Source organism: Pseudomonas sp. EpS/L25 (genome assembly GCF_001512295.1).
GTDB lineage: Bacteria > Pseudomonadota > Gammaproteobacteria > Pseudomonadales > Pseudomonadaceae > Chryseomonas.
In genome coordinates, this window is the sequence record NZ_LNUP01000018.1 from 45968 (window position 1) to 161310 (window position 115343).

Sequence of the window (115343 nt, forward strand, 5' to 3'; positions counted from 1 at the left end):
GGTGAAGGAAGCGACCGATCGTCTCTACATCGAGCTGAAAGCGGCGGGTTTCGATGTGCTGCTGGATGATCGGGACAAGAAGAACAGACCCGGCGTGAAGTTCGCCGACATGGAGCTGATCGGCATCCCCCATCGCCTGGTGGTGGGCGAGCGCGGCCTCAACGAGGGCGTGGTCGAGTACAAGGGACGCGGGCGGGGGCCGGGCGGAAGCCGGAAAAGCAACAGCCCGGCGGAGGCCGGGCTGTTGGATCGTACGAGGTACGCTGTTCCTTACAGGATGCTCAGCGGGTACTCGGTGATCAGGCGGAACTCGTTGACGGTGCCGCCGGTGCTGTCGTCGCCACGGTGCCAAGTTTGGCGAATGCGGAAGGACAGATCCTTGGCCGGGCCGCTTTGCAGCACGTACTTGGCTTCGACGTTGGTTTCACGCTCTTTGTCGCCATCCTGGTAGCCCAGGCTAGAGTAGGCTGTGTTGTTGGTAGCATCAATGCCGGTGCCGCGAACGTAGCGAGTCATGAAGCTCAGGCCGGGCACGCCCAGGGTAGCCATGTTCAGGTCGTAGCGAGCCTGCCAGGACTTCTCGCCCGGGGCATTGAAGTCGGAGTACTGGATGGAGTTCGCCAGGAAGATGCTGTCACCGCCGCTTCCTACAGAGGCACCTTTACCACCCGCCCCAACGTAGTCGAACGGAGTATCACCGTTCACCTTCTGGAAGCCCAGGGTGAAGGTGTGAGCATCGACGCTATAGGCGGCTGCCAGCGAGAAGGTGTTGTTGCTGATGTCACCCAGCTTGGATTTGCCCGAATCCTCGGTGTAGTAGTAGTTGGCGTCGAAAGTCAGCGACTGGTTGGCACTCAGCGGCTGAACGAAGTTGACGTTGGCATAGTACTGGTTCCACAGGTCTTCCAGGCGACCGTAGTACAAAGAGGTACTCAGCTGATCGCTGATCTTGTACTTGCCACCAACGTAGTCGCCCGACTTGCTGGTGAAGCCACCGAGGATCTGGGAGCCCAGATTGCCATCGTGATAGGTATTGATGTTGTCACGTGCAGCGGTGAAGTGACCTGCTTCCAGGAACAGATTCTGGATTTCCTCGCTGGTCAGCATGAAGCCGGTGCCAGTCTGGGGGAACAGGCGGCTGCCACCCAGGGCGAATACCGGGGAGGTGGGCTGCAGGTTGCCGTACTTCAGGACGGTGTTGGAGATGCGGACTTTGACCGCGGCGCCAGCGGTGGAGTACTCGTCAGCAGGCTCGAGTCGGCTGTTGCGCGGCAGGTTGCCGGTGCCGGAGGTGCCAGCGCCGCCGTCGAGCTTGAGACCCAGGTAGCCGAAGGCATCCACACCCACACCCACGGTACCCTGGGTGAAGCCCGATGCGTAGTTCATCAGGAAGCCATGGCTCCAGTCGATACGATCGTTGGCGCCGTTCTTGAGATCCCGGTTGAAGTAGTAGTTGCGGTTCAACAGGGTCAGCTTGCTGTCTTCGACGAAGCCCTTGGATTCGGACTGCTGGTCGGCGAAAGCCAGTTGAGTGGTCCCTGCAGCTACAGCCAGGGCGATAACGCTCCACTTCATCGCTTGCATCAGAAATGCTCCTTTGGGTTTTGAGGATCAGCCATCGTGTCAGCCGTGGCTGTTTGTTCTAATGGCGGCACATATAGCACCTCTCCAGGAGGGGCGATAGGCCTTGGCAAAAATTTGCGTCTGCAGGCGGTGAGTTAACCAGTCCTCTTGAGAATTTGCCTTAAGAGTTCCCCGCCGTTCGTCGCGCGTGGATTCCGCTAGCAAGAAGCATGCACAATATGCGAAACGGTCGGCAATCCGGGCTGTTGCTCGCTTTCAACGGGGCACGGCTACAGTGTCGGAAGAGCTGGTTGCACCTTTGTGACACCAAAGGTTTCACTTACCGGTCGTAATGCACACTTTTAGTGCTGACCTAATCTGGCAGGAGATGAGATGTTCCAACTCGATTCACGGCTGGCCGGCGATACGCTGGAAGTGGCGTCCTTGACGCTCTGCCAGGTAATGCTGTTCAACGACCGCCGCTACCACTGGCTGATTCTGGTGCCACGCCAGGCAGGTGTTACCGAGGTTCTCGATCTATCCGTGGCGGATCAGGCGCAACTGTGGCGAGAGGTGACACTTGTCGCTCAGGTGTTGCACCAGGCACAGCCCGGTCTGAAACTGAACATCGGTGCCCTGGGCAACGTGGTCAGTCAGTTGCACGTGCATCTGGTGTTGCGCCACACGGCCGATCCGGCCTGGCCTGGGCCGGTCTGGGGACATTCGCCGCGCGAGCCCTATGGCGAGGAAGAGGGGCGCACGGCACTGAAGCTCTGGCGAACATTGCTCGAACAGGAGGCCAAGTCATGACGCTCGAAGAACGCATCGCCGAACTGGAAGTGCGCCAGGCCTTCCAGGACGACACCATCCAGACCCTCAACGACATCATCGTCGAACAGCAGAAGGCGCTCGACCGCTGCGCGGCGCAGATCCGCCTGCTGGCCGAGCGCCAGGCGGAGCTGCAGACCGCCGGTGGCGGCGGCCTGCCGGACGAGGCGCCGCCGCCCCACTATTGAGACCCGTTCCGCAGCTGAATCTTGTTGTCGCCCTGACATACGTGCGTTGGCGGAATAGAGGGCTACTCTAGCCGTACTGCACTGTTGCACTTTTTTGGTGCAGTCCGGCCTCGTCCTTCGTGGAACTCGCTCCGGGGGAGGCCTGTCCTCTGCGGAGCGAAGCCCACAGCACCTTCAGGACGGAGTACGGTTATGGCGTTTTTCACCGCTGCCAGCCAAGCGGATTTCCAACAACAACTCAGGAATGCCCTCGCGGCCCATGTCGAAGGGGCCACCCTCGAACAGCTGGAGCGCTTCACCGCCCAGTTCTTCGGCATCGTCCCGCTGGAAGAGCTGACCCAGCGCCGTCTTTCCGATCTGGTCGGCTGCGTGCTCTCGGCCTGGCGCCTGCTGGACGTCTTCGATCCGGCCGAGCCCCGGGTCCAGGTCTTCAATCCCGATTACGAACGCCACGGCTGGCAATCGAGCCATACCGTGGTCGAGGTGCTGCACGCCGACTCGCCGTTCCTGGTCGATTCGATCCGTATGGAGCTCAATCGCCAGGGCTATAGCGTCCATACCCTGCAGAACAGCGTGCTCAGCGTCCGCCGTGATGCCCAGGGCCGGCTGCTCGAACTGCTGCCCAAGGGCCAGCAAGGCGAGGGTGTGACCCGCGAAGCCTTGATGTTCCTCGAGATCGACCGCTGCGCGGCCGCCAGCGAATTGCGGGCCCTGGAAGCGTCGCTGCAGGAGATCCTCGGCGAGGTGCGCCTGGCGGTGGGCGACTTCGCCGCCATGAAGGCCAAGGTCGGCGAGCTGCTGGACTGGCTGGAGCAGCGTCCGGCGGGCGTCGAGGAAGGGGAGCTGGCTGAGGTAAAGGCCTTCCTCGACTGGCTGCGCAACGACCGTTTCACCTTCCTCGGTTACGAGGAATTCACCGTGGAAGGCGAGGGCGAGAATGCCGTGCAGCGCTACGCGCCCGAGTCGCTGCTGGGGCTGTCGCGGCGGCTGAGAGGCAGTCCGGAGACCGCTGTGGTGACGCTTTCCGGCGAGCCGCTGCGCTATCTGCGCGAGCCGGTGCTGCTGTCCTTCGCCAAGGCCGCCGACCCGAGCCGGGTACATCGTCCGGCCTATCCCGACTTCGTTTCCCTGCGCGAAGTGGACGCCAGCGGCCGGGTGGTGCGCGAGCACCGCTTCATGGGTCTCTACACCTCCAGCGTCTACAACGACAGCGTGCGCGAGATTCCCTACATCCGTCGCAAGGTCGACGAGGTACGGCGCCGCGCCGATTTCGACAGCAGTGCGCACCTGGGCAAGGAACTGGCCCAGGTCCTCGAAGGCCTGCCGCGGGACGATCTGTTCCAGACGCCGGTGGACGAGCTGTTCAGCACCGCCATGGCCATCGTGCAGATCCAGGAGCGCAGCAAGGTCCGCGTGTTCCTGCGTCGCGACCCCTACGGCCAGTTCTTCTATTGCCTGGCCTACGTGCCGCGCGACATCTATTCCACCGAAGTCCGCCAGCGCATGCAGCAGATCCTCATGGATCGCCTGCATGGCACCGACTGTGAATTCTGGACCTTCTTCTCCGAGTCGGTGCTGGCGCGGGTGCAGTTCATCCTGCGGGTCGATCCGCTGCAGCCGCAGGACGTCGACCCGGCGCGGCTGGAGCAGGAGATGGTGCAGGCCTGCCGCAGCTGGAAGGACGATTTCGCCAGCCTGATGGTGGACAGCTTCGGCGAGGCCCAGGGCACCTCCATCCTGGCCGACTACCCGTTGGGCTTCCCCGCCGGCTACCGCGAGCGCTTCGCGCCGCACCTGGCCGTGGTGGACATGCGCCACCTCCTGGCCCTGAACGACGACCGCCGCCTGGCCATGGGCTTCTACCAGCCGCTGACCCAGACCGGCGACAACATCCTGCACTGCAAGCTCTACCACGCCGATACGCCCCTGGCGCTGTCGGACGTGCTGCCGATCCTGGAAAACCTCGGCCTGCGCGTACTCGGCGAATTCCCCTACGAGCTGCGCCATCGCAACGGCCGCCGCTACTGGATTCATGACTTCGCCTTCACCACCGTGGCCGGCCTGGAGCTGGACCTCCAGCAGCTCAATGACACCTTCCAGGACGCCTTCGTCCAGGTGGTCGAGGGCCAGGCGGAGAACGACAGCTTCAACCGGCTGGTGCTCACCGCCGGCTTGCCCTGGCGCGACGTGGCGGTGCTGCGCGCCTATGCCCGCTACCTCAAGCAGATTCGCATCGGTTTCGACATCGGCTACATCGCTGCCACCCTCAATGCCCATGTCGACATCGCCCGGGAACTGGTGCGACTGTTCCGCATGAAGTTCTACCTGGCGCGGCGCATGACCAGCGACGACCTGAACGACAAGCAGCAGCGCCTGGAGCAGGCCATCCTCAGTGCCCTCGACGACGTCGCGGTGCTCAACGAGGACCGCATCCTGCGGCGCTACCTGGACCTGATCAAGGCGACCTTGCGCACCAACGTCTTCCAGACCGACGCGGCCGGCAAGGCCAAGGCCTACTTCAGCTTCAAGCTCGATCCCAAGGCCATCCCCGAGCTGCCGCGCCCGGTACCGCGCTACGAGATCTTCGTCTACAGCCCCCGCGTCGAAGGCGTGCACCTGAGATTCGGCAACGTCGCCCGTGGCGGCCTGCGCTGGTCGGATCGCGAGGAAGACTACCGCACCGAGGTGCTGGGTCTGGTCAAGGCGCAGCAGGTGAAGAACTCGGTGATCGTACCGGTCGGCGCCAAGGGCGGCTTCGTGCCGCGGCGGCTGCCCCTGAGCGGTTCCCGCGACGAGATCCAGGCTGAGGCCATCGCCTGCTACCGCATCTTCATCAGTGGCCTGCTGGACATCACCGACAACCTCAAGGACGGCGAGATCATGCCGCCGGCGGCGGTGGTGCGCTACGACGGCGACGATCCCTACCTGGTGGTAGCGGCCGACAAGGGCACCGCGACCTTCTCCGACATCGCCAATGGCATCGCCCAGGACTATGGTTTCTGGCTGGACGACGCCTTCGCTTCCGGCGGCTCGGCCGGCTACGACCACAAGAAGATGGGCATCACCTCCCGCGGTGCCTGGGTCAGCGTGCAGCGGCATTTCCGCGAGCGTGGCATCGATGTCCAGCGCGATCCGGTGACGGTGCTGGGCATCGGCGACATGGCCGGCGACGTCTTCGGCAACGGCCTGCTGCGTTCGCGCAGCCTGCAGCTGGTGGCGGCCTTCAACCACCTGCACATCTTCATCGACCCCAACCCGGACGCCGAGCGCAGCTACGCCGAGCGCGAACGGCTGTTCAACCTGCCGCGGTCGAGCTGGACCGACTACGACGCCAGCCTGATCTCCCAGGGCGGTGGCATCTTCCCGCGCAGCGCCAAGCGTATCGCCATCACGCCCGAGATGAAGGCGCGCTTCGACCTGCAGGCCGACCAGCTGACCCCAACCGAACTCATCCATGCACTGCTCAAGGCGCCGGTGGACCTGATCTGGAACGGTGGCATCGGCACCTACGTCAAGGCCAGCTTCGAGAGCCATGCCGACATAGGCGACAAGGCCAACGACGGCTTGCGGGTGGATGGCTGCGACCTGCGCGCCAAGGTGATCGGCGAGGGTGGCAACCTGGGCATGAGCCAGTTGGCGCGGGTGGAGTTCGGCCTGCAGGGCGGGGCCTGCAACACCGACTTCATCGACAACGCCGGCGGGGTGGACTGCTCCGACCACGAGGTCAACATCAAGATCCTGCTGGGTGACGTGGTCTCCGCAGGCGACATGACCGTCAAGCAGCGCAACACCCTGATGGGCGAGATGACCGATGAGGTCGGCGAGCTGGTGGTCGCCAACAACTACATGCAGACCGGCGCCCTGTCCCTCGCCGAGTACCGTGCCCGGACCCACCTGGCCGAGTACCAGCGTCTGATCGTCGACCTGGAAAGCCGCGGCAAGCTGGACCGCACCCTGGAGTTCCTGCCCAGCGATGAGGTCCTGGCCGAACGCGCCGCCAAGGAACAGGGGCTGACCCGCGCCGAGTTGTCGGTGCTGATCTCCTACAGCAAGATCGACCTCAAGGAGCAACTGCTGGCCTCTTCGGTGCCGGACGACGAGTACCTCGCCCGGGACATGCAGGGCGCCTTCCCGAAACGTCTGACCGAGCAGTTTCCCGAAGCCATGGCGCGCCATCGTCTCAAGCGCGAAATCGTCGCCAACCAGATCGCCAACGACCTGATCAACCACATGGGCATCACCTTCGTGCAGCGGCTGCGCGAGTCCACCGGCATGAGCGCAGCGGACGTGGCCCGGGCCTATGTGGTCATGCGCGACGTCCTGCACCTGCCGCACTGGTGGCGTCAGGTGGAGGCCCTGGACCACCAGGTGCCGGCCGAGCTGCAGCTACGCTTGATGAGCGAGCTGATGCGCCTGGGTCGGCGGGCGACACGCTGGTTCCTGCGCAGCCATCGCAGCGGCCTGGATGCCGGTGCCGCGGCGGCCTTCTTCGGGCCGCGCATCGCTGCCCTGGGGGTGCGCCTGGACGAGCTGCTGCAGGGCGAGCCGCGCCAGGACTGGGAAGAGCGCTTCCGCGCCTACACCGAGGCGGGCGTTCCCGAGCTGCTGGCGCGGGTCGTGGCGGGGACCAACCACATCTATACCCTGCTGCCGGTGATCCAGGCGGCGGACGTCACCGCCCAGGATCCGCTGGAAGTGGCGGCCACCTGGTTCGCGGCGGGCGATGTGCTGGACCTGACCTGGTACCAGCAGCAGCTCAACCAGCTGCCGGTCGCCAATGCCTGGCAGGCCCTGGCACGGGAAGCCTTCCGTGATGAGGTGGACGTGCAACAGCGCGCCATCACCGTCGGCATGCTCAATCTCGCCGAGGCATCCAGCGATCCGGAGGCGCGACTATCGTTGTGGCTGGAGCAGCACAGGGCGGCGGTGGAGCGCTGGCGCGGTCTGCTGGTGGACCTGCGCAACGCCAGCGGCCAGGACTACGCGATGTACAGCGTGGCCAGTCGGGAGCTGGCGGATCTGGCCAGCAGCAGCGCCTGAGGCTGGGGCGTCATTGGCCAGGTGCCGATGACGCCACCGGTCTGGCGGTTCAGCGCGAAGGCGGCGTACCCCGAGGGGCGCCGCCTTCCTCATTCATGGCGTGGGATTGGCCGGACGTTCGGCTCCAGGTTTCGCCAGGCCCTGCAGGAGGGCCTGGTGGAAACGCTCCGGCGCCTGCATCTGCGGGGCGTGGCCGAGGTCGGCGAATTCCACCAGGGTCGCCTTGGGAATCAGCTTCGCCGCTGCCTTGCCCAATTCGGGATAGTGGCCCAGACGCGCCTTGACCTCCGCTGGCGCGGCATCCTTGCCGATGGCGGTGGTATCCCGCTGGCCGATCAGCAGCAGGGTGGGCATGCGCAGCTGCGGCAACTCGTACACCACCGGCTGGTTCTGGATCATGTCGTAGATCAGAGCCGAGTTCCAGGCCACACGCTGCTTGCCCGGCCCCGCATTGAGGCCGGCGAGCATCCCGACCCAGCGTTCGTAGCGCGGCGCCCACTGGCCGGCGTAGTAGGTGCTGCGTTCGTAGTCGCGAATGCCGTCCGCGGTGGTCTTCAATTCGCGCTCGTACCACTGGTCCACGCTGCGATAGGGCACGCCCTTGGCCTGCCAGTCTTCCAGGCCGATGGGATTGACCAGCACCAACTGTTCGGTGGCCTCGGGATAGAGGAGGGCGTAGCGGGTCGCCAGCATACCGCCCGTGGAATGACCGATCAGGGTCGCCCGGGCGATACCCAGGTGGTCGAGCAGGGCGTGGGTGTTGGCGGCCAGTTGCTGGAAGCTGTATTGATAATGGGCCGGCTTGGTGGACTTGCAGAAGCCGATCTGGTCGGGGGCGACCACCCGATAGCCGGCGGCGGCGAGCACCCGGATGCTGTCCGCCCAGGTGCCGGCGCAGAAGTTCTTGCCGTGCAGCAGGACCAGGGTGCGCCCATTCGCCTTGCCGGTCGGGGCCACGTCCAGATAGGCCATCTCCAGGGGTTGGCGCTGTGACGTGAAGGCGAATTGCTGGATGGGATAGTCGTAGTCGAAGCCCTCCAGGCGTTCGCCGTAAACGGCATCCGCCATAGCAACAGGGCTGAGCAGCATGGCGGTCAAGGGGAGGACGAGGCGCAGGTGCATGGTCGAAGTCCTTGGGGGTTGAAGTAGTTCCGACCGATGGTGCCGGACCAAGATTCCTCCCGAGGTCAGATGAGCGGATACCCCAGGTGTCGAGGCTGCCGTCCGCACCGATTCGCTTCGCCTCCAGGCCAGGGTCTGGTAGTCTGGAACATCGTTTGTTTCGTTCGTGCGCACCTCGTTCCTGCGCCTTTTTCCGATCACGAGAGGTCCCCGGTTTGGCGCTCGAGTCCCAGCCCCAGATGCAGCCCGATGCCTTGGCCGATTGTGCCAATGAGCCGATCCATATTCCCGGTAGTATCCAGGAACATGGCTTCCTGTTCGCCGTGGAAGAACCGGGGCTGCGTATCGTGCAGGCCAGCGCCAACGTGCGCGAATACCTGGGCGTGGGGGTGGACGAGGTACTGGGCCGGACTCTTGGCGAATTGCTGCCGGGGATGGACCTGCCGGCGATGCTCGCGGCCTTGAACCAGGAAGAACAGAATCCCTCCTACCAGGGCGAGGTGAGCCTCGGCCCGGCGCGGCAGACCTTCGCCCTGTTCATGCATCGCTTCGCCGGAGTGCTGATCGTCGAATTCGAAGCGCCGGTGGATACTCACCTCGGCCTCAATACCCTGTATCCCATGGTGCGGGTGTTCATCGAACAGCTGCACCAGGCCGAGACCGTCGACGCCATCGCCCAGCTCGCCGTGCGCGAGGCGAAGCGGATCTCCGGCTTCGACCACATCATGATCTACCGCTTCGACGAGGACGGTCACGGCCAGGTGCTCGCCGAGGCGCGCGATCCGGGCGTACCCAGCTATCTGGGGCTGAGATTCCCGGCCTCGGACATTCCCCCCCAGGCCCGGCGACTCTACCTGGCGAACCGTATCCGCGTGATCGGCGACGCCTACTATCAGCCGTCGCCCCTGGAGCCGCAGGTCAACCCGCTGACTGCCCAGCCGCTGGACCTGAGCTTCGCCCAGTTGCGTAGCGTCTCGCCGGTGCATCTGCAGTACATGAGGAACATGGGCACCCTGGCGTCCATGTCCATTTCCATCGTGGTCGGCGATCAGCTCTGGGGCCTGGTGCTCTGCCATGACCGCCAGCCGCAGCGGGTATCCTTCCAGACGCGCACCGCCTGCGAGCTGTTCGGTCGGGTGCTGTCCCTGCAGATCGATGCGGCCGAGACCCATGCGGAGGCCGACCGCCGTCTCGCCCTGCGCCAGTCCATGGTGCAGATGTTGTCGACCATGGCTGACCGCGACAGCGTCTGCCAGGGCCTGCTCGACCTGCCGCAGGTGTACCTGGACTTCGCCCGCGCCCAGGGTGCGGCGATCATATCGTCCGACGGGACCGAGCTGATCGGCCAGGCACCGCCGCGCGAGCGGGTGGACGAGCTGGTCGAGTGGCTGTCGGCCAACGTCAAGGATCACTTCTTCACCGACAACTTGGCTAAGGACGTCGCCGAGCTGCCGAAGCTGGCGCAGCATGCCGCGGGCATCCTCGCCGTGCCGATCTCCGAGCTGCATTCCCATTACCTGATCTGGTTCCGGACCGAGCTGGTGCAGGTGGTGAACTGGGCGGGTCGCCCCGCCAAGGTGGATCAGGGTGACGGCCGTCTGTCGCCGCGCCAGAGCTTCGCGCTCTGGCAGGAGACGGTACGGGGGCTGTCCCTGCCCTGGTCCGCACTGGAAGTGGAAAGCGCCCTGGAACTGCGCAACGCCGTGCGCGGCATCGTCCTGCGCAAGGCCGAGGAGATGGCTGAACTGGCCGAGGAGCTGCAGCGCAGCAACAAGGAGCTGGCCGCCTTCTCCTACAGTGTGTCCCACGACCTGCGTGCACCGCTGCGACACATCGCCGGCTATGCCGAGCTGCTGGGCGACATCGAGGGCGGCAAGCTGTCCGATCGTGGTCGTCGCTTCCTGGAGAACATCGGCACCTCGGCCCGCTTCGCCGGCAGCCTGGTGGACAACCTGCTGAGCTTCTCGCAGATGGGCCGGGCGGCGATCCGCTACTCCGACGTCAACCTGACCGCGCTGGTGGAAGCCATCCGCGAGGAAATGGCGCCGGACTATGCCGACCGGCGGGTGGAATGGCGGGTCGGCACTCTGCCCGTGGTCATCGCCGACGCGGCCTTCGTCCACCTGGCCTTGCGCAACCTGCTGGCCAATGCCATCAAGTACAGCCGCTATGCGGACCCGGCGGTGATCGAGATCGGTACGCTGCCGAGCGAGTCCGAGGATGTGGTCTTCGTACGCGACAACGGCGTCGGCTTCAACATGGATTACGTGAATAAGCTGTTCGGCGTATTCCAGCGCCTCCACCATGCCGACGAGTTCGAGGGTGTTGGTATCGGTCTGGCCAGTGTCAGGCGCATCATCGAGCGCCACGATGGCCGGGTCTGGGCCGAGGGCGCAGTAGGCGAGGGCGCCACCTTCTATTTCGCATTACCCAAACAACGGCCGTCGCCGGTACACAAAAGGTAGTCCTGTTCATGCTCAAGCCCATAGTGCTGGTCGAAGACAATCCGCACGACCTGGAACTTACCTTGGTGGCCCTGGAGCGCAGCCAGCTCGCCAACGACGTGGTGGTGCTCCGCGATGGCGCCGAGGCGGTCGACTACCTGCTGCGCCGCGAGTCCCACGTCGACCGTGAACCGGGCAATCCGGCGGTGATGCTGCTGGATCTCAAGCTGCCCAAGGTCGATGGCCTGGAAGTGCTGCAGCTGGTCCGTGAAACACCGGAACTCTGTAGCATTCCGGTCGTGATGCTCACTTCGTCGCGCGAAGAGCCGGATCTCGAGAAGGCCTACGGGCTCGGCGTGAATGCCTATGTGGTCAAGCCGGTGGAGTTTCGCGACTTCGTCGCCGCGATCAGCGATCTCGGCGTATTCTGGGCCGTGCTCAATGAGCCGCCCCCCGGTTCGCGACGCGTGGCGCGCCGTATCGGTCGCTAGCGAGTGAGCAAGATAGATCTACCTCCAGCCCATTCTTCGCGCCAGGCGGACGCTCGCGACCCGGCTCCCCTGAGCGAACAGCTGCAAGGCCGACGTCCGTTTATGCCACTCTCGAAGAAGATCAAGATCCTGCTGGTGGAAGACAGCAAGCTCGATGCGGAGCTGATCCTGATCGAGCTGGAGCGGCACGGCTTCGAACTCCAGTCCAAGATCGTCTACGAGCGCACCGGGCTGACGCTGGCCCTGAGTCAGCAGACCTACGACATCATCCTTTCCGACATCATCCTGCCCGGTTTCTCGGGCGCCGAGGCGCTGCGCGTAGCCCGCGCCCTGGCACCGGGCACGCCCTTCATCTTCGTCTCGGGGATCTTCGGTGAAGTCCACGCCGTGGAGATGATGCGCCTGGGGGCCAACGACTACGTGCTCAAGCAGAGCATGGAACTGCTGGCCAAGGCGGTGGAGCGCGCCCTGCTGGTGGTGCACGAGCGCCGCGAGCGGCGGCGCGCCGAGGAAGCCCTGCACAGCCTCGAGGTCCGCTCGCGACTGGCCATGGATGCCTCGCGACTGGGCATGTGGGAGTACCTCCCCGCCAGCCAGACCCTGGTCTGGGACGAACGCTGCAAGGCCATGTTCGGCCTGCCGGCGGATGCCGTGGTGGATCTGAAGGTGTTCGCCCGGCTGTGCGGCGCCGATGGACTCGACCGTTTCCTCGACACGGTCCGCCAGGCCAGTACCGACGAGCGGGACGACGACTACCGCAGCGAATACCGCATCCGCCTCGATAACGGTTCCCAGCGTTGGGTGGAGACCCGCGGCCAGCCGTTCTTCGATGCCGGGGTCTGCACCCGTTTCCTCGGCGTGATGCTCGACATCACCCAGCAACGCGATGCGGCGGAAAAGCTCGAGCGCCTCAACGTCAGCCTCGGTGAGCGTGTCGAGGAGCGGACCCGCGAACGCGACCGGACCTGGGATCTCACCCGCGACCTACTGCTGGTGTGTCGCCCGGACGGCACCCTGGTCGCGCTCAACCCGGCCTGGGAAGAAAACCTCGGCTGGTCGCGGATGCAACTGCTCGATTCGTCCCTGCTGGACTTGGTGCATCCGGACGAGCGCAGCCTCACCGACAACGAACTCAAGCAACTGGCCACGCGGGCGGCCAGTCAGCGCTTCGTCAACCGGATCCGCCATTTCGATGGTAGCTATCGCTGGATTTCCTGGACCGCGGTGCCGGATGCCGGCATGACCTACTGTTCCGGCCGCGACATCTCCTCCGAAGTCCTGGCAATGGAGGAGCTGGCCGCGGCCAACCGCCAGCTGCGCGAGCAGATCGACGAGCGCGAGCGGGTGGAAGCGACCCTGCAGCAGATGCAGCGCCTGGAAGCCGTTGGCCAGCTCACCGCCGGGGTGGCCCACGACTTCAACAACCTGCTGACGGTCATTCTCAGCAGCGCCAGTTTCCTCGAACGCGATTTGACCCGCCTGGGCGCCAGCGACAAGACCCAGGGGCGGGTGCAGAACATCCGCGAAGCGGGCGAGCGGGGCGCCAAGCTTACCGCCCAGTTGCTGGCCTTTTCCCGGCGCCAGCGCCTGGCCCCCAAGCCGGTCAAGCTCAACGAGACGGTCGAGGGCATGCTCGAACTGCTGCGCAGCACCATGGGCGGCAGTGTCTGGATCGAGACCCACCTGCGCGCCGACTGCTGGCATGCCCTGGTCGACCCGACCCAGATCGAGCTGATCATCCTCAACCTGGCGATCAATGCCCGGGATGCCATGGCGGTGGGGGGCACCCTGCGCCTGAGCACCTCGAACCAGGTGATCAGCGAAGCGCCCCGACGGCCCGAAGAACCCGAGCCTGGCGAGTACGTGCTGCTGGCCGTACAGGATTCCGGCACCGGCATGAGCGAGGAGGTGCTGGCCAAGGCCTTCGAACCCTTCTTCACCACCAAGGAAGTCGGCAAGGGCTCGGGCCTGGGGCTGGCGCAGGTGTTCGGCTTCGCCAAGCAGTCCGGGGGTGGGGTGCGCATCGAGACGCGGATGGGATCGGGCACCACGGTGCTGGTCTACCTGCCGCGGACCGAGGCCGACGAGACTCAGGACCCGGTGGGGCTGCCAGCCCCGGGGCGCGACGAGCAAGCTGCCGAGCGGCGCATCCTGCTGGTCGACGACGACCAGGCGGTACGCAACGTGACCGCGGCGCTGCTGGCCGATCTGGGCTACCAGGTGGTGGAGGCCAGCAACGGCTTCGCCGCCCTGAGCGCCTTGGAGCGCGACCCGCAGATCGACCTGCTGCTGGCCGACTTCGCCATGCCCGGCATGAACGGCGCCGAGCTGGCGCGCCAGGTACGCAAGCGGCTGCCGCAGCTGCCGGTGGTCTTCATCACCGGGTACGCCGAACTGGGCGAACTCGATCCCGAACAGTCCTTCATCGTACCCAAGCCCTTCCGTGAAGCGGACCTGGCAGCGCGCCTGCAGGCCGCGCTGCGGGGCGAGAAGCCCCAGCCGTCGCCGGCCTGACGAGGTATTTGCGTGTCCATCCGTGAAATGTTGCGTGCCGAAGGCGGTGCCCTGCACGCGCAGGTCGATGCCGCCTTCGGTCGCTATGCGCTGCACAGTCGTTCCGACTACACCGCCTTCCTGCAAGCACACGCCCAGGCGCTGTTCGGCCTGGAAGCCCTGCTGGAGCGGTCCGGTATCGAACGGCTGCTGCCCGACTGGGCGGAGCGTCGGCGTACCCAGGCCCTGGGCGCCGACCTGCAGTGCCTACAGGTCGCGGCTCCGCAACCCGAGGTCTTCGAGCGGACCCTCGATGAAGGCGAGTGCTGGGGCGTGGCCTATGTGCTGGAAGGCTCGCGGCTGGGCTCGCGACTGCTGGATCGCCATGTGGGTGAGAGTCCCGACGAAGGCGTGCGCGAGGCACGCGCCTATCTCGGTCATGTGCCCCCGAAGGGCGCCTGGCCGGCCTTCCTCGAGCGACTCGACCATGCCGGTGGCGATGCGGCGCTGCATCCGGCGATGCTGGCCGGTCAACGCCTGGCCTTCACGATCTTCCTGGCGGCAGGGCGGCGCTATGCGCCGGGCACCGCGCCGCTTCCCTGAGGCCGCTCAGAAGCCTCTCAGGTAGCTGATGACCTCGGCGGCACCCAGCCGCTCCAGGGTTTCCGCGAGTATCCGGGTGCTGGCCACTGCGTTGGGCAACAGCAGCCATTCCAGATCCTGTCCCGGCGCTGCCATGGGCAGGCGGGCGTAGTCGAGCTTCAGGCCCAGCAGGACCTGGATGAAATCCGGGTGATTCCACACGGCGTTGGGCAGCGCATAGAGGGTGAAGGCCTCATGCAGGCGTTCGATGGCCGCCGCCTCGAGCCGCAACTGTTGTACCTGTACCGGGACTTCCACGGCGATGCCGCGAATCCGCGCGTAGGCCACGATGCTGGCGAAGGCGAGGGTAGTGGCCGCGTCGTTGTCGAGGAAGAAGCGCTGCCCACGCCAGTTGGCCTGGCGCAGCTTCAGTGGGTGCTCGGCGGACAGCGTGGGCAGGGTGCGATAGAGCGCCGCCTGGAAGTCGCGGTAACCGATGATGCGGACCTGCTCGCGGGCCGCCGGCAAAGCCGCCAGTTCCTCCAGGTGCACCACGTCGTCCGGAATCTGCTCCTGGGGGCGGTGGCAAAGGCCATCCAGGGCGCGCAGGTCGAAGGAGGACGACTGCAGCGTCTCGGCGACCACCAGCTGGCTCAGCAGCGCATGGGCCGTGCTCTTGATTTCCTGGGTAGGGCCGGACAGGGCCGCACGGGGTAGGCCGAGGAGCAGCTGAAGTGGATGTCCGTCATCCCACCAAAGGCTCTCCCGGGGTGGGGGGATGGGAGTAAAGGCATCGGCCAGACGCTCGAGGCATCGCTGGATGCGCCGGCTCGCGAGCGACGGATGCAGATGCAACGCCAGTGAAGACCAGGGTCCGCCCAGGAGGTTGGCGTTGTTGCTCATGGGGTCTCCGGGGCGAAAGGGAACTGCATGACCGATACAGGAGTGGTGTTACCGGTGCTGCTAATCGCGAGAGGCGGCGATTTTTGGCTGCGGGTAGTGTCGCTACCCTGGCCAAGCTATGCCTCGTCGTGGTACCTGGCCTTGGCCTGCAGGACCGTTACGCATGCATAAGACATCAGACCAGCGTGGCAGAGACCGCATTATCGTCAAATGATTCCCGAAAGGTACGATCTTTTGCATGAGCGACCACCCACCTTGATAGCGAGCGACATATGGCGGGTGGCAAGCCTGTATAATGCGCGGTTTCCGAATCGCCTGTGAGTCCGCCATGTACGACGCGCTCCGTCCTTTGCTGTTCAAATTGTCCCCGGAAGGCTCCCACGAGCTCGCGCTGGATCTGATCGGCGCTGCCGGTCGCCTGGGCCTGACCGGGCTGGGGCGGCAACCGGGCCGCCTGCCGGTGCAGGTCATGGGGCTGGAGTTTCCCAATCCGGTGGGCCTGGCCGCCGGGCTCGACAAGAACGGCACCGCCATCGACGGCTTCGCCGGCCTGGGCTTCGGCTTCGTCGAGATCGGTACCGTGACGCCACGTCCGCAGCCGGGCAATCCCAAGCCACGGCTGTTCCGCCTGGAACAGGCCGAGGCCATCATCAACCGCATGGGTTTCAACAATGCGGGCGTGGATGCCCTGATCGAGCGGGTTCGGGCGGCGCGTTTCAAGGGCGTACTCGGGATCAACATCGGCAAGAATGCCGATACCCCGGTGGAGCGGGCGGTGGACGACTACCTGATCGGCCTGGACAGGGTCTATGCCCATGCCAGCTACATCACGGTGAACGTCAGCTCCCCCAACACGCCCGGCCTGCGTAGCCTGCAGTTCGGCGATGCGCTCAAGAGCCTGCTGGAGGCGCTGCGCCAGCGCCAGGAAGACTTGGCCGTGCAACAGGGCCGGCGAGTGCCCATCGCCATCAAGATCGCGCCCGACATGACCGACGAAGAGATCGTGCTCACCGCCCAGGCGATCCGCGATGCGGGGATGGACGCCATCATCGCCACCAACACCACCCTGGGCCGCGAAGGGGTGGAGAACCTGCCCTATGCGGCCGAGGCGGGCGGGCTGTCGGGTGCCCCGGTGCGGGCGAAGAGCACCCATGTGGTCCGGGTGCTGGCAGGGGAGTTGGGCGGGCGCCTGCCGATCATCGCAGCCGGGGGCATTCTCTCGGGCGAGGATGCGGCGGAAAAGATCGCCGCGGGGGCGAGCCTGGTGCAGATCTACAGTGGCTTCATCTACCGTGGCCCAGCCTTGATTCGCGAGGCGGTGGACGCCATCGCGGCGACCCGGTCCTGAGAGCCTGTTCAAAGTCTCGCGAGCTAGAGCCAAACAAGGCGCAACGACCAACGGGAGTAACAGCCAATGGCTGGCCCGTAGGGTGAGCGCCAGCGAATCAAATGCCTGAGGAAGCGGATCGGACCCGCGCTCGGGTTTACAAGTGGTAAATGAGCATTCTGAAGGCATTTTCAACGCAGTTTGGCGACGCGCAGCAGCCTTTGAACAGGCTCTGAGGGGAAGGGGGCTCTTCACGAGCCCCCGCGGGACCTAGTCCCAGATCCTGGAGAGGGATCTAACTGGAAAACCAGACTGTCATGGAAGCCCTGGGGCTTGCCCTAGTGAAATCGAATTAGCCTGCGGCCTGCAGTTGATTCATGCGTTGAAGACCGGCGGTGCCCACGTAGCCGTCCCATTGGTCGCTACGGCCCTCGCGCCAGCCGTTGAGCCAGGCCTGCCGAACGGCGTCCTGAGTGAAGGGACAGAGGTCCCGGGATTTGCCCACAATGCCGTGCTGATAACCACGTTGGAAAGCTCGTTCCATTGGATCACGCTTGAGTCTTCTCATAGGGTAGTGCCCTCATCGGTTGACTTGCAGATTGTCCATGGCCCGTTGCAGGCCTGGATGCCAGAGCCGGCTTTCTGGCACCCGTCCCGTGCCTGAGCAGCGCGGGTGATCAATTACTAACCAATGGAACGTGACCTGGGAACGACCATTTAGCTATAAGCCGTAACCAGATCGAAATGAAAAGGCGATATGTCGCCGCCGAAATGCCGCCACTGCGGCTTGTTGAGACGCAGTCAAACTTTCTTCGAGGGGGTATTTTTCGCCCGGTAATCCGACCAAAGGCAGAAAAGTTCCCGCCCTCCTACCTATGGATTCAACGATGTCCGCGATGCACTCACTTATCCTCACCTGTCCCAAGGGCCTCGAGACCCTGCTGCTGGAAGAGGCCCAGGGCCTCGGCCTACAGGAGGCGCGTAGCCAGACCGCGGCGGTGCGCGGCGAGGCGAGTCTTGCGGATGCCTATCGCCTGTGCCTCTGGTCGCGGTTGGCCAACCGGGTACTGCTGGTGCTGGCGCGTTTCCCGGTGGAAGATCCCCAGGGACTGTATCTAGGCGTGCATGGTGTGGAGTGGGAAGAGCACCTGGTACCCAACGGCACCCTGGCAGTGGGTTTCAGCGGGCAGGGCGCGGGGATCGACAACACTCACTTCGGCGCGCTCAAGGTCAAGGACGCCATCGTCGACCGTCTGCGCGAGCGCACCGGGCAGCGCCCGACGGTGGACAAGATCGCCCCCGACCTGCGGGTGCACCTGCACCTGGAGCGCGGCCAGGCCATCCTGTCGCTGGATCTCTCCGGCCAGAGCCTGCACCAGCGCGGCTATCGCCTGCAGCAGGGTGCGGCGCCGCTCAAGGAGAACCTGGCGGCCGCGGTGCTGATCCGCGCCGGCTGGCCAGCTCTGGCGGCGGCCGGTGGTGCGCTCGCCGACCCCATGTGCGGGGTGGGGACCTTCCTGGTCGAGGCCGGCCTGATGGCGGCGGACATCGCTCCCAACCTGCGCCGCGAGCGCTGGGGCTTTTCCGCCTGGCTGGGCCATGTGCCGGCGCTCTGGCAGCAACTGCACCAGGAGGCGGAAGCGCGAGCCGCTGCGGGTCTGGCCAAGACACCGGCCTGGATCCGCGGCTACGAAGCCGATCCGCGGTTGATCCAACCGGCACGCAACAACATCGAGCGGGCCGGGCTTTCCCAGTGGATCAAGGTCTACCAGGGGGAAGTGGCCAGCTTCGAGCCGCGCCCGGACAAGGGCCAGACCGGCCTGGTGATCTGCAACCCGCCCTACGGCGAGCGGCTGGGCGATGAAGCCAGTCTGCTGTACCTCTACCAGAACCTGGGCGAACGGCTGCGCCAGGCCTGCCTGGGCTGGCGTGCGGGAGTGTTCACCGGCGCGCCGGAGTTGGGCAAACGCATGGGCATCCGCAGTCACAAGCAGTACGCCTTCTGGAACGGCGCCTTGCCCTGCAAGTTGCTGATGTTCGAGGTGGAATCGCGGCAGTTCGTCACCGGTAGCCGCAGTGGCGAGCGGTCGGCGAAGGCCCAGGCCGCCGAGCCGGCGAAACTCAGCGAAGGCGGACAGATGTTCGCCAATCGCCTGCAGAAGAATCTCAAGCAACTGGGCAAATGGGCGCGCAACCAGGACGTGCAGTGCTATCGGCTCTATGATGCCGACATGCCCGAGTACGCCGTGGCTGTGGACCTCTATGGTGACCGCGTCCATGTGCAGGAGTATGCGCCGCCGCGCTCCATCGATCCGGAGAAGGCCCAGGCGCGTCTGCTGGACGCCCTGGCGGCCATTCCCCAGGCGCTGGGCATAGATCCCTCCCTGGTGGTGGTCAAGCGCCGCGAGCGGCAGAGCGGCACCAAGCAGTACGAGCGCCAGGCTGCCCAGGGCGAATTCCTGCAGGTGGAGGAAGCCGGTGCCAAGCTGCTGGTCAACCTCACCGACTACTTGGACACCGGTCTCTTCCTGGATCATCGCCCGCTGCGCCTGCGGCTGCGTCAGGAGGCGCAGGGCAAGCGCTTCCTCAACCTGTTCTGCTACACCGGCGCCGCTACGGTGCAGGCCGCAGTGGGCGGGGCGCGCAGCACCACCAGTGTCGATCTGTCGCGGACCTACCTGGATTGGGCGCGGCGCAACCTCGCGCTCAATGGCTTCTCCGAGCGGCACCGGCTGGAGCAGGGCGACGTCCTGCACTGGCTGGAGAACGACCGCGGCGAATACGATCTCATCTTCGTCGATCCGCCGACCTTCTCCAATTCCAAGCGCCTGGAAGGGGTATTCGACGTCCAGCGTGACCACGTCGGGCTGATCGATTCGGCCATGGCTCATCTGAGCCGTAACGGGGTGCTGTACTTCTCCAACAACTTCCGCAAGTTCGAACTCGACGAAGGCCTGACCCAGCGTTATCGCGTCGAGGAAATCACCGCCAGCACCCTGGACCCGGATTTCGCCCGCAATCCGAAAATCCATAGAGCCTGGCGTCTCACCCTGCAGTGACGCTCAGCGGCTGAACTGGCGCTGAACGGGGTCGGCATCCACCGGCCCAGGGTGTGACCAGCTGCAACCCAGCCTGCCACGGCTGCCGCACGACCTGCCCGTGCCGTCCAGAATGACGGCGCGGCGCTTGGCCGTGTTCGAGCGGACGACAGGAGGGGCGCGTTTTTCCATGCTGGTTTCCTTGCAGGCACTCAGGGCCCTGGCCGCCTGGCTGGTGGTCTTCCATCACTTCATGCAGGTGTTCTTCGATTTCCACGCCGACAGCCTTGGCGGTCATCTGCTCTCCACCCGCGGCCAGGTCGGGGTCGATATCTTCTTCGTGCTCAGCGGCTTCGTGATCCAGCTGTCCACCGCAGGCCGTCCGATCCGGCGCAGCACCTTCCTCTGGCAACGCATCGCCCGTATCGCCCCGGCCTACTGGCTGTATACGGCGGTGACGGCGCTGATCCTCTACCTCGCCAGCGACGTGATGCCGGTCTATGGCCTGGCGGCACGCGAGTTGCTGCTCTCCTTGTTCTTCATCCCCAGCGAGAATCCCGCGGGTTTCGGCCATTACCCGATCCTGCCGGTGGGCTGGACGCTCAACTTCGAGATGTTGTTCTACCTGCTCTTCGCGCTGTCCTTCGGGGTGGCCGAGCGCTGGCGGATAGGGTTGGTCAGCCTGCTGGTGATCCTGGTCAGCCTGGTGCTGACGCGCGAGTCCTTCGTCAGCAACTTCTACCGTAATCCGATCATCTTCGAATTCCTGCTGGGCGTAGGCCTGGCGGTGCTCTACCGACGCGGCGCGCTGCAGGGTGCCAAGCCCTTGGCAGTGCTGGCCGCGTTACTGGCGCTGGCCTGCCTGGTCGCCTTCCCGGCCGATCATCCGTGGCGCTTGCTCACCTGGGGCGTGCCCAGCGCCGTGCTGGTCGGCGCCTGCGTCATCCTCGAACCCTGGTTCGCTGGATCGCGGCTGTGCAAGGCCCTGGGGGACTGGTCCTACTCGGTCTACCTGGTGCACGTCATCGTGCTCTGGCTGGGCGACTACTGGCTGCATCAGCAATGGGGCCTGACGCCTTACCAGACCCTGGCGGTGTGCCTGCCGGTGATCCTGCTGCTGGCCTGGGTCAGCTACGAGTGGATCGAGCGGCGGCTATCGCGGATCCTGCGCCAACTCGGCGAACGCCTGCTGGTCAGGCGTCCGCGTTGGGCGAACAGTCAGTAGGCCGCGCGTTCAGCGGCGGTGAGTTCCGGCACCAGGGCGCGACCCTCCGCCGATGAGCGCTGCGCCGTCTCCAGCAAGGCCATGAGGACGCAAGCCTGGGCCGGCGGGACGGGATTGGCTGCGTGGCCGGCGAGGGCCTCGACCAGTGCCAGGTAGTAACGCCGATGATCGCCCGGCGGAGTCGGTAGTGCCTGGCGTTCGCCGTCGGCCGCGATGAGCCAGCCCGGATCGGGGTCCTGACCCCAGTCGGGACCGCCTGGGCGGACGCCGGCCTTGAGGGCGTCTTCCTGGCGATCCGCTGCCAGCTTCAGCCAGCTGGCGGCGGTGCCCTGGGCGAGGAAACGCGGCACGCCGCCAGCCGCCAGCATGCCGGCTCTCAGGGTGACCTGGCGGCTACCGTAGTCCAGCTGTACCTGGAACCAGTCATCGGTGCGGGCGCCAGGGCGCTGGCGAACCAGGCTGGCCTGCAGACGCTGCGGCAGGCCGAACAGGCAGAGCGCCTGGTCCAGCAGGTGCGGTCCCAGGTCGAACCAGAGGCCGCTACCGGGGAGGTCGGCTTCGCGCCAGCGATCCCGTACCTGGGGGCGGAAACGCTCGATGCGCGATTCCAGGCTGGTGACGTCGCCCAGGGCGCCACTGGCGAGCACTGCCTGCAGCCCGAGGAAATCGCTGTCCCAACGCCGGTTCTGGAACACCGACAGCAGCCGGCCAGCCGCTTCGGCTTCCTGGGCCAGCTGGCGGGCTTCGGCGAGAGTCACGGTGAAGGGCTTGTCGACCACCACGTGCTTGCCGGCAGCCAGGGCGGCGCTGGCGAGCGGGACGTGGGTCTGGTTGGGCGAGGCGATGACCACCAGGTCGACGGCCGGATCGCGTACGGCTGCCGCATAGTCCGCGGTTACCCGTACCCCGGGCAGATCGGCCTGGACGCGGGCGGCATCGCGCGAGGCGACGAGGTCCAGGCGCAGGCCGGGAATCGAACTCAGCAGCGGGCCGTGGAAGGTCTGGCCGACGAAGCCATAGCCGATCAGGGCGACGCGAAGGGAGGCGGACATGCAGTGATCCTTTTGCCGACGGGAAAAAGACCGAGGCCGCTCGGTGAGCGGCCTCGGTAGCAGGGGCAAGCTTAGCGCAGCATCACTTCAACTGATGTTCCTGGGCCAGTTGCTCACGCTCGAGAAATTCGTCCTGCAACAAGGAGTCCTTGAACTCGTCGGAGTCCTCCAAGGCGATGGGGTCGTTGAGCTCACCACCGGACAGGCGCTTTTTCTCCAACTTACCGGAAAGGTTGCTGATGGCCCGCAGCAGCTTGTCGGCCGCGCCGTCCACCGCCTGGTCCAGCGACTCGGCCTTGTGCGTCACCGACAGCGGCTGATGGCCCTTGATGCGGGCTTCCATCTGGCAGCGCTTGTCCTGGGCACCGGCCTTGGCGGCGTTCTCGTCGCTGAGATGCACCTCGACCCGGGTGAGGAGTTCGTCGAAGCGGTCGAGGCGGTCTTCCACCACCGACGCTACCCAATTCTGCATGCCGGCACTGCTTTCGATGTGGTGATTGCTGTTGACTTGGACTTGCATGAGGCTTCCTCTGTGTGACGGGCCTGTTACTTGGATGAGGCCGGTAGAGCCGAGGTTCAAGGCTGTTCGTCCGGAGGACGTGTCACGGCGTGTTTCCATCTGGCACTGTTCATTGACGTCGTACTTAGTGAAAAACGCCGTTTGGCCGCGGGGTGCTGGCAATTTGCTGCCGTCCCCCGATAATGCGCGGCTCGATATCGCCTGTTGCAGTGGGGTTTCCTGAATGCCGGATGTGCTCGCCCGTGGCCGCAGCTTCGCTCGACGACTCTGGCTGCCCCGTGCTGTCGGCCTGGTCCTGAGCGTCATCTGCATCCTGTCGGTCCAGGTCACCCAGCATGTCTCCGCCTGGCTGTGGCTACTGTTGCTGGCCAACGGCCTGCTGTGGTCACCCCTGGCCTATCTCTGGGCGATACGGTCGAAGGATCCCTACCGCGCGGAGATGCGCAACCTGCTGCTGGACTGCGGGTCGGCAGGATTCTGGGCGGCCAGCATGGGCTTCAATCTGCTACCCAGCGTGACCCTTCTCGCCATGACCGCGCTGAACATGCTGGGGGCGGGTGGCGTGCGCTTTTGGCGCCGCGGTGTGCTGGCACAACTCGCGGGCATCCTGGTGGGGCTGGTAGTGCTGCGGCATCCCGTGGCCACCGAGACCACTACCCTGTAGATCTATGCCTGCCTGCCGATGATCGTCGGCTATCCCTGGGCACTGGGTTGGGTGAGCTACCGGCTGGCGCAGGAGCTGTCCCGCCGTAAGCAGGAACTGGAGCTGCTCAACAAGCAGGACGGCATGACCGGGCTGCACAACCGCACGCACTGGGATCTGCTGCTGCAACGGGAATTCGCTCGCTGCAAGCGGAGTGGCGCCGCGGCCAGCCTGGTGATGATCGACCTGGACAACTTCAAGGCGATCAACGACCGCTTCGGCCACCAGGCCGGAGACGAGATGCTCCGCCAGTTCTCCGGTCTGCTGGCGCGAACCATCCGTACCAGCGACCTCGCCGGTCGTTTCGGCGGCGACGAATTCGGTATCCTGTTGCCCGATACCTCCCCCGAGCAGGCCCTCGAACTGGTTCGGCGGCTGCAGGAGCGGCTGCACGACATGCAGGCGGGTGGGCCAGGTGAGCGGCAGAAGGTGCGCGTGGGCCTGAGCTGCGGCATCGCCGGCTTCGAACGGGTCTACGATGACGTCGCCCACTGGCTGCAGGCCGCCGACTTCGCGCTCTACCGCGCCAAGGCCCAGGGGCGTGGTCGGGCGGAGGTAGCCGATTCCCAGGGAGTGCTGGCATGACCCCGGCGATAGAACTGCTCAAGAAGAGCAAGGTGCCCCACGAGGTGCTGAGTTACCACCATGATCCCAAGGCCGCCTCCTACGGCCTGGAAGCCGCCGAGAAACTCGGCCTGGCGCCCGCGACGGTGTTCAAGACCCTGCTCGCTGCCAGCGAGAAGCTGGAGTTGCTGGTGGCTATCGTCCCCGTCGCCGGCACCCTGGACCTCAAGGCCCTGGCCCAGGCCGCCGGCGTGAAGAAGCTGGAGATGGCCAAGCCCGACCAGGCCCAGCGCAGTACGGGCTACCTGGTGGGTGGCATCAGCCCGCTGGGGCAGAAGAAACGGCTGCGGACCTTCATCGATGAGTCTGCGGTGGAGTTGCCGAGCATCCATGTCAGCGCGGGTCGTCGGGGCCTGGAAGTGGCCCTGGCGCCAACGGATCTGGCGCGCCTGCTGGACGCGCCCTTCGTCCCCATCGGCAAGGTCTGAACGCCTGCCTATCAGGTAGCGTGGAAAGCCGCATGGCGTTTTCCACGCGTGCTCTCGCTGATGGTGGACAAGGCTGCGCCGTTGTCCACGCTACGAGGTGTGGCTTGCCGGGCCTGGGTGGCAGGTGGCGTGCTCCACCGCATCCCGGCGCTAGGCTATCCCGTAGCTCTCACGCAACTGCCGCCGATAGCGCTGATAGGCCGCCTCGTACTGGGCGACGCGGGCGGTATCCGGTTCGGCACGGCTGGCCGGGTCCAGATGCACGCAGCGCTCGGTGAGGCTGTCCAGGGATTCCGGTCGGCCTTGCTCACGACTCCAGCACCAGGCGGCCTGTAGCGCGCCGCCCAAGGCTGCGGCTTCGCCGTGGACCGGGCAGACCACCGGTGTATTCATCAGGTCGGCGATCAACTGGCGCCACACCGGACTCCTGGCGCCGCCGCCGATAAGTCTCAGGGTGTCACCGGGCATGCCCAGGTCGCGCAGCAGGTCGAAGCCGTACCTCAGGGCGAAGCTCACTCCCTCGACCACCGCCCGGCACAGGTTGGCGCGAGTCAGGTTGGTGGCGGTGAGACCGTGCAGGCTGGCGGTGGCAGTGGGTAGCGCTGGCACCCGTTCGCCATTGAGGAAGGGCAGCATCAGCACCCCCTCGGCGCCGACCGGCGACTCTGCCACCAGGCGGGTGAATTCGGCGAGATCCAGACCCAGCAGTTCGCAAAGCTGACCGCTGGCGTTGGTCAGGTTCATGGTGCAGATCAGTGGCAGCCAGCCACCGTTGGACGAGCAGAAACCGGCCACCGCCGAATGCTCGCTGATACGGGGCTCGTCCGAGTAGCCATAGAGGGTGCCCGAGGTGCCCAGGCTCAGGGTGATCTGGCCAGCGCGGCTGTTACCGGTGCCCAGGGCACCCATCATGTTGTCGCCACCGCCACTGGACACCAGCGCCCGGGGATTGATACCCAGTTGGCTGGCGACTTCCGGGCGCAGGCGGCCGACCGGCTGGTCGGCTTCGATCAGCGCCGGCAGGGCGCGCTCCAGGCGACCGCTGGGGTCGATATGGCGCAGCAGTTCCAGGTCGTACTGGCGCGTACGCACATTGAAATAGCCGGTGCCCGAGGCATCGCCATACTCGGCCACGGCCCGTCCGGTCAGCCAGAAGTTGAGGTAATCGTGGGGCAACAGCACCTGGGCGATCTGGGCGAATACCTCCGGGTGCTGCTCCTTGGTCCAGAGCAGCTTGGAGACGGTATAGCCCGGAGCGATGGCCAGGCCCAGGCGCTCGATGGAGCCCTCCACACCGCCCAGGTATTCCAGCAGCCGCTGGTTTTCCGGGGTGGATTCGGTGTCGCACCAGAGCTTGGCCGGACGCAGCACCTTGCCGCTGTCGTCGAGCAGCACCAGGCCGTGCTGCTGGCCGGAGACGCCGAGGCCGAGGATGTCCTGGCCATCGCTGCCGGCCTGGACCAGGGCGGCGCGGGTGGCCGCCACCAATGCCCTGATCCAGTCCGCCGGATTCTGCTCGCGGCGGCCATTGGCGCCCTCGGTCAAGGGATGAGGCGCACTGCCTTCACCCAGTACCACGCCACGCTCGGCATCCAGGATCACCGCCTTGGTGCCCTGGGTGCCGCAGTCTATCCCGAGAAACTTCATGCCTGGCCGCTCCTTATTGTTGTTGGGGCCGGTCGGAAAAATCGCCGATGCGGGCAGTTTTCACCGAAGCCTAGTCGCCTAGCAGGGTCTGTAGCGTCGTGCTGACCCCATGGGTACGCAAGTTGTACAGCTGCCGTTCGAAGGCGGCAACGAAGGCCGCGGATTTCGGGATGTGCTTGCCAAAGATTTCCTCGGCGCCCAGCAGGCGCTCGGTGAGGTTCTTCTGATCCTGCACCAGTTCCTCGCAGTAGTTGGCGCGCGGATCGGGGATGCGATAGGTCGCCCCGGTCTCGTCCACGCCGCGCAGATAGACCGCCCAGGCGGCCACCACCAGGGCGGCGCGGTCCAGGTCCTGGCCGTCTTCGATCAGCCGGTTGATGGTCGGCACGGTGAACTTGGGAAACTTCGACGAGCCATCGGAGCAGACCCGCTCCAACTGGTCGGCGATGGCGCGGTTGGAGAAGCGCTCGATCAGGGTGTCCTTGTAGTCGGTGAGGTCGATACCGGGCACCGGCGCCAGCTGGGGCGTGACGTCTTCATCCATGTAGGTGCGGATGTAGCGCACGAACAGGGGATCGGCCATGGTCTCGTGGACGAAGCGGTAGCCCTTGAGGAAGCCCAGGTAGGTGAGTGCCAGGTGGCTGCCGTTGAGCAGCTTGATCTTCATCTCCTCGTAGGGGGTGACGTCGTCGGTGAACTGCACGCCGACGTCCTGCCAGGCCGGACGGCCGGCGACGAATTTGTCTTCCAGCACCCATTGCAGGAAGGGCTCGCAGACCACCGGCCAGGCGTCCTCGATGCCGTGTTCGGCCAGCAGCGCCTCGCGATGGGCCGCGCTGGTCATGGGCGTGATGCGATCGACCATGGCATTGGGGAAGCTGACGTGCTCGGCGATCCAGCCGTGCAGCTCTTCGTCCACCAGGGCGGCATAGGCCAGCAGCGCCTTGCGGGTGACCTGGCCATTGTGCGGGAGGTTGTCGCAGGACATCACGGTGAAGGGCCCGGTGCCCTCGGCGCGGCGCTTGGCCAGGGCCGCCAGCAGGAAGCCGAAGACGCTGCGCGGATCACCCGGATGCTGCAGGTCGTGTTGGATCAGCGGCAGCTTGAAGTTGAATTCGCCGGTGCTGTCATCCATGCAGTAGCCGCCCTCGGTGATGGTGAGGGAGACGATGCGGGTGCTGGGGTGGGCCAGCTTGTCGATCAGCGTCTGGGTGCCGTCCTCGGCCAGCAGCATGCCGCTGATGGCGCCGACGACGCGCACCTCGGTGTCCGGCTCATCGGCCAGCACCACCTGGGTGTAGAGGTAATCCTGGCCGGCCAGTGCATCACGCATGGCGCGGTCTTCGGCGCGCAGGCCGACGCCGCAGATGCTCCAGTCCAGGTCGCGGCCCTGGCTGAGCAGGGCCTCGGTGTAGATGGCCTGGTGCGCACGGTGGAAGCCGCCGACGCCGATGTGGACGATGCCCTGGCGCAACTGGCAGGCGGCGTAGCCGGGCTTGGCGATGTAGTCGGGAAGTTGTTCGAGATGCTGGCGATTGAGTTTCACGATGGCGATCCTGCAAGGCGACGCCCCGGGTGCGCGCAAGGCGCCGGGGCAGGAAAGGGGAGAGGGGTCAGGCGGCTTGGCGCAGCAGCGGCGCCACGGCGCGGCCCTGGTCATCGAACAGGTGGCAGAACTCCACATCCAGCGCCAGGCGCTGGCGTTCGCCATAGGCCACCGCGCAGTCGCCCGGCACGCGCACGGTCAGCGGCTCCTCGGCTTCGGTGACCATGTGACAGTAGGTGTCGCTGCCCAACCGTTCGGCCACGTCGGTGATCACCGGCAGCTGGCCGTCGGTGGCCAGGCGCAGGTGTTCGGGGCGGATGCCCAGGGTCACCGGGCTGCCGACCGCGAGGCCATCGCCACGCCGCGGCAGGCGCAGCCGCGGCCCGGCATCCAGCGTGACCTCGACGCCCTGGGCGTCGGTGGCGGCCACCTGGCCCTTGAGGAAGGCCATCTTTGGCGTGCCGAGGAAGCCGGCGACGAAGAGGTTGGCCGGGTGGTGATAGAGCTCCAGCGGCGAACCGACCTGTTCGATGCGGCCACCGTTGAGCACCACCACCTTGGTCGCCAGGGTCATGGCTTCCACCTGGTCGTGGGTCACGTAGATCATGGTGGCCTGCAGTTCCTGGTGCAGGCGCGCCAGTTCCAGGCGCATCTGTACGCGCAGGGCGGCGTCCAGGTTGGAGAGGGGTTCGTCGAACAGGAAGATCTTCGGCTGGCGGACGATGGCGCGGCCGATGGCCACCCGCTGGCGCTGGCCACCGGAAAGCTGGCGCGGCTTGCGCTCCAGCAGGGGCGTGAGTTCGAGGATGCGCGCGGCATCGCTGACCTTGCGCTCCACTTCCTGCTTGTCGACCCTGGCCAGGTCCAGGGCGAAGGACAGGTTCTTGCGCACGCTCATGTGCGGATAGAGGGCGTAGGTCTGGAACACCATGGCGAGATCACGCTTGGCCGGCGAGACCTCGGTGATGTCGCGCCCGTCCAGTTCCAGGGTGCCGCTGGTGACCTCTTCCAGGCCGGCGATGAGCCGCAGCAGGGTGGACTTGCCGCAGCCGGACGGGCCGACGAAGACCACGAATTCGCGGTCGTTGATGTCCAGGTCGACGCCCTTGATGATCTCGATGGCATCGAAGCCCTTGCGCAGGCTGCGGATTTTCAGATTGGCCATGATGGGAATCCTCTTGTTATATGAGCCGTCGCTGCGCGTCGCGAGCGAAGGCGAGACAAGGAGGAAGGTCGCGAGAAAGCGCAGTTTACGAGTGTAAATGAGCATTTCGAGCGACCTTCCGACGCCGGATCGGCAAGCGCAGTAGCGCAGCGACGGCTCATTTCACGGCGCCGAAGGACAGGCCGCGTACCAGTTGTTTCTGGCTGATCCAGCCGAAGATCAGGATGGGTGCGCAGGCCAGGGTCGAGACGGCGGAAAGCTTGGCCCAGAACAGGCCCTGGGGGCTGGAGTAGGAGGCGATCAGCGCGGTGAGGGGCGCTGCGTTGGAGGAGGTCAGGTTCAGCGACCAGAAGGCCTCGTTCCAGCACAGGATCAGCGACAGCAGCATGGTCGAAGCGATACCGCCCTTGGCGATCGGCAGCAGCACCCGGACGATCTCCTGGTAGGTGGTGGCGCCATCCAGGCGCGCCGCCTCGAGGATGTCCTTGGGGATGTCCTTGAAGTAGGTGTAGACCATCCAGACCACGATGGGCAGGTTGATCAGGGTGTAGACGGCGATCAGCAGCAGCTTGCTGTCCAGCACCTCGAACTGCTTGGCCAGCAGGTAGATGGGGACCAGTACGCCAACCGCCGGCAGCATCTTGGTGGAGAGCATCCACAGCAGCAGGCGCTGGGTGTGGCGGGTCTCGTGGAAGGCCATGGAGTAGGCCGCCGGCAAGGCCAGCAGCAGGCTGATGAAGGTAGCGCCGAAGGAGATCACCACCGAATTCAGCGCGAAGTGGAAATAGTCGCTGCGCGCCTGGATGGTCAGGTAGTTCTCCAGCGTCGGCATGAAGAAGAATTGCGGCGGCGTGGCGAAGGCGTCGATCTCGGTCTTGAAGCTGGTCAGCACCATCCAGAAGATCGGGAAGAACAGCAGCAGCGCCACCAGCCAGGCGAGCAGGCCCAGCAGCAGGCTCTGCAGGCGCCGGGATTGCTTGAGCGTCAGCATGTCAGGGTCCTCACTGTTGGGTCAGGTTCTTGCCGAGCATCCGCACCAGGATGATGGCGGCGATGTTGGCGATGAGCACGGCGATCAGGCCGCCGGCGGAGGCCAGGCCGACGTCGAACTGCAGCAGGGCCTGGTTGTAGATCAGGTAGGCGAGGTTGGTGGAGGCGAAGCCCGGACCGCCACTGGTGGTGGTGTAGATCTCGGCGAATACCGACAGCAGGAAGATGGTCTCGATCATCACCACCACGGCGATGGGCCGCGCCAGGTGTGGCAGGGTCAGGTGCCAGAAGATCGCGAGCGGACCGGCGCCGTCCAGGCGGGCCGCTTCCTTCTGCTCCTGGTCCAGCGACTGCATGGCGGTCATCAGGATGAGAATGGCGAAGGGCAGCCACTGCCAGGAGACGATCAGGATGATCGAGAGCAGCGGATGGCTGGCCAGCCAGTCCACCGGGGTGGCGCCGAACAGCTTCCACACCGCGGCGAGGATGCCGGAGACCGGGTGGAAGATCAGGTTCTTCCAGATCAGGGCGCTGACCGTGGGCATGATGAAGAAGGGCGAGATCAGCAGAACCCGCACGATGCCGCGGCCGAAGAATTCGCTGGCCTCCAGCAGCGCCGAGATCAGCACGCCGAACACCACGCTGATCGCCAGGACGCTGCCCACCAGCAACAGGGTGTTGGTCATGCCGGGCCAGAAGCCGGCATCGGTGACGAAGTATTCGAAATTTTCCAGGCCGACGAAGGCGTGCTCGCCGGGATACAGCAGGTTGTAGCGGATCAGCGAGAACCAGATGGTCATGCCCAGGGGCACCAGCATCCACACCAGCAGCAGGGCGACCGAGGGGCTGATCAGGAACCAGCCCGGGCTGGTGCGGCGACGTTGACGGCGCACAGGGGCGGTGGGGGTATCGACGACGGGCGTCTTGAGCGTGGAAGTCTGCATGGCGATGCTCCGCAAGGCGGGGGCCGAGGCGGGTCCCTGGCATCGCGTGAAGCCAGGGGGCGGGTCAGGCGGGGAAAGCCGCGAAGCCGGGTGATCGCGTGCGGCGGTACCCGGCGCCGAGGATTACTTGGGATAGCCGGCGCGTTTCATTTCCCGGGCAGTGGACTGCTGTGCGGCCTGCAGGGCCTGCTCGACGCCCATCTGTCCGGTGAGGGCGGCGGCGAACAGCTTGCCCACCGAGGTGCCGATGGCCTGGAACTCGGGAATGGTCACGTACTGAATGCCGACATAGGGCACCGGCTTGGCCGAAGGATGCGCCGGATCGGCATGCTGCAGCATCTCCAGAGAGACCTTGGCGAAGGGCGCCGCATCCATGTAGGCCTGGCTGTAGGTGGACTTGCGGGTGCCCGGCGGCACGTTGGCGATGCCGTCCTTGTCCGCTACCAGTTTGGCGTAGTCCTTGGAGGTGGCCCAGGTCACGAAGGTCTTGGCCGCATCCTTGTGTTTGGACGTCGCCGGGATGCCCAGCGACCAGGCGTACAGCCAGGACGAGCCCTTGTCGGTGACCTCCCGCGGCGAGGCGGCGAAGCCGACGCTGTCGGCGACCTTGCTCTGGCTCTTGTCCATGGTGAAGGAGCCGGCCACGCTGGCATCGACCCAGATGGCGCACTTGCCGCTGTTGAACAGCGCCAGGTTCTCGTTGAAGCCATTGCTGGACGCGCCGGGCGGGCCGTACTTCTTCATGTTGGTGACGTAGTAGTTGGCCGCCGCGGTCCATTCCGGACCGGTGAATTCCGGCTGCCACTTCTCGTCGAACCAGCGCGCGCCGAAGGCGTTGGCCATGGTGGTGACCAGCGCCATGTTCTCGCCCCAGCCGGCCTTGCCCCTCAGGCAGAGACCGTATTGGTCCTTGTCCGGCTGGTGCAGCTTGCCGGCGAATTCGGCGATCTGCGTCCAGGTGGGCTGGGCGGGCATGGTCAGGCCGGCCTGCTGGAACAGATCCTTGCGGTAATAGGTGATGGAGCTTTCGGCGTAGAAGGGCAGGGCATAGAGGGTGCCCTTGACCGACAGGCCCTCACGCACGGAGGGGAAGAGGTCTTCCAGGTCGTAATTGGCGGGCAGATCCTTCATCGGCTCCAGCCAGTTCTGGGCGCCCCAGAGGCCGGTTTCGTACATGCCGATGGTGAGGACGTCGAACTGGCCGCCCTGGGTGGCGATGTCGGTGGTCAGGCGCTGGCGCAGGACGTTCTCTTCGAGTACCACCCAGTTGAGCTTGATGTCCGGATGCTGTTCTTCGAAGGTCTTCGACAGCCGCTGCATGCGGATCATGTCGCTGTTGTTGACCGTGGCGATGGTGACCGTCTCGGCGGCCTGCAGTGATAACGAGAAGGTGAGGCCGGCAGAGAGGGTGACCGCGGACAACAAAAGCGCTCTGGGTGTTGTTTTCATCGTGCACTCCGCGTCCTGTGCAAAAGCAGCGGACGTCTTTCTTGTTGTTGTAACCCACCGCGCAGCCCGTGGTGACGGCCTTGCAGCGGAAGCCATGGAGGGATTACAGCCCGATGCCGCGCGGGAAACAAATGCTCGAAGACACCAAAAGCTATACTTTTTTGCACCACGTTCCGTGGGGAGCCGGGTGCCGGAACCTCGTCGTCCCCGCGTGCGTCAGAGACGTTCGGCCTTGACCTTGGTGATGCCGTCCTCGCGATACAGCTGCAGAGTGCCGGGCGTGGACTCGATCACCCGCTCGTTCTCCAGGAGGAAGGAGTAGACGTTCGAGGGACTGCCCGGTGCGCGCAGGTTGCGGTACTCGTAGACCACCAGGGAGTCCAGTTGCGAGACATGCTGGGGCGTGCCGAAACTCTGCCGGAGCTGCTCCTGGGTCCGACCGCCGAACTGGGAGGGATCGGCCGGTGGCGAAGGCGGCGTCGAGCTGCAGCCCGACAGGACGGCGAGCATCAGAACGAGAGAGAGGCGTTTCATGGCAGCTCCGGAGGGACACGTCAAAAAGGCAGTCGAATAAGCTGCCTACAGAACCAGACGGACCTGCGAAAAGCCGATTCATTCCCACCGGCGCACGAAAATGCAGCGCAGTGCCGCGTCATTCGTCGGCGCCTGGCAGGCGCACCTCGGGTGGGCATCAAAAGACCCAGCGCCGCTCCTGGGCGAGCGGCTGGCGTTCGTTGAGCCAGCGAGCGTCTGCTCCGACGGCTCTGTCGCTTGCCGTACGCGAATCGGTAGCCGGAGCGAGAGGATGGGCGGGAGTGGTGACCTTCAGGCTGAGTTCCGCGAGCTTGGGCGGCGGCAGCATGGGGAAGGAAGCGGCCTGGGCACCGAAGGTAGCCAGCAAGGCGAGGGGGGTGACCAGCATATGAATTCCCATTCCTTGGGTCTCCTGGTAGATCCGAAGTCCGAATCTACCACTCCCCTGGGAGATTGGTTCCCGAATAGTTAGACCTTAACGCGCAAATGTGACTGGCTTCCCGCTCCGGATCGTAAAGGCGTCACGCCGCTGGTGATCCGGTATGTAGCAGGTGCCGAAGGCTCAGCAAACCGGACTGGCTTCGCTGTGCTTGGCGGCCAAATAGGCGAACAGCGTCCGGCTGTCGGACACTAGGCTCAGCAGCGTCTGACCGGCCTGGGACTCCTGGCGCAGCAGCACCTTTTCGCCCTGCGGGTTCAGATAGAGGGTGTACTCCGGCGTGCTGGACTGGGCTTTGAAACCTTCGCCCATCAAGGCGCTGCCCAAGGCCATCCGCTGCGGCATGTCACACACGCCCTGCCATTGGAAGGCGCGGATACCGAGGTTTTCCAGGCCTTCGGCCACCGGGCAGTCGATGACCAACGGAGGATGATCGAACAGGGGAAACTCTTTCGCCAGCAGCTCGAGATAGCGCTCCAGGCATTCGAAGTGCTGTCTGGGAATCAATCGGCGCAGCTGCTGCAGCTGACCATTGCCTTGGAAAAGCGAAGTCTGGGCGGTCATGGCGTCCTCCGGGTACATCGAGCGCTCAAGGGTTCTGACCGGCTGTCAGCGGATTTGGTGCGATCCACCGACGCATTTCGCCGTATCGACTACGAGTAACCGACAGCCTGCAACAGGGAGATGACATGGGAGTGACCATGCCCTTGAGTCCGACTTCAGGGCCGCCGCCAGCTGGACCGCTCCGTTGCACGGCCTCTCGGCCGGCGAGGGATTCTTTTCCCTGCGTCGAGCTGGCACCCTGATCTCTTTACAGCCACAGGAACGCCCATGACCAGCCTCGACCCCGCCATCGCCGCCCGCTACCTCGCCGTCCAGGAAATCGCCCGGGAGGCGGCTCAGCGTGGCCTCGACTTCTATCGTCAGCGTGGCGCCCTCCAGGTGGACCACAAGGGCGACGACCTGCAGGACGTTGTCAGCATCGCCGACAAGACCCTGGAAGAGCTGATCCGCCAGCGCCTGAGCGAGCGTTTCCCCGCAGACGGCCTGCTAGGCGAGGAGGGCGGTGCCACGGATCTCGCTGCGCCTTACCTGTGGGTCATAGACCCCATCGACGGCACCGCGCCCTTTCTCAACGGCCTGCACAACTGGTGCGTCTCCATCGGTCTGATGCATGACGGCGAGCCGCTGCTCGGGGCCATCGCCGACCCCAATCACGACGAACTCTTCCATGGTCTGCGCGGCCACGGCGCCTTCGTCAACGACCAGCCGCTGCGCGTCCACGCCGCCACCGACATCCGCCAGGGACTCACCGGCCTGGGCACCACCCACCGCCGCGGCAAGGAACACTTCCTGCCCTTCGTTACCGGCCTGCTGGCCGAGGGCGGCCAGTTCTTCCGCAATGGCTCGGGGGCGCTGATGACCGCCTACGTGGCGGCCGGACGCCTGATCGGCTACTACGAAACCCTGATCCATGGTTGGGATTGCCTGGCCGGTCTGGTCCTCATCCAGGAGGCGGGCGGCCGCCACAATGCCTTCCTGCGCAACGACGGCCTGGTCAATGGCAATCCGCTGCTGGTCGCGGCGCCGGGCGTCTACGACCAGCTCGCCGCCCTGGTCGGTCCCTCGCTGGACGGCTGAACGCGCCGGCCACCTGCTGCCGTTTGCAGGATGATCGCTACGGGAGCAGGTCCAAGCCTGGAACAGGGCAATGGGAGACGAAGATGAACGCCAGGCTGATGGGTACGCTGTTGGCTACCGTGTTGGTGTTGCCCGGCGGGGCCCACGCGGCCGAGGCCAAGGGATGCGCCGCGAAACGGCTCGACCTGGAGCGCCAGATCGCCACGGCCGAGGCCCAAGGCAACAGCGGGCGCGTGGCGGGGCTGCGCCAGGCGCTGAGCCAGGTGCGGGCGAACTGTACCGACAAGGGGCTGCGACAGCAGCGTCTCGACGACATCCAGGAGAAACTCCGCCAGGTCGGCGAGCGCGAGCGGGAGTTGCGGGAGGCACGCGCCGAGGGCGACGCCGACAAGATCCAGAAGCGCACCGACAAACTGCGTGACGCTCGCCGAGAATTGGCGGAGGCGCGTGCCGAGCTGCAGCGCTGAGTGGCTTCAGCGCTGGTCCTGGCGATAGGTGCTCGGTTGCCAATAGTCCTTCAACAGCAGATGCAGGGGGCCACGCCAGCCGCGTTTGCGCAGCTGCCAGGCGATCAGTACGTTCATGATCCCGTGGCCCATCAGCAGTACCGAACCATGCCGCTCGGCCAGTTCGATCAGTCGCTCGGCCGCCTCGCTCGCCCGCACGGACGACCTGCCGATGGACTCGGTGTGGGCGGCGAAGCCCAAAAACCACGCCGAGCGAAACAGCAGGCGCCAGGCCTTCACCGGTAGCCGGGGTACGTCCAGTTCCAGATAGGGTAGGTGCGCTTCCGCATAGACCTCATCGGTGGGACTGTTCGCGTGTCCTACCAGATACTCCAGCGAACGCACGCAACGACTGATCGGGCTGCTCAGGACCTGGCCCGCCTGCTGCGCCAGCTGGCGGGTCTCGGCCGGCACCCGGTCGCCGGGTACCGGGGCCTGCTGATAGCGGGCTACCCACTCCTTCATCTCCCGGGGCGTGCAGCGGGCCTTGCTGGAAAGGTCGGGTTTGCCGTGACGGACCAGGATGATATGCATGACGCCTGCCTTGGAAAAGATGGACTCTAGACCGCAGCCGCGGGTTTTCGTCTCGAACCGGCATGAACCTGGCGATGATGGCAGGTTGCCACTCGTGCCCTTCGGCTTGCCGCTTGGCTTTTTTAACTATAAAAAGTGATATGCATCACGAAAATGGCGACATAGAGGCTGTCTCCGGATTGCTGTCCCAGCCAGACTCTTGGCTCTCCGCCGGTCAGGGCCCAAGCCCGCGAGCCGTGCCGAGCCCCTCTGTCTTGGGACAAGGACGCCATGAGAAGACCTTTGTTCGCTTCGCTGTTGCTCCCGCTGTGGATGTTGGCAACCCCCCTGTTCGCTGCCGAAGACGGCCATGTGGCGTTGATCAAGAGCGTGTCCGGTAGCGTCAGGATAGTGCGTCAGGCGACGACCCTCGACGCCCACGCCGGCGACACCCTGCAGGTCTCGGATCGCCTGCAGGCCGGGCCCGAGGCTACCGCCGCCATCGTTTTCATCGATGGCACCTTGCTCACCCTGGGCAGCGGCGCCGATATCCAGCTGCGGGATTACGTCTTCGAGCCGCGCAGCAGCCACTATGGCTTTTCGCTCTATCTGCACAAGGGGGCGGCGATCTACTCCTCCGGCAAGATCGGCAAGGTTGCCCCGGAATCGGTGAAGATCGAGACACCCACCGCCACCATCGGCGTGCGCGGCACCCGTTTCCTGGTCCAGGCACAATGAAGGCTTCCTTATCCGGGCCGTCATCCCGTGGTCGCCTGGCCGGCGTCCTGCTGCTGGCCCTGCTGACGGTGGGCTGCGCCAGTCAGCCCCAGACCCGCGTGGTTCTGCTGCCTGACGCCGACGGCCACGTCGGTGCGGTCTCGATCGCCAATGCTGCCGGGCAGCAGGCGCTGGACCAGGGGTTCGCCGAGGTCACCGTCAACGGGCCGGGAACGGCGCCGGCGCCATCCCGTGCAGTGGAACGGGCGACCTTCGAGCAGCAGCACCGCATGGTCCTCGCCGCCGAGCCCTCGCCACCCCGGACGTTCGTCCTCAATTTCCTGTCCGACAGCATGGAGCTCACCGCGCAATCCAAGGCACTGCTGCCCGAGGTGTTGGAGACGGCGCGCCAGCGGATGCCCACCGAGATTTCGGTGTTCGGTCATGCCGATGCGTCCGGCACCGCCGCCTACAACCTCGACCTGTCCGCCCAGCGTGCGCGCAAGGTCGCCGGTTTGCTCCAGCGCCTCGACCCCAGGTTGCCCATCAACGTCGAATTCTTTGGCGACAAGGTTCCGCTGGTGCCCTCTCGCCCTGGTAAGTCCGAACCGCGCAATCGACGGGTCGAGATCCTGATCCTCTAGAGGCCGATGCATGAATTCCGTCGCCTCCGTGCTGCGTCGCCGGGCACCCTGGATGTTCGCCCTCAGTCTCGGGCTGTCTCTGGTCTTCGGCGTGGGCGCCTTGCTCGACGTCGCTCCGCTGCAGCATCTCAATCGTCTCTCCTACGACCAGCTCAGCCGGTTCTTCACGCTGGACCGGGACGCTACCCGGGTCCAGGTGGTCAGCATCGATGAGGCCAGCCTCGCGGCCCTCGGCCAATGGCCCTGGCCGCGCTATCGGGTAGCCGAACTGTTGAGCCGGGTCGCCGAAGCCCAGCCGGCGGCGATTGCCGTCGACATCCTCTTCAGCGAGCCCGACCGGACCTCGCTCAAGGCGTTGCAGCAGACCTTCCAGGACGATTTCGGCGTGCAGCTGAGCTTTTCCGGCGTGCCTGCGGACCTGCAGGACAACGACGGCTACCTCGGGCACGTCATGGACCAGGTAGGGGCGGTTGGCGCGCGCTTTTTCGCCCTGGACAAAAGCTTCTCCGTCACCGGCGGTCTGCGTACCGGCGTCGGCTTCGAGGGGGCGCTCGATGCCCTCCACCTGCCCGAGGCCAGTGGCGTGCTGGACAGCATCCCCGCCATCGCCAGCCAGACGCGATTCAGCGGCTTCATCAACAGCCAACGCGACAGCGACGGCGTCGTGCGCCGGGTTCCCCTGCTCATGAGCCATCAGGGCATCGTCCATCCGAGCCTGGCGCTGGCGGCCACCATGCGGGCGCTCGGCTTGACCCACGGCGTGATCGAGTCCGGCTTCGTCGGACCGAGCCTGCTGCTCGGCCATCTGCGCCTGCCCATCGACGATCAGGGCCAGGCCTTGCTGCGGTTGAATGCCGATGCCGAGCGCTATCCGCGCTCTTCCGCGCTGGATGTGCTCAGCGGTGCCCTGCCGGACGGCGCGCTCCGTGGGAAGATCGTGCTGGTGGGCGTCTCGGCGGCGGGCTTCAACGATTTTCATACCACTGCACTTGGGCAGGTCTTTTCCGGCGCCCGCTTGCAGGCGGCCCTGGCCCAGGATCTGCTGGACGCCAGCCTGGTGCGGGTCCCGCGGTTCGCCGGTCCGTTGCAGCTGGCGCTCTGCCTGCTCTGCGGCCTGCTGCTGTCGTTCGGCTTCTTCGTCAATCGCAGCCAGGGCCGCTTCGCGCTGCTGGCCACCACCCTGATCGTCGCGCCCCTGCTGGTCGGCACCTGGCTCTTCGGCGCGTATGGCATCTTCATGCCCCTGGCCGGCCCGTTGCTGCTGGTGGTGGTGCTCTCCGGGCTGGCCATGGTGACGCGGATCGTGGTTGCCCAGCGCCACGAACAACGCTGGCGCAAGCGCCTGGAGCGCTCGCGCCAGGTCACCATCGAGTCCATGGCCGCGGTGGCCGAGACCCGCGATCCCGAAACCGGCGCCCACATCAAGCGCACCCAATACTATGTGCGCGCCATCGCCGAGGAGTTGCGCCGCACGGGTCAGGATCCGGACCTCCTGACACCGGAATACATCCAGCTGCTGTTCCTCTCCGCGCCCTTGCACGACATCGGCAAGGTCGGGGTACCCGATGCCATCCTGCTGAAGCCTGGTCGACTCACCGCGGAAGAAATGGCGGTGATGCAGAAGCACGCCGAGTTCGGTCGACAGATCATCCTGAATACCGCCAGCCACCTGGAGGACGACAACTTTCTCGCCCTCGCCGCCGACATCGCCGGTACCCATCATGAAAAGTGGGATGGCACGGGTTATCCCAACGGGCTGGCCGGCACCGACATCCCCCTGTCCGGGCGCATCATGGCGGTGGCTGACATCTACGACGCCCTGATCAGCCGGCGTTGCTACAAGGAGCCCTTCAGCCACGAGCACTCCCTGGAACTCATGCGTGGGCTAAGGGGCAGTACCTTCGAGCCGCGGATACTGGATGCCTTCCTGGCCATCGAGCCGCAGATCCTGGCCATCGCCAAGCGTTTCCGCGACGAAAGCAGCGGCACCCGCCGCCTGCTCTGAGCCAGTCCTGCAGGCGGCGATCTCCCGACAGTCCTTCGGCAGTGGACCCAGGGGAGCATGTCGGCAATGTTCGCCCCAACGCCAGGTGACCGGCACGTGAAGGTACCCAGGCGCCTACAGGCAGCACCGCCAAAAATGGACCAAGATGGCCATGTAAAGCATTCGCACGACGAATCGGGGATGGTCTCCATGGCTAGGAAAGATCCCTGTGTGACAGATCAGGCTTTCAACTCAGGCACCAACTCCATGCAGCTGGCCTTGACGCTGGGATAGGCCAGGCATTTCTTGCCCAGTCGCTGCTGGGCGGGCTGGTCCTTGAGTTGCCGTGCAACATTGATCTTTTGCAGGATGAACATTTCTTCGGAACCGAAGTTTCGCTCGCCTTGATCGATCAACGCCTGCGCGCCCTGAGGATCGCCGCTGTTCAGGCGTACGGAAATCGCCAGCTCGTACAGCTCCGGACTTGCGAGATGCCAGTCCTCGATGGCCTGCAGGGTCGCCGCCGCCTGCCGCCGATTGCCCTGCGCCAGCTGAAGATTGAAGGCTGCACGACGGATGCCGGGTTGGTTGGCCACTGGCGATGACAGGGCTCGCTCGACCAATGCTTGGGCACCTCGCATATCCTTGCGCTCCAGCGCCACATTGGCCCCATAGGCATCTCGGTAGGCATCGAGCGCGGCCTGTACCTGAGGATCGTCGCGCAGGCGCGCCCAGCGCGAGCGTTCCACCTGGGCGCGCCGCTCTGCCCGATACTCCCGCTGCAGGTACTGACGCAGATCCTTGTCACGTTGCGCGGGTGACATGTGCGATCGCTGCAGGTAGTCACTGGCAGTGGTAATGCCTACCAGCACGCCCTGATTGAGAAAGGTCTGAGCTTCCTTGAGCACCCCGTCCACATCCAGCTTGTTGGCTGCCGAGCTCAGGCCCAGCTGGCGCTGCTGGAGAAAGGTAGTCATCAGCGGCGTCTGCTTGCCCTGGTAATCGTCCAGGCGTTGCAGGCTATGGCTGGCTGCCCGCGGGGCATAACCGGCGCGGATCAGCAGGTCGGCACCGAGCAGGTCGGCCTGGTCTTCCTGAACACGGCCCCAGGCAGTGTTCCAGACGTTGTCGGAAAAGCTGTTGATCAGGGCACTGTAGAGGAGGGTCCGGTTGATCGTCTTGCCCGTTTCCGCAGGATTCTTCTGGTTGAAACGGACTTGGTCGCCCAGTCGGTCCATGCGGGTATCGGCCACCGTTGCGCCCATGATCGCCAACGTCGCCAACTGAGTGACTGTTTCCTTCTGCTGGATGAACGCCTTGCGTCGGTCATGGTGACGCAGCAGAACATGGCTCATCTCGTGAGCCAGCATGGCAGCTATCTCGTCTTCGCTGGCAACGTTTTCCAGCATGCCCAAGGGTACGAACAGATTGCCGTAGGGATCGGCCGAAGGGCCAAAGGCATAGCTGTCGACCAGCCCGACCTTGAGTGGCGGCAAGTCTCCCGGCCAGCCACGGCCGAGCCTTTGTACGATGCCGTCCAGGTAATCCTGCAGCGGGGGAATGGCGACGAGGTTCTGCTGCCGTACCTCGTTGGCCGGAAGACTTCTGCCATCGTAGCTCAGGCGCAGATTCTCGACGTGCTGGACATCGAGCTGGCGATGGGCGCGAACCTCGGGTTGATCCAGGTAGCGACCCTCGAAGCTGGCATACGTATGTTTTCCCGACAGATTGGCCAGGGCATCGGGCGCGCCTGTGATCGTGCCACAGCCGCTCAGAACGATGCATCCCAGCATGAGCGACAGGGCAGTGCGGGAGGGGTTCATCGCTACTCCTTATTGCAGCCAGCGCCGTAGCCCAGGGTGGCACCGCTGCTGCGGTCGGCCGTACCACTGGCCAACTTGGCGCAAGGCATCCGTACTGCTTCGCCCTGGTTCAGGCGTACGTCCATCCGGTCCAGCCAGACTCGCCGACCATCCAGTTGCACCTCTACCAGATCCAGTTCATTGGTCGCCAAAACGGGCAGCGGCAGCGAGGGCAAACGATCCCGCGACAGGTTGCCCAGTGGTTTACCGTACTGGTCCAGCAGGCTCAAGGGATCGCTTTCGATGGCCACGACCGCGAGGGGAGCCGCCTGGAGTTCCAGGGATACAGCGAGCAGTGCGCTGGCTAGCCAGACTTTGAGCATGATCATTCTCCTTGCCGAGCATGATCTCGGGTCTCCGCCCGAGCCTCGAGGTGGTGACGAAAAAGGGTAAGGCTGAGCAGGCCCAGACCCACCACGTTGAGCGGTGTTAGGCGCAATTGGTAGCAAAGGACCGTGACGATCAGCAGGAGGAGCGCTAGTCCCGTTCTCAGGTAAGTCCGTATGAACCAGCCTTGATCGCGCATCAGGGCGATAGCGAGGATGGCGGCCGCAAAGCACAGGCCGATGACGCTGATCAAATCCAATGAGGTATCGCCCAGGTTTGGCGGATCTCGGTAGTAACCAGTCTGTAAGGTAAGGAGATTGTCCAAGGCCATGGCGTGCTGATAGACCGCCGGGATCTGCCCGTGAACCGGGGAAAAGATGCGGTCCGCTGCGCCAGTGATGTCGGCACCCACCAGCACCAGACGACCCTGCAACACGCTGCGTAGCAGTGCTCGCTCCTCGGGCAGGGTAGTTTCCAATTCCGCCGCATTGAGGGTGAGGGTGTAGGGGCAGGGTAGGGCGGCAGGGCTGGAAAAGCGCCAGAACAGCGCCGACAGCACCATTTGGAAGGTTTCCGCCAGGGCACTGGAGCGCAGTTGGCAATGCTGACTGTTGCTGAGCAGCGGTTGCTGGTCGGCCGTGTGCAGTCCCCATTGCACCGCGATGGGAGGCGCGTCCACTGGCAGCTCGCGCGTCTCGCAGCCCTGCTGTCGTTGGCAATGCTCCTGATAGAGCGCATAGGCAGGTGTGGACAGCGGCTGACCGTCACGGCCGGTTACGGTGAGCGGATAGCGTTCCCCCTGGCCATCCCACTGGACGACGGCAGGCTTCGTCACCGCTGCCAGCGCAGACAGGGTGTCCACCTGATCCGTTTGCGGAAGCGTCTGCCCAGTACTGGCGAGTAACACCGGAATGTCTTGTTGGGTATAACGAGCGAAGACATTGGCCAGCACCTGTGGTGTCTCGTTCGCCCGAGAGTGATCGTGGCTGTACAACAGGTCGACGAACACTGCCTGGGGCCGATAATGCAGCAGGCGCGCCAGCACCTTAGCCTGCTCTTGGTAAGGCAGCGGCCAATGCAGGTCATGACGAAGCAGGAAGGCATCGTCCAGCAACAACAGGACGATCTGTTGCTGTCCACGATCAGGATAGAAGACTGACAACAGGCGATTGAAGAATTGCTCGCTGGCCTTGTCCGTGGCGCTGGAGAGGCCCAGGGGATCGCAGGCCAGGATCATCAGTCCCAGTACACCCAGCAGCAACCGACGACCTAGGCCGGCCGTAGGCCTCGGTGGCACTCCCTCGCACATCAAAAAGCACTCCCTGCTCCAAGCAAGGCCACTCTGCGGCAATAGGCCGTTTTTTGCAAACTCCGTCACATTTGCGCTGTCTGGGGACCGTTCGCCAGACCTCCTGGCTTTCCCTTGCCAGCCTGGCACCGCTTGGATTCCTCCGTCGTATTGGCTGCAATGGCTATGGAATAGGCAGCCTTTATCCACTGTGCGTTGTTACCCCGCGGTGGCACTGAGAGCCTGTTCGAAGTCTGCTGTGCGTCAGTCAACGACGTTGAAATGGTTCGGAATGCTCATTCAACTCCCGCAAAAACGGCTTCCTCAGCCATTTTCGCCTTGTTTGGTCGTAGCTCGTGGGACTTCTAGGCTCTGTACGAAAAATACTGGCGCAGACAGCGCAGCGTGCAAGCGAGCGTGACCATCGCCGCGAAACTTTTTGCCAGCTTGTCGTAGCGAGTGCCGATCCTGCGACTCTCCTTCAGCCAGCCGAACATCGGTCAGCAGGGGGCGGGACCGGCTCCTACACGTGCTCGAAACACTGCGGCCCTACAGCCTGCCCCCTGCTGCTCTCACCTCCATCCTAACGGCAAGCCAAGACACAAGCGGCCCATGGCCGCGATAAAAGATCAGATGAGATCCGTAGCGTAGAAAACGGTACGGCCTTTTCCTCTGGAGGCTTCCTGCAAGGCGGCCCTCACCCCAACCCTCTCCCGGAGGGAGAGGGGGCGCTTCGAGCAGATGTCGTCTTCGGTGGCTCAGGCGAAGACAGTTGCTCCTACGGTTCAGTGTAGGAGCGGCCCATGGCCGCGATAGCACAGGTGCGCCTACTCGTTCCGCCCCAGCCGCTCCACCTCCTGCAACCAGCGCAACCGCTGTTCCTCGTCGGCCGCTCGTACCGGCGAGTACTCGTGCACCTGCAATACCTGTATGCCACAGGCTTCGAGACCTTCCTGGATACCCTGGCGGTGGGGCGCCTGGTTGCGCAGGCGTTGCCAGGGGGAGGGCGGGGTGTCGGAGGTGACCAGCAGCTCGGCACTGCGTCCGGCCAGCAGGGGCTCACCGCCCCAGGTCTGGTCGCGCTGGGCGAAGGCGAAGCCCGGTTGCAGCACCCGTTCGAGAAAGCCCGCCAGCAGCGCCGGCAGGCCGTTCCACCACACTGGATAGATGAACACCAGGTGCTCGGCCCAGTGGATCTGCCGCTGGGCCTCCAGCAGGTCCGGCTCCAGCGTCTGCGAGAGGTCATAGCCCTCGCGCAGCACCGGGTCGAACTGGGCCTCGGCCAGTTTCAGCTGGCGCACCACCTGGCCACTGGCCTGGGCGCCCTGGACATAGGCATCGGCCAGCGACTGGCAGAAACTGGTGCGCTTGGGATTGCCCTGGATGACCAGCAGCCGCCGGCCATCTCCTTCCAGCGGCGTGGCGCCGCGGGCTTCAGCCACGGCCACCAGCTTCCAGCATGGTTTCCGGACGGACCCACTCGTCGAACTGGGCATCGGTCAGGTGGCCGAGTTCCAGCGCGGCGGCGCGCAGGGTCTTGTTCTCGGCGTAGGCCTTCTTGGCGATCTCGGCGGCCTTGTCGTAGCCGATGTGCGGATTGAGCGCGGTCACCAGCATCAGTCCCTGCTCCAGGTGCTCGGCCATCTTGTGCTCGTCCGGCTCCATGCCAGTGACGCAATGGGTGTTGAAGTTGCGGCAGCCATCGGCCAGCAGGCGGATGGATTCCAGCACGTTGTGGGCGATCACCGGCTTGTAGACGTTGAGCTGCAGATGCCCTTGGCTGGCGGCGAAGCCGACGGTGACGTCGTTGCCGATCACCTGGCAGGCCAGCATCGACAGGGCCTCGCACTGGGTCGGATTGACCTTGCCCGGCATGATGGAGCTGCCCGGTTCGTTGGCCGGCAGCTTGACCTCGGCGAAGCCCGCACGCGGACCGGAGCCCAGCAGCCGCAGGTCGTTGGCGATCTTCATCAGCGCCACGGCCAGGGTTTTGAGGCCGCCGTGCAGGGCCACCAGCGGTTCATGGCCGGCGAGGGCGGCGAACTTGTTCGGCGCGGTGACGAAGGGCAGGCCGGTGAGTTCGGCGATTTCCTTGGCGATGGCTTCGTCGAAGCCCTTGGGCGCATTCAGGCCGGTACCCACGGCCGTGCCACCCTGGGCCAGCTCCATGACCGCCGGCAGGGCGTTGCGAATGGCCCGTTCGGCCAGATCCAGCTGGGCGACGAAGGCCGACAGTTCCTGGCCGAAGGTCACCGGAGTGGCATCCATCATGTGGGTGCGCCCGGTCTTGACCAGGTGCTGGTAGCGCGCGGACTGTAGCGCCAGGCCGCCGGACAGCTCGGCGATGGCCGGCAGCAGATCGTTCTGCACCGCCAGGGCCGTGGCGATGTGCATGGCGGTGGGGAAGCAGTCGTTGGAGCTCTGGCCGCGGTTGACGTGGTCGTTGGGATGCACGGGCTTCTTGCCACCCTTGCCGTTGCCGGCCAGCTCGTTGCTGCGGCCGGCGATGACCTCGTTGACGTTCATGTTGCTCTGGGTGCCGCTGCCGGTCTGCCAGACCACCAGGGGAAACTGGTCGTCATGGAAGCCGTCGAGGATCTCGCTGCTGGCCTTCTCGATCAGGGTGGCGACGTCTTCGGGCAGTTCACCCAGGCTCAGGTTCACCCGCGCCGCCGCCTTCTTCACCGTGGCCAGGGCATGCACCACCGCCAGCGGCATGTGCTGGTCGCCGATGGCGAAGTTCTCCAGCGATCTCTGGGTCTGGGCGCCCCAGTAGACGTCGTCGGCTACTTCGATGGGGCCGATGCTATCGGTTTCGGTGCGGCTCATGGCGGTCTCCATAGCTAAGGTGGGTCCAGCTAACTTGGGCAGCAGGTTAGCGCCAGGGTTCCCAAATGGGAAGTATTCTCAAGTAATGGGTCGTCCACGATAAATTCAGGCCAGGTTCAGCCGCCCTATGGCACACTCGCGGTCCATTTTCAGCCTCCTGAAGGATGCCCATGAAGAAGACCCTCCGTACGCTCGGCGCTGTCATCGTCCTCGCCAGCGCCAGCAGCTTCGCCCTGGCCGATGCCAAGAGCCACGCGGCCGACGCGGAGCGCTTTCTCAAGCTGGCCAACGCCGACAAGCTGACCACTCCGGTCTACGCCCAGGTGCAGCAACTCTTCGCCCAGCACTTCGAACAGGCCAAGGCGCCCGGCAAGAAGGCTGTGCTGGAAAGCTACACCGCCCGTGCCAATCAGGCGCTGGACAGCACCATCGGCTGGGACAAGATCAAGCCCGACATGGTCAAGCTGTACACCGACACCTTCACCGAAGACGAGCTGGAAGGCCTGATCAAGTTCTACCAGTCCGACCTGGGCAAGAAGATGCTGGTCACCATGCCGCGGCTGTCCGCCCAGTCCGCCGAGCTGACCCAGGCCAAGCTGGAGCAGGCGGTACCCAAGGTCAACGGTATCCTCGCCGAGATGGACAAGGAGCTGGGGGTCAAGCCGCCGGCAGGTGCCGCCAACGGCGCTCCGCCCGCCAAGCGCTGATCCCGCCTTGCCCGCGAAGCCCGGACCCGTTCCGGGCTTCGTCGTTTCCGGGCCGACGGGGCGATTCCGACCTGAGCGCGAGCCCGTTAGAATGATGGTTCTCACAAATGAGGTAGCCCCATGAGCATGCGCGAACGTATCCAGTCCAGCCTGGGCCTGTTGCAACCCGAGCACCTGGAGGTGGCGGACGAGAGCCACATGCACAGCCGCGGCCAGGAGACCCACTACAAGGCGGTGGTGGTCAGCCAGCATTTCGCCGGCCTCAACGCGGTCAAGCGCCACCAGAAGGTCTACGGCACCCTCGGTGAGCTCATGGGCCAGTTCCACGCCCTGGCGCTGCATACCTACACCCCGGAAGAGTGGGCCGCCCAGGGCCAGGCCCCGGATTCGCCCACCTGCCGCGGCGGCAGCCAGCACGACCTGGCGGGCTGATCTCAAGGCGCCACTGTTCGGCGCCTCGCTAATTGGTTAAAATTTGACCGACGCCGGCATCCTTGCCGGCGTTTTCGTCTAACCGGTCCGCCCTTTGCGAGGGCGACCCCTGGGAACTCGAAGATGACCGACAAGATTGTCGTGGCGGCCTTGTACAAGTTCGTCACCCTGGACGACTACGTCCAATTGCGTGAACCCCTGTTGCAGACCCTGCTGGCGCACGACGTCAAGGGCACCCTGCTGCTGGCCGAGGAAGGCATCAATGGCACCGTCTCCGGCAGCCGTGCCGGCATCGATGCGGTACTCGACTGGCTGCGCGCCGATCCGCGCCTGGTCGACATCGACCACAAGGAATCCTACTGCGCCGAGCAGCCCTTCTACCGCACCAAGGTCAAGCTGAAGAAGGAGATCGTCACGCTGGGCGTGCCCGGGGTCGATCCCAACCGGCGGGTGGGCACCTACGTCGAACCACGCGACTGGAACGCCCTGGTCGACGACCCCGAAGTCCTGGTGATCGATACCCGCAACGACTACGAGGTGGGCATCGGCAGCTTCAAGGGCGCCATCGATCCCAAGACCAAGAGCTTCCGCGATTTTCCCGCCTACATCCGCGGACACTTCGATCCGGCCCGGCACAGGAAGGTCGCCATGTTCTGCACCGGTGGCATCCGTTGCGAGAAGGCATCGAGCTTCATGCTCCAGGAAGGCTTTCCCGAGGTGTTCCACCTCAAGGGCGGCATCCTCAAGTACCTCGAAGAGGTGCCCGCGGCCGAGTCCCGCTGGGAAGGCGAGTGCTTCGTCTTCGACAACCGCGTCACCGTGACCCATGACCTCGCCGAAGGGGTCTACGACCAGTGCCATGCCTGCCGCACGCCGGTCTCGCCGGAAGACATGCAGTCGCCGCACTACAGCCCCGGCATCAGTTGCCCGCACTGCTGGGATTCGCTGTCGGAGAAGACCCGTGCCGGCGCGCGCGAGCGGCAGAAGCAGATCGAACTCGCCCGGCTGCGCAACGAGCCCCATCCCATCGGCCGCGATCCGCGGCTGAACGTTACACTCCACCCCGAGGAGGTCTAGGATGCCCTGTCGCCTGCTCTATGTGATGGACCCCATGTGCTCCTGGTGCTGGGGCTTCGCCCCGGTGGTGGATCATCTGGCGCAGCGGGCGGCCGAGCAGGGCATTCCCCTGCGCATCGTGGTCGGCGGCCTGCGCCGCGAGCGCGTGGCCCAGGACGCCGCCAGCCGGGTGCGTACCCTGGCCTACTGGCAGGCGGTGCAGGAAACCACCGGCCAGCCCTTCGCCCTGGACCAGGGACCGCCGGAAGGCCTGGTGTACGACACCGAGCCGGCCTGTCGCGCCCTGGTCGCTGCCCGCCAACTCGACGAGGAGGCCGTCTGGGACCTGGCCAAGCGTATCCAGCAGGCCTTCTACGTCGAGGCGCGCGACGTCACCCAGCCGGCGCTGCTGGTGGAACTGGCCGAAGCCTGCGGCCTGCCGCGCATCGAATTCGCTCCGCTGTTCGATGGCGAGCCGGCGCACCGGGCTACCCAGGCGGACTTCGACTGGGCGCTGAACCTGGGCATCGCCGGCTTTCCCACCCTGCTGGCCGAGCGCAACGGCCAGTTGGCCCTGATCACCAACGGCTACCAGCCGCTCGCCGAGCTGGAACCCCTGCTGGACGCCTGGCTGACTCGCGGCGCGCAACCGGCGTGACCCTGGTCATCGACGAGCGCCTGACGCTACCCGAGCAGGACATCCAGCTCACGGCGGTACGCGCCCAGGGTGCCGGTGGGCAGAACGTCAACAAGGTCTCCAGCGCCGTCCACCTGAGATTCAACATCCAGGCGTCGTCGCTGCCCGAGCCGCTCAAGGAGCGCCTGCTGGCCTTGCGTGACCAGCGCATCAGCCGTGACGGCGTGGTGGTGATCAAGGCGCAGCAGTACCGCACCCAGGAACAGAATCGCGCCGATGCCCTGGAACGCCTGGCCGCGTTGATCGCCGCCGCCAACGTCCAGGAAAAGGCGCGTCGTCCGACCAAGCCCACCTACGGCTCCAAGCAGCGCCGCCTGGAAGGCAAGTCGCGCCGCAGCGGTCTCAAGGCCAGTCGCGGGCGGGTGGATTTCTAAGAGCCTGTTCAAAGTCTCGCGAGCTAGAGGCAAACAAGGCCTGGGCGGCCCCGCGAAAGCACCTGAGAAAGCGCAATTTACGAGTGGTAAATGAGCCTTTCGAAGGCCTTTTCAACGCCGTCTGGCCGACGCGCAGCAGATCGTGAACAGCTTCTAACCGCGTCAGCGCGGCGTGGCGCTGTCATTCGCCAGCGTCTTCAGCCACTCGCCGACCGCCCGAAGGGCGGCGTCCGTGCGATTGCGGGTCGGCATGACCAGGTAGTAACCCCAGTCGCTCTGGACAGACCCGGCCACGACCTGTAGCAACTGACGTCTTTCCAGGGCCTCGCGGACGAAGCAGCGATTGACCATGGCTATACCCTGACCGGCCAGAGCAGCGTCTATGGCCAAGGCGGCCTGGTTCATGTGCAGTTCCCGGTGCACCGGTTGGCCGTCCAGCACCGCTGGCCAATCGGCCTGGCCGTCGTTGAGCAGGGCATGGCGGGCAAGCGTCACCGCATCCAGGGGCAGGGGCTGGGCGCCGATCAGCGCAGGGCTGGCCACCACGATCAGCTCGGCGAAGAGGAAGTCTGCTGTCACGCCGCGCTGTGTGGGCTGGCGGGTGAGGCGTATCGCCACATCGACGCCATCCCGGGCGAAGTCCACCAGGACATCACTGGCCTGCACCCGCAGATCGAGGTCGGGGTGGGCCTGGGCGAAGGCCGGCAGTTGCGGGATCAGGCATTTGGCGGCGAAGGTGGGGGTCACGCTCACCGTGATCACCCGCTTGCGCGACAGCAGCGCGTCGGTGGCCTCGCGCAGCAAGGCGAAGGCGCGCTGCACGTCCTGGAAGTAGGCGCGACCGCGCTCGCTCAGTTGCACACCCCGTCGCTGACGCAGGAACAGTGGAAAACCCAGGCGTTGCTCCAACAGGCGCACCTGCTGGGCAACCGCCGCCTGGGTGACGGAAAGCTCCTCGGCGGCAGCCTGGAAGCTGCCGCGCCGTCCCGCGGCTTCGAAGGCGTGCAGGGCTTTCAACGGGGGGAGGCGCTGGCTGGTCGTCATGGTCGTCCTGACCCTAGTTCTGCTATTGGCTGGATTTAGTGGATAGCGTGCCAGGAACTGGCGCAAACCCTGTAGATAAAGACCTTTATTCCATGATTCGGCAGCAGTTGCCAGGAGGGGGAATGGGTCTTACCGTCGTGATGTTCGGGGCACTCGGACTGTGCTGGGGGTCGAACTTCATCTACATGAAACTGGCTGCCGAAGTCATCTCGCCGGCGCAGATGACCCTGCTGCGAGTCGCCTGCGGCTTCGTGCCCTTGCTGCTGGTGGCGTGGCGGCGAGGGGTGATGGAGCGCGGGCAACTGCGGCTGCTGCCGCATTTCGGCGTGATGGCGGTACTCGCCACGGCGTTCTACTACTTCGCCATCGCCAAGGGGACCGAGCTGCTGCCGTCCGCCGTCGCCGGCGTGCTGGGCGGGACCATCGCCCTGTTCACCACCCTTGCCAGCCTGCTGTTTCTTCCTGCTCAGAGGCCCAATGCCGCCATGCTCGGCGGTGTCTGGCTCGGTTTTATCGGCGTGGTGCTGTTGATCGCGCCCTGGCAGGGCACAGTGGCGATGCTGGATGGCCGGGGTGTGCTCTGGATGCTCGGGGCGGCGGCGCTGTTCGGCGGTTCCTACGTCTATGTCTGCCGGTTTCTCGCGCCCCACGGCCTGCCGCCCCTGGCGCTGGTGACCTGGCAGATGGGGCTGGCCCTGGCGCTATTGCTGCTGGTCACCGATACCTCGGGCATGGGCGACTTGCTGCGACAACCGCGGGCGCTGGCGGGGGTGACCCTAGGGCTTGGCGTGTTGGGCACCGGGCTGGCCTTCCTGATCTATTACGCCCTGCTCGAGCGGCTGGGCGCCGTCGCTTCGGCGGCCGCGACCTATCTCACTCCGGCGGTAGCCCTGATCATCGGCTGGGCCAATGGCGAGGCGGTGGGGCTGCGTGAACTGTCCGCAGCGGGAGTGATCCTGCTGGGGATCGCTCTGGTGCAACGGGGACGTACTCGTGCCAGCGGCTAGCGCACCACGATCAGGGCACTGCCAGCGGCTTCCAGCATGTTGCGGGTGTTGCTGCCCATGAAGAAGTGGCGCAGACGGGAATGACCGAAGGCGCCCATCACCACCAGCTCCAGGCCGTGCTGCTTGCGGTAGCGCTCCAGGCCCAGTTCCACGTCGCCGTCGGTGAAGGCGGTGGTGACCTGGCGGCCCCCGGCACGGAGTTCGGCGGCGGCGCGGGCGAGGGCGGCGCGGCGTTCCTCGCGGTCGCGGCCAACGGTCACCAGGTGGCAGGCCAGGCCCTCGAACAGCCGACAGGTCGCTACCCAGGTGACCGCCTTGCGCGCACTGCTGCTGTCGTCGTAGGCCAGCAACACGCCCTTGGGGTCGACGAATTGATGGCCGGCCACCAGCAGCGGACGCTGCAGCAGGCGGATGGCGCTTTCCAGGTGGCGGCCGATCAGCCGCTTGGGCGGGCTGTCCTCGCCCTGGCGACCGAGCACGATGAGATCGAAGTCTTCCTGCAGGCTTTCCAGCGAAGTCATCAGATCGCCGTGCTGCAGCACGGCGCCGGCGCACTGGGCCCGCTGCTGCTCTACCCGCAGCTGGGCGGCATCGAGCAGCAGTCGGCCCTGGTCTTCGGCCAGGCTGCCACGCTGGGCATCCAGGGCCGCCAGTTCGGTGAGCAACTGTTCGCGATTGCCCAGCAGCGGCGCCGGGACACCGTGACCAGGGCGGGGAAAGCGGCGCTGGTCCAGTACGTGCAGCAGGGTCAGGGGTACGCCTAGCGCGTTACCGGCCCAGGCGGCGAAGTCGCAGACGGCGGCGCTCACGGCCGAGCCGTCGAGGCAGGCGAGGATCTTGGGCATGGCCGCGGGTCTCCGAGAGCAGGGCGTTGCTGCGACAGACCCGGGCGCGGCGCCCGGGGTTCAATCGCCGCGGACGAGGTCGTCGCTCACGCCGCCCCGGCGCAGCAGTTGCTTGCAGCGCTGGGACAGGTGCAGCACCCGTACCCGCTTGCCGGCCTTGGCGTAGCGTTCGTGCAGGGTGCGCAGCGCCGCGACCGCCGAGTAGTCGACGAAGCTCAGGTGGCGGCAGTCCACCATCACCTTCGGCGGATCGCCGGCCGGGTCGAACTGGTTGAGGAAGGTAGCGGTGGAGGCGAAGAACAGGGTGCCGTGCACCTGGTACTTCTTGCTGCCGTCGGTGTCCAGGTGGCTGTCCGCATAGAGCCGGCGGGCGTGCTGCCAGGCGAAGTTGAGCGCTGCCAGGACGATGCCGCAGAGCACGGCGGTGGCCAGGTCGGCGAACACCGTGATGACGGTGACCGCGACGATCATCAGCATGTCGCTGCGCGGCACCCGGTGCAGCACTCGTAGCGAGGCCCAGGCGAAGGTCTGCTGGGCGACCACGAACATGGTACCCACCAGGGCGGCCAGCGGAATCCGCTCGATCAGCGGCGAGAGGAACAGTACGAAGAGCAGCATCAGCCCTCCGGCGACCACCCCGGACAGCCGGCCCCGCCCCCCGGAACTCAGGTTGATCATGGTCTGGCCGATCATGGCGCAACCGCCCATGCCGCCGAATAGTCCGGAAGCGATGTTGGCCGCACCCAGGGCCACGCACTCGCGGTTGGGATAGCCGCGGCTCTCGGTGATCTCGTCGGTGAGATTCAGCGTCAGCAGGGTCTCCAGCAGACCGACCAGGGCCATCAGCACCGCATAGGGCAGGATGATCTGCAGGGTGTCGAGGGTCCAGGGAATATCCGGCAACGCCAGTTGCGGCAGGCCGCCGGCGATATGGGCCATGTCGCCCAGGGTGCGGGTCGGCAGGTCGAGGCAATACACGGCCAGGCCCACGCCGAGGATGGCGGCCAGGGCCGGTGGCACCGCGCGGGTCAGCCGCGGCAGCAGCCAGATGATGGCTATGGTCGCCGCGGTGAGACCGAGCATCAGGTACAGCGGGGCGCCGCTCAGCCAGGCGCCGCCCTGCCTGAAGTGCTCCAGCTGGGCCAGCGCGATGACGATGGCCAGGCCGTTGACGAAGCCCAGCATCACCGGGTGCGGCACCATGCGGATCAGCTTGCCCAGGCGCAGCAGGCCGAAGGCGATCATCAGCAGGCCGCCGAGTACCACCGTGGCCAGCAGGTACTGCACGCCGTGCTGGACCACCAGGGCGACGATGACCACCGCCATGGAGCCGGCGGCGCCGGAGATCATGCCGGGTCGACCGCCGAACAGAGCGGTGAGGGTGCAGATGAAGAAGGCGCCGTAGAGCCCCATCAGCGGATTCAGATGGGCGACCAGGGCGAAGGCGATGCACTCGGGCACCAGGGCGAAGGACGTGGTGAGACCGGCCAGGATGTCGGCGCGGGCGGAGACTCTTTTCATGGCGTATCCAGAACGGGTGACGGCGCCTTGGCGCGCGGTCACGAAAAACGACGGGGCAGGACGAGGGGCGCACGCCCCGGGGAAGGGTAGCGGGCGGCGGAGGCACGCGGGGCTATGGCGGCGTCGGCAGGCGATTGGACATGACGGGAAAGGTCCGAGGTATCGCGAGGAAAGATGGGCAGACTAGCACGACTTGCCGCTGCCGCCGAATCGGCGGGACTGGTGGTCGTGGTCGGGGCGCACCTGCACAAAGTGACCTGGTTCAAGCTTTCGCCGGTTGCTGCTCGTCACCGGCGAACATCTCCGGGCAACGCGACTCAAAGGCGCGTTGCGCAGCGGGATGCGCGACATCCTTGCAGTGGCGCCTCGCTCCAGCCTGTCTGACCAGCCTGGAGCGCTTCGCCACTGGACCGTCGAGGCCTCACGCAGGAGTCAGCCCCATGGAGCTCAATTATCGCAGGGACATCGATGGCCTTCGCGCCATCGCCGTGCTGCTCGTCGTCCTCAACCACGCCGGCTTCACCGCCTTCGGCGGCGGCTACATCGGGGTCGACGTCTTCTTCGTCATCTCCGGCTATCTGATCACCCGCAAGACCGCCCCGGACATCGCCCAGGGTCGCTTCAGCTTCGCCGACTTCTATCTGCGGCGGGTGCGGCGCCTGCTGCCGGCCTTCGTCGCCATGGCCCTGGTCACCAGCGTGGCGGCGGCCTTCATCCTGCTGCCGCGGGACCTGGCGGTATACAGCAAGAGCCTGATGGCGGCCTTGTTGTCGATCGCCAACGTCTTCTTCTGGCGCGCCAGCAACGGCTACTTCTCGCCCACCGCCGACGAATTGCCGCTGCTGCACACCTGGTCGCTGGCGGTGGAGGAGCAGTACTACCTGTTCTGGCCGGTGCTGCTCCTGCTGGGCTATCGCTGGCTGGGCGTGCGCCGTTGCGGCCAGGCCGCGATCCTGCTGGCCGTCGCCGGCTTGGCGCTGTCGGAGTGGGCCGCTCGCGCCCAGCCCAATGCCGCCTACTACCTGCTGCACGCGCGGGCCTTCGAACTCCTGCTGGGCAGCCTGCTGGCCCTCTACTGGGACCGCCTGCCGCGCCCCAGCGCCGGGCAGGCGAGTGCCCTGGGAGTGCTGGCCCTGGCGCTGATCCTGGTACCGGCCTTCACCCTCGATCACCACAGCCTGTTCCCTGGCTTCAACGCCCTCTGGCCCTGCCTGGGCGCTACGTTGCTGATCTGGACCGGCGAGAGCGGTCGCGGTCCGGCGCGCTGGCTGCTGGCGCAGCGGCCGCTGGTGTTCGTCGGCCTGATCTCCTATTCGCTCTATCTCTGGCACTGGCCGCTGATGGCCTTCGCCAACTACATGGAATTGCCCAAGGACCTGGCGCTGCGCCTGGGCCTGGTGGCGGCCTCGCTGCTGCTGGGTACCCTGTCCTGGCGCTTCGTCGAGCAACCCTTCCGTGGTCGGCTGCGCTGGTCGCCGCGCGTTACCTTCGCCGCCCTCTACGCTGCCCCTTTGCTGGTCGGTGCCCTGGCGGTCGGGCTGACCCTCAAGTTCCAGGGCTTCCCCCAGCGTTACGACGGCCCCACCGCGGCCATGGTCGAGGCACTCGACAGCAGCTTCGTCACCGCACGTGGTGGCTGCTTCATCGAGGAGTTCGGCAACGTGGCGACCCAGTGGACGCCGGAGCGCTGCCGCCTGGGCGCCACCGACCGGCCGCGGCCGGACGTGCTGCTGGTGGGCGATTCCCACGCCGCCGCCAGCACCGGGATGCTCGATGTGCTGCTCAAGGACGCCGGCCTGCGCGGCTTCGACATGACTCGCAGCGGTACCCTCTACCTGCCGGGTATCTCCGGGCTCTACATCACCCGGCCGGGCAATCGCCTGGACCCCTCCATCCAGCTCACCGCGCCGGTGGTGACCCAGGCCATTCGCGAGGGCGGCTATCGCTACGTGGTGCTCGGCGGGCGCTGGCCGATGTACCTGGAAGGCATGAGCGAGACGGGGCTGTCGCACTACAACGTGCTGCGCCGTGAAGGCGACGCGGCGACACCCGCCGAGCTGCTGCGCGAGGGCATGGACAATGCCATCCGCATCATCACCGAGAGTGGCGCCACCCCGGTGATCCTCGCCGGCATACCCGAGGTCGGCGCCGGGCGTGATACCTGCCAGGTGAAGAATCGCCTGTTCCATACCAGCAACGATTGCGCCGTCGACCTGGCCGAGGTGATGCGACGCCAGGAGCCCTTCACCCTGATCCTCGACGACCTCAAGCAACGCTATCCGCAGCTGGTGACCCTGGATCCCAAGGCGATCACCTGCGATGCCCGGCGCTGTCATTCCGCCCTGGACGGCACGCCGCTGTACCAGGACGGCAACCACCTGAACGTCGAGGGTTCGCGGCTGATCGGCGAGCGCCTGATCGAGCAGGGCGACAATCCGCTGCAGCCCGAGCCGGCACCGCCGGTCCTGCAGGAAAAGACCATCCGCCAGGCTGCTTCGGGCTGAGGGATGGAAGGGCGACTTCCATTGATCGGCGACAACCGCTTAGTGCTCGATAAGCCGGGCGGTTGGGTTACTCTTGCCTCAGGACCCGGCCAAGTACCGGGTCCAGCCTGAACGAGGACAAGAACCGTGGATATGAACCGTCGGCAATTCTTCAAGGTCGCTGGAGTCGGCCTTGCGGGATCCAGCCTGGCGGCGTTAGGCATGGCTCCCACAGCCGCCTTCGCCGACCAGGTGCGTCATTTCAAACTGGCGCACACCGTGGAAACCCGCAACACCTGTCCCTATTGCTCGGTCGGCTGCGGCCTGATCATGTACAGCATGGGCGACCGGGCCAAGAACGTGGCCCAGAACATCATTCACATCGAGGGCGACGCCGACCACCCGGTCAACCGCGGCACCCTCTGCCCGAAGGGCGCCGGCCTGCTGGATTTCATCCACAGCCCCAATCGCCTCAAGTACCCCGAGGTGCGCAAGCCCGGCAGCAACGAGTGGACCCGCATCAGTTGGGACGAGGCGCTCGGGCGCATCGCCACCCTGATGAAGGAGGACCGCGACGCCAACTTCATCGCCACCAACGACCAGGGCCAGACGGTCAATCGCTGGTTGACCACGGGCTTCCTGGCCGCTTCGGCGTCCTCCAATGAAACCGGTTATCTGACGCAGAAGATCGCACGGAGTCTGGGCCTGCTGGCCTTCGACAACCAGGCGCGCGTCTGACACGGCCCGACGGTGGCAGGTCTTGCCCCGACGTTTGGCCGTGGTGCGATGACGAATCATTGGAGCGACATCAAGAACGCCAATCTCGTCCTCATCATGGGCGGCAATGCCGCCGAAGCCCACCCGTGCGGCTTCAAATGGGTCACCGAGGCCAAGGCGCACAACAACGCCCGGCTGATCGTGGTCGATCCGCGTTTCACCCGTTCCGCCTCGGTCGCCGACTACTACGCGCCGATCCGGACTGGCAGCGACATCGCCTTCCTGGGCGGGCTGATCAATTACCTGATCACCCACGACAAGATCCAGCAGGAGTACGTCCGCAACTACACCGACGCCGGCTTCCTGGTGAAGGAAGGCTTCACCTTCGAGGACGGCCTGTACAACGGCTACGACGCCGAGAAGCGCACCTACACCGACAAGGTGAACTGGGGCTATCAGATCGGCGACGACGGCTTCGTCAAGATCGATCCGACCCTGCAGGATCCGCGTTGCGTCTTCCAGCTGATGAAGCAGCACTACAGCCGCTACACCCTGGAAGTGGCCAGCCAGACCTGCGGCACGCCGCCCGACGCGATCCAGAAGGTCTGGGCCGAGATCGCCGAGACCTCCGCGCCCGGTCGCGTCATGACCATCCTCTATGCCCTGGGCTGGACCCAGCACTCCATCGGGGCGCAGATCATTCGCTGCGGTGCCATGGTGCAGTTGCTGCTGGGCAACATCGGCCTGCCGGGTGGTGGGATGAACGCACTGCGTGGTCACTCCAACATCCAGGGCCTCACCGACCTGGGGCTGCTGTCGATCCAGCTGCCCGGCTACCTGACCATCGGCGGCGACGGCGAGCAGGACTACAACACCTTCATCGCCCGCCGCGCCAGCAAGCCGCTGCGCCCGGGGCAGATGAGCTACTGGCAGAACTACGGCAAGTTCCATGTCAGCCTGATGAAGGCCTGGTACGGCGACAAGGCCACCAAGGACAACGACTGGTGCTACCACTGGTTGCCCAAGGTCGACGTCACCGGTGCCGGCTACGACGTGCTGCGCTACTTCGACATGATGGGCAAGGGCCAGGTCAACGGCTACGTCTGCCAGGGCTTCAACCCCATCGCCGCCTTCCCCAACAAGGCCAAGGTGCTGCGCGGGCTGTCCAAGCTCAAGTGGCTGGTGATCATGGACCCGCTGGCCACCGAGACCTCCGAGTTCTGGCGCAACCATGGCGATCACAACGACGTGAACACCGCCGAGATCCAGACCGAGGTGTTCCGCCTGCCCACCACCTGCTTCGCCGAGGAAGACGGCTCCCTGGTCAACTCCAGCCGCTGGCTGCAATGGCACTTCAAGGGCGCCGAGGCACCCGGCGAAGGGCGCAGCGACATCGCCATCATGGCCGAGCTGTTCCTCAAGCTGCGCGAGGCCTATGGCAAGGAGGGTGGAGCCTTCCCCGATCCCATCCTGGGGCTCTCCTGGCCCTATGCCAAGCCCGAGGAACCTTCGCCCGAGGAGCTGGCCAAGGAGTACAACGGCTACGCGGTCACCGACGTGCTGGATGCCAAGGGCGCGGTCTCGGCCAAGGCCGGTCAGCAACTCGCCGGTTTCGGCCAGTTGATGGACGACGGCAGCACGGCGTCGGGTTGCTGGATCTTCTGCGGGTCCTGGACCGAGCAGGGCAACCAGATGGCGCGGCGCGACAACAGCGATCCCTTCCACATGGGGCAGACCCTGGGCTGGGCCTGGTCGTGGCCGAACAACAGACGCATCCTCTACAACCGCGCCTCCTCGGACCTCAGCGGCAAGCCCTGGGACCCGAGCAAGAAGCTGGTGTGGTGGAACGACAAGGCGCAGAAGTGGGGCGGTACCGACGTGCCCGACTACAAGATCGACGCCAAGCCGGCCGACGGCATGAGTCCCTTCATCATGAACCCCGAAGGGGTGGCGCGTTTCTTCGCCCTGGACAAGATGGCCGAGGGGCCCTTCCCGGAACACTACGAGCCGTTCGAGACGCCCATCGGCGTCAATCCGCTGCACCCCAACAACCGCAAGGCCACGAGCAGCCCGGCGGCGCGGGTGCTCAAGGACGACTGGGCGGATTTCGGCGATCGCAAGGACTTCCCCTATGCGGCCACCACCTACCGCCTGACCGAGCACTTCCACTACTGGAGCAAGCACTGCCGCCTCAACGCCATCATCCAGCCCGAGCAGTTCGTCGAGATCGGCGAGGTGCTGGCCAAGCAGAAGGGCATCGCCGCCGGTGATCTGGTGCGTGTCACCTCCAAGCGTGGCCATATCGTCTGCAAGGCGGTGGTGACCAAGCGCATTCGCCCGCTGCAGGTCAACGGCGAGACGGTGCACCACGTCGGCATCCCCATCCACTGGGGCTTCTCCGGCGTGGCGCGGATGGGCTATCTGGCCAACACCCTGACCCCCTTCGTGGGTGACGGGAACACCCAGACGCCCGAGTTCAAGTCGTTCCTGGTCAACGTGGAGAAAGCGTGATGGCAAGCCAAGATATCTATGCCCGCTCCGCGACCACCACGGCCTACTCGTCGGTGCGCACCCAGGCGGAAGTGGCCAAGCTGATCGATGTGTCCAAGTGCATCGGCTGCAAGGCCTGCCAGGTCGCCTGCTCGGAATGGAACGAGTTGCGCGACGAGGTGGGTCACAACCACGGCACCTACGACAACCCGGCGGACCTCACCGCGGATTCCTGGACCCTGATGAGGTTCACCGAGCACGAGGACGAGGCCGGCAAGCTGGAGTGGCTGATCCGCAAGGACGGCTGCATGCACTGCGCCGAGCCGGGTTGCCTGAAGGCCTGTCCGAGTCCGGGGGCCATCGTCAAGTACGCCAACGGCATCGTCGACTTCAACCAGGACCACTGCATCGGCTGCGGCTACTGCATCGCCGGTTGCCCCTTCGATATCCCGCGTATCTCGAAGAAGGACAACAAGGCCTACAAGTGCTCGCTGTGTTCGGACCGGGTCGGGGTCGGCCTGGAGCCGGCCTGCGTCAAGACCTGCCCGACCGGCGCCATCGTCTTCGGTACCAAGGACGCCATGAAGGAGCACGCCGCCGAGCGCATCGTCGATCTCAAGAGCCGCGGCTACGAGAATGCCGGCCTGTACGACCCGGTTGGGGTAGGGGGCACCCACGTCATGTACGTGCTGCACCATGCCGACCAGCCGCAGCTGTACAACCACCTGCCCAAGGACCCGACCATCAGTCCCACCGTGGGGCTGTGGAAGGGGTTCACCAAACCCCTGGCGCTGTTCGCCATGGGCGCGGCGGTGCTGGCCGGCTTCTTCCACTACGTGCGTGTCGGCCCGAACCGGACCGATGACGACGACGAGGTAGTCGAGGCGCCGCCCCGTCCCGAGGGCGATGCGCCCAAGGGCGAGGTCAAGCAGCTGAGTCCGTCCGTGCAGATCTTCGATCCGCACGACAAGCAGCCCTAGCAGGGGTACGCCCCCGGTTAGCCGGGGGGCGTCCTGGGAGATCGAGATGAAACCTGAAATCCAGCGTTACAACGCCAACGAGCGGACCAACCACTGGATCGTGGCGATCCTGTTCTTCATGGCCGGGCTGTCGGGACTGGCGCTGTTCCATCCCGCGCTGTTCCCGCTGTCGAGCCTGTTCGGCGGCGGCACCTGGACGCGCATCCTGCATCCCTTCATGGGCGTGGCGATGTTCGTGTTCTTCGCCTTCCTGGTGATCCGCTTCTGGCGGCACAACAAGATCGGTCGCGAAGACGCCCAGTGGCTCAAGCAGATCGACGACGTGCTGAACAACCGCGAGGAAAAGCTGCCGCCGATCGACAAGTACAACCCCGGGCAGAAGATCCTGTTCTGGGTGCTGCTGGCCTGCATGCTGGTCCTGCTGGTCAGCGGCGTGGTGATCTGGCGGCAATACTTCGCCCACCTGTTCCCCATCCCGGTGATCCGCCTGGGCGCCCTGGCCCATGCCGCCGCCGCCTTCGTGCTGGTGCTGTCGATCATCGTGCACATCTATGCCGGGATCTGGATCAAGGGTTCGGTGACCGCGATGATGACCGGCTGGGTCAGTCGCGCCTGGGCGAAAAAGCACCACTCGTTGTGGTACGAGAAGGTCACCCGCGAGAAGAAGTAAGTCCGTCGCCGTCGGGCTGCGCTCTGCCCAACCGCGTCTAGGGTGCAGGGTGCTTTCCCCGTACGCCGATTCGACCCCCTCTCCCTCTGGGAGAGGGTTGGAGTGAGGGTAACGGTGGCGTCTGCCTTACGAAACCCAACACCCCCAACCCTCCCGCTATCCTGAATCCTCCTCTTCCACCGTTCTGCTAAGGAGCCCTGCCATGGCGGGCCAGATCCTCGAACCCGGCGAAATCGAAGCCGCGGCCGTCAATCCCGATTTCATCCTGCTGCCTGGTGGCGAGCTGTTCGGCTATCGCGCCGATCGCCTGCGCCTGCTGGCCGCCGGCAATGCCCTGGGCGACTACCTGTTGCTGATGGCTGAGCTCTGCGAGGCCCAGCAAGGGGTCTTCGACCGCCTCGCACTCCTGCCGCTGGACGAGGCGCGCCATGCCCAGAGCCTCGAGCACGGCCTGCCGCCGCTGGGCTACGACACCCTGGTGCGCGAAGGCCACTGGCTACCCGCGCTGGATGCCCTGCTGGAGGCCCTGAAGATCGAGCAGGCGTCGGTGCAGGCCGCCCTGGACGAACTGCGCCAGGCCGATGCCGGCCAGCGCAAGGCCTGGGCCATCGCCCTGCTGGCGGGCAGCTACGAACTGGTGCCGGCCGGCGTGGTGCCCTTCCTCGGCGCCAGCCTGCAACTGGCCTGGACCCACTGGCTGCAACGCAGCGACTTCAGCGCCCTGCGCGAACAGGGCAGCCAGACGTCCTGCCCCTGCTGCGGCGCGCCACCCATGGCCGGCGTCATCCATCACCTGGGCAAGGCCAATGGCCTGAGGTACCTCACCTGTTCGCTATGCGCCTGCGAATGGCACTTCGTGCGGGTCAAGTGCAGCCACTGCGAGACCGGCAAGGGCCTGGGCTACTACTCCCTGGGGGCCGACGATGCCAATGCCCAGAAGGCGCCCCTGCGCGCCGAGACCTGCGCCCACTGCAAGACCTACCTCAAGCACCTCTATCGCGACCATGACGCCCGCAGCGAACCCCTGTCCGCCGACCTTGCCAGCCTGGCGCTGGACGTCCGCCTGGCGGAAGAGGGCTACCAGCGCCACGCGCCCAACCTGCTGTTCGCCCCGGGCTAGACCGGGCAGGGCGGTCGCCGTAGCTTCCGTTTTCGCCTATGGCGGGCTGCCTGGGCTTTGCCATTGTTGGCGTACGCACCCGCCTGTACTTCGTGAAGCCAAGCCGCACGAACCTCGGCGAAGCGGTCGCCAATGATGCTTATCGCGCCAAGAGTCAGTCGGCGGCGCCCTGTCGCCGCCAGGTCATGTTGCAGAGCCAGTCTATCGACGGGCACAAAACCTTCTATCACGCCGCGCGGCTAAGGCGTCTAGTATGGAGTTTGCGCCGCTTCGGCGGTGTGCCCATCTGATGAGGGGATAACAATGCTCGAAACGTCCGCTTTTTTGCCCGTGGTAGGGCTCCCATCGACGCCGGTCCGAGCCTGGCATCGGTACCTGTCGAGCCAACAGGCCTAAGCCGCCGGAACCACGACTTCAGCAGGCCGTGACGCCGTCGCGGCCGACCAACCGGATGAACAAGACCTAAGGTAGCCAAGAAGATGTCGACCGAATCCAAGTGCCCGTTCAATCACGCCGCCGGCGGTGGTACCACCAACAAGGATTGGTGGCCGAACCAGCTCAATCTCAACTTCCTGCACCAGCACTCGTCGTTGTCCGACCCCATGGGCGAGGAGTTCGACTACGCCAAGGAATTCCAGAGCCTGGACCTGGAAGCGGTGAAGGCCGACCTGCGCGCCGTGATGACCGATTCCCAGGACTGGTGGCCGGCCGACTTCGGCCACTACGGTCCGCTGTTCGTGCGCATGGCCTGGCACAGCGCCGGTACCTATCGAGTCGGTGATGGTCGCGGCGGTGCGGGCCAGGGCCAACAGCGCTTCGCCCCGCTCAACAGCTGGCCGGACAACGTCAGCCTGGACAAGGCGCGCCGGCTGATCTGGCCGGTCAAGCAGAAGTATGGCCGCAAGATCTCCTGGGCCGACCTCATCGTCCTCACCGGCAACGTCGCCCTGGAATCCATGGGCTTCAAGACCTTCGGCTTCTCCGGCGGTCGTCAGGACGTCTGGGAACCGGACGATGCGGTGTTCTGGGGTTCGGAAACCGTCTGGCTGGGTGGCGACGTCCGCTACGGCCAGCACAAGCAGATGGAGCAGCCCGGCGATGGCGTGCTGACCGCGCAGCCCGAGCAGCATCCGGTCGAGCACAGCCGCAACGAAGGTCCCAGCCGCGTGCTGGAGAATCCGCTGGCCGCGGTGCAGATGGGCCTGATCTACGTGAACCCCGAGGGTCCGAACGGCAACCCCGACCCGGTGGCCTCGGCCCATGATATCCGCGAGACCTTCGGCCGCATGGCCATGAACGACGAGGAAACCGTCGCCCTGATCGCTGGTGGTCACGCCTTCGGCAAGACCCACGGTGCCGGTCCGGCCACCAGCGTGGGCGCCGAGCCGGAAGCCGCCGACCTGGAGCAGCAGGGCTTCGGCTGGCAGAACAGCTACGGCACCGGCAAGGGCGCTGACACCATCACCAGTGGTCTTGAGGTGACCTGGACCTCCACGCCCACCCGCTGGAGCAACGAATACTTCGAGAACATGTTCAAGTTCGAGTGGGAGCTGTTCAAGAGCCCGGCCGGTGCCCACCAGTGGCGGCCGAAGGACGGCGCCGGGGCGGGTGCCGTGCCCGATGCCCACGATCCCAGCAAGCGTCACCAGCCGACCATGCTGACCTCGGACCTGGCGCTGCGCTTCGATCCGGCCTACGAGAAGATCTCCCGCCGTTTCCTGGAAAACCCTGACCAGTTGGCCGACGCCTTCGCCCGTGCCTGGTTCAAGCTGACCCACCGCGACATGGGGCCCCTGGCCCGCTACCTGGGCCCGGAAACCCCGGCCGAAGAGCTGCTGTGGCAGGACCCGCTGCCCAAGGCCGAAGGTGAGCCCCTGGGCGAGGCCGAGGTCAAGGCGCTCAAGGACAAGCTGGCAGCCTCCGGCCTGAGCGTATCCGAACTGGTCGGCACCGCCTGGGCGGCTGCGTCCACCTTCCGCGGTTCCGACAAGCGGGGCGGGGCCAACGGCGGCCGTCTGCGCCTGGCACCGCAAAAGGACTGGGAGGTCAACCAGCCGGCGCAACTGGCCAAGGTGCTGGGCGTGCTGGAAGGCATCCAGCGTGACTTCAAGGGCCAGGGCAAGCAGGTCTCCATCGCCGATCTGATCGTGCTGGCCGGTAGCGTCGGCGTGGAAAAGGCCGCCCAGGCGGCGGGTCACTCGATCAGCGTGCCCTTCACCCCGGGTCGCGTGGATGCCTCCCAGGAGCAGACCGATGTCCATTCCTTCGGGCACCTGGAGCCCTGGGCCGATGGCTTCCGCAACTACGTGGGCGGGGAGTTCAAGGTCAAGCCGGAATTCCTGCTGGTGGACAAGGCGCACCTGCTGAACCTGACCGCGCCGGAGCTGACGGTGCTGTTGGGCGGCCTGCGTGTGCTGGACATCAACGTGGGCGGCGCCAAGCACGGCGTCTTCACCCAACGGCCGCAGACCCTGACCAACGACTTCTTCGTCAACCTGCTGGACATGGCCACCGAGTGGAAGGCCACCGGTCCGGACAAGGCCACCTTCGAAGGTCGCGATCGCAAGACCGGCGCCCTGAAGTGGACCGGTACCCGGGTCGACCTGGTGTTCGGTTCCCACGCCCAGCTGCGGGCGCTGAGCGAGGTCTACGGCAGTGCCGACGCCCAGGAGAAGTTCGTCAAGGACTTCGTCAAGGTCTGGACCAAGGTGATGGAGCTGGATCGTTTCGATCTGCGTTGATCGTTGCGCGGTAACTGAAAACGCCTCCTTCGGGAGGCGTTTTTTTTGGCCTCGCCAGCGAGGTCCCCGTCCGTCGCCGATCAGTGGTTGCGCCGGAAAAACCCGCCTCTCAGAGAGGGCGCGATCCCCGTGAGGCTTGCGCCATCCCGCCTTAAGCAAACCCTAATTCCGCCTTAAGGAGCGCGTAACCGGAGAGATACAAACTGCGCTAAACAACCAGAGGCTGTCCCCATGGAAGCGCTTGCCGAACTCTCTCTCAGTCTGGTCGAAGGTGCCGTGCGCCCCGACCTGTGTCGCGACGAAGTCCTCGCCGATCTGTTCGAGGCTACCGCGGCACGGGCGCCCGAACGGCCGGCGCTGCTCGAAGGCGAGCGCAGCCTGAGCTACGGCGAGCTGGACGCCTGGGCCGACCGCGCCGCTTCGCGGCTGCTGGCCGCGGGTGCCGGACCGGGTCGGGTGGTCGGCCTCTGGCTGCCGCGCGGCATAGAGCTGCTGGTGATGCAATTGGCCATCGCCAAGACCGGCGCCGCCTGGCTGCCCTGCGATGCCGAAACGCCGGCCGACCGTGTGGCGCTCTGCCTGGAGGATGCCCAGGCGGTCATCGTGATCACCGGGGCGCCGTTCGCCGATCTGCTGGCGCGTCCGGGCCTTGCGTGCTGTACGCCGAATCTGCTGAGCGCCCCCTTGGCCACTGGCGAGACCCTGCGTCGCCGCGGCCAGGTCTCGCCGGACAACCTCGCCTACCTGATCTACACCTCCGGCTCCACCGGCAAGCCCAAGGGTATCGGCATTCGCCAGGACAGCATCTGCCACTTCCTGCGCAGCGAGAATTCGCTGCTCGGCATCGAGGCCGGCGACCGGGTCTACCAGGGTTTCTCGGTGGCCTTCGACATGTCCTTCGAAGAGATCTGGATCAGCTACCTGGTAGGTGCCACCCTCTGGCTGGCGCCGCGAGAGATCACCGCCGATCCCGAAGCCCTGGCCCGCGCCCTGACCGCCAATCGCATCAGCGTGCTACATGTGGTGCCGACGCTGCTGGCGTTGCTGCCGGAAGACGTCCCCAGCCTCCGGCTGATCAACCTCGGCGGCGAGATGTGCCCCGAGCCGCTGGTGGCGCGCTGGAGCCGGCCGCAGCGGCGCCTGTTCAACACCTATGGCCCGAGCGAGGCCACCGTCTCGGCGAGTCTGGCGCAGCTGCAACCGGGCGAGCCGGTGACCATCGGCCGGCCGCTGCCCAACTACAGCCTGCTGGTGGTGCACGCCGATGCCAGCCACCCCCTGGCGCTGTTGCCGCGCGACCAGGTGGGCGAACTCTGCATCAGCGGTCCGGGCGTGGCCGATGGCTACCTGGGCCGTCCGGAGCTGACCGCCGAGAAATTCCTGGCCAACCCCTGGAGCACCGGCAGTCACGACCTCAAGCTCTATCGCACCGGGGACCTGGCGCGGGTCGACGAACACGGCCAGGTGCACTGCCTGGGCCGCGTCGACGACCAGGTGAAGATCCGTGGCTATCGCGTGGAACTGGGGGAGATCGAAGCCACCCTGGCCCGGCAACCCGGCGTGGGCACCGTGGCCGTGGTGCTGCGCGAAGAGGGCGGCGTGGAGCAACTGGTGGCCTTCATGGTCGGCGACGGCGGCCCGCTGCCGCGCAGCGACCTGTTGCGGACCGAGCTGGCCGGCTGCCTGCCGCTGTACATGGTGCCGAGCCGCTTCGAATGGCTCGGCGAGATGCCGCGGCTGAATTCCGGCAAGATCGATCGCAAGCAACTGCGCGCCCGCCCGCTGGCCATCGCTGCCGTGGCGCCGGTGGTCGCGGCCAGCGGCGCCCTCGGCGCGGTCCTGGCGGCCACCGCCGAGCTGTTCCCCGGCCAAGCCCTGCTGGCCGAGATGGATTTCTTCGATGACCTCGGTGGTCATTCGCTGTTCGCCGCGCGGCTGGTCTCGCGGCTGCGCCAGGACCCGCGCTATGCCAGCGCCACGGTCAAGGCGGTCTATGCCGGTCGCACCCTGGGTGCCATCGCCGAAACCCTCGAAGCCGATGCCGAACAGGCCGGCGAGGCCACGGCCACCGAGGCCTGGGCCCCGCCCAGTCGCTGGCGGCGCTGGCGCTGTGGTCTGGCCCAGGCGGTGGCCCTGCCGCCGCTGGTGACCCTGCGCCTGGGGCGCTGGCTGGCGCCGTTCCTGGCCTTCCCCCTGCTGATCCATTCCGGTACGGCGCTGCCACTGGCCATGCTGACCGCCCTGGGGCTGTTCGTCCTGGCCATCGGCCTGGAATTCGCCGTGGCCCTGGTCGGCAAGCGTCTCACCGGACGCCTGGAAGCCGGTCGCTATCCGCTGTGGGGCCTGACCTACTACCGCTGGTGGCTCGGTGAGCGCTTCCTGGCCCTGGCCCCGGCCTACCTGCTCTGCGGCTCGCCGCTGGCGCGGGGTTGGCTACGGGCGCTGGGTGCCCAGGTCGGCACCGAGGCGTTCATCGGTACCTTCACCCTGCGCGTCCCCGAACTGCTCTCCCTGGAGCGGGGTGCGAGCCTGGGCAATGGCGTCAACTTCGAGAACGCCCGGGTGCTGCGTGGCGAGTTGCTGCTGGGCGCCGTCAGCGTCGGTGCGGAAGCCCAGGTGGGGTCCTATGCCATCCTCGAGGGTGACACCCGCCTCGGTGCTGGCGCCCGCCTGCAAGCCCAGTCCGCGCTGCGCAGTGGCCAGCAGGTCCCGGACGGTCGCGTCTGGGGCGGTGCCCCGGCCCATGACCAGGGCGCCGTGGGTGCCCGCGTCGCGCCGCCAGCCCCGGTCTCCCGCGCTCGCCGTGCGCTGCTGAACGGACTCTACGCCCTCAGCGGCCTGGCGGTATCGGTGCTGTTCTTCATGCCGCTGTTCCCCCTGGCGCTGCTGATCGACGAGCTGGAAAGCTTCGGTGGCCTGCCCTGGTGGCACACCTCTTCGCTGCTGCTCGATGCCCTGCAATACGGCGTGCTGGCCCTGCCACTGGGCGTGGTCAGCGTGGCCCTGACCCTGCTCGGCTGCGCCCTGGCCCGCCGGCTGATCCTGCCGCGCCTGGAAGAGGGCCAGTGGTCGGTCGACAGCTTCTTCTACTGGCGCAAATGGCTGGCCAACCTGATCCAGGAGTCGGCGCTGCAGAGTCTGCAGGGACTCTATGCCACGGTCTATTCGGCGCTCTGGTACCGCCTGCTGGGCGCGCGCGTCGGCCGTGACGCCGAGATTTCCACCGCCCAGGGCCCGGTGTCCTCGCTGCTGGAGCTGGGCGCCGAGACCTTCATCGCCGACGCCGTGATGCTCGGCGACGAGCAGGTCGCCCAGGGCTGGATGACCCTCAAACGCACCTCCATCGCCCGCCGCAGCTTCGTCGGCAACGGTGCCTACGTCGCCGATGGTTGCCATGTCCCCGAGGATGCCCTGATCGGCGTGCTGGGCCGGCTCGATGAAGGCGTACCGCTGCGCCAGGGCGAAACCTGGCTCGGCTCGCCCGCAGTACGGTTGCCGGCGCGGGAAACCCTCACCGGCTACCCGGAAAGCCTGACCTTCCGCCCGGCGCCCTGGCGTCGGGTGGCCCGCGGCCTGATCGAGGCCCTGCGCATCGTGCTGCCCACCGGCTTCACCGTGGCTGCCGGCTGCGCCATCGCCGAAGCCCTGGTACCGCTGTGGCAGCAGGGTGCCTGGCTGCCACTGCTCGGCGAGACCCTGCTGGCCGGCAGCGCCTTCGCCCTGGCCAGCTTCGGGGTGGTGCTGGCGCTCAAGTGGCTGGTGGTAGGGCGCTATCGTCCGCGCTCGGCGCCCATGTGGACCTTCTTCGTCTGGCGTAGCGAGGCCATCACCAGCCTCTACGAGACCCTGGCGGTGCCCAACCTGCTCGGCACCCTGCGCGGCACGCCCTGGCTGCCGCTGGCCCTGCGCCTGCTCGGCGCCCGGCTGGGTCGCGGTACCTACCTGGATAGCACCGACCTCACCGAATTCGACTGCGTGCGCCTCGGTGACCATGGCGAACTCAACGCCCTGGCCGGTCCCCAGACCCACCTGTTCGAAGACCGGGTGATGAAGGTCGGCGAGGTCGAGCTGGGCAAGGGCGTCAACCTGGGCCCGCGCAGCGTGGTGCTCTACGGCGCCCGCGTCGGCGACGACGTGGAGCTGGGCCCGCTGTCGCTGGTGATGAAGGGCGAGACCCTGCCGGCACGCTCGCGCTGGGAAGGTAACCCGGTCCAGCCACGCCGCTGAGAGCCAGCTCAAAGTCTGCTGCGCGTCGGCCATACTTCGTTGAAAACGGCTTCGGAATGCTCATTTACCACTCGTAAATTCCGCTTCCTCAGCCGTTTTCGCCTTGTCTGGCTCTAGCTCGCGAGACTTTGAACAGGCTCTGGACTCTCTGTCATACAACCATAAAGACAGCCCTGGATACTCCGCCCCGTACAACGATGACGGGGCAAGGCGATGACGGCGTGGGTACGACGGATCAGGATCGGACGGACCGGCTGGCTGCTTGCCCTGGCGCTGCTGCTGGCACTGGGAGTGACCCAGGGCCTGCGTAGCAGCCATCTGGATAGTCAATTGTTGTTCTGGCTCGGCCAGCAATGGCAGAGCGAGCCCCGTACCTCGCTGGAGCTGGGTCGCTACCGGGTGGTGGTGGAAGCCAAGCCGGTGGCCGGCATCAGCGAGAATCTCTCGGATCTCAGCTACGACCCGGTGCGGGACCGGCTCTGGGCGGTGGTCAACAATCCGCCGGAGCTGCTGGCCCTGAGTCGCGACGGTGACCTGCTGGAACGGCATCGCCTGGAAGGCTTCGACGACGTCGAGGGCGTGACCTACCTGGGCAACGACCGCCTGCTACTGGCGGAAGAGGGCGCCAATGCCCTGACCCTGGTGAACCTTCCCGAGGGTGACGACGTGCTCAGGCGCAGCGACTACCGCAGCCTGACCCTGGACCTCTTCCCCCGCGCCAACCAGGGCTTCGAGGGGCTGGACTACGACGCGGCCCATGATCGCCTGTTCGTGGTCAAGGAGCACTCACCGCGCAAGCTCTATGAAATCCGCGGCCTGCTGAAAAGCTTCGACGGCGACTTCGCCCTGCGCATCATCGACCGCCAGGCCTGGCTGGATCAGGCGCCCAGCACCGGTGACCTGTCCGCCATCCACGTCGATCGCCGCAGCGGCCACCTGCTGCTGCTCAGCGACGAATCGCGGGTGCTGATCGAACTCGACGACCAGGGCCGGACCCTGGATACCCGCTCCCTGGCGGCGCCCTTCGGCGGCCTGTCACGGCGTATCCGCCAGCCCGAGGGCGTCACCCTGGATACGGCCGGGAATCTCTATGTGGTCAGCGAACCCAACCTGTTCTATCGCTACCAGAAGCGCTAAAAACCTGTTCAAAGCCTGCTGCGCGTCGGCCAAACGGCGTTGAAAATGCCCTGGAAGGCCAGCCCCACCTAGGCGGCCCCGTCGCAATGCTCATTTACCCTTTGTAAACTCGAGCGCGGGTCCGATCCGCTTCCTCAGGCATTTTCGCTTTGTTTGTCTCTAGCTCGCGAGCCTTTGAATAGGCTCTGATCAAACGCCCCCCAGCCGCTCCAGCACGGCGGGCGTATCCTGGGCGCCCATGGCGCGGGCCACGCTCAGCGCCGTATTGCCGGCGGCGTCGCGTGCCCGGGGATCGGCGCCCCGCGCGACCAGCAATTCCACCATCCGCACGTGATTGAACATGGCCGCCATCATCAGCGCGGTCTTGCCGTCGGGCATGGCGCCCTCCACGGCGGCGCCGTGTTCCAGCAGCAATTCGGCCATGGGCAGGTTGTTCTTGAAGGCCGCGCCGGCCAGCGGTGACTGGCCCATGTCGTTGGCCAGGTTCGGATCGGCCTTATGCTCCAACAGCACGCGGCTGGCCTCCAGGTGGCCGTGGTAGCTGGCCAGCATCAGCAGGCTATCGCCCTTGTGGTTGCGCAGGTTGGGCGTCAGGCCCTTGTCCAGCACCTTGTCCAGCACCTCGGCATTGCCGGTGCGGGCGAGGTTGAACACCTCGGTGGCGAATTCCTGGGCTTCTTCGTCGGTCATGCGCTGGGGACCGTCTGCGGTCATGGGGTTCTCCTGGTCGATGCGGGCAGCGGGGCCCTGAAGGCCTCGAGCGATAGGGAGGCAGACCCGGGCGATACGCCGGAAGTTTCCTTCCGTCAGAGCCTGAAGCGGCTAATAAAACGTCGCGAGCGGCTGTCAGGCGGGTACGCGCGGCGCGCAGGAACCGCACCGGGCTCGCGCGCGAGCGTACGAGCGGTACATGAGGATTTCGAGCACTGCACGCGCCCGCCTGGCGGACGCGCAGTAGTTTTATGAGCGGCTCTCAGCCGAAGGTCGCGTGGGTCTCGGCAAAGGCCTGCAATTCCGCCACGCTGTAGTTGCCGACCATCAGCACCGGGCCATGGGCCGTGCCGATATGGGCCGGCAGGGTATCGAGAAAGCCCCCGGTAGGTGTCACGCCCAGGTTGGTGTACTCGGCCGCTGGCAGATGGAATTCGGCGATCAGCCGCGCCGCCTCGGCCAGGCCCGCGGTGACGCTGACCGGGTGCAGGGCGGCATCCAGGGGATTGACCTGGCCACCGTTATCGCCGGTGAACAGATGGCCTACCTTGGCCGCCGCCTGGGCCAGGTCGTGCTGGTCCGCCTGGGCGCCGATCAGGAACAGCGAGCCATAGTGCGGCAGGCTGCCGCCGCCCTCGGCCTGGCTGACGAAGGTGGGGGCGAAGGGTTGCTCACCGTGGATGTCGGAACTGTAGTTGGCCACCGGATCGCCAAGGGTGACCACGTTGACGAAGTTGCTGCCGTGGCCTGCCGCCTGGGCATCGCGTGGGATGCCCGAGGCCTCGAAGCTGATACCACCGAGGCCGGTCTGCTGGGCGACGTATTCCGCCGAGATGCCCCCCAGGGAATGACCGGTGACGAAGATGTCCTGGGTGCCATAGCCCTGCTTGGCCGCTGCCTCGATCACTTGATGGGCGAAGTCCAGCGACTGCCGCTGCGCGCTGGAGACCTGCTGGCTGAGGATCTGCAGGTCGCTCAGCAAACCTCCTGCGGTGGACAGGGGATCGATCAGCAGGTTCTCGCCGCGGGTGGTGCCGGCGTAGCTGATGAGCAACTGGTTCTCGGCGGTGATCCAGGTATGGGCGGTCGCGCCGTTGAGCGAGTTGTGCAGCGTCATCTGATGACCATCGACCAGGAAAGGGCGCATGCCGTCGGGGGTGCCGCCCAGCACGTACTCGCTGATGGCGCCATTGAGGAATTCGCTGACGGTAGGCGTCGTGGCCGAAGCGGTCTGGTGCGGCAGCGCCGGGGCGGCGGTCTTCAGCGCCTGTAGATAGGTGAAGTTGCCGAGGCTGATGAGGTCACTGGTGTCGAGGAGGGCATCGCTCGCCCAGGGGGAGGCTTTCTTGGACATGACGGCACCTTTGTTGTTGTCGTGGGCGGTGGACGTGGTGGCCAGGGCTTTCCTCGCGGCGCCTCGCTCAGGCGGTCGGGAAGGCACTTGACTCCCATCCTAGGACGGGCTCTGGCACGCGGCAAACCGGGAACTTGGAGGTCATTTCCAGACGACCCAGGTCTGCCTTCCCGGCTCGCCACGCGGGAGCGCACCAGCGTTCGGCGGTCGTCGGCGTCCTTCGCCACCCGGGACGACCCGCCGCGGGTTCGGGCTACACTGGGGGGCGACTCGACCCGAGAGGCTTTCATGACCGCCATTCGCCTGCCGTCCATCGACCGCCTGCTGCGGCATCCCGCTTCGCGTCCGCTGGAGGAACGCCATGGTCGCGAGCAGGTCCTTGGCGGCTATCGTTCCTTGCTGGACGATCTGCGCGAGGCCCTGCGGGCCGGCACCCTGACCGCCGTGGAGGTGGAAGAGGGCGTGTTGGCCGGCCGCCTCGGCGAGCGCCTGGCCCTGAGCAGCCGGCCGCGGGTGCGGCGGGTGTTCAACCTCACCGGCACGGTGTTGCACACCAACCTGGGGCGGGCGCTGCTGGCGGAAGAGGCCGTCGCCGCGGTGACCCAGGCCGCGCGCCAGCCGATGAATCTGGAATTCGACCTGGCCACCGGCAAGCGTGGCGATCGCGACGACCTGGTCGCCGACCTGGTGCGCGAACTCACCGGTGCCGAGGCGGTGACCGTGGTCAACAACAACGCCGCGGCGGTATTGCTGGCCCTGCACGCCATCGGCGCGCGCAAGGAAGGGGTGCTGTCCCGCGGCGAGCTGATCGAGATCGGTGGTGCCTTCCGCATCCCCGACATCATGGCCCGCGCCGGGGTCAAGCTGGTGGAGGTGGGTACCACCAATCGCACCCATGCCCGTGACTACGAAGCCGCCATCGGCCCGCGCACCGCGCTGCTGATGCGGGTGCACACCAGCAACTACAGCGTCCAGGGCTTCACCGCCAGCGTGGCCACGGCGGAGCTGGCCGCCATCGCTCGCGCCCACGACGTTCCGTTGCTGGAGGACCTGGGCAGCGGCACCCTGGTGGACCTCACCCGCTGGGGCCTGCCCGCCGAGCCCACGGTGCAGCAGACCCTGCGCGACGGGGCGGACCTGGTGACCTTCAGTGGCGACAAGCTGCTCGGCGGCCCTCAGTGCGGCCTGATCGTCGGTCGTCGGGACCTCGTCGAACGCATCAAGAAGAATCCGCTCAAGCGCGCCCTGCGGGTGGACAAGCTGACCCTGGCCGCCCTGGAGGCGACCCTGGCGCTCTACCGCGATCCGGATCGGCTGGCCGAGCGGCTGCCCAGCCTGCGCCTGCTGTCGCGCCCGGCCGAGGACATCACCGCCCAGGCCGAGCGCCTGCTGCCCACCTTCGCTGCCGTCCTGGGCGATACCTATGCGGTCAGCGTCGAGCCGGCGCTGGGCATGATCGGCAGCGGTGCCCAGCCCATAGCCCGCCTGCCTGGCGCTGCCCTGTGCTGCCGTCCCCAGGTCAGCAAGCGCCTGCGTGGGCGTGCCCTGCGGCAGTTGGAAGAAGGTCTGCGCCAGCTGCCTATCCCGGTAGTGGGGCGCATCGACGCCGATGCCCTCTGGCTGGATATGCGCCAGCTCGACGATGAAGCCGCCTTCCTGGCGCAGTTGCCGGAGTTGCTGCTGCCGGAAATTCGTTAACGAACGACCCAGCGCTGCCGGGCCCAATTGCTCAGCAGATCCACGCCCAGCACCAGCACCAGCATGCCGAGGATCACGGTGGCGGCCTGGGCCTGCTGGAACAGGCTCAGACTGAAGTACAGCTGCTGCCCCAGGCCACCGGCACCGACGAAGCCGAGGATGCTGGCCATGCGGATGTTGTTTTCCCAGCGATAGAGCAGATAGGCCAGCAACTGTGGCCAGACCGCCGGCAGGGTGCCGTAGAGAAAGGCCGCTATCGCGCCACCGCCGGCCAGGCGAATGGCCTCGGCCGGTGCCTTGGGGGTGTTTTCCAGGGCTTCGGCGAACAGCCGGCCGAGCACTCCGGCGGTGTGCAGGGCCAGCGCCAGGGTGCCGGCGTTGGGCCCCAGCCCGGTGGCCAGCACCATCAGCGCTGCCCAGACCAGCTCGGGCACGGCGCGCAGGGCGTTGAGCAGCAGGCGCGCCAGGGCTAGCGCGACCAGGCCGAAACGACCGGCGGCCGGCAATGCCAGCAGCAGGCCCAGCAGCGCGGCGAGCAGAGTGCCCAGGGCCGACATCGCCAGGGTTTCCACGGCGCCCCGGACCACGGCGGTCAGCTGGGCGAGGGAGAAGTCGGGCTTCAGGAAGTCGGCGAGGAAGCTGCCCATCTGGCCCAGGGCGCGGACGCTCAGCAATTCGCCAAAGGCGGTGCCCAGGTAGTTGGCGGACGCGAGCAGGGCGACGATCATCGCCGCTATCGTCAGCAGTCCGCGGCCACGGCCCTGGCCGCGCTCCACCTGGCGCAGCAGGCGACTGAGCGCATCGGCCAGCAATACCAGTACCAGGAAGGTCAGCAGCAGGCTGGCCACCTCGCCGCCGGCGAACATGCGCAACGACAGGTCGACCTGCTGGCCGAGGCCGCCGGCGCCGACGAAGCCCATCACCACCGAGGCGCGGATGGCGCACTCCCAGCGATAGACGCTGTAGGAAATCATCTCCCCGGCGGCATTGGGCAGCACGCCATAGACGAAGGCCTGCAGACGACCGGCGCCCTGCAGCAGCAGGGCCCGCGCCGGGCGTGGATCGACCGACTCGAAGATCTCCGCATAGACCTTGCCCAGCATGCCGCCGTAGGTGATGGCGATGGCCAGCACCCCGGCGGTGGGGCCCAGGCCCACGGCGCGGACGAACAGCAGCGCCCAGACGATCTCCGGCACGCTGCGCAGCACGATCAGCAGCCCGCGGACCAGGCCGCGGAGCACCCGCGGCAGCCGTCCCGGGCGGCCGGCGCGGGGCAGGGCGGAGATCGACAGGGCGCGGGTGGCGAGCAGGGCGGCGGGCAGGGCGATCAGCGCGGCCAGGGCCATGCCCAGGGTGGCGATGGCCAGGGTTTCCAGGGTGGCGCGGCCAAGCACGGCGAGAAAGCCGGCGTCATGGGCCGGCGGCCAGAAGCCGGCGAGAAAGTGGCCCATGGTGCGGGCATTGTCGCCGGTGAAGAGACCCAGCAGATCGAATTCCGCCAGGTGCAGCGTCGGCCAGGCCAGCAGCAGGGCCAGCAGGGTCAACAGCAGGCGGGGACGGGCGGCGGGGTCCCGGTGGGGCGGATTCAGCATCGCGGCAGGTCGAGGGGCGTCTCGGCCGGGGCCGGCGTGGCGGGCGTTGGGGTGGTGCTCAGCCCCTCGTTGGCATAGAGCGCGGCGAGATCGGCCGTCGTCACGGCGCTGGCGGGCTTGTCCCACAGCAGCCGCCCGGCGCGCAGGCCGAGAATGCGCGGGAAGCGTTGCAGGGCCAGTTCGACGTTGTGCAGGCTGGTGACCAGGGTGGTGCCCTGGCGGGTCGCGGCGTCGCGCAGCACCTCCAGGGTGTGGCCGGCCAGCACCGGGTCCATGGCCGACACGGGTTCATCGGCGAGCAGCAGCTGCGGCTGCTGGTAGAGCGCTCGGGCGATGCCGACCCGCTGCAACTGCCCACCGGACAGCTGATCGCAGGAGGCGTAGAGACGGTCGGCCAGATCCAGCGGCGCCAGGGCCGCGGCGGCTCCGTCGCGATCCAGCGGATGCACCAGGCTGACCAGGCTGCGCGCCAGCGACCACTGACCGAGCCGCCCGGCGAGCACGGCGGTGATGACTCTCTGGCGCGCCGGCAGCGGAGGGGCCTGGTGGATGAGACCGATGCGGGCGCGTAGCTGACGCCGCGCCCGTGCCCTCAGGGCCCAGGCGTCTTCGCCGAGCAGCTCCAGTTGCCCGGCGACCGGCCGCAGCCCGGTGGCCAGCAGCCGTAGCAGGCTGGTCTTGCCCGCCCCGGAGGGGCCGATCAGGGCGACCTGCTCACCCTGTTCCAGGCGCAGGTCCAGATCGGCCAGGGCGGGCGAGCCATCGGCGTGTACCAGCGTCACGCCCCTGAGGGCGAGACTCACTTGAGCAGGCCGGCCGCCAGGGCCGAGGCCTCGATGCCCTTGTAGTTGTCCGGCGAGGTCGGCACGAAGCGGCTGGCCGCCTGCAGGTCGAGGATCGCCTTGTCCGCCGGCTTGGCCGGGTCCAGGTCGAGGAAGGCTTGCTTGATCTTGGCCGCCAGCTGCGGGTCGAGGTTGCCGCGCACCGTCCAGTTGTAGTCGTAGTAGGGCGGGGTAGTGGCGATCACCCGCACCTTGTCGGTATCGACCTTGCCGGCATCGACCAGCTTCTTCCACACCGAGGCATTGAGCACGCCGGCATCGGCCTTGCCCGCGGCGACCCAGGCGACGGTGGCGTCGTGGGCGCCGGAATAGGCCACCCGCGAGAAGAACTGCTCGGGGACGATGCCATCCTGCTGCAGGAAGTAGCGCGGCATCAGGCTGCCCGAGGTGGAGGACACCGAACCGAAGGCGAAGGTCTTGCCCTTGAGGTCCTGCAGGGTCTTCACGGCCGGGTCGGCGGTGATGAACTTGCTGGTGAACTGCTGATCTTCCTCGCGCTGCACCAGAGGAATCATCGGCGCCTTGCGCTGGGCCTGGACGAAGGTGAAGCCGCCGAACCAGGCCAGGTCCAGGCGATCCGAGGCCATGGCTTCCACCACGCCGGCATAGTCGGACACCGGCACGAATTTCACCGGCATGCCCAGGCGCTGTTCCAGGTATTCACCCAGGGGCTTGAACTTGCGGATCAGTTCGGTGGGCGCCTCGTCGGGAATGGCCGAGACGCGCAGTTCGGCGGCGGCGTGGGAGAGCAGGGACGTCAGGGACAGGGCCAGGCCTGCTGCCAGGGCCAGCGAACGCTTGAGCATGGGTTTCTCCGGTTCAATAGCGGAAAAAAGGGGGCTGCAGTATAGGGGGTGGCGCTGTTTTGCGCAGCCCGCCCCAGGGCCGACGCTCAGCGGGATCGGGCGGTGAGGCGCTGGAAGGGCTCTGGCGGGCGGTCGAGCAGCGGACTTGGCTGGGCCTTCGAGTCCGCTGCGCCGGTACCTGGACTGGCCTGGTGGCACTCAGGTCTCGTCGAAGAAGCGCTCGTTCCAGTCCACCAGCGGTTGTGGTGCATTTAGCTTCTGGCCGTAGATCACCGCATAGGCCAGCACGTTCTGCACGTATTGCCGCGTTTCGTCGAAGGGGATGGTCTCCACCCAGACGTCGAAGGCGAGGTGGCGCGCGCCGCTCAGCCAGCGCTTCACCCGGCCGGGACCGGCGTTGTAGGCCGCCGAGGCCAGCACCCGGTTGCCGTTGAACTGGGCATGGACCATGGAGAGGTAGGCGGTACCCAGCTGGATGTTCTTCTCCGGCGTCAGCGCCTGTTGCGGCGAGGCCAGGGGGATGGCGAACTTGCTGGCGGTATGGCTGGCGGTGGCCGGCATCAGCTGCATCAGGCCCATGGCCCCCACCCCGGAGCGTGCATCGGCCATGAAGCCGCTCTCCTGGCGGGTGATGGCGAACACCCAGCTGCTGTGCAGGCCGCGGGTCTGGGCCTCGCGCACGAAACTCTCGCGATAGGCGATGGGGAAGCGGATGTCCAGGTCATCCCAGTACTTGGCCAGGCTGATGGTGCGGATCGCCGGGAAGTACCACTGCATGTCGTAGGCCAGGCGCGCCTGGGCCACCAGCTCGTCGCGGTTGAAGTGGCGGCTGACGTAGAACCACTCGCGGCGGGCATTGATCGGCTCGCCCCGGGCGATGAATTCCAGGGCGCGCTGCACGCCTGGCGTGTTGCGTACCTTGCGCTTGAGCGCTTCGCTCAGTACCAGCGGCTTGTTGTTGAGTTGATAGGGCGCCTTGCTGCGGTCGGCGGCGAGGAAGCCGTAATAGTCGCGCTCGCGACTGACTTCGGCGTATTCGCGCAACACCGCCGGACTCTGTGGCTGCATCAGCTCCAGGGTGCGGGCGCGCCAGTATTCCCAGCGATTGGCCTTGGCCAGGCTCGGCGGAAAGCGCTCGATCAGCGCATGGGCATCGCTCCAGCGACCCAGGCGCAGCAGCAGCCGGGCACGCCATTCGCTGACGTCGTCGTCCCGCAGCTCGGGGTCGTAGCGCTCCATCAGCGGCAGGGCGCGCGGATCGAAGTTCTTCGCCAGGGTCAGGCCGATCTGGCGGGCGATGGCGACCTTCTCGTCGCGGGTGAAAGGCATGCGCTGGCTGTAGACATCGAGCAGGCTCATGGCCTGTTCCGGGTCCTGGCGCGCCAGCTTGCGCAGACCCAGGCCGACCACGTCGGCGAGGCTCTCGCTGGCCGGGGCGAAGGCCTGGACGTTGGCGATCAGCTGCGGCTTCTGGGCCACGTCGATCAGGCGCTGGGCCTGGCCGGACAGCGTCGGCAACTGGGCCATCAGGGTGCGCACCAGGCCGTACTCGCCCTTGTCGGCGGCCAGCTTGGCCCGTTCCCACACGCGCTCCTCGGTGAGCTGCCCGCGCGCTGCCCAGGCCTGGAACAGGCCGTCGCAGGTGGTCGGCTGGGCCTTGCCCACCAGCCAGTACTTCTCCGCCAGCTTGAAGCCCTCGCTGGCATCGCCCTGGGCGATCAGGTACTGGCCGTGCAGGCAGTCCAGCTCGGTGAAGTTGTAGTCGGGCGAGTAGTATTTCTCGAAACGATTCCAGTCACCGCGGTCGGCCAGGCTGCGCAGCCAGCGCAAACGCAGCCAGTTGGATTGCGGTAGATCGCCATGCTCGGCAAGGAAATTCTCGATCTCGGCATCGCTGGCGCCGGGGACGCGCTTGATCAGCTCGCCGTAGGCCAGGTACGGCTCCAGCGGATAGGTGCGCAGCTCGCCACGATTGGCCAGGTAGACGCTGGTATCGCCCCGGTCCAGTGCCGCCTTGGCCTGGTCGTAGAGTTGCCGCTGCTGCTCCAGGGGAGCGGCTTGCGAAATGGTGGAGCCGATCAGCGGAGCGAGGAGCAGGGGCAGGATGACGAACAGGCGACCGCGCATGGGAATTCCGTAAAAGCTGGATGCGGAGGGGGTGGCATGCACTGCGCAGGGCAATGGGCCGACCCGTCACGGGGCAGTCTAGCTTACGTGTCGGCGCCAGGCGGCGAAAGCATCGGCCATGGCCTGCCGTCGGGCGGTGCGGGCGTTTCGCCGGCCGGCGCCGGGGTGGGCGTCTCTGCTAGACTGGTCGCCTTTTTCGCGGAGAAACCCATGGCGCTGCTCAAGTTCACCAACGTATCCCTGGCCTTTGGCGTCACCCCCTTGCTGGACGGGGTGTCCTGGCAGATCGAGCGGGGCGAGCGGGTATGCATCATCGGCCGCAACGGCACCGGCAAATCCAGCCTGCTGCGCATCGTCAAGGGCGAGCAGCAGGCCGACGACGGCGAAGTCTGGCGCGCCCCGGCGTTGAAGATCGGCGAGCTGCCGCAGGAATTGCCGCGGGCTGATGACCGCTCGGTGTTCGACGTGGTGGCCGCGGGCCTGGCCGGCGTCGGCGAACTGCTCGCCGAATACCACCACCTGACCCAGGACACCAGTGGCGAACTGGACATGGAGCGTCTCATGCACGTCCAGCAGGAGCTGGAGGCCCGTGACGGTTGGCGCCTGCAGCAACTGGTGGACAGCACCCTGAGCCGCCTGCAGCTGCCGGCCGACAAGACCCTGGCCGAGCTCTCCGGCGGCTGGCGGCGGCGCGTGCTGCTGGCCCAGGCGCTGGTGGCCGAGCCCGATCTGCTGCTGCTCGACGAACCTACCAACCACCTGGACATCGGCGCCATCGCCTGGCTGGAAGACGCCCTGCGCGGCTATCCCGGCGCGGTGCTGTTCATCACCCACGACCGCGCCTTCCTCCAGGCCCTGGCCACCCGCATCCTCGAACTGGATCGCGGCAACCTGATCGATTGGCAGGGCGACTACGCCAGCTTCCTGGTGCACAAGGAACAGCAACTGGCCGCGGAAGAAACCGCCAATGCGCTGTTCGACAAGCGCCTGGCCCAGGAAGAGGTCTGGATTCGCCAGGGCATCAAGGCCCGCCGGACCCGTAACGAAGGCCGCGTCCGCGCCCTCAAGGCCATGCGCAACGAGCGCAGCGACCGCCGCGAGCGCCAGGGCAAGGCCAACTTGACGCTGGAGACGGCGGACAAGTCCGGCAAGCAGGTCATCCTCGCCGAGCACATGAGCTATGCCCATCCCGGCGGCGAGCCGCTGATCCGCGACCTGACGCTGCTGATCCAGCGCGGCGACCGCATCGGCCTGCTCGGCCCCAACGGCTCGGGCAAGACCACCCTGCTCAAGCTGCTGCTGGGCGATCTGCAGCCGACCACCGGCAAGATCCAGTACGGCACCAAGCTGGAGATCGCCTACTTCGACCAGTTGCGCCTGCAGCTGGAGCCGGAAAAGACCGTGATCGACAACCTTGCCGAAGGTCGCGAATTCATCACCATCAACGGCCAGGATCGCCATGTGCTGAGCTACCTGGGCGACTTCCTGTTCAGCCCCCAGCGCGCCCGTACCCCGGTCAAGGCGCTGTCGGGTGGCGAACGTGCGCGCCTGTTGCTGGCCAAGCTGTTCAGCAAGCCGGCCAACCTGCTGGTGCTGGACGAACCCACCAACGACCTCGATGTCGAGACCCTGGAATTGCTCGAAGAGGTGCTGCTGAGCTTCGAGGGCACGGTGCTGATGGTCAGCCACGACCGGGCCTTCCTCGACAACGTGGTGACCAGCACCCTGGTGTTCGAAGGGGAAGGGCGGGTCCAGGAGTACGTTGGCGGCTACCAGGATTGGTTGCGCCAGGGCGGCTCGCCACGCCTGCTCGGGGTCCAGACCCGCGAAGACAAGCCGGCAGCTGCCGCCAAGGTCGAGCCTGCGCCGGTCGCGGCACCGGTGGCCGCGGCCGCCGCACCGACCAAGCGCAAGCTGAGCTACAAGGAGCAACGTGAGCTGGATGCGCTTCCTTCCGCCATCGAGACCGCGGAAATCGAATTGGAAGCCTTGCAGACCGCCATCGCCGATCCAGGCTTCTACCAACTGCCGGCCGAGGTTACCCAGGCGAAGCTCGCCCGCATGGACGCGCTACAGGCCGAGCTGGATCGCCTCATCGAGCGCTGGGCCGAGCTGGAGTGATCCAGCCCGCCCGCGGACTTGGAGCCTGTTCAAAGTCTTGCGAGTCAGAGCCAAACAAGGCCTGGGCGGCCCCACGAAAGTGGCTGAGGAAGCTGCCCCTGGCTCTCGAACGCGTTTACGCGTGTAAATGAGCATTCCGACAGGGCGATCCAGGCCATTTACACCGCCGTCTGGCCGACGCGCAGCAGACTTTGCCCAGGCTCTTAGGCCTTGTCTTTCTTCAGGGCTACCGCCAGGGTATCGCAGGGCGCCCCGTGCAGCAGGTCGTTGGACGTCGAGCCCAGCAATAGTGCCAGACCGTGACGACCATGGCTGCCGACCACGATGAGGTCGCAGCCCTGTTCCTTGGCCATGCGGTGGATCTCCTGGCGCGGCTGACCATAGGCCAGCACGCAATTACCGGCCAGCTCCGCGTACTGGGTGGTGAAGCCATCCAGTCGCTCCCGCGCCTGCTCGATCTGCTGCTGTTGCAGCGACGACAGGTCCATGGGCACGTCGCCGCCGAAGGCCATGGCCATGGGTTCGACCACGTGCACCAGCGACACCTTGCTGCCACAGCACTGACCCAGCGCCACCGCACGCCGGATCACCGGCTGGCAATCCTCGGTCAGGTCGACTGCGACCAATATGTGTTGGTAGGCCATACACCTCTCTCCTTCATGATGGGGCGCCAGACCGTACCGTGGCTGACGCTCGATTCGCGGACTTCAGGCTTCAGCGGGAAAGCGCCGGCACTCGCGCGGCGGCTTTTCAGCCAGACTCCAGTCCACCTGTAGTTTCGACTCCAGGAGTCGGGGATAGCTCCACGGCTATCTTGCACAGAAGTGCGGCAAGCTCAAGCGCCCACCGCTCGAACCTCCGACTACGCTTTCCCTGTGCGTCCCAATTGACAAGCGCACGCTTTTGCCAGAAGGTTGTGCGAGCCGTTCAAACGGTTGTATGAATTTTCGCCCCGGCCTGCCGGTGCCCTCCACAGAACAATATCGGGGCTGGCGATTCTCGGCTTCCACGCAAGCCGCCGCCCGCTTCGCGACCAGGACTCAAGGGAGACCCGCTGATGATTTTCGAAGGCAAAGCCCTTTCGGTGCGCGACGTGGAGGACGGCATCGCCGAACTTCGCTTCGACCTCCAAGGCGAATCGGTCAACAAGTTCAGCGCCATCACCCTGCGCGAATTCCGCCAGGCCGTGGATGCCCTGAAAGCCCACGCCGGCCTGCGCGGCGTCATCGTCACCAGCGGCAAGGACGTCTTCATCGTCGGCGCCGACATCACCGAATTCGTCGAGATGTTCAGCCGGCCGACCGAAGAGCTGCAGGCCGGCATCGCCGAGATCAACCGCATCTTCAACGACTTCGAAGATCTGCCGGTGCCTACCGTGGCCGCCGTGGGCGGCATCGCCCTGGGCGGTGGTTGCGAGATGACCCTGGCCGCCGACTACCGGGTGCTGAGCACCGCGGCGCGCATCGGCCTGCCGGAAGTCAAGCTGGGCATCTACCCGGGCTGGGGCGGCACCGTGCGCCTGCCGCGCCTGATCGGTAGCGATAACGCCATCGAATGGATTGCCTCCGGCAAGGAAAACGATGCGGCGACCGCCCTCAAGGTCGGCGTGGCCGATGCCGTGGTGGCTCCCGAGCACCTGTTCGACGCCGCGCTGGACCTGGTCCGCCGCGCCGCTGCCGGCGAGCTGGACTACAAGGCCAAGCGCAAGCCCAAGCTGGAGAAGCTGCAGCTCAACACCATCGAAGCCATGATGGCCTTCGAATCGGCCAAGGGCTTCGTCGCCGGCCAGGCCGGCCCGCACTATCCGGCGCCGCTGGAAGCCATCAAGTCGATCCAGAAGTCCGCCAACTACGGTCGCGACAAGGCCCTGGAGGTGGAGGGCGCGGGCTTCGCCAAGATGGCCCAGACCTCGGTCTCCGCCAGCCTGGTCGGCCTGTTCCTCAACGACCAGGCGCTCAAGCGCAAGGCCAAGGGACTGGAGAAGCTGGCCGCGCCGGTCAAGCTGGCCAGCGTGCTGGGCGCCGGCATCATGGGTGGCGGCATCGCCTACCAGTCCGCGCTCAAGGGCACCCCGATCCTGATGAAGGACATTCGCGACGAAGCCCTGGAGCTGGGGCTGAGCGAAGCCAGCAAGCTGCTCAACAAACGCGTCGAGAAGGGCCGCCTGGAGCCGGCGAAGATGGCCGAGGCGCTCAACCGCATCCGCCCGACGCTGTCCTATGGCGACTTCAAGAGTGTCGACCTGGTGGTCGAGGCCGTGGTCGAGAATCCCAAGGTCAAGCAGGCCGTGCTGGCCGAAGTGGAAGGCCAGGTGCGCGAGGACGCCATCCTCACCTCCAACACCTCCACCATCTCCATCAGCCTGCTGGCCCAGGCGCTCAAGCGTCCGGAAAACTTCTGCGGCATGCACTTCTTCAACCCGGTGCACATGATGCCCCTGGTCGAGGTGATCCGCGGCGAGAAGACCAGCGAGAAGGCCATCGCCACCACCGTGGCCTATGCCCGCCAGATGGGCAAGAACCCCATCGTGGTCAACGACTGCCCCGGCTTCCTGGTCAACCGCATCCTCTTCCCGTATTTCGGCGGCTTCGCCGCGCTGCTGGCCCAGGGCGCCGATTTCCAACGGGTCGACCGGTTGATGGAGAAATTCGGCTGGCCCATGGGCCCGGCCTACCTGATGGACGTGGTCGGCATGGATACCGCCCACCACGCTCGCGACGTCATGGCCGAGGGCTTCCCCGAGCGCATGAAGGAAAGTCGCAAGACCGCGGTGGACGCCCTTTACGAAGCCCAGCGCTTCGGCCAGAAGAACGGCAAGGGCTTCTACGTCTACGAGACCGACAAGAAGGGCAAGCCGAAGAAGGTCGCCGATCCGGCCGTGGCCGAGGTGCTGGCGCCGGTCACCTACGAACAGCGTGAGTTCACCGACGAGGAAATCGTCGAGCGCATGATGGTACCGCTGTGCCTGGAAGCCGTGCGCTGCCTGGAAGACGGCATCGTCGACAGTGCCGCCGAGGCCGACATGGGCCTGATCTACGGCATCGGCTTCCCGCCCTTCCGCGGGGGCGCGCTGCGCTACATCGACAGCCTCGGCGTGGCCGAATTCGTCGCCATGGCCGACAAGTATGCCGACCTCGGGCCGCTGTACCACCCGACCCCCAAACTTCGCGAAATGGCCGCCGCCGGCCAGCGCTTCTTTGGTTGAGCCAGGAGCCAGAACAAGATGAGCCTTAATCCGAGAGACGTCGTCATCGTCGACTTCGCCCGCACGCCCATGGGTCGTTCCAAGGGCGGCATGCACCGCAATACCCGCGCCGAGACCCTGTCCGCGCGGCTGATCGATGCGGTCCTCGACCGCAATCCCCAGGTCAATCCGGCCGAGGTGGAGGACGTGATCTGGGGCTGCGTCAACCAGACCCTGGAGCAGGGTTGGAACATCGCCCGCATGGCCTCGCTGCTGACCCGCATCCCGCACACCAGCGGCGCCCAGACGGTGAGCCGCCTGTGCGGTTCCTCCATGAGCGCCCTGCACACCGCCGCCCAGGCGATCCAGACCGGCAACGGCGACGTCTTCGTCGTCGGCGGGGTGGAGCACATGGGCCACGTCGGCATGATGCACGGCGTCGACCCGAATCCCCAGCTGTCGCTGCACGCCGCCAAGGCTTCCGGCATGATGGGCCTGACCGCCGAGATGCTGGGCAAGATGCACGGTATCACCCGCGAGGCCCAGGACCAGTTCGGCTATCGCTCGCACCAGCTGGCGTGGAAGGCTACCCAGGAAGGCAGGTTCAAGGACGAGATCATTCCCCTGGAAGGTCACGACGAGAACGGCTTCCTCAAGGTCTTCGATTTCGACGAGACCATTCGCCCGGAAACCACCGTCGAGGGCTTGGCCGCGCTGAAGCCGGCGTTCAACCCCAAGGGCGGCACCGTGACCGCCGGCACCTCCTCGCAGATCACCGACGGTGCGTCCTGCATGCTGGTCATGTCGGCCCAGCGGGCCCAGGACCTGGGGCTGCAGCCGCTGGCGAAGATCCGTTCCATGGCGGTGGCCGGCGTCGATCCGGCGATCATGGGCTACGGTCCGGTGCCGGCGTCGCAGAAGGCGCTCAAGCGCGCTGGCCTGACCATCGCCGACATCGACTTCATCGAACTCAACGAAGCCTTCGCCGCCCAGGCCCTGCCGGTGCTGAAGGACCTCAAGGTACTCGACAAGATGGAGGAGAAGGTCAACCTGCACGGCGGCGCCATTGCCCTGGGTCACCCCTTCGGTTGCTCTGGCGCCCGAATTTCAGGCACGCTGTTAAATGTCATGAAACAGAATGACGGCACCTTCGGCCTGGCCACCATGTGCGTGGGTCTCGGCCAGGGCATCACCACGGTGTTCGAACGCCTGCGCTGATCCGCGGCGTGCGTCATCCGACCGGGGCGCCCCCAGGGCTGCCCCGGTTTTCTTTTTTCGAGGTGGAACATGGCATTGCAGACGGGACTCTACCGGCACTACAAAGGTCAGCAGTATCGGGTGCTGGGTCTGGCCCGGCATTCCGAGACCGAGGAAGAGCTGGTGATCTATCAGGCGCTGTATGGCGAATATGGTCTCTGGGCCCGGCCCCTGAGCATGTTTCGCGAGAGCGTCCAGGTGGATGGCGAGCAGGTGCCGCGCTTCGCGCTGATCAGCGTCGAAGCCGATCCCTTGGGTCTGGAAGCCAAGACCCAGCCTTGACCTTGCCGACATCGCCACTATATATAGCGGTGCCGCGTTGGCCGACCGCCCCCGGCGCACCAGATTGATGTCGGTCTGGTCCTCCATTCGCCTTTATGGCGCTCGCCTTTCGCTCGCTCATCGCCTTCAAGCAGGAATCTGACTCTCCCATGGGTAAATCGCTGGTCATCGTGGAATCCCCGGCCAAGGCCAAGACCATCAACAAGTATCTGGGCAACCAGTACGTGGTGAAGTCGAGCATCGGCCACATCCGCGACCTCCCCACCAGCGGCGCCGGCACCGCCAAGGAGCCCGCCGCCAAGACGCGCAAGACCGCCGCCGAGGCGCCCGCGCTGTCACCCAAGGAAAAGGCCCGGCGCCAACTGTTCGCCCGCATGGGCGTCGACCCCGAGCACGGCTGGAAGGCGCACTACGAGATCCTGCCCGGCAAGGAAAAGGTGATCGAGGAACTGCGCCGCCTGGCCAAGGACGCCGACACCGTCTATCTCGCAACCGACTTGGACCGCGAAGGGGAGGCCATCGCCTGGCACCTGCGGGAGGCCATCGGTGGCGACGACTCGCGCTACAAGCGCGTGGTCTTCAACGAGATCACCAAGAAGGCCATCCAAGAGGCCTTCTCCCGGCCCGGCGAGCTGGACATCAATCGCGTCAACGCCCAGCAGGCACGCCGCTTCCTCGATCGCGTGGTCGGCTACATGGTCTCGCCGCTGTTGTGGTCGAAGATCGCCCGTGGCCTGTCCGCCGGTCGCGTGCAGTCGGTGGCGGTCAAGCTGGTGGTGGAGCGCGAGCGCGAGATCCGTGCCTTCGTGCCCGAGGAATACTGGGAGATCCATGCCGACCTGGCCACGCCGAAGAAGGCCCAGGTGCGCTTCGAGGTGGTACGCGAGAAGGGCGAGGCGTTCAAGCCGCTGAACGAAGCCCAGGCCAAGGCGGCCCTGGCCCAGCTGGAGAAGGCTGCCTATCGCATCGCCAAGCGCGAGGACAAGCCGACCAGCAGCAAGCCCTCCGCCCCCTTCATCACCTCCACCCTGCAGCAGGCGGCGAGCAATCGCCTCGGCTTCGGCGTGAAGAAGACCATGATGATGGCCCAGCGTCTCTACGAGGCTGGCTATATCACCTACATGCGTACCGACTCGACCAACCTGTCGGGCGACGCCATCGCCATGGCTCGCGGCTACATCGAAAGCGAATTCGGCAAGCAGTACCTGCCGGAGAAGGCCAACGTCTACGGCAGCCGCGAAGGTGCCCAGGAGGCCCACGAGGCCATCCGGCCGTCCGACGTCAACGTCAAGCCCAACAGCCTGTCGGGCATGGAGCGGGACGCCGAGCGCCTGTACGAGCTGATCTGGCGCCAGTTCCTGGCCTGCCAGATGCCGCCGGCCGAATACCTGTCCACCACGGTCACTGCCACAGCCGGCGACTTCGAGCTGCGCGCCCGTGGCCGTATCCTCAAGTTCGACGGCTATACCCGGGTGCTGCCGCAGCAGAGCAAGCCGGGCGACGACGACGTCCTGCCCGAGATGAAGCAGGGCGAGGATCTGGGCCTGATCAAGCTCGACCCGAGCCAGCACTTCACCAAGCCGCCGGCGCGCTTCTCCGAAGCCAGCCTGGTCAAGGAGCTGGAGAAGCGCGGCATCGGCCGGCCGTCGACCTATGCCGCCATCATTTCCACCATCCAGGATCGTGGCTACGTGACGGTACACAATCGCCGTTTCTATGCCGAGAAGATGGGCGACATCGTCACCGATCGACTCAACGAAAGCTTCGCCAACCTGATGGACTTCGGCTTCACCGCCAGCATGGAAGGCAACCTGGACAACGTCGCCCAGGGTGAGCGGGACTGGAAGAACCTGCTCGACGAGTTCTATGGCGACTTCAAGCAGAAGCTGGAAACCGCCGAGGCGGGCGAGAAGGGCATGCGTGCCAACCAGCCGACCCTGACCGACATTCCCTGCCAGCTCTGCGGCCGGCCGATGATGATCCGCACCGCCTCCACCGGCGTCTTCCTCGGCTGCTCGGGCTACGCCCTGCCGCCCAAGGAACGTTGCAAGGCCACCATCAACCTGGTGCCGGGCGACGAGATCGCCGAGGACGACGAGGGTGAGTCCGAGTCCCTGGTCCTGCGCGGCAAGCACCGTTGCCCCATCTGCAGCACCGCGATGGATGCCTATCTGATCGACGAGCACCGCAAGCTGCACGTCTGCGGCAATAACCCGGACTGCCCTGGCTACGAGATCGAAGAGGGCAGCTATCGCATCAAGGGCTACGAAGGCCCCTCGCTGGAATGCGACAAGTGCGGCAGCGAGATGCAGCTCAAGACCGGTCGTTTCGGCAAGTTCTTCGGCTGTACCAACCCGGCCTGCAAGAACACCCGCAAGCTGCTCAAGAACGGCGAGCCGGCCCCGCCGAAGATGGACGCGGTACCCATGCCGGAGCTGCGCTGCGAGAAGGTCGACGACACCTATGTGCTACGCGACGGCGCCTCGGGGCTGTTCCTGGCCGCCAGTGGTTTTCCGAAGAATCGCGAGACCCGTGCGCCGTTGGTCAGCGAGTTGCTGCCCCATCGCGACGAGATCGATCCCAAGTACCATTATCTGCTCAGTGCCCCGGTGAAGGATTCCGAAGGCCGGCCGGCGGTGATCCGCTTCAGCCGCAAGACCAAGGAGCAGTACGTACAGACCGAGGTCGAGGGCAAGCCAACCGGCTGGAAGGCCTTCTACGACGGCAAGAAGTGGCAGGTGGAAGAGAAGCGCTGAGGCCAGTCGGCCCCGGCGGGAGATAGCCGACCGGCGCGCGCCGGTCGTAGGAGAGGGCCATGGCCAACGAGCGTTACACCCGCACCAACCAGAAGCTGTATTTCGCCGGCCTGGCCTTGGAAAGCTGGCGTGCCGCTCTCGCCGCGCCCTCGGCGCAAAGCCAGGGGCGCATCATGGCCGAGCGTGAAGCCTGCCTGTTCCACCTGCAGGGTGCGCTGCTGGGTCTCTGCCAGGAAGTGGCCGGCTTCTACCGCCACCCCACCATGGACGCTACCTCACTGGCCACTCATCTGGCACCCGAGCCCCTGGCTAGCGCGCCCAGCCCCGAGATGGGCGAGCTGGTCGAACTGGCCGGTAATCCGGAAACCTGGCTGGCGCGGTTGATCGCCGAATACCAGCGCCTGCTGCAACCGCCCCAGGCACCTCGGCGGCCCAAGCAGGACCCGACGCTGCCGCTGATCGAGGCGGTGAGCCTGGAGCCTGCCGAGCCGGAGTTGGGTCTCGAAGAAGTGGAAGCCTGGCGGGAAAGCCTCAAGCGGACGGCGCTCAGATTCCGCGGCGCCATGACGGAGTGGTAGGGTTAGCGTCCTCGCAACTCCTTGGAGGCCAGCCTAGAGTGCGGCAGGCAAGGCATCGCCTTGCCAGACCGCCCGTTTCCAGCGACATTGTCATTTCGCGTTCGTTGTGCGCGCCGCGCCGCCTGGCAACCCCTGCCCTGACGAAGCGCGCATCGCCCAGGAATTCCCGCTAAGCTTCACGCGAAGGTCCCGGTACGTCGCTCGCCCTGCAGGCCATCGAAAAAGACTCTGGCAGTCCAGCCTCTCAGACCCCACGCTGTTACACTATCCGCTTAGCTGTGGAGATACTGAATGACTACTGCCTACCTGGAAATCGTTGAACTCTCCGATGGTCGCATCGTATTGCGCCGTGCGGACGATGAGGAAGCGCTCGTCACCCTGGAGTTTTCCAGCGATGCCAAGGATTTCCTGCATGGCCAACAGGTGGAGGTGGCCAAGGCCATGTTCAATCTGGGCGTGCAAATGGCCGGTCGGCTGGCTGAAGGCGACAGCCTCCAGCGCGACGATCAACCTCGCGTCCTGCACTGATTTCCGGTCCCGGCATCCCGGATCAGGATGTCGCCTCTCCCTGACCAGCGCTCCACTCGGTTCAGGCGAATCTGACGTTCAGGCTCTGACTGTTGCCCTGGGCTGCCGCCTGCGCCAATTGCTGCTTGCCCGCATCGCTCAGGTCATGCAGCCAACTGATCACCGTATGGCTTTGCCCCTTGCGCAGCACTTCGCAGGCCAGTTGCAGGGTCTTGGCGGAGCTCGGGGTCTGCAACAGCAGTACGCGCTCCTTGTTCAGATGGGTGCTGCGCAGCCAGGCGTTGCTCAGCAGCGAAGGCGGGGTGACCAGGGTCAGCCAACGGGCATCGTCCTTCTCGCTGAGTTGCCGCAAGATCGGGGCCAGCAGTTGCAGGCACTGCTCCTGGCTACCATGCAAGGACATTTCGCTGAAGGTGTCAGGCAGGGGCGCTACCGGCCTTTCCCGAACGGGTTTGCCGGGCTTGGGCAGGAAGGCGGTCAGCTCCTGCAGCAAGACCGTGGGCGCCAGGTCCAGCTCTTGAACGGATGGGCGCGGTGTATCGAACATCAGGGGAAATTGCATGGTGACCTCCTGGAGGCGACTCGATCAATCCACTCGACGTCCGTGCCACTGCTACGGGACGTCACTGTTCTCCGGCCTGGTCTTGAGCGCTTTCTGGAGCGCGAAACTATCCCCCCGATCAAGACTTCGGCGTTGATGGTGCTGGTTGAAGAGGGCTGGCAGTGAGCCAGCCTTAGAGCCTGTTCAAAATCTGCTGCGCGTCGGCCAAACCGCGTTGAAAATGACTTCGGAATGCTCATTTACCACTCGTAAACTCCGCTTCCTCAGCCATTTTCGCCTTGTTTGGCTCTAGCTCGCGAGATTATGAATAGGCTCTTAGAGGTTAGCGGCGGATAACGCCGACGCTTAACCCTTCGATGGCGAACTCCTGGGTGGAAAGATCGACCTCGATAGGAGAGAAGTCGGGATTTTCCGCCAACAGGGTGACCTGGTTGCCCGAGCGTTTGAATCTCTTCACGGTCACCTCGTCGCCCACCCGGGCCACGACGATCTGGCCGTTGTGCACTTCGCGGGTCACGTGGACGGCCAACAGGTCGCCATCGAGGATGCCGACGTCCTTCATGCTCATGCCCTTGACCTTGAGCAGGTAGTCGGCACGGGGCTGGAAGAAGGCGGGGTTGATGGCGCAGTTCTCCTCGACGTTCTGCTCGGCGAGGATGGGCGCACCGGCAGCGACCCGGCCGATGACCGGCAGGCTTTCATCGGCCTTGCGCGAAGTGTCGAGCCCCGGAATCCGAATGCCGCGCGAGGCGCCCGGGGTCATCTCGATGGCGCCCTTGCGGGCCAGGGCCTTGAGGTGCTCCTCGGCCGCATTCGGCGATTTGAAACCAAGCTCCTGCGCGATCTCGGCGCGGGTGGGCGGAAAGCCATTGGCTTCGAGGCAACGCTTGATGAAGGCCAGGATCTCGGCTTGTCGCGGTGTCAGTTTCAGCATGATGCACGTCGCGTCGTCTAGTGATGCTGTGATTATATACAGTAACTTCCAGGGGCAAGCAAGACCGCATCCCCAACATCTGATGGCAGGCAGGGGCAAGGGCCCCCGGCGCCTGTCCTGCATCGTCGAGTGTCGCAAGGGTCGGCGTGATTGACTCGATCGCGTTTGAAACATATGTTTCAAACGGAATTCTTCAGGTAAGGAAGGTCATGGCCCAGTCGGATACCGTCGAGCGCATCCTGGATGCCGCCGAACAGCTGTTTGCCGAGCGGGGCTTCGCGGAGACCTCGTTGCGGCTGATCACCACCCGGGCCGGCGTCAACCTGGCCGCCGTCAACTATCACTTCGGCTCCAAGAAGGCGCTGATCCAGGCGGTGTTCTCGCGTTTCCTCGATCCCTTCTGCTTCAACCTGGAACGGGATCTGGATCAGTGGCAACCCAAGCCGGGGGAGGAGGTGAGCCTGGAGGCGCTGCTCAACCTGCTGGTCGACCACTCGCTGGCCATCAAGCCGCGGCACGGCAACGACCTTTCAGTCTTCATGCGGCTGCTCGGCCTGGCCTTCAGCCAGAGCCAGGGTCATCTGCGCAAGTATCTGGAGCAGACCTATGGGCGGGCATTCCGGCGCTTCCTGTTGCTGGTGAATCGCGCCGTCCCCGAGATCCCGCCGCTGGAGCTGTTCTGGCGCGCGCATTTCATGCTCGGTGCTGCGGTGTTCAGCATGTCCGGCATCAAGGCACTGCGGGCGATCGGCGAGAACGACTTCGGTGTCGATACCCATACCGATCAGGTGCTGCGGTTGATGGTGCCCTTCCTCGCCACCGGCATGCGCGCGCCCACGGCGATGCACGCCCCGGAACTGGCCCAGGCGCAATACCGGCCGCGGCGTCCCGTTGCGGCTGAGACGGCCGAGACCTACTAGGCTGCGAGGCCGGTCATGCCTGGGGTAAGCTTGCGTCCCTTTCCCGGCCACTGCGCCGGAGCATTCGGACGAGGTACCCATGCAAGGCTCCCTGATGGTCGATATCGCCGGCACCTGGCTCACCGCCGAGGACCGGCAGTTGCTGCGCCAGCCCCAGGTGGGCGGACTGATCCTGTTCGCCCGCAACATCGAAACTCCAGGACAGGTACGCGAGCTGTGCCGCAGCATCCGCGCGGTTCGCCCCGACCTGCTACTGGCCGTCGACCAGGAGGGTGGGCGCGTGCAGCGTCTAAGGCGCGATGTGGTGCGTCTGCCGGCCATGGGGCAGCTCGCCGGTCGTGCGGACAGTGTGCAGCTGGCGCGTCTCTGCGGTTGGTTGATGGCGACCGAGGTCCTGGCGGCGGGGCTGGATTTCAGCTTCGCTCCGGTACTGGATGTCGACCACCAGCGCAGCCAGGTGATAGGCGCCCGTTCCTTCGGCAGCGCCGACCAGGTGATCGAGCTGGGTAGTGCCTTCATCGCCGGCATGGGCGACGCCGGCATGGCCGCTACTGGCAAGCACTTTCCCGGTCATGGCTGGGCGGAGGCCGATTCCCATTACGCCATCCCCACCGACGAACGTGATCTGGAGACCCTCAGGCGCACCGACCTGCGTCCGTTTCAGGCCCTGTTGCCCAAGCTGGGCGGGGTGATGCCCGCCCACGTCATCTATTCCGCGGTGGATGCCCAGCCGGCCGGTTTCTCGCGACGTTGGCTGCAGGACATCCTGCGCGGCGAGCTGGGGTACCGGGGCGTCATCTTCAGTGACGACCTCTCTATGGCTGGCGCTCACGTAGCCGGGGATGCCGGTCAGCGCGTCGAGGCGGCCCTCAGCGCTGGGTGCGACATGGCGCTGGTCTGTAATGACCGCGGCGCCGCCGAGCTGGCCCTGAGCCGGGCGCAGCAGCTGGGCCTGGCGCCACCGCCGCACCTGGCCAGCATGAGGGCCCATCGCCACGTCGATCTTGATTATCGGCAGCAGCCGCAGTGGAGCTACACGCTGCAACGGTTGCGCCAGGCTGAACTCATCTAAGAGTCTATTCGAAGACTGCTGCGCGTCGGCCAAACCGCCTTAAAATGCCCTGGATCGCCAGCCCGGCCTGGGCGGCCCCGTCGCAATGCTCATTTACCACACGTAAACTCGAGCGCGAGTCCGATCCGCTTCCTCAGGCATTTGATTCGCTGGCGCTCACCCTACGGGCCAGCCGTTGGCTGTTACTCCCGGTGGTCGTTGCGCCTTGTTTGTCTCTAGCTCGCGAGCCTTTGAACAGGCTCTAAGGACCTTCCCATGACTACCTATGCCATCATCGGCGGTACCGGCCTCACCGCGCTCGCTGGCCTGGAGCTGGACCAGGCCCAGACCTTCGAGACGCCCTGGGGTGAGCCCTCGGCGCCCGTGCAGCGCGGCCACTATGCCGGGCGACCCGTGCTGTTCCTCGCCCGCCACGGCCATCCCCATCGGATCCCGCCGCACCAGGTCAACTATCGCGCCAATCTCTGGGCACTTAAGGAAGCCGGTGCCGAAGCCATCGTCGCGGTGAACGCCGTGGGCGGCATCCATGCCGCCATGGGCAGCGGTCACCTGTGCGTGCCCCACCAGCTGGTGGACTATACCTGGGGGCGCGGCCATACCTTCTTCGAGGGTGCGGACCTCGAGCATGTCACCCATATCGACTTCAGCTTTCCCTACGACGAGCCCCTGCGCCAACGGCTGCTGGACGCCTTGCGCAAGCTGCACCTTCCGCACAGCGATCACGGGGTCTATGCCGCGACCCAGGGGCCGCGGCTGGAGACGGCCGGGGAGATCGTACGGCTGGAGCGAGACGGCTGTGACATCGTCGGCATGACCGGGATGCCGGAGGCGGCCCTGGCGCGCGAACTGGGCCTGCCCTACGCCTGCCTGGCGCTGGTGGTGAATCCGGCGGCCGGCAAGGTGCAGCGAGAGATCACCATGGCCGAGATCGAGGCCGTGCTGGCCAGCGGCATCGACCAGGTCCGCGAGGTGCTGGCCGAGGTGCTGGCTGGCTGATGCCGTCCAGCGCCGCGCCCGAGGGCATCCCGGGAGCGGCGTGATCGTCAGCTGGCGGCGGGCGTCAGGCGATCGAGCAGGGCTTCGAGCACGTTGAAGCGCTCTTCGGCGCGTTCCATCGGCACCTGGAACTTGAACATCGTGGCGCCTTCCAGCCGGTATTTCTTCGGCTGTGCCTGGATCATCTTCACCAGTACCAGCGGATCCACCTGGGTATCGGCGGCGAATTCCAGCCGCCCGCCCTGGGGTCCGGCATCCACCTTGACGATGCCCAGGCCTTCCGCACGTAGCTTGAGCAGCGTCAGGCGCACCAGGTTCTTGGTCGGCTCCGGCAGCAGGCCGAAGCGGTCGATCATCTCTACCTGCAGTTCCTTGAGGGCGTCTTCGTCCGCCGCCGAGGCGATGCGCTTGTAGAGGATCAGCCGCGCATGGACGTCGGGCAGGTAGTCTTCCGGAATCAGCGCGGGGACACGCAGATTGATGTCCGGACCACCACCCAGGGGCTTCTCGAGATTGGGTTGCTCACCCTTGCGGATGGCCTTGACCGCGCGCTCCAGCATTTCCATGTAGAGGGTGAAGCCTACCGCCTGGATCTGGCCGCTCTGGCCTTCGCCGAGCAGTTCGCCCGCGCCGCGGATCTCCAGGTCGTGGGTGGCCAGGATGAAGCCGGCTCCCAGGTCCTGGGCGCCAGCGATGGCTTCCAGGCGCTTTTCGGCGTCCGGGGTCATGCCCTTGCGCGGCGGGGTGAGCAGGTAGGCATAGGCCTGGTGGTGGCTGCGGCCGACCCGGCCGCGCAGCTGGTGCAGCTGGGCCAGGCCGAATTTGTCGGCGCGCTCGATGATGATGGTGTTGGCGTTGGGTACGTCGATGCCGGTCTCGATGATGGTCGAGGCCACCAGCACGTTGAACCTCTTGTGGTAGAAGTCGCTCATCACCTGTTCGAGATCACGCTCGCGCATCTGGCCATGGCCGATACCGATGCGCGCCTCCGGCACCAGCTCCGCCAGCTCGCGGGCGCGCTTCTCAATGGTCTTGACCTCGTTGTGCAGGAAGTACACCTGGCCGCCACGCAGGAGTTCGCGCAACAGGGCTTCCTTGATCACCGCGTTCTGCTCCTCCATGACGAAGGTGCGCACCGACAGGCGCCTTGCCGGCGGCGTGGCGATGATGGACAGGTCGCGCATGCCGGCCACGGCCATGTTCAGGGTGCGCGGGATCGGCGTGGCGGTGAGGGTGAGGATGTCCACCTCGCTGCGCAGCGACTTGAGCTGTTCTTTCTGGCGCACCCCGAAGCGGTGTTCCTCGTCGATGATGGCCAGGCCCAAGTCCTTGAACTTCACATCGCCCTGCAACAGCTTGTGGGTACCGATGATGATGTCGATCTTGCCTTCGGCCAGCTCGCGCGCCGCGGCGGCGACTTCCTGGGCCGACTTGAAACGGCTCATCACCTCGACCCGCACCGGCCAGTCGGCGAAGCGGTCGCGGAAGCTGTTGTAGTGCTGCTGGGCGAGCAGGGTGGTAGGGACCAGCACCGCCACCTGGCGACCGCCGTGCACGGCGATGAAGGCCGCGCGCATGGCCACCTCGGTCTTGCCGAAGCCCACGTCACCACAGACCAGGCGATCCATGGGCGTACCGGCCAGCATGTCCTTGTGCACCGCCTCGATGGCGGCCTGCTGATCCGGCGTCTCCTCGAAGGGAAAACCGGCGGAGAAGGTGGCGTAGTCGACCGCCGGGTCCTTGAAGGCGTAACCCTTGCGCGCGGCGCGCCGGGCATAGATGTCGAGCAGCTCGGCGGCCACGTCGCGCACCTGTTCGGCAGCCTTGCGCTTGGCTTTCTGCCAGGTTTCGGAACCCAGCTTGTGCAACGGGGCCAGGGCATCGTCGGTGCCCGAGTAGCGGGCGATCAGATGCAGATTGGCCACCGGCACATAGAGCTTGGCGTCGTCGGCGTATTCGAGCAGCAGGAATTCCTGGGGCTGGTCGTCCAGCTCCAGGGTGATCAGGCCCATGTAGCGGCCCACGCCGTGATCGATGTGCACCACCGGTGCGCCTTCGCGCAGCTCGGTGAGATTCTTGATGACGTTCTCGCCACCGTCGCGACTTTTCTCGCGCCGGCGGCGTTGCATGATGCGTTGGCCGAACAGCGGGTTTTCCGGGATCAGGGCGACGCCGACGTCATCCAGTGCCAGGCCTTCGTCCAGCGGCGCCAGGGCGATGGCGATGCGCTCGCCGCTGGCCTGGAAGGCGGCCCAACCGTCGACCTGACCAGGACGTAGATTCAGCCGGGCCAGCAATTCCAGCAGCACCTCACGGCGTCCGGCGCTTTCCGCGGTGAACAGCACGCGGCCAGGGAAATCGGCGATGAAATGCTCGAGGGCCGCCAACGGCTGGCTGGCCTTGGCGTCGATGGCCAGATCCGGCAGCGCCCGCGCGGCGAAGCGCTCACGGCCCACGCCGGACTCCAGGTCCTCCGCGCCTATGACCACCCGCGGCCAGCTCTTCAGCCGGGCAAAGCAGTCTTCCACCGGCAGGAAGACCTCGGCCGGCGGCAGCAGTGGCCGTTCCGGATCGACCCGGCGGTCCTCGTAGCGAGCGCGGACATCGGTCCAGAATTGCTCGGCGGCCTGTTCGATGCCGGGCAGGGAGAACACCTGGGTATTGGCTGGCAGGTAGTCGAAGAGGGTCGAGGTCTCCTCGAAGAACAGCGGCAGGTAGTACTCGATGCCTGCCGGGGTGATGCCGCTGGCCAGGTCCTGGTAGATAGGGCAGCGGCGATAGTCCACGTCGAAGCGCTCGCGGAAACGCGCGCGAAAGCCGGTCACGGCTTCCTTGTGCAGCGGGAATTCCCGCGCCGGCAGCAGGCGGATGCTGTCGACCTTGTCGATGGAACGCTGCGTCTCCGGATCGAAGGTGCGCAGTGTCTCGATCTCGTCGTCGAACAGATCGATCCGGTAGGGCAGGCTGCTGCCCATCGGAAAGAGATCGATCAGGGCGCCGCGTACGGCGAACTCACCATGTTCGTACACCGTATCGACATAGCGATAGCCGGCCGCTTCCAGGCGTGAACGGGTGGCTTCCACGTCCAGCCGCTGGCCGACGTCCAGCACCAGACTGCTGCCAAGCAGGAAACGGGTGGGCGCCAGGCGGTGTAGGGCAGTCGCCAGCGGGACTACCAAAATGCCGTGGGACAGCTCCGGCAGCCGATAAAGGGTGGCGACGCGCTGGGAGATGATGTCCTGGTGCGGCGAGAAGACATCGTAGGGCAGCGTCTCCCAATCGGGGAAATTCAGCACCGGCAGTTCAGGGGCGAAGAAGCGCAGTTCCTGCTCCAGGCGGTCGGCACTCTGGCTGTCCTGGGTGATTAGCAGGGTGAAGCGGCGGGTCGCGGCCTTGGCGGCTTCAGCTATGGCAAGGGCTAGCGCGGCGCCGGGCAGATTGCCCCACTGCTGGCGGCCGGCGGTTTCAGGAATTGACGGGGTACGCAAAACTGACACGCGGGCGGAACTCCGGTGGATTTTCGGTGGGTTGGGATTGTAACGACCGGGCTTTCACGCTGTCAGTGCAGCGACGCGCGTTGATTGCCTGGGACAGGCAGCGCGGTCATAATGTAGTTCCTTTTTTCAGCTCCTACATAGGGAAGGATTTGTCGTGAGTCAGAAGCCTGAGCAGTGCCTTGAAGAATGGATCGATCGCGAAGCGCTCGCCGAGGCCATGATTCCCCTGATTGGTCAGCTGTACCGCAACAACAACGTTGTGACCTCCATTTACGGTCGCGGTTTGGTCAACCGTTCGGTGATCTCCATTCTCAAGGCTCACCGATTCGCTCGCCAGATCGACAATGTCGAGCTGTCCGTGCAGGACACCTTCCCGCTGGTTAAAGCCCTGAGCGAGCTGGAACTGGGCGCCGCGTCCATCGACCTGGCCCGCCTGAGCCTCAAGTTCAAGGCCGAAGGTGCCGGTCGCGACCTCAAGGACTTCCTGCGCAGCGAGCTGGCCGCCGTGGTCGGCAAGCAGGGCGTCGAGCAGCGCAAGGGCAAGGACGTGGTCCTGTATGGCTTCGGTCGCATCGGTCGTCTGCTGGCCCGTATCCTCATCGAGCACCAGGGCAGTGGCGACGGCCTGCGTCTGCGTGCCATCGTCGTCCGCAAGGGCGCCGACAACGACCTGGTCAAGCGCGCCAGCCTGCTGCGTCGCGACTCCGTACACGGCTCCTTCGATGGCACCATCACCGTCGACGAGGCCAACAGCACCCTGTGCGCCAACGGCACCCTGATCAAGGTGATCTACTCCAACGATCCCACTACCGTCGACTACACCCAGTATGGCATCCAGGATGCCATCGTCGTCGACAACACCGGCAAGTGGCGCGATGCCGAAGGCCTGGGGCAGCACCTCAAGTGCAAGGGCGTCTCCCGCGTGGTACTGACCGCACCGGGCAAGGGCAACCTGAAGAACATCGTGCATGGCATCAACCATGACACCATCACCGCCGAAGACACCATCGTCACCGCGGCCTCCTGCACCACCAACGCCATCGTGCCGATCCTCAAGGCGGTCAACGACAAGTACGGCATCGTCAACGGTCACGTCGAGACCGTTCACTCCTACACCAACGACCAGAACCTGATCGACAACTTCCACAAGGGCGATCGTCGTGGCCGTAGCGCTGCCTTGAACATGGTGATCACCGAGACCGGCGCGGCCAAGGCCGTGGCCAAGGCGCTGCCGGAACTGGCCGGCAAGCTGACCGGCAACGCCATCCGCGTGCCGACACCCAACGTCTCCATGGCGATCCTCAACCTGAACCTGGAAAACGCCACCAGCAAGGACGAGATCAACGAGTACCTGCGTGAGATGGCGCTGCACTCGCCGCTGCACAAGCAGATCGACTTCGTGAACTCTCCGGAAGTGGTCTCCAGCGACTTCGTCGGTTCCCGCCATGCCGGTGTGGTCGATGCCGGCGCCACCATCGTCAGCGACAACCGCGTCGTGCTCTACGTCTGGTACGACAACGAGTTCGGCTACAGCTGCCAGGTCGTGCGGGTGCTGGAAGAAATGGCGGGCGTCAACCCGCCGGCCTTCCCGGCCTGAGTCTTGCGCCCTAGGCAAGGCTGACTTGCAAGAAAAAACGGGAGCCCAGGTGGCTCCCGTTTTCGTTTTGTCGGGTTTTTGCGCCACAATAGCGGCCCGTGACAAGAGGTCGCAGCCCCCTGGGGCGATCTCACGTCGGACGTCACCTCCCGCGAGGTGGGTCCGGCTCCAGCCGTCGCCTGCGAACGGCTAACCTTCTGAGGAGAAAGCATGGCGGTCTATAGCTACGATGTGGTGGTACTGGGTTCGGGACCGGCAGGCGAGGGTGCGGCGATGAACGCCGCCAAGAACGGTCGCCGGGTGGCGGTGGTGGACAATCGCCAGGTGGTCGGCGGCAACTGCACGCATCTGGGCACCATCCCGTCCAAGGCGCTGCGCCATTCGGTCAAGCAGATCATCCAGTTCAACACCAACGAGATGTTCCGCTCCATCGGCGAGCCGCGCTGGTTCTCCTTCCCCGACGTGCTGCGCAGCGCCGAGCGAGTGATCGCCCGCCAGGTCTCCTCGCGTACCAGTTACTACGCGCGCAATCGCGTCGACCTGTTCTTCGGCACCGCCAGCTTCGCCGACGAGAACACCATCGAGATCGTCAACCTGAGGGGCGACCTGGAGCGGCTGGTGGCCAAGCAGGTCGTCATCGCCACCGGCTCGCGCCCCTACCGCCCGGTGGACGTGGACTTCAGCCATCCGCGCATCTACGACAGCGACACCATCCTGTCGCTGACCCACACCCCGCGCCGCCTGATCATCTACGGTGCCGGGGTGATCGGCAGCGAGTACGCCTCCATCTTCAGCGGTCTCGGCGTGCTGGTCGACCTGATCGACAACCGCGATCAGCTGCTCAGCTTCCTCGACGACGAGATCTCCGACGCCCTGAGCTATCACCTGCAGAACAACAACGTGCTCATCCGCCACAACGAGGAGTACGAGCGCATCGAGGGCCAGGAGCACGGCGTGGTGTTGCACCTGAAGTCCGGCAAGAAGCTGCGCGCCGACGCCTTGCTCTGGTGCAACGGCCGGACCGGCAACACCGACCACCTGGGCCTGCAGAACGTGGGACTCGCGGTCAACAGCCGCGGCCAGATCACCGTCGACGAGAACTACCGGACCTCGGTCGCCAACATCTATGCAGCGGGCGACGTCATCGGCTGGCCGAGCCTGGCCAGCGCCGCCTACGACCAGGGTCGTTCGGCGTCGGACAACCTCCTGCACGACAACAAGGGGCGGGTGGTCAACGACATCCCTACCGGCATCTACACCATTCCCGAGATCAGTTCGCTGGGCAAGACCGAGCGCGAGCTGACCCAGGAAAAGGTGCCCTACGAGGTTGGCAAGGCCTTCTTCAAGAGCATGGCGCGGGCGCAGATCTCCGGTGAGCCGGTGGGCATGCTGAAGATCCTCTTCCACCGCGAGACCCTGCAGGTACTGGGCGTGCACTGCTTCGGCGACCAGGCGTCGGAGATCCTGCACATCGGCCAGGCGATCATGAACCAGGAAGGCGAGGCGAACAGCATCCGCTATTTCGTCAACACCACCTTCAACTACCCGACCATGGCCGAGGCCTATCGGGTGGCGGCGTTCGATGGCTTGAATCGGCTGTTCTGACGTCTTCGGTCGGAAAGGCATCGCGGCCATGGGCCGCTCCTACGGTGACGTCCGTGCCTGTAGGAGCGGCCCATGGCCGCGATCAGCAAAGCACCAGAGCCCCGCAGGAGCGGTCGCAGCGGCGGCCCTCCCATGGCCGCGATTCTTGGCAGGCAGGACGCCTACCCCAACGTCCGCCGCGCCAGGCTCGGGAAGTCGGTGATCAGGCTGTCCGCGCCGAAGTCGGCCAGGCGGCGCATCAGGCTGGCGTCGTTGACCGTCCAGACCGACACGTGCAGGCCTTGGCGCTGGGCCTTGAGCAGGCGTTCCGGGGTGCACAGCGTCCAGTTCAGCGCCAGCAGATGACAGCCGTAGTGGGCCGCCACCTTGAGCGGATCGAGCCAGGCGTATTCCGCCACCAGCCCGCGCGCCAGATGGGGCGTGTCGCGCTGCAGGGCGCGCAGGACTTCCCGCGAGGAACTGGTCACGGTGACCTTGTCCTGCAGGCCGAATTCCTCGACCAGTCGGGCGATGGCCTTGACCGTCTGGGCCGCTCGTACCCGCGAGGCGCTTTTCACCTCCAGCTGCCAATGCTCGAAGCGGCACTTCTCGAAGAGTTGGCGCAAGGTCGGGATGGGGGCAGGACGTGGCCATGCCGGGCCACCCTGGCGGGCGTCCAGTGCCGCCAGGTCGGCCACCGCCTTTTCGCTGACCTTGCCGCCACGCCCGGTGGTGCGCTTGAGAGTAGGGTCGTGGATCACCACCAGCTCGCCGTCCCGCGAGAGGTGCAGGTCCAGCTCGCAACGCTGGACGCCCAGTTCCAGGCACAGCTCGAAGCCGGCCAGGGTATTTTCCGGCGCTTCGCCGCGGGCGCCGCGGTGTCCGTAGATGAGGGTCATGAAGGCTCCTAGGGTGAGGGGGACGGGCGGCGCGGTTCGCGGACCGCATCCAGCACCCGGTCGTTTTCGAAATAGACGCTGAAATCTCGATAGTCCCAGCGGCGGATGGCCGGGCGGCCGACCGGCGGATGTTCCTGGTCGGGCAGGCCAAAGCGTTCCAGTACCTGAGCACGACTATCGCCGCGCAGGGGGAGGGGGACGCCGGGGTCACCCTGCTGGCCCAGCGGGATCTGCAGGGTATCGGCCCAGCCGGGCACGGCCGTGCCGAGCAGCAGCAAGGCCAGCCAGGCGCCCTTCACGCGTCTTCTCCGCGGTCGGCGCGGCGGCCACGAGCCTGCTGGCGCAGGACGTGGCGGGCCAGCAACTGGCGCTGGGCGTCTTCCAGTTCGATGAAGCTGGTACCTATTTCATGACCGCCGGCGACGGCCTGGCAACTGGTCACCTCGGCGCGTACCTGCAGGCCCAGCCCCTGGGGCGGCAGGGCCATGCGCAATTCGAGGCGCGTGCCCAGGGCCAGCGGCTCGGTATGGACGAAGGCCAGGCCGCCCTCGGACAGCACCACCTCCCGGGTGGCGCCACTGTCATGCATCAGGTTCCAGGCGAAGGCCTGGCCGAGCAGGTCGAGGCGCTTGTGCACCAGGCGCAGGCAGGCGGTGATGGCACGGTCGCGTTCGTCCAGGTTGCGCAGCAGATGACGGGATTCGAATTCCAGCTGGTGCAGTTCGCTCAGGAGTGCGAACAGCGGCGCGGTCTCGCCGGAGGCGCCTTCGGCAGGGCCGATTTGCAGTGCGATGCGGTCGGTGATGCGATAGTATTCCCGCCGTTCACGCGCGTCTGGGGTGGTCATGTCGGGCCGCTCCGTGGGTGATGGCTCCGAGTGTAGCCGGCGAGCCGGCACGGTGTCGCCGTCCACCCCGCAGGGCGCCTACGTCTTTCCGCCGTGCAAGCGAGCCTATGTTCAGACCCCTGCCGATCTACCTTGGCCTGCGTTACGTCCGCGCCAAGCGCCGCAATCATTTCGTCTCCTTCATCTCGCTCACGTCCATGATCGGCCTGGCCCTTGGCGTGGTGGTCATGATCGTGGTGCTGTCGGTCATGAACGGCTTCGACCGCGAGATGCGCGAGCGCGTCCTGGGCATGATTCCCCATGCGACGGTGGAGTCCTACCAGCCGGTGACCGACTGGCGCAGCGTGCGCGAGCGCGCGTTGCAGAACAGCCAGGTGGCCGCGGTGGCGCCCTTCACCCAGTTGCAGGGCATGCTGGCCCACGACAAGGCGGTGCAGACCGTCCTGCTCAACGCCATCGACCCGGCCGAGGAGCCCAAGGTCTCGATCATCGCCAGCTTCATGCGCGAGGGTAAGCTGGATGACCTGAGGCCAGGCGAGTTCGGCATCATCATCGGCTCGCTGGCCGCCGAGAAACTCGGCGTCAAGGTCGGCGACAAGCTCACCTACATCGCCCCGGAAGTGGCCGTGACTCCCGCCGGCATGTTTCCGCGCATGAAGAGATTCACCGTGGTGGGGATCTTCAGCGTCGGTGCCGGCGAGCTGGATGGCTCGGTAGGCCTGATCCACATCGAGGACGCCGCGCGGCTGCAACGCTGGCCGGCGAACGCGGTGCAGGGCGTGCGGCTGAAACTGCACGACCTGTTCCAGGCGCCCGACGTATCCTGGAACATCGCTCGCCAACTGCCAGGCAACGACTGGTACGCCCGCGACTGGACCCGCACCCATGGCAATCTCTACCAGGCCATCGGCATGGAGAAGACCATGATCGGCCTGCTGCTGCTGCTGATCGTCGCCGTGGCCGCCTTCAACATCGTCTCCACCCTGGTGATGGTGGTGACCGACAAGAAATCCGACATCGCCATCCTGCGCACCCTGGGTGCCACGCCCCGGCAGATCATGGCGGTGTTCATGGTCCAGGGGACCTTCATCGGCGTCATCGGCACGGCCATCGGCTGCGTGCTGGGCGTGCTCGCGGCGCTCAACGTCAGCGCCGCGCTGGCCTGGGTGCAGCGCCTTACCGGGCACCAGTTCCTCAACGCCGAGGTGTACTTCATCGACTACCTGCCGGCGCAGCTGCAGCTGCACGACGTGCTGCTGGTCTGTGGCGCGTCCTTCGCCCTGAGCTTCCTGGCCACGCTCTATCCCTCCTGGAGCGCCGCCCGTACCCAACCCGCCGAGGCCCTGCGTTATGAATGATCGAGCCGTTTTGCGTTGCCAGGACCTGGGCAAGCGCTACGAGGAAGGCCCCCAGACCGTCGAGGTGCTGAGCAACGTCCAGCTCACCCTGCAACCGGGTGAGCGCGTCTCCATCGTCGGCAGTTCGGGCTCGGGCAAGACCACCCTGCTGAACCTGCTCGGGGGCCTGGACACCCCCAGCAGCGGCAGCGTCTGGCTCGATGGCGAGGAGCTGTCGGCGCTGAACGAGAAGGCCCGTGGCCTCTTGCGCAATCGCGCCATGGGCTTCGTCTATCAGTTCCACCACCTGCTGCCGGAATTCAGCGCCCTGGAAAACGTCTGCATGCCGCTACTGATCGGCAAGGCTTCCATCGGCGAGGCGCGGGAGCGCGCCGCCAGGCTCTTGGAACGGGTCGGCCTCGGTCATCGCCTGGGCCACAAGCCGGCCGAGCTGTCCGGCGGCGAGCGCCAGCGCGTGGCCATCGCCCGCGCCCTGGTCAACCAGCCCAAGCTGGTGCTGCTCGACGAGCCCACCGGCAACCTCGACCAGCATACCGCCCACGGTATCCAGGATCTGATGCTGGAGCTGTCCACCTCGCTGCGCACCGCCTTCCTGGTGGTGACCCATGACCAGGTGCTGGCTGGCCAGATGGACCGGATGCTGCGCCTGGACGAAGGCCATCTGGTCGACGCCACGCCGGCCCGGCAGGTCTGAGGTCGTTATGTTCAGACCGCTCTCCCTGTTCATCGGCCTGAGATACACCCGCGCCAAGCGGCGCAAATCGTTCATCTCCTTCTTCTCGCTGGTCTCCATGTTCGGCCTGGCGCTGGGCGTGCTGGCCATGATCCTGGTGCTGTCGGTGATGAACGGCTTCCAGGAAGAAATGCGCGGCCGCATCCTCGGCATGGTGCCCCATGCCTTCATCAGCGGCGCCCAGCCGCTGGATGACTGGCGCCCGCTGGCAGCCAAGGCCGAGCAGCAGCCCCATGTACTGGCGGCGGTGCCCTACACCCAGCTGCAGGGCATGCTCTCGGTGCGCGGCCGCATGCAGCCGCTGCTGGTGGACGGCATAGATCCGGCCCAGGAAAAGCGCGTCTCCATCGTCGGCGAGCGCATGACCCAGGGCAGCCTCGACGCCCTCAAGCCCGGCGAATTCGGCATCGTGCTGGGCGAGATCGCCGCGCGGCGCTTCCAACTGGAGCTGGGCAGCCAGGTCACGGTGATCATCCCCGAGGTCGGCGCCACCGGTAGCATCACCCCGCGCCTGCGACGCTTCACCGTGGTCGGCACCTTCAAGGTCGGCGCCGAGCTGGATGCCTCCCTGGCGCTGATCAACGTGGCCGACGCCGCGCCGCTCAAGGGCTGGCAGCCGGGCCAGGTGGAGAGCATCCGCCTGGCGCTGGACGATCTGTTCCAGGCGCCGCGCATTTCCCGTGACGTGGCCAAGGCACTCGGCGATGGCTACCAGGCGCGCGACTGGACGATCTCCCAGGGCAGCCTGTTCCAGGCGATGCAGATGGAGAAGACCATGATCGGCCTGCTGCTGCTGCTGATCGTCGCCGTGGCGGCCTTCAACATCATCGCCACCCTGATCATGGTGGTGGCCGACAAGAAGGCCGATATCGCCATCCTGCGCACCCTGGGCGCCACGCCGGGGCAGATCATGGCGGTGTTCATGGTGCAGGGCACGGTGATCGGCCTGGTCGGTACCCTGATCGGTGGCATCCTCGGCGTCGTCGCGGCGCTCAACGTCAGCAGCTGGATCGCCGCCCTGGAGCGCCTGGTCGGCCACAAACTGTTCGGTGGCGACATGTACTTCATCAGCAACCTGCCGTCGCGGCTGGAGCTGGAAGACGTGGTGCTGATCGCCGTGGCGGCCCTCAGCATGAGCTTCCTGGCGACCCTCTATCCCGCCTGGCGCGCCTCTCGCACCTCGCCGGCCGAAGCCCTGCGCTACGATTGATCCCTTCGCCAGGGCAACGTGGGCGAGTCCGCCCCGTAGCCCTGGCTCTTCCGTCTTCGAGCTGCTCTAATTCGCGCATCCTAGACCTTTCGGTTCTCCACGGATGGAGTCCTGATGCGCGCTATTCTGCTTGCCTTCGCCCTGGGTGTGCTGCTCCTGCGCGCCTTGCCGGTCCTGCCATCGATGCCGCTGCTGGCGGCGCTCGCTGTCGTCGCCTGCATCTCGCTCGGCACCCGTCTGGCGGTCGTGGGCGCTTTCGGTCTTGGTCTGGCGTGGGCCGCACTCCATGCCCAGTGGGCACTGCAGGATCGTCTTGATCCGGGGTTGGAACAGCGGGTGCTGTGGATCGAAGGGCGGGTGAGCGGGCTGCCAGCGGTGGACGCCGATTCGGTGGGATTCCTGCTCGCCGACCCCAGCAGCCGACGCGGCCTGAAGCTGCCGGCGCGGATACGCCTGAACTGGTATGGCGGCCCGCGGCCCTTGGCGGGCGAGCGCTGGCGGCTGGCCGTGGAGCTGCGCAGTCCCGCGGGCCTGGCCAATCCCCTGGGGCAGGATCGCGAGGCCTGGCTGCTCGCTCAGGGCATCGGCGCCACCGGGAGCGTCAAGGATGGCCAGCGACTCGCGGCGGCCAGCGGCCTGGCGACCTGGCGACCTGGCGCGATAGCATCCGGCAATACCTGCATACCCGCGATCCGGCCGGGCAGGGCGGTCTGCTCGCCGCTCTGGTGGTCGGCGACGCCTCCGGCATCACCGACCACCAGTGGCAACTGTTCCAGGACACCGGCACCGTGCATCTGATGGTGATTTCCGGCCAGCACATCGGCCTGGTCGCCCTGGGTGTCTATGCCCTGGTGGTCACCCTGGCGCGTCGTGGCTACTGGCCGAGCCGGCTGCCCTGGCGTCTGTCGGCCGCCGTCCTGACGATGGCCACTGCCTTAGGTTACGGGCTGCTGGCCGGCTTCGAGGTGCCGGTGCAGCGTGCCTGTCTCATGGTCACCCTGGGGCTGCTCTGGCAGCTCGGCCGCCAGCAGGTACGATTGGGGGATGCCTTGCTGCTGGCCCTGGTGGGGGTGCTGGCGGCCAATCCGCTGGTCAGTCTGTTGCCGGGCTTCTGGCTATCCTTCGGCGCCGTGCTCCTGCTGCTGTGGAGCTTCGCCGGGCGCCTGGGGCGGCTGCCCTGGTGGCACGCCCTGGGACGCGCCCAGAGCTGCATGGCGCTGGGCCTGGCACCGCTGCTCCTGGCGCTGGGACTACCCCTGAGCCTCAGCGGGCCCCTGGCCAATGCCGTCGCCGTGCCGCTGATGGACATGGCCATCGTGCCGCTGGCATTGGTGGGGACGCTGCTATCCCTGCCCTGGTCGCCCCTGGGCGATCCGGCGTTATGGCTGGCCGGCTTCCTGCTCGAGCTTCTGCTTGGACTCCTGGGTTGGCTGGCGCAACTGGCCGCGGCCTGGCAACCCGCCTTGGCACCCGCCTGGACGCTCTGGTTGGCCGGGCTCGGCGCCTTGCTGGCACTGCTGCCCGCAGGGGTACCACTGCGCGGCTGCGGGGCGCTGCTCATGCTGCCCGCCCTGTTTCCGGCCGTCCCGCTGCCGGCCGAAGGGCAGGCGCGGATCACGTTCCTGGACGTGGGGCAGGGCCTGGCCGTGCTGGTGCGCACCCGCGATCATGCACTGTTGTATGACGCCGGTCCGCGGCAGGGCAGCTACGACAGCGGCGCCCGCGTCGTACTGCCCAATCTGCGCGCCGCGGGCATCGACACGCTCGACGTCCTGCTGCTCAGTCATGCCGATGCCGATCATGCGGGCGGGGCGCCAACGGTAGCCAGGGGACTGTCACCGAGGCAGGTGCTCAGTGGCGAGACCCGGCGACTGGAGTCCGGCTTGCGCGCCCAGGACTGCACGGATGGTGGCAGCTGGCGCTGGAACGAGGTCAGCTTCACCACCTGGTGGCGGCCCAGCGCGGACTCCAATGCCTCCTCCTGCGTGCTCAAGATCGACGCCAGCGGCGAACGCCTGCTGCTCACCGGCGACATCGACGAGCGGCGCGAGGCCGAGCTGGTGGCCAGCGGCCTGCCACTCGCGGCGGATTGGCTCGCGGCCCCGCACCATGGCAGTCGCAGTGGCTCCAGCGCCTGCTTCATCGACGCCGTCCAGCCCCGCGGCGTGCTGATCTCCCGGGGGCGGCACAATCGCTACGGCCATCCTCATCCGCTCGTCGTGAAGCGCTACCGCGAGCGTGGTGTGTTGGCCTATGACACCGCCGAACTCGGCGCCCTGAGCTGGACCCTCGGGCGTTGGGAGCGGCCCCGTGGCCAGCGCGAGACGGCATCCTGGTGGCGGACGTCCCCGCCGACACCCTGAGACGTTCATGCTAGAGTGGCGGCATTTTGCGGCGGGGGTAACGGTCTCGTGTTCGAAATGGTCAAAGCTGGCGGCTGGATGATGCTGCCGATCATCCTCAGTTCCATCCTGGCCACGGCCATCATCGCCGAGCGGCTGTGGACCTTGAGACGCAGCCGGGTCGCGCCGCCCAACCTGCTCGCCCAGGTCTGGCGCTGGATCCAGGACAAGCAGCTCAACAACGAGCGACTGCGTGAGTTGCGCGCCGGTTCGCCGCTGGGCGACATCCTCGCCGCGGGACTGACCAATTCTCGCCATGGCCGCGACATCATGAAGGAAGCCATCGAGGAAGCCGGCAGCCGCGTGGTGCACGACCTCGAGCGCTATCTCAACACCCTCGGCAGCATCGCCGCCCTGGCACCGCTGATGGGCCTGCTCGGCACCGTGTTCGGCATGATCGACATCTTCAGCGCCTTCATGAACGATGGCATGGCCAACGCCCCCATCCTCGCCGGTGGTATCTCCAAGGCCCTGGTCACCACCGCCGCCGGTCTGCTGGTGGCGATTCCCGCGGTGTTCTTCCATCGCTACCTGCTGCGCCGGGTCGACGAGCTGGTGGTCGGCATGGAGCAGGAGGCGGTCAAGCTGGTGGACATCCTCCACGGCGATCGCGAGGTGGACGTCCGCGAAGGAGCCGCTGCGTGAAATTCCGTCGCCGCGCCGGGGGCGCCGCTCGCGAAGAGGTCTACATCAACCTGGCGTCCTTCATCGACGTCATCTTCGTCCTGCTGCTGTTCTTCGTGGTGACAGCGACCTTCAGCCGGCCCAGCCAATTGAAGATCGAACTGCCCGAGGCCGACAGCGCCGCCGCGGCTGCCAACCAGGGCAAGACCCTGGAGATCAGCATCACCGCCGACGGCCAGATGGCGCTCAATGGCCAGACGCTGGTGCGCAACGACCTGACCGGCCTGACCACCGCCCTGCAGCGGGAGTCAGGCGGCGACAACAGCCTGCCGCTGGTGATCACCGCCGACGGCCGCGCCACCCACCAGTCGGTGGTCATGGCCATGGACGCCGCCGGCAAGCTCGGCTTCAGCCAGCTGCGCATCACCACCCTCGAGGCCCAGGCGAAACGTCCGTGAGTCTGGGCGAACGCCTGGTCCGCGCCTGGTACCAGGGGCATCCCGCCCTGGGCCTGCTGGCGCCGCTCGAAGCCCTCTATCGCCAGGTCGCCCGGCGCAGGCGTCAACGTTTCCTGGCGGGGCAGGGCAGCATCCATCGTGCGCCGGTCCCGGTCATCGTCGTCGGCAATCTCACCGTCGGTGGCACCGGCAAGACGCCCATGATCCTCTGGCTGATCGGCCATCTGCGTGCCCGCGGCCTCAAGGTCGGCGTGGTCAGTCGGGGCTATGGTGCCCAGCCGCCGAACCTGCCCTGGCGCGTCCAGGCCACGGACGCTGCGGCGGTGGCCGGCGACGAACCCCTGCTCATCGTGCAGCGCACCGCGGTGCCGCTGGTGATCGACCCCGACCGCGGTCGCGCCGTCGAACGCCTGCTCGCCGATGAACGGCTCGATGTGATCCTCAGCGACGACGGCCTGCAGCACTATCGCCTGGCGCGGGATCTGGAGCTGGTGATGGTCGATGCCGCACGCGGCTTCGGCAATGGCCGCTGCCTGCCGGCTGGGCCCTTGCGCGAACCCCTGGAGCGCCTGGCCGAGGTCGATGCCGTGATCCATAACGGCGCCGCGGTCGATCCTGCCGATGGCTACGGCCTGATCCTGCAGCCCAGCGCCCTGCTCAATCTGCGCAGCGGCGAAGCTAAGCCCCTGGATTTCTTCCCGCCCGGCCAGCGCCTGCATGCCCTGGCCGGCATCGGCAACCCCGGACGTTTCTTCGCTACCCTCGAAGGACTACACTGGCAACCGGTACCCCATGCCTTCGCCGATCATGCCGCCTACAGCGCTGCGGACCTGGCCTTCACGCCCGAGCTGCCGCTGGTGATGACCGAGAAGGACGCGGTCAAGTGCCGGTCCTTCGCCGCTGCCGACTGGTGGTACCTGGCGGTGGATGCCCAGCCCTCGGCCGCCTTCGTCGCCTGGCTGGATGGGCGTCTCGACCGCCTCCTGTCCGAACATTCTCACTGACGGAACCCTCGCCCATGGACCTCAAGCTGCTGGACATCCTCGCCTGCCCCCTGACCAAGAGCCCGCTGATCCTGAGCGACGACAAGACCGAACTCATCAGCAAGGCCGCCGGCCTGGCCTTCCCGATTCGCGATGGCATCCCGGTGATGCTGGAGAGCGAGGCGCGCGTCATCACCACGGACGAGCGCCTGGATAAATGAGCACCGCCTTCACCGTCGTCATCCCGGCGCGGCTCGCCAGCACCCGGCTGCCCAACAAGCCGCTGCTCGACATCGCCGGCAAGCCGATGATCCAGCACGTCTGGGAGCAGGCCCGGCGCAGTGGCGCCGAGCAGGTGGTGGTGGCGACCGATCACGATGACATCCTGCGCGCCTGCGAAGGCTTCGGTGCCCAGGTGCTGCTGACCCGGGCGGACCATGCCTCGGGGACCGATCGCCTGGCCGAGGTGGCCGAGTTGCTCGGCCTGGCTGACGACGCCCTGGTGGTCAACGTCCAGGGTGACGAGCCGCTGATTCCGCCGGCGGTGATCGATCAGGTGGCGGGCAATCTCGCCGCCCATCCCGCGGCCGGCGTGGCCACCCTGGCCGAGCCCATCCACGACGTCGACAGCCTGTTCAATCCCAATGTGGTCAAGGTGAGCACCGACGTGAACGGCCTGGCGCTGACCTTCAGCCGGGCGCCACTGCCCTGGGCGCGCAACGCCTTCGCCGGCGACCGCACGCAACTGCCTGCCGGCTTTCCCTATCGTCGCCATATCGGCATCTATGCCTATCGCGCCGGCTTCCTCGCCGATTTCGTCAGCTGGGGTCCCTGTGCCCTGGAAGAGACGGAAGCCCTGGAACAGCTGCGCGCCCTCTGGCATGGCGTGCGCATCCACGTCGCCGACGCCCTGGAAGCGCCCCAGGCCGGCGTGGATACCCTGGAAGACCTCGAGCGCGTCCGCCGCCTGCTGGGAGCCTAGATGAGCCTGCGCATCCTGTTCGTCTGCATGGGCAACATCTGCCGCTCGCCCACCGCCGAAGGCATCCTGAGGGACAAGCTGGCAGCGGCCGGTCTGGCCGAGGCCGTGGAGCTGGATTCCGCGGGTACCGGCGACTGGCACCGCGGCAAGGCGCCGGACTCCCGCGCCATCCAGGCGGCGGCCGGTCGCGGTTATGACATCAGCGGCTTGCGCGCGCGCCAGGTGACCGCCGAGGACTTCCAACGCTTCGATCTGATCCTGGCCATGGATCACGACAACCTCGCCTGGCTGGAGCAATTGCGCCCCGAGGGCGGCGCGGTGCCCGAGCTGTTCCTGGCCCGGCAGGGCCTGGCCGTGGACGAGGTGCCCGATCCCTATTACGGTGGCGCGGCGGGTTTCGAGCGGGTGCTCGACCTGCTCGAAGCCGCCTGCGCTGGCCTCGTCGCCGAGGTGGCCGCTCGTCATGGTCGCTGAGGTGCAACACGACGTTCCGCTGCAGGGACTCAACACCTTCGGCCTGGTGGCGCAAGCCGACCGCTATCTGGAAGCCGCCAGTGATGCCGAGGTACTCGAGGCCCTGGCGCTGGCCCGGCAGCTCGGCGTGCCACTACGGGTGCTGGGCGGTGGCAGCAACCTGGTCCTGCCCGAACGGGTCGAGGGCCTGGTACTGCGGCTGACGTCCCGCGGTATCCGCCTGCTGGCGGAGGAGGGCGATGACCTGCTGGTGGAGGCCGCAGCCGGCGAACCCTGGCATCCCTTCGTCATGACCACCCTGGCCAACGGCTGGTACGGGCTGGAAAACTTAAGTCTCATCCCCGGGACCGTGGGGGCCTCGCCGATCCAGAACATCGGCGCCTACGGCGTCGAACTCAAGGATCGCTGTGCCGGCGTGACGGCACTCGACCGCCACAGCGGCGACATCCATGAGCTGACCCCGGACGCCTGCGCCTTCGCCTATCGTGACAGCCGTTTCAAGGCTGAAGCCGGGCGCTGGATCGTACTGCGGGTGCGCTTCCACCTGAGCCTACAGCCACAGCTGGTGCTGGACTACGGTCCGGTGCGCCAGGCGCTGGCCGAGGCCGGGGTCGCGCAGCCCACGCCGGAAGCTGTCAGCGCGGCCATCTGCAGCATTCGCCGCAGCAAGCTGCCCGATCCGGCGGTGCTGGGCAATGCCGGCAGCTTCTTCAAGAATCCGGTGGTGAGCGCAGCGACTGCCGCCGTGCTCAAGGAAGACCATCCGACGCTGCCGACCTATCCTCAGGCCGATGGCACGGTCAAGCTGGCCGCCGGCTGGCTGATCGACCAGGCTGGCTGGCGCGGCCATCGCGACGGTGCCGTGGGGGTGCATGCCGCCCAGGCACTGGTACTGGTCAACTTCGGCGGTGCCAGTAGTCGTGACGTCCTGGCCCTGGCGGAGCGCATCCGCGCCTCGGTCCGCGAGCGCTTCGGCGTGACGCTGGAAATGGAGCCGGGAAGCCTGACGTGACCGACGACTCGCCCGATGCTCAGCGTCGCCGCCTGCTGATCGCCACCACCTCCGCTGTCGGCGGCCTGGGCCTCGTGGCAGGTAGCGTACCCTTCGTCTGTGCCTTGCGGCCCAGTCGGTCGGCGGAGGTGGTGGCGGCCCCGGTCGAGGTGGATATCGGGACGCTGCGCGAAGGCGAGCAACTCACGGTGCAGTGGCGCGGCCAGCCAGTATGCGTCCTGCGCCGTAGCGCGGCGGATCAGGCCCGCTTGCTGGCCGACCAGGCCGCTCTGGCCGATCCCGATTCCCGAGCATCCAGCCAGCCGCCCTATGTCGATCCGCGCCTGAGATCGCGGCGGCCGGACATCTTCGTGGCCACCGCCATCTGCACCCACCTGGGCTGCATCCCCTCCCTGGCGCCGAGCGCAGCGAACCAGGCCGGCGGCTATCTCTGTCCTTGCCATGGCTCCCACTTCGATCTGGCTGGCCGGGTCTATCGCGACCAGCCAGCACCGCTGAACCTGGCTGTGCCGCCCTATCATTTCCGCGGCGACAACCTGCTGGTGATCGGCAGCGACGATGAGGGGGTGGCATGAAGGATGACGAGCATGGCTGGCTGGAGCGGCGCCTGCCGCTAGGTGCCTTCTGGCGCCGGCATTTCAGCGACTATCGGGTGCCGCGCAACCTCAACGTCTTCTATCTATTCGGTGCCCTGCTGGTCTTCATCCTGGCGCTGCAGGTGCTGACCGGGCTCTGGCTGCTGTTCGGCTATGAACCGACGGTGCGGGGCGCCTTCGCCTCGGTCCAGCTGTTCATGCGCGAGGTGCCCTTCGGCTGGCTGATCCGCTACCTGCACGCGGTAGGCGCCTCGGCGCTGTTCGTCTGCCTCTATCTGCACCTGCTGCGTGGCCTGCTGTACGGCTCCTATCGCGCCCCGCGCGAGCTGGTCTGGACCTTCGGCGTGCTGCTCTACGTCCTGTTGCTGGCCCAGGCCTTCTTCGGTTACCTGCTGCCCTGGGGGCAATTGTCCTACTGGGGTGCCCAGGTGTCCCTGAGCGCCGTCGAGGCACTGCCCTTGATAGGCCCAACCCTGGCCGACCTGCTACGGGGCGGAGTGGTGCTGTCCGATGCCAGCTTGCGCCGCTTCCAGGCGCTGCATGTGGTGGCGCTGCCGTTGCTGATTCTGCTCCTGGTGACGTTGCACATCTTCGCCCTGCGCCAGACCGGCTCGAACAATCCCGAGGGTGACGAGCGCGACCTGCATGGTGCGGCTGGGGTGCCTTTCCATCCCTACCTGACCCTCAAGGACCTCTGCGGGCTGGCGATCTTCCTGCTGGTCTTCCTCGGCGTGGTGCTGCTGGCGCCGGAGCTGGGCGGCCTGGTGCTGGAACCGGCCAACCAGCAGCCGGCCGATCCATTGGTGACGCCTGCGCACATCGCGCCGCCCTGGTACCTGGCACCCTTCTATGCGCTGCTGCGGGCGGTGCCGAGCAAGGCCGGCGGTCTTGGTCTGGCGGCCCTGGCCATCGCCCTGTTGTTCGTGCTGCCCTGGCTGGATCGCAGCGCAGTCCGCTCGGTCCGCCACAAGGCCTGGCCGGCCCGGCTGGGGTTATACGCCGGCTGTCTGGCCTTCGCCGCGCTGGGTGTTCTAGGCGTGGTGGCGCTCACCGACGAACGCCTGTTGCTGGCACGCCTGGCCGCCGTTGTCTACTTCGCCAGTCTGCTGGGCATGCCCTGGTACAGCCGTCTGGGACGTCCTCGGTCGCTTCCGGAGCAGGCGCCATGAAACACCTGCTGTGGAGCGTGCTGCTGCTGTGCGCCGGCCTGGCCAATGCCACCGAGCGGGGCGATCCCCAGGCTGGCGCCATCACCTTCGGCCGCTATTGCCTCGCCTGCCATGGCCAGGAGTACCAGCGCTTCGACCGCGTCGCCGCCGATCTCCATCTGGATCTCGCCAGCTGGGCACCTGGCCGTACCGCCAGTGCGCCCATGCTCAGCCTGCTCAAGCCCGAAGACGCCCGCCGCGCCTTCGGCAGCGTGCCGCCCGATCTCACCCTCATCGCTGCCGTGCGCGGCGGGACCTGGCTGCGCGCCTTCCTGCAGGAATTCTATGCGGCGCCGGATCGCCCGCTCGGGGTCGATAACCTCGCGGCGCCCGGTACCCGCATGCCCGACGTCCTGGCCGCCCTGCGCGGTCGGCAGGTGCGCGACTGCAACGACGGGCGTTGCGTGCTGCGCCTGGAACCCGGCAGCGGCGCCCAGACGCCCGAGCAATTCGCGCGCACCGTCGACGATCTGGTCGCCTACCTGGGCTATTCGGCCGCGCCGGAACGGAGCCTGGCCTGGCGTCTCGCGCCCTGGGTGCTGGGTTATCTGGTGCTGTTCGCCGTCCTGGCCTTCTGGCTCAAGCGCGAATGCTGGCGGCGCTTACCCGACGATGAGCGATGAGACGAAGGCTTGTCTGAAGAGTCGCCGAGCGAAGGCGAGGCAAGGCGCAACGACCAACGGGAGTAATAGCCAACGGCTGGCCCGAAGGGTGA

At 66.2% G+C, this 115343-nt stretch carries 95 protein-coding genes, 1 other RNA gene and 4 pseudogenes; 60 read left to right on the plus strand and 40 right to left on the minus strand.

Annotated features, from left to right (window positions below):
- A pseudogene (locus tag AR540_RS25085) lies at positions 1–190 on the plus strand (His/Gly/Thr/Pro-type tRNA ligase C-terminal domain-containing protein); the annotation flags it as partial.
- A gap of 80 nt (positions 191–270) precedes the next feature.
- Here the strand turns inward: AR540_RS25085 and AR540_RS22580 are convergent.
- A complete protein-coding gene (locus tag AR540_RS22580) occupies positions 271–1584 on the minus strand; it encodes an OprD family porin (RefSeq protein WP_059232212.1) in 1314 nt (437 codons plus the stop codon).
- A 372-nt stretch (positions 1585–1956) separates the two neighbouring features.
- Between AR540_RS22580 and AR540_RS22585 the strand changes: the two genes are divergently transcribed.
- From AR540_RS22585 to AR540_RS22595, 3 genes are all read left to right on the plus strand, one after another.
- Positions 1957–2373 (plus strand): HIT domain-containing protein, encoded by a 417-nt coding sequence (locus AR540_RS22585; protein ID WP_059232213.1) that lies wholly within the window; start codon positions 1957–1959, stop codon positions 2371–2373.
- Positions 2370–2579: a SlyX family protein gene (locus tag AR540_RS22590; RefSeq protein WP_059232214.1), complete on the plus strand. Its 210-nt coding sequence runs from the start codon at positions 2370–2372 to the stop codon at positions 2577–2579. The genes AR540_RS22585 and AR540_RS22590 overlap by 4 nt, the downstream gene beginning before the upstream one ends.
- 192 nt (positions 2580–2771) lie before the next feature.
- Positions 2772–7619, plus strand: a complete 4848-nt coding sequence (locus AR540_RS22595) for an NAD-glutamate dehydrogenase (protein ID WP_059232215.1) — start codon at positions 2772–2774, stop codon at positions 7617–7619.
- Between the two features lie 93 nt (positions 7620–7712).
- On the opposite strand, the gene AR540_RS22600 is transcribed toward AR540_RS22595, so the two are convergent.
- Entirely contained in the window at positions 7713–8741 is a 1029-nt protein-coding gene (locus tag AR540_RS22600; RefSeq protein WP_059232216.1) for an alpha/beta fold hydrolase, read from the minus strand.
- Positions 8742–8956: 215 nt separating this feature from the next.
- On the opposite strand from AR540_RS22600, the gene AR540_RS22605 reads away from it, so the two are divergent.
- The 4 genes from AR540_RS22605 (at position 8957) to AR540_RS22620 (ending at position 14772) form a co-directional block, all read left to right on the plus strand.
- Positions 8957–11206 carry an ATP-binding protein gene (locus tag AR540_RS22605; protein WP_059232217.1) on the plus strand — a complete coding sequence of 750 codons (2250 nt, stop codon included), beginning with the start codon at positions 8957–8959 and terminating at the stop codon, positions 11204–11206.
- Between the two features lie 8 nt (positions 11207–11214).
- On the plus strand, positions 11215–11676 hold the full coding sequence (locus AR540_RS22610) for a response regulator (protein WP_059232218.1): 462 nt from the start codon (positions 11215–11217) through the stop codon (positions 11674–11676).
- A gap of 102 nt (positions 11677–11778) precedes the next feature.
- Positions 11779–14190, plus strand: a complete 2412-nt coding sequence (locus AR540_RS22615) for a response regulator (protein ID WP_059232219.1) — start codon at positions 11779–11781, stop codon at positions 14188–14190.
- Positions 14191–14202: 12 nt separating this feature from the next.
- A complete protein-coding gene (locus AR540_RS22620) occupies positions 14203–14772 on the plus strand; it encodes a biliverdin-producing heme oxygenase (protein ID WP_177339275.1) in 570 nt (189 codons plus the stop codon).
- A 6-nt stretch (positions 14773–14778) separates the two neighbouring features.
- Here the strand turns inward: AR540_RS22620 and AR540_RS22625 are convergent, their stop codons facing one another.
- Positions 14779–15654 carry a hypothetical protein gene (locus AR540_RS22625; RefSeq protein ID WP_059232221.1) on the minus strand — a complete coding sequence of 292 codons (876 nt, stop codon included), beginning with the start codon at positions 15652–15654 and terminating at the stop codon, positions 14779–14781.
- A 328-nt stretch (positions 15655–15982) separates the two neighbouring features.
- Between AR540_RS22625 and AR540_RS22630 the strand changes: the two genes are divergently transcribed.
- Positions 15983–17002 (plus strand): quinone-dependent dihydroorotate dehydrogenase, encoded by a 1020-nt coding sequence (locus AR540_RS22630; protein ID WP_059232222.1) that lies wholly within the window; start codon positions 15983–15985, stop codon positions 17000–17002.
- Positions 17003–17333: 331 nt separating this feature from the next.
- On the opposite strand, the gene rmf is transcribed toward AR540_RS22630, so the two are convergent.
- Entirely contained in the window at positions 17334–17549 is a 216-nt protein-coding gene (gene rmf / locus AR540_RS22635) for a ribosome modulation factor (protein WP_059232223.1), read from the minus strand.
- 319 nt (positions 17550–17868) lie between these two features.
- On the opposite strand from rmf, the gene rlmKL reads away from it, so the two are divergent.
- Positions 17869–20040 carry a bifunctional 23S rRNA (guanine(2069)-N(7))-methyltransferase RlmK/23S rRNA (guanine(2445)-N(2))-methyltransferase RlmL gene (gene rlmKL, locus AR540_RS22640; RefSeq protein WP_059232224.1) on the plus strand — a complete coding sequence of 724 codons (2172 nt, stop codon included), beginning with the start codon at positions 17869–17871 and terminating at the stop codon, positions 20038–20040.
- Positions 20041–20209: 169 nt separating this feature from the next.
- Positions 20210–21244 carry an acyltransferase family protein gene (locus AR540_RS22645; RefSeq protein WP_059232225.1) on the plus strand — a complete coding sequence of 345 codons (1035 nt, stop codon included), beginning with the start codon at positions 20210–20212 and terminating at the stop codon, positions 21242–21244.
- On the opposite strand, the gene AR540_RS22650 is transcribed toward AR540_RS22645, so the two are convergent.
- Positions 21238–22296 (minus strand): oxidoreductase, encoded by a 1059-nt coding sequence (locus AR540_RS22650; RefSeq protein ID WP_059232226.1) that lies wholly within the window; start codon positions 22294–22296, stop codon positions 21238–21240. The genes AR540_RS22645 and AR540_RS22650 overlap by 7 nt on opposite strands.
- A gap of 82 nt (positions 22297–22378) precedes the next feature.
- Entirely contained in the window at positions 22379–22816 is a 438-nt protein-coding gene (locus AR540_RS22655) for an HPF/RaiA family ribosome-associated protein (protein ID WP_059232227.1), read from the minus strand.
- Between the two features lie 223 nt (positions 22817–23039).
- Between AR540_RS22655 and AR540_RS25815 the strand changes: the two genes are divergently transcribed.
- From AR540_RS25815 to ybaK, 3 genes are read left to right on the plus strand one after another with little or no spacing between them, the layout of a single operon-like run.
- Entirely contained in the window at positions 23040–23480 is a 441-nt protein-coding gene (locus AR540_RS25815; protein WP_177339276.1) for an MASE2 domain-containing protein, read from the plus strand.
- Between the two features lie 18 nt (positions 23481–23498).
- Positions 23499–24104, plus strand: coding sequence for a GGDEF domain-containing protein (locus AR540_RS25820; RefSeq protein ID WP_177339277.1), 606 nt, complete (start codon positions 23499–23501; stop codon positions 24102–24104).
- Positions 24101–24571, plus strand: a complete 471-nt coding sequence (ybaK, locus tag AR540_RS22665) for a Cys-tRNA(Pro) deacylase (protein ID WP_059232228.1) — start codon at positions 24101–24103, stop codon at positions 24569–24571. The genes AR540_RS25820 and ybaK overlap by 4 nt, the downstream gene beginning before the upstream one ends.
- A gap of 150 nt (positions 24572–24721) precedes the next feature.
- Here ybaK and xylB read toward each other — a convergent pair whose 3' ends face one another.
- The 9 genes from xylB to AR540_RS22710 all read right to left on the minus strand — a co-directional run bounded on the left by xylB (position 24722) and on the right by AR540_RS22710 (position 33849).
- Positions 24722–26218, minus strand: a complete 1497-nt coding sequence (xylB, locus tag AR540_RS22670) for a xylulokinase (RefSeq protein WP_059232229.1) — start codon at positions 26216–26218, stop codon at positions 24722–24724.
- Positions 26219–26288: 70 nt separating this feature from the next.
- On the minus strand, positions 26289–27764 hold the full coding sequence (locus tag AR540_RS22675; protein WP_059232230.1) for a mannitol dehydrogenase family protein: 1476 nt from the start codon (positions 27762–27764) through the stop codon (positions 26289–26291).
- 67 nt (positions 27765–27831) lie between these two features.
- The gene (locus tag AR540_RS22680) at positions 27832–28929 is read right to left on the minus strand and encodes an ABC transporter ATP-binding protein (RefSeq protein WP_059232231.1); all 1098 of its coding nucleotides are present in this window, start codon (positions 28927–28929) and stop codon (positions 27832–27834) included.
- Between the two features lie 157 nt (positions 28930–29086).
- Positions 29087–29920 (minus strand): carbohydrate ABC transporter permease, encoded by an 834-nt coding sequence (locus AR540_RS22685; RefSeq protein ID WP_059232232.1) that lies wholly within the window; start codon positions 29918–29920, stop codon positions 29087–29089.
- A 10-nt stretch (positions 29921–29930) separates the two neighbouring features.
- Positions 29931–30863, minus strand: coding sequence for a carbohydrate ABC transporter permease (locus AR540_RS22690; RefSeq protein ID WP_059232233.1), 933 nt, complete (start codon positions 30861–30863; stop codon positions 29931–29933).
- 123 nt (positions 30864–30986) lie between these two features.
- On the minus strand, positions 30987–32312 hold the full coding sequence (locus tag AR540_RS22695) for an ABC transporter substrate-binding protein (RefSeq protein WP_059232234.1): 1326 nt from the start codon (positions 32310–32312) through the stop codon (positions 30987–30989).
- 216 nt (positions 32313–32528) lie between these two features.
- Positions 32529–32846 carry a hypothetical protein gene (locus AR540_RS22700; RefSeq protein WP_059232235.1) on the minus strand — a complete coding sequence of 106 codons (318 nt, stop codon included), beginning with the start codon at positions 32844–32846 and terminating at the stop codon, positions 32529–32531.
- 157 nt (positions 32847–33003) lie between these two features.
- Positions 33004–33234 (minus strand): hypothetical protein, encoded by a 231-nt coding sequence (locus AR540_RS22705; protein ID WP_059232236.1) that lies wholly within the window; start codon positions 33232–33234, stop codon positions 33004–33006.
- Between the two features lie 174 nt (positions 33235–33408).
- Positions 33409–33849 carry a hypothetical protein gene (locus AR540_RS22710; protein ID WP_059232530.1) on the minus strand — a complete coding sequence of 147 codons (441 nt, stop codon included), beginning with the start codon at positions 33847–33849 and terminating at the stop codon, positions 33409–33411.
- A 267-nt stretch (positions 33850–34116) separates the two neighbouring features.
- Between AR540_RS22710 and AR540_RS22715 the strand changes: the two genes are divergently transcribed.
- Both AR540_RS22715 and AR540_RS22720 read left to right on the plus strand, forming a co-directional pair.
- Positions 34117–34926, plus strand: coding sequence for an inositol monophosphatase family protein (locus AR540_RS22715; protein WP_059232237.1), 810 nt, complete (start codon positions 34117–34119; stop codon positions 34924–34926).
- An 83-nt stretch (positions 34927–35009) separates the two neighbouring features.
- A complete protein-coding gene (locus AR540_RS22720) occupies positions 35010–35393 on the plus strand; it encodes a DUF1090 domain-containing protein (RefSeq protein WP_059232238.1) in 384 nt (127 codons plus the stop codon).
- A gap of 6 nt (positions 35394–35399) precedes the next feature.
- Here AR540_RS22720 and AR540_RS22725 read toward each other — a convergent pair whose 3' ends face one another.
- Positions 35400–35966 carry a fructose-2,6-bisphosphatase gene (locus AR540_RS22725; protein WP_059232239.1) on the minus strand — a complete coding sequence of 189 codons (567 nt, stop codon included), beginning with the start codon at positions 35964–35966 and terminating at the stop codon, positions 35400–35402.
- Positions 35967–36236: 270 nt separating this feature from the next.
- On the opposite strand from AR540_RS22725, the gene AR540_RS22730 reads away from it, so the two are divergent.
- The 3 genes from AR540_RS22730 to AR540_RS22740 are packed head-to-tail and all read left to right on the plus strand — an operon-like array spanning position 36237 to position 39311.
- The gene (locus AR540_RS22730) at positions 36237–36683 is read left to right on the plus strand and encodes a FecR family protein (RefSeq protein ID WP_059232240.1); all 447 of its coding nucleotides are present in this window, start codon (positions 36237–36239) and stop codon (positions 36681–36683) included.
- Positions 36680–37306, plus strand: a complete 627-nt coding sequence (locus tag AR540_RS22735; protein ID WP_059232241.1) for an OmpA family protein — start codon at positions 36680–36682, stop codon at positions 37304–37306. The genes AR540_RS22730 and AR540_RS22735 overlap by 4 nt, the downstream gene beginning before the upstream one ends.
- A gap of 10 nt (positions 37307–37316) precedes the next feature.
- Positions 37317–39311, plus strand: a complete 1995-nt coding sequence (locus AR540_RS22740) for a CHASE2 domain-containing protein (RefSeq protein WP_059232242.1) — start codon at positions 37317–37319, stop codon at positions 39309–39311.
- Positions 39312–39529: 218 nt separating this feature from the next.
- Here AR540_RS22740 and AR540_RS22745 read toward each other — a convergent pair whose 3' ends face one another.
- The 6 genes and pseudogenes from AR540_RS22745 to AR540_RS22770 all read right to left on the minus strand — a co-directional run bounded on the left by AR540_RS22745 (position 39530) and on the right by AR540_RS22770 (position 45596).
- Entirely contained in the window at positions 39530–41113 is a 1584-nt protein-coding gene (locus AR540_RS22745; RefSeq protein WP_059232243.1) for a M48 family metallopeptidase, read from the minus strand.
- 2 nt (positions 41114–41115) lie between these two features.
- Complete coding sequence (locus tag AR540_RS22750) at positions 41116–41475, minus strand: hypothetical protein (protein WP_059232244.1); 360 nt, start codon at positions 41473–41475, stop codon at positions 41116–41118.
- Positions 41476–41477: 2 nt separating this feature from the next.
- Entirely contained in the window at positions 41478–42740 is a 1263-nt protein-coding gene (locus AR540_RS22755) for a CHASE2 domain-containing protein (protein WP_160328356.1), read from the minus strand.
- Positions 42741–43132: 392 nt separating this feature from the next.
- A pseudogene (locus AR540_RS25090) lies at positions 43133–43264 on the minus strand (IS5/IS1182 family transposase); the annotation flags it as partial.
- A gap of 330 nt (positions 43265–43594) precedes the next feature.
- A complete protein-coding gene (locus AR540_RS22765) occupies positions 43595–44215 on the minus strand; it encodes an NAD(P)H-dependent oxidoreductase (protein WP_059232245.1) in 621 nt (206 codons plus the stop codon).
- Positions 44202–45596, minus strand: a complete 1395-nt coding sequence (locus AR540_RS22770; RefSeq protein ID WP_059232246.1) for a class II fumarate hydratase — start codon at positions 45594–45596, stop codon at positions 44202–44204. Before AR540_RS22770 ends, AR540_RS22765 begins: the two co-directional genes overlap by 14 nt.
- Before the next feature lie 170 nt (positions 45597–45766).
- Here AR540_RS22770 and AR540_RS22775 point away from each other — a divergent pair, with 170 nt between their 5' ends.
- The 5 genes from AR540_RS22775 (at position 45767) to arfB (ending at position 48862) form a co-directional block, all read left to right on the plus strand.
- Positions 45767–46303: a DUF2059 domain-containing protein gene (locus tag AR540_RS22775; protein WP_059232247.1), complete on the plus strand. Its 537-nt coding sequence runs from the start codon at positions 45767–45769 to the stop codon at positions 46301–46303.
- Positions 46304–46423: 120 nt separating this feature from the next.
- Entirely contained in the window at positions 46424–46735 is a 312-nt protein-coding gene (locus tag AR540_RS22780) for a BolA family protein (RefSeq protein WP_059232248.1), read from the plus strand.
- Between the two features lie 123 nt (positions 46736–46858).
- The gene (trhO, locus tag AR540_RS22785) at positions 46859–47812 is read left to right on the plus strand and encodes an oxygen-dependent tRNA uridine(34) hydroxylase TrhO (protein ID WP_059232249.1); all 954 of its coding nucleotides are present in this window, start codon (positions 46859–46861) and stop codon (positions 47810–47812) included.
- Position 47813: 1 nt separating this feature from the next.
- Entirely contained in the window at positions 47814–48449 is a 636-nt protein-coding gene (locus AR540_RS22790) for a DsbA family protein (RefSeq protein ID WP_059232250.1), read from the plus strand.
- Positions 48450–48451: 2 nt separating this feature from the next.
- On the plus strand, positions 48452–48862 hold the full coding sequence (arfB, locus tag AR540_RS22795) for an alternative ribosome rescue aminoacyl-tRNA hydrolase ArfB (protein WP_059232531.1): 411 nt from the start codon (positions 48452–48454) through the stop codon (positions 48860–48862).
- Between the two features lie 162 nt (positions 48863–49024).
- Here arfB and AR540_RS22800 read toward each other — a convergent pair whose 3' ends face one another.
- Positions 49025–49906, minus strand: a complete 882-nt coding sequence (locus AR540_RS22800; RefSeq protein WP_059232251.1) for a LysR substrate-binding domain-containing protein — start codon at positions 49904–49906, stop codon at positions 49025–49027.
- A 122-nt stretch (positions 49907–50028) separates the two neighbouring features.
- Between AR540_RS22800 and AR540_RS22805 the strand changes: the two genes are divergently transcribed.
- Positions 50029–50913: a DMT family transporter gene (locus AR540_RS22805; RefSeq protein ID WP_059232252.1), complete on the plus strand. Its 885-nt coding sequence runs from the start codon at positions 50029–50031 to the stop codon at positions 50911–50913.
- Here AR540_RS22805 and AR540_RS22810 read toward each other — a convergent pair.
- Complete coding sequence (locus AR540_RS22810) at positions 50910–51758, minus strand: universal stress protein (RefSeq protein ID WP_059232253.1); 849 nt, start codon at positions 51756–51758, stop codon at positions 50910–50912. The genes AR540_RS22805 and AR540_RS22810 overlap by 4 nt on opposite strands.
- A gap of 60 nt (positions 51759–51818) precedes the next feature.
- Positions 51819–53279 carry a SulP family inorganic anion transporter gene (locus AR540_RS22815; RefSeq protein WP_059232254.1) on the minus strand — a complete coding sequence of 487 codons (1461 nt, stop codon included), beginning with the start codon at positions 53277–53279 and terminating at the stop codon, positions 51819–51821.
- Positions 53280–53719: 440 nt separating this feature from the next.
- Here AR540_RS22815 and AR540_RS22820 point away from each other — a divergent pair, with 440 nt between their 5' ends.
- From AR540_RS22820 to AR540_RS22860, 8 genes are all read left to right on the plus strand, one after another.
- Complete coding sequence (locus AR540_RS22820) at positions 53720–55783, plus strand: acyltransferase family protein (protein ID WP_059232255.1); 2064 nt, start codon at positions 53720–53722, stop codon at positions 55781–55783.
- Positions 55784–55909: 126 nt separating this feature from the next.
- The gene (fdnG, locus tag AR540_RS22830) at positions 55910–58990 is read left to right on the plus strand and encodes a formate dehydrogenase-N subunit alpha (RefSeq protein WP_153014303.1); all 3081 of its coding nucleotides are present in this window, start codon (positions 55910–55912) and stop codon (positions 58988–58990) included.
- Positions 58990–59949 (plus strand): formate dehydrogenase subunit beta, encoded by a 960-nt coding sequence (gene fdxH / locus AR540_RS22835; RefSeq protein ID WP_059232258.1) that lies wholly within the window; start codon positions 58990–58992, stop codon positions 59947–59949. The genes fdnG and fdxH overlap by 1 nt, the downstream gene beginning before the upstream one ends.
- Before the next feature lie 46 nt (positions 59950–59995).
- Positions 59996–60619 carry a formate dehydrogenase subunit gamma gene (locus tag AR540_RS22840; protein WP_059232259.1) on the plus strand — a complete coding sequence of 208 codons (624 nt, stop codon included), beginning with the start codon at positions 59996–59998 and terminating at the stop codon, positions 60617–60619.
- A gap of 202 nt (positions 60620–60821) precedes the next feature.
- Positions 60822–61739 carry a formate dehydrogenase accessory protein FdhE gene (fdhE, locus tag AR540_RS22845; protein WP_059232260.1) on the plus strand — a complete coding sequence of 306 codons (918 nt, stop codon included), beginning with the start codon at positions 60822–60824 and terminating at the stop codon, positions 61737–61739.
- A 479-nt stretch (positions 61740–62218) separates the two neighbouring features.
- Positions 62219–64480 (plus strand): catalase/peroxidase HPI, encoded by a 2262-nt coding sequence (gene katG, locus AR540_RS22850; RefSeq protein WP_059232261.1) that lies wholly within the window; start codon positions 62219–62221, stop codon positions 64478–64480.
- Positions 64481–64711: 231 nt separating this feature from the next.
- The gene (locus AR540_RS22855; protein WP_059232262.1) at positions 64712–68707 is read left to right on the plus strand and encodes a Pls/PosA family non-ribosomal peptide synthetase; all 3996 of its coding nucleotides are present in this window, start codon (positions 64712–64714) and stop codon (positions 68705–68707) included.
- A 213-nt stretch (positions 68708–68920) separates the two neighbouring features.
- Positions 68921–69844 carry an SdiA-regulated domain-containing protein gene (locus tag AR540_RS22860; RefSeq protein WP_059232263.1) on the plus strand — a complete coding sequence of 308 codons (924 nt, stop codon included), beginning with the start codon at positions 68921–68923 and terminating at the stop codon, positions 69842–69844.
- A gap of 189 nt (positions 69845–70033) precedes the next feature.
- Here the strand turns inward: AR540_RS22860 and AR540_RS22865 are convergent, their stop codons facing one another.
- The 3 genes from AR540_RS22865 to AR540_RS22875 all read right to left on the minus strand — a co-directional run bounded on the left by AR540_RS22865 (position 70034) and on the right by AR540_RS22875 (position 71909).
- Positions 70034–70558, minus strand: a complete 525-nt coding sequence (locus AR540_RS22865) for an ankyrin repeat domain-containing protein (protein ID WP_059232264.1) — start codon at positions 70556–70558, stop codon at positions 70034–70036.
- A 106-nt stretch (positions 70559–70664) separates the two neighbouring features.
- Positions 70665–70743: non-coding RNA, sX9 sRNA (locus AR540_RS22870), on the minus strand.
- 74 nt (positions 70744–70817) lie between these two features.
- A complete protein-coding gene (locus AR540_RS22875; protein WP_059232265.1) occupies positions 70818–71909 on the minus strand; it encodes a hypothetical protein in 1092 nt (363 codons plus the stop codon).
- Positions 71910–72197: 288 nt separating this feature from the next.
- Between AR540_RS22875 and selA the strand changes: the two genes are divergently transcribed.
- On the plus strand, positions 72198–73607 hold the full coding sequence (selA, locus tag AR540_RS22880; protein WP_059232266.1) for an L-seryl-tRNA(Sec) selenium transferase: 1410 nt from the start codon (positions 72198–72200) through the stop codon (positions 73605–73607).
- Here selA and phnE read toward each other — a convergent pair.
- The 5 genes and pseudogenes from phnE to AR540_RS22900 all read right to left on the minus strand — a co-directional run bounded on the left by phnE (position 73604) and on the right by AR540_RS22900 (position 78974).
- Entirely contained in the window at positions 73604–74353 is a 750-nt protein-coding gene (gene phnE, locus AR540_RS26155) for a phosphonate ABC transporter, permease protein PhnE (protein ID WP_269085552.1), read from the minus strand. The genes selA and phnE overlap by 4 nt on opposite strands.
- A 33-nt stretch (positions 74354–74386) precedes the next feature.
- Positions 74387–75199: pseudogene (locus tag AR540_RS26160) on the minus strand (PhnE/PtxC family ABC transporter permease); the annotation flags it as partial.
- The gene (locus AR540_RS22890) at positions 75193–76002 is read right to left on the minus strand and encodes a phosphonate ABC transporter ATP-binding protein (protein ID WP_059232268.1); all 810 of its coding nucleotides are present in this window, start codon (positions 76000–76002) and stop codon (positions 75193–75195) included. The gene AR540_RS22890 and the pseudogene AR540_RS26160, both read right to left, overlap by 7 nt.
- Positions 75999–76847, minus strand: a complete 849-nt coding sequence (locus AR540_RS22895) for a putative selenate ABC transporter substrate-binding protein (RefSeq protein ID WP_059232269.1) — start codon at positions 76845–76847, stop codon at positions 75999–76001. Before AR540_RS22895 ends, AR540_RS22890 begins: the two co-directional genes overlap by 4 nt.
- A 198-nt stretch (positions 76848–77045) precedes the next feature.
- Positions 77046–78974, minus strand: coding sequence for a transglycosylase SLT domain-containing protein (locus tag AR540_RS22900; protein ID WP_059232270.1), 1929 nt, complete (start codon positions 78972–78974; stop codon positions 77046–77048).
- A gap of 210 nt (positions 78975–79184) precedes the next feature.
- Here AR540_RS22900 and AR540_RS22905 point away from each other — a divergent pair, with 210 nt between their 5' ends.
- Positions 79185–81095, plus strand: coding sequence for an ATP-binding cassette domain-containing protein (locus AR540_RS22905; protein WP_059232271.1), 1911 nt, complete (start codon positions 79185–79187; stop codon positions 81093–81095).
- 203 nt (positions 81096–81298) lie between these two features.
- Here AR540_RS22905 and AR540_RS22910 read toward each other — a convergent pair whose 3' ends face one another.
- Positions 81299–81739, minus strand: a complete 441-nt coding sequence (locus tag AR540_RS22910) for a universal stress protein (protein ID WP_007162381.1) — start codon at positions 81737–81739, stop codon at positions 81299–81301.
- A 413-nt stretch (positions 81740–82152) separates the two neighbouring features.
- Here AR540_RS22910 and fadB point away from each other — a divergent pair, with 413 nt between their 5' ends.
- The 6 genes from fadB (at position 82153) to AR540_RS22940 (ending at position 89680) form a co-directional block, all read left to right on the plus strand.
- The gene (gene fadB, locus AR540_RS22915) at positions 82153–84300 is read left to right on the plus strand and encodes a fatty acid oxidation complex subunit alpha FadB (protein WP_059232272.1); all 2148 of its coding nucleotides are present in this window, start codon (positions 82153–82155) and stop codon (positions 84298–84300) included.
- A gap of 18 nt (positions 84301–84318) precedes the next feature.
- Positions 84319–85497 carry an acetyl-CoA C-acyltransferase FadA gene (gene fadA, locus AR540_RS22920; protein WP_059232273.1) on the plus strand — a complete coding sequence of 393 codons (1179 nt, stop codon included), beginning with the start codon at positions 84319–84321 and terminating at the stop codon, positions 85495–85497.
- Between the two features lie 69 nt (positions 85498–85566).
- Entirely contained in the window at positions 85567–85818 is a 252-nt protein-coding gene (locus AR540_RS22925) for a DUF1653 domain-containing protein (RefSeq protein ID WP_065242563.1), read from the plus strand.
- 149 nt (positions 85819–85967) lie between these two features.
- Positions 85968–88574 carry a type I DNA topoisomerase gene (topA, locus tag AR540_RS22930; RefSeq protein ID WP_059232532.1) on the plus strand — a complete coding sequence of 869 codons (2607 nt, stop codon included), beginning with the start codon at positions 85968–85970 and terminating at the stop codon, positions 88572–88574.
- A 59-nt stretch (positions 88575–88633) separates the two neighbouring features.
- A complete protein-coding gene (locus AR540_RS22935) occupies positions 88634–89152 on the plus strand; it encodes a DUF6586 family protein (RefSeq protein ID WP_059232275.1) in 519 nt (172 codons plus the stop codon).
- Between the two features lie 291 nt (positions 89153–89443).
- Complete coding sequence (locus AR540_RS22940) at positions 89444–89680, plus strand: hypothetical protein (protein WP_059232276.1); 237 nt, start codon at positions 89444–89446, stop codon at positions 89678–89680.
- Positions 89681–89741: 61 nt separating this feature from the next.
- On the opposite strand, the gene sulA is transcribed toward AR540_RS22940, so the two are convergent.
- Both sulA and lexA read right to left on the minus strand, forming a co-directional pair.
- A complete protein-coding gene (gene sulA, locus AR540_RS22945; RefSeq protein WP_059232277.1) occupies positions 89742–90242 on the minus strand; it encodes an SOS-induced cell division inhibitor SulA in 501 nt (166 codons plus the stop codon).
- A 322-nt stretch (positions 90243–90564) separates the two neighbouring features.
- Entirely contained in the window at positions 90565–91176 is a 612-nt protein-coding gene (gene lexA, locus AR540_RS22950; RefSeq protein WP_059232278.1) for a transcriptional repressor LexA, read from the minus strand.
- 209 nt (positions 91177–91385) lie between these two features.
- On the opposite strand from lexA, the gene AR540_RS22955 reads away from it, so the two are divergent.
- The 3 genes from AR540_RS22955 (at position 91386) to AR540_RS22965 (ending at position 94164) form a co-directional block, all read left to right on the plus strand.
- Positions 91386–92096, plus strand: a complete 711-nt coding sequence (locus AR540_RS22955; RefSeq protein WP_059232279.1) for a TetR/AcrR family transcriptional regulator — start codon at positions 91386–91388, stop codon at positions 92094–92096.
- A 79-nt stretch (positions 92097–92175) separates the two neighbouring features.
- Positions 92176–93168 (plus strand): beta-N-acetylhexosaminidase, encoded by a 993-nt coding sequence (nagZ, locus tag AR540_RS22960; RefSeq protein ID WP_059232280.1) that lies wholly within the window; start codon positions 92176–92178, stop codon positions 93166–93168.
- Between the two features lie 255 nt (positions 93169–93423).
- A complete protein-coding gene (locus AR540_RS22965; protein ID WP_059232281.1) occupies positions 93424–94164 on the plus strand; it encodes an S-methyl-5'-thioinosine phosphorylase in 741 nt (246 codons plus the stop codon).
- 47 nt (positions 94165–94211) lie between these two features.
- Here AR540_RS22965 and mfd read toward each other — a convergent pair whose 3' ends face one another.
- Positions 94212–97661 carry a transcription-repair coupling factor gene (gene mfd / locus AR540_RS22970; protein WP_059232282.1) on the minus strand — a complete coding sequence of 1150 codons (3450 nt, stop codon included), beginning with the start codon at positions 97659–97661 and terminating at the stop codon, positions 94212–94214.
- A 154-nt stretch (positions 97662–97815) separates the two neighbouring features.
- Between mfd and AR540_RS22975 the strand changes: the two genes are divergently transcribed.
- Together AR540_RS22975 and sthA are read left to right on the plus strand one after the other, a co-directional pair.
- On the plus strand, positions 97816–99258 hold the full coding sequence (locus AR540_RS22975; RefSeq protein WP_059232283.1) for a glyceraldehyde-3-phosphate dehydrogenase: 1443 nt from the start codon (positions 97816–97818) through the stop codon (positions 99256–99258).
- A gap of 210 nt (positions 99259–99468) precedes the next feature.
- Entirely contained in the window at positions 99469–100863 is a 1395-nt protein-coding gene (sthA, locus tag AR540_RS22980; RefSeq protein WP_059232284.1) for a Si-specific NAD(P)(+) transhydrogenase, read from the plus strand.
- Positions 100864–101024: 161 nt separating this feature from the next.
- On the opposite strand, the gene AR540_RS22985 is transcribed toward sthA, so the two are convergent.
- Genes AR540_RS22985 through AR540_RS22995 form a run of 3 tightly spaced genes read right to left on the minus strand, consistent with a single transcriptional unit; the run spans position 101025 to position 102588 of the window.
- Complete coding sequence (locus AR540_RS22985; protein ID WP_059232285.1) at positions 101025–101741, minus strand: glycerophosphodiester phosphodiesterase; 717 nt, start codon at positions 101739–101741, stop codon at positions 101025–101027.
- Between the two features lie 8 nt (positions 101742–101749).
- Entirely contained in the window at positions 101750–102040 is a 291-nt protein-coding gene (locus tag AR540_RS22990; protein ID WP_059232286.1) for a hypothetical protein, read from the minus strand.
- Positions 102037–102588 (minus strand): PilZ domain-containing protein, encoded by a 552-nt coding sequence (locus tag AR540_RS22995; protein WP_059232287.1) that lies wholly within the window; start codon positions 102586–102588, stop codon positions 102037–102039. Before AR540_RS22995 ends, AR540_RS22990 begins: the two co-directional genes overlap by 4 nt.
- Before the next feature lie 107 nt (positions 102589–102695).
- Here AR540_RS22995 and AR540_RS23000 point away from each other — a divergent pair, with 107 nt between their 5' ends.
- From AR540_RS23000 to AR540_RS23065, 14 genes and pseudogenes are all read left to right on the plus strand, one after another.
- Complete coding sequence (locus AR540_RS23000; RefSeq protein WP_059232288.1) at positions 102696–103946, plus strand: lipoprotein-releasing ABC transporter permease subunit; 1251 nt, start codon at positions 102696–102698, stop codon at positions 103944–103946.
- Positions 103939–104640 (plus strand): lipoprotein-releasing ABC transporter ATP-binding protein LolD, encoded by a 702-nt coding sequence (gene lolD / locus AR540_RS23005; RefSeq protein ID WP_059232289.1) that lies wholly within the window; start codon positions 103939–103941, stop codon positions 104638–104640. Before AR540_RS23000 ends, lolD begins: the two co-directional genes overlap by 8 nt.
- A gap of 7 nt (positions 104641–104647) precedes the next feature.
- Positions 104648–105889 carry a lipoprotein-releasing ABC transporter permease subunit gene (locus AR540_RS23010; protein WP_059232290.1) on the plus strand — a complete coding sequence of 414 codons (1242 nt, stop codon included), beginning with the start codon at positions 104648–104650 and terminating at the stop codon, positions 105887–105889.
- Between the two features lie 114 nt (positions 105890–106003).
- Positions 106004–108252, plus strand: a pseudogene (locus AR540_RS23015) (DNA internalization-related competence protein ComEC/Rec2).
- A gap of 48 nt (positions 108253–108300) precedes the next feature.
- Positions 108301–108936, plus strand: a complete 636-nt coding sequence (locus AR540_RS23020; protein ID WP_059232291.1) for a MotA/TolQ/ExbB proton channel family protein — start codon at positions 108301–108303, stop codon at positions 108934–108936.
- A complete protein-coding gene (locus AR540_RS23025) occupies positions 108933–109373 on the plus strand; it encodes an ExbD/TolR family protein (RefSeq protein WP_059232292.1) in 441 nt (146 codons plus the stop codon). Before AR540_RS23020 ends, AR540_RS23025 begins: the two co-directional genes overlap by 4 nt.
- A complete protein-coding gene (gene lpxK / locus AR540_RS23030; RefSeq protein ID WP_059232293.1) occupies positions 109370–110377 on the plus strand; it encodes a tetraacyldisaccharide 4'-kinase in 1008 nt (335 codons plus the stop codon). Before AR540_RS23025 ends, lpxK begins: the two co-directional genes overlap by 4 nt.
- Positions 110378–110391: 14 nt before the next feature.
- The gene (locus AR540_RS23035; protein WP_059232294.1) at positions 110392–110577 is read left to right on the plus strand and encodes a Trm112 family protein; all 186 of its coding nucleotides are present in this window, start codon (positions 110392–110394) and stop codon (positions 110575–110577) included.
- The gene (gene kdsB, locus AR540_RS23040) at positions 110574–111338 is read left to right on the plus strand and encodes a 3-deoxy-manno-octulosonate cytidylyltransferase (protein WP_059232295.1); all 765 of its coding nucleotides are present in this window, start codon (positions 110574–110576) and stop codon (positions 111336–111338) included. The genes AR540_RS23035 and kdsB overlap by 4 nt, the downstream gene beginning before the upstream one ends.
- The gene (locus AR540_RS23045; protein WP_059232296.1) at positions 111339–111812 is read left to right on the plus strand and encodes a low molecular weight protein-tyrosine-phosphatase; all 474 of its coding nucleotides are present in this window, start codon (positions 111339–111341) and stop codon (positions 111810–111812) included.
- Complete coding sequence (murB, locus tag AR540_RS23050) at positions 111802–112824, plus strand: UDP-N-acetylmuramate dehydrogenase (RefSeq protein ID WP_059232297.1); 1023 nt, start codon at positions 111802–111804, stop codon at positions 112822–112824. Before AR540_RS23045 ends, murB begins: the two co-directional genes overlap by 11 nt.
- Positions 112821–113399, plus strand: a complete 579-nt coding sequence (gene petA / locus AR540_RS23055; RefSeq protein WP_059232298.1) for a ubiquinol-cytochrome c reductase iron-sulfur subunit — start codon at positions 112821–112823, stop codon at positions 113397–113399. Before murB ends, petA begins: the two co-directional genes overlap by 4 nt.
- Positions 113396–114589 carry a cytochrome b gene (locus tag AR540_RS23060; protein WP_059232299.1) on the plus strand — a complete coding sequence of 398 codons (1194 nt, stop codon included), beginning with the start codon at positions 113396–113398 and terminating at the stop codon, positions 114587–114589. Before petA ends, AR540_RS23060 begins: the two co-directional genes overlap by 4 nt.
- On the plus strand, positions 114586–115251 hold the full coding sequence (locus AR540_RS23065) for a cytochrome c1 (RefSeq protein ID WP_059232300.1): 666 nt from the start codon (positions 114586–114588) through the stop codon (positions 115249–115251). The genes AR540_RS23060 and AR540_RS23065 overlap by 4 nt, the downstream gene beginning before the upstream one ends.
- The last annotated feature ends 92 nt before the right edge of the window (positions 115252–115343 follow it).

Coding starts and splice junctions, on each gene's coding strand:
- AR540_RS22580 (WP_059232212.1), bottom strand. CDS start 1,584: ATGCAAGCGATGAAGTGGAGCGTTATCGCCCTGGCTGTAGCTGCAGGG.
- AR540_RS22585 (WP_059232213.1), top strand. CDS start 1,957: ATGTTCCAACTCGATTCACGGCTGGCCGGCGATACGCTGGAAGTGGCG.
- AR540_RS22590 (WP_059232214.1), top strand. CDS start 2,370: ATGACGCTCGAAGAACGCATCGCCGAACTGGAAGTGCGCCAGGCCTTC.
- AR540_RS22595 (WP_059232215.1), top strand. CDS start 2,772: ATGGCGTTTTTCACCGCTGCCAGCCAAGCGGATTTCCAACAACAACTC.
- AR540_RS22600 (WP_059232216.1), bottom strand. CDS start 8,741: ATGCACCTGCGCCTCGTCCTCCCCTTGACCGCCATGCTGCTCAGCCCT.
- AR540_RS22610 (WP_059232218.1), top strand. CDS start 11,215: ATGCTCAAGCCCATAGTGCTGGTCGAAGACAATCCGCACGACCTGGAA.
- AR540_RS22615 (WP_059232219.1), top strand. CDS start 11,779: ATGCCACTCTCGAAGAAGATCAAGATCCTGCTGGTGGAAGACAGCAAG.
- AR540_RS22625 (WP_059232221.1), bottom strand. CDS start 15,654: ATGAGCAACAACGCCAACCTCCTGGGCGGACCCTGGTCTTCACTGGCG.
- AR540_RS22630 (WP_059232222.1), top strand. CDS start 15,983: ATGTACGACGCGCTCCGTCCTTTGCTGTTCAAATTGTCCCCGGAAGGC.
- rmf (WP_059232223.1), bottom strand. CDS start 17,549: ATGAGAAGACTCAAGCGTGATCCAATGGAACGAGCTTTCCAACGTGGT.
- rlmKL (WP_059232224.1), top strand. CDS start 17,869: ATGTCCGCGATGCACTCACTTATCCTCACCTGTCCCAAGGGCCTCGAG.
- AR540_RS22645 (WP_059232225.1), top strand. CDS start 20,210: ATGCTGGTTTCCTTGCAGGCACTCAGGGCCCTGGCCGCCTGGCTGGTG.
- AR540_RS22650 (WP_059232226.1), bottom strand. CDS start 22,296: ATGTCCGCCTCCCTTCGCGTCGCCCTGATCGGCTATGGCTTCGTCGGC.
- AR540_RS22655 (WP_059232227.1), bottom strand. CDS start 22,816: ATGCAAGTCCAAGTCAACAGCAATCACCACATCGAAAGCAGTGCCGGC.
- AR540_RS25815 (WP_177339276.1), top strand. CDS start 23,040: ATGCCGGATGTGCTCGCCCGTGGCCGCAGCTTCGCTCGACGACTCTGG.
- AR540_RS25820 (WP_177339277.1), top strand. CDS start 23,499: ATGATCGTCGGCTATCCCTGGGCACTGGGTTGGGTGAGCTACCGGCTG.
- ybaK (WP_059232228.1), top strand. CDS start 24,101: ATGACCCCGGCGATAGAACTGCTCAAGAAGAGCAAGGTGCCCCACGAG.
- xylB (WP_059232229.1), bottom strand. CDS start 26,218: ATGAAGTTTCTCGGGATAGACTGCGGCACCCAGGGCACCAAGGCGGTG.
- AR540_RS22680 (WP_059232231.1), bottom strand. CDS start 28,929: ATGGCCAATCTGAAAATCCGCAGCCTGCGCAAGGGCTTCGATGCCATC.
- AR540_RS22685 (WP_059232232.1), bottom strand. CDS start 29,920: ATGCTGACGCTCAAGCAATCCCGGCGCCTGCAGAGCCTGCTGCTGGGC.
- AR540_RS22690 (WP_059232233.1), bottom strand. CDS start 30,863: ATGCAGACTTCCACGCTCAAGACGCCCGTCGTCGATACCCCCACCGCC.
- AR540_RS22695 (WP_059232234.1), bottom strand. CDS start 32,312: ATGAAAACAACACCCAGAGCGCTTTTGTTGTCCGCGGTCACCCTCTCT.
- AR540_RS22700 (WP_059232235.1), bottom strand. CDS start 32,846: ATGAAACGCCTCTCTCTCGTTCTGATGCTCGCCGTCCTGTCGGGCTGC.
- AR540_RS22705 (WP_059232236.1), bottom strand. CDS start 33,234: ATGCTGGTCACCCCCCTCGCCTTGCTGGCTACCTTCGGTGCCCAGGCC.
- AR540_RS22710 (WP_059232530.1), bottom strand. CDS start 33,849: ATGACCGCCCAGACTTCGCTTTTCCAAGGCAATGGTCAGCTGCAGCAG.
- AR540_RS22715 (WP_059232237.1), top strand. CDS start 34,117: ATGACCAGCCTCGACCCCGCCATCGCCGCCCGCTACCTCGCCGTCCAG.
- AR540_RS22720 (WP_059232238.1), top strand. CDS start 35,010: ATGAACGCCAGGCTGATGGGTACGCTGTTGGCTACCGTGTTGGTGTTG.
- AR540_RS22725 (WP_059232239.1), bottom strand. CDS start 35,966: ATGCATATCATCCTGGTCCGTCACGGCAAACCCGACCTTTCCAGCAAG.
- AR540_RS22730 (WP_059232240.1), top strand. CDS start 36,237: ATGAGAAGACCTTTGTTCGCTTCGCTGTTGCTCCCGCTGTGGATGTTG.
- AR540_RS22735 (WP_059232241.1), top strand. CDS start 36,680: ATGAAGGCTTCCTTATCCGGGCCGTCATCCCGTGGTCGCCTGGCCGGC.
- AR540_RS22740 (WP_059232242.1), top strand. CDS start 37,317: ATGAATTCCGTCGCCTCCGTGCTGCGTCGCCGGGCACCCTGGATGTTC.
- AR540_RS22745 (WP_059232243.1), bottom strand. CDS start 41,113: ATGAACCCCTCCCGCACTGCCCTGTCGCTCATGCTGGGATGCATCGTT.
- AR540_RS22750 (WP_059232244.1), bottom strand. CDS start 41,475: ATGCTCAAAGTCTGGCTAGCCAGCGCACTGCTCGCTGTATCCCTGGAA.
- AR540_RS22770 (WP_059232246.1), bottom strand. CDS start 45,596: ATGAGCCGCACCGAAACCGATAGCATCGGCCCCATCGAAGTAGCCGAC.
- AR540_RS22775 (WP_059232247.1), top strand. CDS start 45,767: ATGAAGAAGACCCTCCGTACGCTCGGCGCTGTCATCGTCCTCGCCAGC.
- AR540_RS22780 (WP_059232248.1), top strand. CDS start 46,424: ATGAGCATGCGCGAACGTATCCAGTCCAGCCTGGGCCTGTTGCAACCC.
- trhO (WP_059232249.1), top strand. CDS start 46,859: ATGACCGACAAGATTGTCGTGGCGGCCTTGTACAAGTTCGTCACCCTG.
- AR540_RS22790 (WP_059232250.1), top strand. CDS start 47,814: ATGCCCTGTCGCCTGCTCTATGTGATGGACCCCATGTGCTCCTGGTGC.
- AR540_RS22800 (WP_059232251.1), bottom strand. CDS start 49,906: ATGACGACCAGCCAGCGCCTCCCCCCGTTGAAAGCCCTGCACGCCTTC.
- AR540_RS22805 (WP_059232252.1), top strand. CDS start 50,029: ATGGGTCTTACCGTCGTGATGTTCGGGGCACTCGGACTGTGCTGGGGG.
- AR540_RS22810 (WP_059232253.1), bottom strand. CDS start 51,758: ATGCCCAAGATCCTCGCCTGCCTCGACGGCTCGGCCGTGAGCGCCGCC.
- AR540_RS22815 (WP_059232254.1), bottom strand. CDS start 53,279: ATGAAAAGAGTCTCCGCCCGCGCCGACATCCTGGCCGGTCTCACCACG.
- AR540_RS22820 (WP_059232255.1), top strand. CDS start 53,720: ATGGAGCTCAATTATCGCAGGGACATCGATGGCCTTCGCGCCATCGCC.
- fdxH (WP_059232258.1), top strand. CDS start 58,990: ATGGCAAGCCAAGATATCTATGCCCGCTCCGCGACCACCACGGCCTAC.
- AR540_RS22840 (WP_059232259.1), top strand. CDS start 59,996: ATGAAACCTGAAATCCAGCGTTACAACGCCAACGAGCGGACCAACCAC.
- fdhE (WP_059232260.1), top strand. CDS start 60,822: ATGGCGGGCCAGATCCTCGAACCCGGCGAAATCGAAGCCGCGGCCGTC.
- katG (WP_059232261.1), top strand. CDS start 62,219: ATGTCGACCGAATCCAAGTGCCCGTTCAATCACGCCGCCGGCGGTGGT.
- AR540_RS22855 (WP_059232262.1), top strand. CDS start 64,712: ATGGAAGCGCTTGCCGAACTCTCTCTCAGTCTGGTCGAAGGTGCCGTG.
- AR540_RS22860 (WP_059232263.1), top strand. CDS start 68,921: ATGACGGCGTGGGTACGACGGATCAGGATCGGACGGACCGGCTGGCTG.
- AR540_RS22865 (WP_059232264.1), bottom strand. CDS start 70,558: ATGACCGCAGACGGTCCCCAGCGCATGACCGACGAAGAAGCCCAGGAA.
- AR540_RS22875 (WP_059232265.1), bottom strand. CDS start 71,909: ATGTCCAAGAAAGCCTCCCCCTGGGCGAGCGATGCCCTCCTCGACACC.
- selA (WP_059232266.1), top strand. CDS start 72,198: ATGACCGCCATTCGCCTGCCGTCCATCGACCGCCTGCTGCGGCATCCC.
- AR540_RS22895 (WP_059232269.1), bottom strand. CDS start 76,847: ATGCTCAAGCGTTCGCTGGCCCTGGCAGCAGGCCTGGCCCTGTCCCTG.
- AR540_RS22900 (WP_059232270.1), bottom strand. CDS start 78,974: ATGCGCGGTCGCCTGTTCGTCATCCTGCCCCTGCTCCTCGCTCCGCTG.
- AR540_RS22905 (WP_059232271.1), top strand. CDS start 79,185: ATGGCGCTGCTCAAGTTCACCAACGTATCCCTGGCCTTTGGCGTCACC.
- AR540_RS22910 (WP_007162381.1), bottom strand. CDS start 81,739: ATGGCCTACCAACACATATTGGTCGCAGTCGACCTGACCGAGGATTGC.
- fadB (WP_059232272.1), top strand. CDS start 82,153: ATGATTTTCGAAGGCAAAGCCCTTTCGGTGCGCGACGTGGAGGACGGC.
- fadA (WP_059232273.1), top strand. CDS start 84,319: ATGAGCCTTAATCCGAGAGACGTCGTCATCGTCGACTTCGCCCGCACG.
- AR540_RS22925 (WP_065242563.1), top strand. CDS start 85,567: ATGGCATTGCAGACGGGACTCTACCGGCACTACAAAGGTCAGCAGTAT.
- topA (WP_059232532.1), top strand. CDS start 85,968: ATGGGTAAATCGCTGGTCATCGTGGAATCCCCGGCCAAGGCCAAGACC.
- AR540_RS22935 (WP_059232275.1), top strand. CDS start 88,634: ATGGCCAACGAGCGTTACACCCGCACCAACCAGAAGCTGTATTTCGCC.
- AR540_RS22940 (WP_059232276.1), top strand. CDS start 89,444: ATGACTACTGCCTACCTGGAAATCGTTGAACTCTCCGATGGTCGCATC.
- sulA (WP_059232277.1), bottom strand. CDS start 90,242: ATGCAATTTCCCCTGATGTTCGATACACCGCGCCCATCCGTTCAAGAG.
- lexA (WP_059232278.1), bottom strand. CDS start 91,176: ATGCTGAAACTGACACCGCGACAAGCCGAGATCCTGGCCTTCATCAAG.
- AR540_RS22955 (WP_059232279.1), top strand. CDS start 91,386: ATGGCCCAGTCGGATACCGTCGAGCGCATCCTGGATGCCGCCGAACAG.
- nagZ (WP_059232280.1), top strand. CDS start 92,176: ATGCAAGGCTCCCTGATGGTCGATATCGCCGGCACCTGGCTCACCGCC.
- AR540_RS22965 (WP_059232281.1), top strand. CDS start 93,424: ATGACTACCTATGCCATCATCGGCGGTACCGGCCTCACCGCGCTCGCT.
- sthA (WP_059232284.1), top strand. CDS start 99,469: ATGGCGGTCTATAGCTACGATGTGGTGGTACTGGGTTCGGGACCGGCA.
- AR540_RS22985 (WP_059232285.1), bottom strand. CDS start 101,741: ATGACCCTCATCTACGGACACCGCGGCGCCCGCGGCGAAGCGCCGGAA.
- AR540_RS22995 (WP_059232287.1), bottom strand. CDS start 102,588: ATGACCACCCCAGACGCGCGTGAACGGCGGGAATACTATCGCATCACC.
- AR540_RS23000 (WP_059232288.1), top strand. CDS start 102,696: ATGTTCAGACCCCTGCCGATCTACCTTGGCCTGCGTTACGTCCGCGCC.
- lolD (WP_059232289.1), top strand. CDS start 103,939: ATGAATGATCGAGCCGTTTTGCGTTGCCAGGACCTGGGCAAGCGCTAC.
- AR540_RS23010 (WP_059232290.1), top strand. CDS start 104,648: ATGTTCAGACCGCTCTCCCTGTTCATCGGCCTGAGATACACCCGCGCC.
- AR540_RS23035 (WP_059232294.1), top strand. CDS start 110,392: ATGGACCTCAAGCTGCTGGACATCCTCGCCTGCCCCCTGACCAAGAGC.
- kdsB (WP_059232295.1), top strand. CDS start 110,574: ATGAGCACCGCCTTCACCGTCGTCATCCCGGCGCGGCTCGCCAGCACC.
- AR540_RS23045 (WP_059232296.1), top strand. CDS start 111,339: ATGAGCCTGCGCATCCTGTTCGTCTGCATGGGCAACATCTGCCGCTCG.
- murB (WP_059232297.1), top strand. CDS start 111,802: ATGGTCGCTGAGGTGCAACACGACGTTCCGCTGCAGGGACTCAACACC.
- AR540_RS23060 (WP_059232299.1), top strand. CDS start 113,396: ATGAAGGATGACGAGCATGGCTGGCTGGAGCGGCGCCTGCCGCTAGGT.
- AR540_RS23065 (WP_059232300.1), top strand. CDS start 114,586: ATGAAACACCTGCTGTGGAGCGTGCTGCTGCTGTGCGCCGGCCTGGCC.